This window comes from Allomuricauda sp. CAU 1633 (assembly GCF_017313225.1).
Taxonomy (GTDB): Bacteria; Bacteroidota; Bacteroidia; order Flavobacteriales; family Flavobacteriaceae; genus Flagellimonas.
In genome coordinates, this window is record NZ_JAFLNE010000002.1 from 170626 (window position 1) to 285968 (window position 115343).

Below are 115343 nucleotides of genomic sequence, written 5' to 3' on the forward strand. Positions count from 1 at the left end.
TGGTTTGGGAACCATGGGCTCCAATGCACACACTCCAGAGGAAACCGTTAATTTAAACACCATCGAAGCCTTGACCAAACGTACCGCTATCTTGATTTATAGATTGATAAATACCAATTTATGATAGAGCTAAAAAGTGAAAATGCCACGGTTGGTATTGATGCTGGGGAATTGGTAAGTTTTGAGGTGAACGGGCATGAATTTATCCACCAAAAGGGGAGTCCAGGCTGGCGAAGTTCAGATACGGAAATGTTTCCCATTATCGGTCCGGTAAATGAGGCAGGTTTTAATGTTCAAGTACCAAGGGGCAATGCGGTTCAAGACCAGCATGGATTGCTACGGGAGTTGGAATATGAACTGAAGTCCCAAACCGAGGATTCGGCGGTTTTTACAAAGAACTATAAAGCGGGAACTCCAATAAAGAATTCCAAGTATCCTGATAAATCTCCCAAACAATGGCTCATGTGGCCCTATAGTTTTGGCTTTGAAAAATCATTTTCCTTGAAGAATCAAACCTTGGAGGTTACATTTACCGTTTCTGGGGAAAGGGACATGCCCTTTATGTTGGGATACCACCCCGCCTTTAAACTTCATTCCAACACTCCCGCCATAATTGCCAAGCAACAAGAGATTTCTTTAAATGAGGTCTTGGAAGTGGGCAGTAGAGCCCTTCAAGTGGAAAATTGCACCTCCATCACGCTAAAAGATGATAAAGATATTACTATCGAGACCGAAGGTTTTGGTCATTTTATGTGTTGGACCCAGGTTAGGAACATGGTCTGTATTGAGCCCATCTCGTTTTATCCGTATGCTGTTGAACAACGGGGCCTATATCATGGTTTTCAGCATTTAGGGGATGAAGATGCCATCTTTAAGGTGATATTGAGAGGTTGATTATCGAAAATGTTTCAAAATTCATGATTTTCTAACATTGCGTAAACTTTTTCTTACTAAATTAGAAATGAGAAAGTATGGCCGTTCCATCGGTTTTGCTGTTCAACGCACTTTTAAAAGGAAATAATAGGAATTCTAAACCAAGGATTCTGGTGTCGGGGCTACATAACCAAAACCAATCCAATTATGGAAATCATACTTCCCTATATTGTAGTAGTTGCCCTGATTATTGTCTTTTGGATAGCCTTTGTGATACGAATGTATCGGAAGATAAAAGGGCTATAGCACAAAAGACTCCAATTTGGGCAAAAGGGATTCCACAATGCGTTGGGCTTCCAAGGTATTTTTTTGCGGAATGATGAAAGATTCAATATCCTCCAAAGTGGACACTGCCATTTCTTGGTCTATAAATCCATACCCTTTATAAACCCCTTCCGAAATTAAAACTACAGCCTGCTCATTAGCATTCCTTCCTTTTTCGCGTATGACTCTCACCTCAGATTCCAAAGATTTCATGGCTGAAATGGCCGTCTTTACTTTTTCATTGTAGCTTTCAACAGGTTCTTCTGATTTACAAACTCCCTCACAAGAGGTGATTCTGTGGTGCGAACATGCTCCATTGGTCTGCTGCAAATGGCAATACTTGGGGCATAACGCAAAATTTTTGCACATTTCCTCCAAATAGGCTCTACAATCGGTTTGGTTGTAAAATACTTTTATAGGATTGGGGATACCCTTTAGGGTATTGTATGCCAAATGAATGATGCCGTTTCTATCCTCATAGTTAAAAATGGCATATTGTTTCAGCGTTCGTTTTTGAGCGCGATTGTATAGTGGAAACAATCGTTTAATTTCAGCGGATTCCATAAGCAGTGCCACCAACTCACTTCCTGAAAGTTTAAAATCAATATCTGAGGTTTCGCTGCACATTTGGGTTTCTTTGATGCTCTTGTCATAAAAATGGCCCAACACCCTTTTTTTTAGATTGATGGCCTTGCCCACATAAATGATTTCTCCTTGCTGATTTTTAAAATAATAGATACCCGGTTTTGGCGGAATTTTATCAAAAACTGATTTGGGCAAATGTGGTGGCAAGGTGGCCTCCTGACTTCGGGCATTCAAAAACTTTTGAAAAATGGGTTCTGCATTGGGGGTGTTCAACAATTTTTGAAACAGCAGGGTGGTAGCGTGGGCATCTCCCCGGGCACGGTGCCTATCCGTCAATGGAATCTGTACTGCCGAACAGAGTTTACCCAAACTGTAGGAGCGTAGTCCGGGAATCAATTTTCGGGACAAACGGACAGTGCAGAGTTTTTTTCGGGTAAAATCGACCCCAATTTGGTGAAATTCTTCCTTGATTACCCCATAATCAAAATTCACGGCATGGGCCACAAAGACACATCCCTCGGTAATGTCTTGGATGGGTTTTGAAATTTCTTGAAAGGTCGGTGCATCCTTCACCATATCATCATCAATCCCAGTAAGTCCCGTGATAAAATAAGGAATGGGACATTGTGGATTCACCAAAGAGGTAAATTCGTCCACAATTTGATCTTCATCTAACTTAAAAATGGATATTTCGGTGATTTTGTTCCCCTTTATGCCATTTCCAGTGGTCTCTATGTCGATTATGGTGTACAAGCTTCCAAAAAGTTCAGGGCATTAAAGTTAGAACTTTTTCGAACTACATCATAAGGTTGGAAAGCTTAGCCTTGGTTATTGTTTTCCTGGCGGGCCCTGTTCATTTCTTCCTGGATTTCAGACTGTCTTCTTCGAACGGGCTGTACGGATTGTTTACCAAATCGCCATGAAACCGAAAGGGTGGCATAGCGCGTATCACGGTAACTGGTGAAGGTATCATCCAAATTGCCAAATTGGGTTCTTCCAGTGGGGTATTGGTTCCAGAAAATATCATTGATATTGAACCGAAGCGTCATGGTATCGTTGAATAGATTTTTTTGAAGTCCCAGTGAAAAGGACGAGATGGTTTGTGCTTTGGTGATGGTAGCGTAGTGAGGAAACAAATAAAAAGCCCCAGCCTGAAGTCGGTATCCCTTTCCGAGACCAAAACTGTGGTTGGTGTTGAGGCTGACCACGGGATTGTTTCGGTCAAAATCAAACCCATTGATTTCTCCATCAAAATCGTTGAGCGAAGCGTTAAGGTTCCAGTTACTTTGCCACCAATTACTGAATTTGATGGGTAGACTGGCTACTAAGGAATAACTCTTTAAATTGGCAATATTGATGGGTCGCACAACAACAACCTCTTCATCACCATCACGAATAATGGCCATGGTAAGGACATCTTCGGTATAGCCCACATTAAATGCAAAATAATACCGCTGTTTAAAGGTGTAATTTACCTCGCTCACCCATGTAAACTGGGGTTGCAGATATGGATTCCCTTCACGATAGGTATTGGTGTTCACAAAGGTTCGGAAAGGGTTCAACTGTGCATACCCAGGTCTGTCGATTCTCCTCCCTGCGGATAGCCCCAATGCATGATTTTCGTTAAAGGTATAGTTGTAAGAAGCTGTTGGGAACAAGTTCAAATAATCCTGCTCATTGATGGTATTAGTGGTAATCTGGTTTCCGGTTAGGGTGGTGTTTTCGGCGCGTAGTCCAAACTGTGCATTCCATTTTTCGCGGTTGAGGTTGTAGCTCACATAAGCTGCATAAATGTCTTCATCGTAGATGAAATGGTTGCTCAAATTAGTGTTGGGCGTGATAACCCCGTTGTTGTCGTTGACATATGCTAGGTCATTGTCGGATTTCACCCAGGTATTTTTCCAACCTGCTTCAAATCTATCCCCATTTTCCAAAGTGAGTTCATAATCCAAAGTAAGCCCAGTAAGGTTTAAATAGCCATCAATATCGCCTAAAAGAATGTCTTGAGCAGTGGTATTATCTTCGAAGAATTCAAAGTTCGAAACAAACCTCTGGTCGGACCAATTGCTGTAACGCGCATGATCAAAATTAAAGGTCAGTATGCTTTTATCGGTAAACGAATGCCTAGCATTAAAATTGGCGGTGAGTTGGTTCCATTCTGAGTTGATATTGGTATCGGTGTTTTCTTCTGAAATCAATTCCCGGTCTGTATTGTAACCCAATATATTGCTGGTGGAAATATTCTTATTGCCATTATTGAGACCGGTGAAGAGGACACCAAGGGTGGTTTTTTCACTAGCCGTAAAATCCAGACCCAATCGTCCCGTATGCATTTTTAAAGGAAGTTCAAAGTCATTTTGAAGGTCGTAATAGCCCATGGGTTGGTCTCCGTCCAAAAAAGTCCGATCAATGACAATTTCTTGGTATTGGTTTCTGTCGGTATAGGAATATTGGCCGTAGAGGTTGAATTTTTCGGTTCGGTGGTTAAAGTCCACAGAACTGTTCCAACGGAAATACCGACCGTACCCTGGACTTAAGGTCAAACTGCCATTCGTACCATAAAGTTTCCCCTTTTTGGTCACAATATTGATGATTCCCGCATTACCCTGTGCTTCATACCGTACAGAGGGATTGGTGATAATCTCTACCTTTTCAATATTGGAAGAAGGAAGACTTCGCAAAAGATTGGCCAATTGCTCTCCCTGTAAGCGGGTATCCTTTCCATCAACATAGATGCGGACCCCGGTTCGGCCACTGAGGGATATATTATCGTCTTGATCTACGATTACCCCGGGTGCCTTCTCCAGAATTTCCATGGTGGAATTACCGGTGTTTACGATGCTGTTTTCAATATTAAGAACGAGTTTATCTTGTTCCTTTTGGATAAAAGGCTTTTGGGCGACCACAGCAACCTCTTGCAACTCTTGAGCCTGATCTTCCAAAGGAATGTCTCCCAGATTAGTCGTGGATAAATCCGAAATTACCTTGGCCTTGTATCCCACATAAGAAATGGACAAAAAAGAATTCTCTGGTTGTTTTATATCGATGTTGAACAAACCATCCGCATCGGTGATGGCACCTTTGATAAGGGTGGAATCGGTTTCACTCATAGCCACCACATTGGCAAAAGCAATCGCCTCACCATTGGAGTCCACTATTTTTCCTTTAAAAGCAGTTTGTGCATGTGCTTGGCCGACCATTAGAATGAACAGTAGCCCTAAGAATTTTTTGATCATAAGTTGGTATCAATAAGAACTAAAGCCAACTTAAAAAGTTGGCTTAAGCATAAATCATCAAACAAAACCATCGTTTTGAAAACAACGCTAAAATCTGATTTTAGGGCGTAGTTTGTTCAGAATTGATTTAATTCCATACGTATTTGATGTGAATCCCTTGAATACTGCATCGGATGTTCTGTGGCTCAGCTATAGGGAATGATTATGATGGTCCTAACCCCGTTGGACATGTTCTCAAAATGGAAGTCGGACTTACCATGATAAAGTGCCTGTAGCCGTTCTTTAATATTGATAATGCCAATACCGCTATTGGAATAAATGGGATATTTGGGTAATTTTTTACCGTTGTTCTCCACGGAAAGCTCTATGGAATCCCCATGCTTTGCTATGGATAAATGGATGCGAAGCTTCTTGTTTTTTTGTGAAAATCCATGTTTTATGGAGTTTTCAATGATGGGCTGAATCAATAATCGTGGTATCTGTTTGTGCAGCAAAGATTCTTCAACTTGTTTGGTAATGACCAAATCTTCCTGAAACCGCTGTTTTAAAATATTGGTGTAGTAGTCCAAAATTTCCAACTCCTCCCGAACTGTAATGAAGTTTTTATCGTCTATGCTTAAGAATTTTCGCAACAGAAAACTGATGTCGGCCACCATGTCCTGAGCCGCATCGGGGTTGTTGGGGATAAGGCTGGAAATACTGTTGAGCGTATTGAACAAAAAATGAGGGTTGAGCTGACTTTCCAAGGTCTTTAATTTAAACTTGATCAAACTGTTCTCCAAAACTTTGTTCCGAATTTCCTGATCTTTGATTTGCTGCAGATAGAAATAGGCATAAATGATCAACGTCATGGAGCTGTACAACAAAATGTTGGTGGTAACATTGAAGAAAAAGGTGTGGGTCACCTTTTCAAAGAAAGCAAAATTGGCATTGATCATGGAATAATCCAAAATCATGGGCGAGATAAACCCTACCAGATAACTTATTATGATGCTCAGTACAATGTGTAGGGGAATAATCTTAATCCAGGCCACTCGTTTTAACAATAGATATTTGGTGAGCAACGAAACGGAGCACATGTACAGCAGTACAAAGGCCCAATCGATAAAGCTTACCAAGGCCAGGCCGGTGAGGTCATCCGTAACCCTTCGCGGTCCACTGTACAAAAAGTAAAACCCCCTTAAAAATTCAACGAGCGCTATAAAAGTGTAGAAGACCACCAGATAAATGATCAGCCGCTTTTCGCTGTATTTTTTTATGATATTCAGCATTATCCCAATCCCAATTTTTGAAGAAACTCTTTTTTATAGGACTTGCTGATTCGGAACAATTCCTGATCCTGCATGCGCACATCCATTTCGTTGTAGTCTGAGTGCACCAACTCCAGCATATAGTCTATGTTGATAATAGTAGATCTATGGATTCTTACAAATTTATGGGTGTTTAACTGGGGCATTAAGTTTTTAAGTGATTCTCGAACCGTGTATTTCTTTTCCAAGCTATAAATGTCCGAATAATAGCTAGAGGCACAAACGTATTTAATGCGGTCCTTGTTCACAAAAACGGTCCTGTTATTTTCGCGAATGGGCAATCGGGATGCCAATGGGCTCGTGGCACCTCCTTGAACTTCCATTAAAAACTTTCTAATGTCGGTCCCATTTGTATTCAGTTTCATTCGTTCCTCAATACGATCCAAGGTTTCAAAAAAACGATGGTTCTTAAAAGGCTTCAAAAGAAAGTCCAAAGCGTAATTATTAAAAGCCTGTATGGCATAATTGTCGTAGGCTGTGATGAACACAATCAAGGGCATTTTTTGGAGTGTGAGTTGCTGGAGCACATCAAAACCAGTAAGGTCTTTGAGTTCCACATCAAGGAAAATCACATCGGGGTTAAGCTGGTTAATTTGAACAATAGCCTCCTCACCATTGCCACATTCCGCTTCAATTTGGAACTCGGTTCGTATCCGCAGAAGTTCAGCAATGCGTTTTCGTGCCAGTAGTTCGTCATCTACAATGATTACCCTATACGCCATTGTTGCAATTTAGGCGAAAATACTAAACAATTGGATTTTTTGAAGATGGGGGTTGAACCCCATATTTCAGGATGAAGGTGTTTTAAATCAAGTATTTGGGCATTCACATCAAAATAAGGGGTATTCAATTCATTCTTGGCAACACCCTTTGATCATCACCTAATTTTAGCTTGAAAACGTAAGGTTTTCTATCAATCAAAAAACGCAATCAATCACCATAACGGCAACTTAAATTGCCAAAATAGGTTTCCTGTTATCCAAAAGGATGGGTTTTGGGAAACCTAAGTGGTGTTGATGTCAACCACACTTGGATGAGAAATATTTTTTTGTTGCCAGTACTGTTGTTCTTGGCACCAATGTATGACTTGGATGCCCAAATCATTGAAAAAAAGAAATACATGACCATGTCAATTGCTCAAGAACAACCTCCAGAGATTGATGGCAACATAGATGAACCGGTGTGGGAAATGGTGGAATGGGGCGGAGATTTCATCGAGTACAGCCCTGATGAGAACACCCAACCCAGTTTTCAGACCAAGTTCAAGGTGATTTATGATGCCAAGTACCTATATTTTGCCATACGTGCGTTTGATTCAGCTTCAGATAGCATTGTAAGGCGCATGGGTAGGCGCGATACATTTGATGGGGATTGGGTGGAGGTGAATATAGACAGTTATCACGACCTCAGAACCGCATTTTCGTTCACGGCCACGGTGGCAGGGGTTAGGGGGGATGAGTTTATTTCCAATAATGGGAGCAGCTGGGATGCCAGTTGGAGTCCCATTTGGATGACCAAAACCCAAATAGATGATGAAGGCTGGACAGCCGAAATAAAGATTCCCCTAAGTCAGTTGCGGTTTAATGGCGATGCCGAACAAGTTTGGGGGCTTCAGGTTCACCGACGTTTTTTTAGAAATGAGGAGCGTTCCCTATGGCAAAGGATTCCCCAAGATGCCCCAGGTTGGGTAAGTGAGTTTGGAGAACTTCACGGCCTAAAAAACCTTACCCCTCAAAAACAATTGGAAGTACAACCTTTTACCGTTACCCAACTAAAAACCTATGAGCAAGAAGAGGGGAATCCCTTTAGGGATGGCAGCGATTTTACACTGAATGGAGGGGTGGATGCCAAGGTTGGAATTACGAACGATCTTACCTTGGATTTAACCGTAAATCCCGATTTCGGGCAGGTAGAGGCGGACCCATCCGCTATTGCGTTGGATGGTTTCCAGATATTTTTTCGGGAGCAACGACCCTTTTTTGTGGAGAACAAGAATATTTTTGACTTTCAATTTTCGCATGCTTCGGACAATCTGTTTTATTCTAGACGGATTGGTAGAAACCCACAGGGATATCCCAATACTTCGGGAAATGCATACGTAGATCAACCCAGTAAGACGACCATTCTGGGAGCGGCCAAATTTTCGGGTAAAACTAAAAATGGATGGTCCATAGGGGTTATGGAAAGTCTTACCGCCAAAGAGTTTGCCGAGATTGATGTCAACGGAACCCGAAATAAGGAATTGGTAGAGCCACTCACCAATTATTTTGTGGGTAGATTGCAAAAGGATTTCAATCAAAATAACTCTTATATCGGTGGGGTGGTAACGGCTGTAAATCGGTTTGACATGCCGGAGTCCCTGAACTTTTTGCATACCGATGCCTATTCGGGAGGGTTGGATTTTAAACACCAGTGGAACAACAGAAATTATTACCTGACCGGATATTCCGTTTTTAGTCAGGTGAAAGGAAGCCCGGAGGCCATTGCGGCCACTCAGAACACCTTAACACATTTATTCCAGCGACCAGATGCAGGTCATGTTTCGGTCGATTCCACCAGAACGTCCTTGGCCGGGACCGGTGGTAAATTGGAATATGGAAAAGTGGGCGGAGGTAATTTGCGATATACCATTGGTGCTTTTTGGAAATCCCCGGAACTGGAAATCAATGATATTGGTTTTTTACGGCAGACGGATGAATTTCGACAGTACAATACCGTGGAGTATAGGTCTACACGACAAACGGGCCATTTTAGAAGGGCTGGAGGTACCTTTTCGTATTTCAACAGCTTCGACTTTGATGGAAACCGGAATAGAACCCAATACCAATTTGGGGCGGATGCGACTTTCTTGAACAATTGGAGCTTTGATATTGGAGGAGGACATATCCCTGCGAATTATCGAAATGCTTGGCTACAAGGTGGACCACGATTTAGATTGTCCAGAGAGAACTTTGCTTGGTTCATAGCCAATACGGACCGTAGAAAAAAACTGCGTTTTAGTGCAGACCTATTGTATTCCGAGGGAAAACAGAATCATTTTACCATTATGGAGTTCACAGGGGGCATTACTTACCAACCCTCTAATGCACTAACAGTCTCCTTGAGTCCGCAGTTTGCCAGATACCCACACAAAACACAATATGTCACCGAAACTGATTTTAATGGAGAACCCAGATACATAACTTCCGAAATAGACAACAAGAGTTTGAGTGCCGCTTTTCGGATCAATTATACGATCAACCCCAACCTCACCATTCAGTATTATGGACAACCCTTTATTGCTAGGGGGCGATACTCTAATTTTAATTATATCACCAACCCCACAGCGGATAATTTGATTGATCGCTACCAATTGTATGATGAAAATCAAATCACCATGCAACCGGATTCAGGGATTTATGAGGTAGATGAGAATTTGGATGGGAATGTGGATTACAGTTTTGACGATCCAGATTTCTCACTGGTGGAGTTCCGTTCCAATTTGGTGTTGCGTTGGGAGTACATTCCAGGCTCTGAGTTGTTTTTGGTATGGTCGCAGGGCATTTCCAATTTCTTAGATCCAACATTGGGTCTGACACGAGGTTTGGAATCAGGCATCTTTGGGCAAAAACCAGAAAATATTTTTCTAATGAAGCTGACCTATCGATTGGTGCTTTAAACAGAAATTTGAAAATAGCTTTAAACAAATCAATCATGAAAAAAATAAAAAGTATAGGTGTTTTGATGGCCATGGCACTTTTCATCTCGTGCACCACAGAAAAAGGGCCATCCGAAGAAATGCTGGCCACTTGGAAAAAAGAAATTACGGATGCCGAAGCTGCCTTTGCCCAAATGGCCAAGGAAGAAGGCATGAACAAGGCATTTTTGGCCTTTGCTGCAGATGATGCCGTGTTGATGCGGGGCAATCAACTCATTATGAAGAAAACAGGGATAGGCGAATATATGAAAGACCAAAACTCAAAAGGGTTGGCATGGTCACCTGAGTTTGTGGATGTGGCCAAGTCTGGCGACTTGGGATACACGTATGGCTATTACACTTTCAGTTATGAAGATCAAGAAGGGAACCCTGCTGAAGCCATGGGAGTGTTCCATACGGTATGGAAGCGTCAGAAGGATGGTTCCTGGAAATTTGTCTGGGATTGATTCAGAAATAAAAAGCAGAAAGGATAACTAAAACAACAGATATGAAATACAAATTAATGATGACCTTGACCTTAGCAAGTATGGTCATGGGAAAAGCGCAGGACCAACAACTGCTTCAAGATGATTTTTATATGTATGTAAACCAACAATGGTTGGATACTGTGGAAATCCCGGCTGCATATGGTTCGTGGGGAAGTTTCCATGAGGTGTACTTTGAAAACCAAGACCGCATCAAAGGAATTTTCCAAGAGCTTGGGGATTCTGGGAAATCCTATCCCAAAGGATCAACAGAACAATTGGTAGCAGATTTTTATATCAGTTGCTTGGATACAGTTACGTTGGAGGAAAAGGGTTTGAACCCTCTAAAGCCCATTTTGGAGGAAGTGGACCAGATTCAATCTGTGGAAGACTACCTGTCCCTGACTGCAAAGTTGTATGCCAAAGGTATTCCAGCTCCCATTAGCGTTTATGAAAGTGTAGATGCCAAAAACAGTACGGTTTATGCCTTGCACCTAAATCAATCTGGATTGAGTTTGGGCAATAGAGCCTATTATTTGGAGGACAACCCTCAATACCAAGAGTTTAGGGATAAATATCAGGACTTGATCACAGACCTTTTTACAATAGTTGGACTTCAACAGTCCAAAGAACGGGAAGCAGCTGAAAAAGTTTTTGAAATGGAGACTGTTATGGCTCGCATTCATAGGACCCCTGTTCAGCTTCGGGATTCTGAAAGGAATTATAACAAAAAGACTATCGCAGAACTGAACCAGCTTACGTTTACCGTTGATTGGGCCAAATATTTTAAGGATTTAGGACTGAAAAAGGATGTGGAATACGCTATTGTAAATCAACCTGAGTTTCTGGCAATTTTTGATCGTATGCTCAATGATTACTCCATTGAAGATTGGAAAACCTATATGCAATGGAAAGTGATAGTAGGTACCACATCCCTGCTCAACAAGTCAGTTAGGGATCGTAGTTTTAAGTTTTATGGAACCACATTGCAAGGGACGGAAGAGCAACTACCCAGATGGCGGACAGCCCAAAATGCCGTCAATTCCAATATGGGTCAGCCTTTGGGTAAATTGTATGTTGAAAAGTATTTTCCAAAGCGGAACAAGGACAAGATGATTGGCTTAATTGACAATCTAAAACAAGCATTTCATAAGAGGATTGATGGCTACACTTGGATGTCAGAAGAAACCAAGAAGCAGGCCCACCATAAATTGAACAAAATGGGGGTGAAAATAGGATACCCAGATGAGTGGTTGGATTATACCTCTGTGAACATTGCTGTTGATGATTATTTTGGAAACGTAACTCGAGTAACAGAATTTGATTATTTGCGTGATTTAAACCGCGTGGGCGATTCCATAGATCCCAATGATTGGGGTATGACCCCACCTACGGTGAATGCATACTATTCGGCTACACGAAATGAAATAGTTTTCCCGGCAGGGATTTTAAACCCTCCATTTTTTGACTATGACGCAGATGATGCCACCAATTATGGTTCAGCAGGTGTTATTATTGGTCATGAAATCACCCATGGATTTGATGATAATGGAAGTCTGTATGATGCCGATGGAAATTTAAAATCGTGGTGGACCCCAGAAGATCGGGAAAAGTTTGAAGCTAGAGCCAAAAAGATAGAGGAACAATATGACGAATATATTGTGTTGGATTCCATTCATCTAAATGGGAAACTCACCTTGGGCGAGAATATTGGAGATTTAGGGGGTATGGCCATTGCTTTTGAGGCCATGAAAATAAATCAAGAGGAAAAAGGAAATAAAACTGTTGATGGGTTGACGGATGAACAACGATTCTTCTTGGCGTATGCCAAAATGTGGAGAATTAGGTTTAGGGATAAAACGTTGGAGAACCAAGTTAAGACAGATTCCCACTCACCAGGATATTATAGAGCCAATGGAGCTCTATCCAATTTCGAAGAATTTCACAAAGCATTTAATATCCCGAAGGGGAGTAAAATGCGTCGTGATGAAATTAACGTTATCTGGTAACATAGTACACTAATTAAATATGTAAGGTGATAACATTTCGTAATACTTAAGGAGATAGATACATTTTTTCAGACGTTACCTTACATTGTAAAGGGCCACCCAATTGGGTGGCCCTTTTTCTTTTCTAATGGTTGTCCAAGAAGTGTTAAAAAAGCATTTGTTTCTTGTCAATAGATGTGATTTTATCTGTTCTAAATGATAAAAATGCTGCATTGGTCAATATAGTATTAAAACAAGATAATATTCCCTGAGCAGTTCATGTACATAATTTTACTTTTACAACTGTTAAAATAACACTTATTAATCTTTAATAAATCTTAAAGACCAAAATGATAAGTCTTATGAGAAATAAACAAACTGAACTAACTAAAATGTATTATGAAATTGGTTAAATTTTTATCAAAAACATTTTTGGAATTCAATGGGTTCAAGAAGCAATTCTTTTTTCCCATTGTTTGTCTACTATTAGCGCAAACAGCATTTTCTCAGCAGCAAGTTACCGGTACAATTACTGATGAAAGCGGTATTCCTGTAGCTGGTGCATCTGTTGTGGAAAAGAACACTGCCAATGGTACCGTTTCGGATTTCGATGGTAATTTTGCAATCACCACTTCTGAATCCAATGCGGTTTTGATCATTTCCTATTTGGGTTTTGCTACGCAGGAAGTTCCAGCAACATCATCCATGAGTGTGGTGCTAAAAGAGGATTTGGAGCAACTTTCTGAAGTTGTGGTAATTGGTTACGGCACACAAAAACGTGCCGATGTAACAAGCTCGGTTGCTACTGTAAAAGCCGAAGATTTTGTACAGGGTAATGTTAAGGATGCCGCCCAACTTATTCAAGGTAAGGTGGCGGGTCTTTCAGTATCCGCTCCTTCTGGGGACCCTACAGAGGGTACCCAAATCAGTTTAAGGGGTATGTCATCTTTGTCGGCAGATTCTGCACCTTTGGTGTTGGTGGATGGTGTTCCGGGAAGCTTAAATACTGTAGCTCCCGAAGACATTGAGTCCATTGATGTATTGAAAGACGGTTCTGCTACTGCTATTTATGGTACTAGGGGTACTAATGGTGTAATCATCATTACCACTAAAAAAGGAACCAACGACATGAAGTCTACCATTGAGTACAATGGGTATGCTTCCTTGGCCACCATTGCGGACAGGATGAACTTTTTGAATGCCTCTGAGCTTAGACAGAAGTTTAATGAGGGCTACACTTTTACAGGGGCCAACCTAGAAGACTATGGTGCTGATACGGACTGGGTGGACCAAATTACCCGAGACGCTTTCAGCCAAGTGCACAACGTTATTTTTAGAGGAGGGAACTCTACTTCAAATATGACGGCTTCTGTTAACTATCGAGATATTGAGGGAATCTTCCTAAAATCCAACAATGAAAAGTATACAGGTAGGATAAATATCAACCATGCCATGTTCGATAATAAATTAAAGACCAATGTGGGTGTAATTTTAAGCGAGCAAGTATATAATGCATTGGGTGATGGTCAGAGTTTTAACCCAACCATCTACCGTCAAGCCATTATCCACAACCCAACAGAGCCTGTCTATAATGAAGATGGCAGCTATTTTGAAAGAGCGGTTTATTTTTATGACAACCCGGTTTCAATGATTCAAGAAACCATTGGGGAGAACAGATACAGAACCAGTAGGATAGATTTCTCCATGAGCTATGATTTTGGGGACCATCTTACAGTAAAAGGTTTGTATACCCGAAAAGGGGAGACCAACATCAGAGGCTTTTACCAAACCAAAGATCACGTTTCCACCACGGAAAGCGGGCAGGATGGATTTGCCTCAAGAGGTACGGATAACTATGTTGGAAACTATGGTCAGTTCACTGTGGATTACAACAACAGTTTTGGAGACCACAGGGTAACCGCTCTCGCAGGATACAACTACGAGGATAACATGAATGAAGGTTTTTGGGCAACCAACCGTAGGTTCCCAACCGATGGATTCACCTATAACAATTTAGGAAGTGGACAAGGACTTCAGTTGGGTGAAGCTGGTATGGGAAGTTTCAAAAATGCAGATAAACTCATTGCCTTCTTCTCAAGGGTGACCTATAACTATGATGATCGCTACCTTTTAATGGCTAGTTTGCGTCGTGAAGGTTCCACTCGTTTCGGTGAAGATTATAAATGGGGTAATTTCCCAGGGATTTCTTTAGGATGGCGTGTGGACCAAGAGTCTTTTGCTGAAAACTGGGACTGGTTGTCCAGCTTAAAACTACGGACAGGTTTTGGGGTTACCGGTACCAATGCTGGTGCTAGATACCAATCCTTGAGTGGTCTTTCTTATGGAGATTATTTTTACAACAACGGCCAATGGGTAAGACAATTGGTGCCATCCCGTAATGCCAACTCCAATTTGCGTTGGGAAAAGAAAGAAGAATTTAACGTAGGTTTGGATTTTGGTATCTTGGACGGAAGAATCAATGGATCTGTTGATTACTACAACAGAACTACCAAAGATGCACTCTTCAACTACAGTGTACCAACACCACCTTATTTTTATGGTAATATTGCGGCAAACGTTGCAGAGATCAAGAACACCGGTCTGGAATTCTTGTTAAATGTGACCCCAGTCAAGACAGATAACTTCGAGTGGACTGCAAACTTGACCTATTCTACCAATTCCAACGAGATTGTGTCTTTGTCCAACGATGAATTCCAATTGACCAACGATTTCTTTGATGAAGGATATACAGGTGAGCCCATTCAGATTTCTACGCACAGAGTACAGGAAGGAGAACCTATTGGTAACTTCTTTGGATTAAAGAGCGTTGATATCACTGATGATGGTATTTGGATCATTGAAAGACCTGATGGTACCCGAGTTCCTGCTACCGAAGCTACCAACGATGACCGTCAGGTATTGGGTAACGGTCTTCCAAAAGCATACTACAGTTGGAACAACACCGTAAAATATAAGAACTGGGACCTTATGTTCAATCTAAGGGGCGCTTTGGAATACCAAATCCTAAACTTCTCCCGTATGTTCTATGAGAACCCAACCATTGGTTACAACACCTTGGATTCTGCCTACGATTTGGTGTACGGTAAAGCCGTGCTACAAGATGTGCAACGTTATGTGAGCCACTACATTGAAGATGGTGATTTCCTAAAAATTGACAACGTTACTTTGGGATACACACTGCCCAAAGATGCCATTAAATTTGCCCAAACGTTCCGCATTTATGCTTCTGGTCTAAACTTGGCAACCTTTTCAAAATACAAGGGAATTGACCCAGAAATTAACAACAGAGATAATCCGTTGTCGCCAGGTAATGATAACAGGGATAAATATCCCACTATCAGAACCTTTACGTTGGGTATCAACTTTACATTTTAAAATAAAAAACTATGAAAAATATACTAAACAAAGTGACTACACTTAGACTAAGATTTTTGATGCTGTCGGTCAGTGTACTTCTACTACAAATAGGATGTACAGACCTTGAGGAAGAAGTTTTTTCCGAAGTGACCGAATCATCCTTCGTGCCAGCAGAGTCAGATATTATTGCTGTAATGGCTTCGGCCTACACCCCCATGCGTTATGTAATGGGATGGCAAGGCTACTTTGATGTGCAGGAAGAACCAGCCGATATGTTTGTAACACCAACAAGACCTAACGGTTGGGATGACGGTGGAACCTACAAAAGAATGCACTTCCACGAATGGACCGAGACGCAGTGGCAACCTAGAAACACATGGATTACCTGCTTTAATGGTATCAACAGTGCCAACAGGGTAATCCTCCAAATTGAGTCTGGAGAACTGCCCGTTAGTGAAGCGCAAGCTGCTTCAATTGTTGCGGAGATGAGAGCCTTGAGAGCCTTGTATTACTCCATGTTGGTGGATACACACGGAAACGTGCCAATTATTGCAAGCTACAGTGATGAACTTCCCGTTCAGAGTAGCCGTGCCGAAGTATACAATTTTATCGTTTCAGAATTGAACGAGGTTATTCCAAGTCTAACCGAAACTGTAGATCAGTCTACCTACGGTCGTATGACCAAATGGGCGGCCTATCACGTTTTGGCAAGAGTATATTTGAATGCCGAAGTGTACTCAGGTACTGCGCAATGGGAAAATGTGATTACTGCTTGTGATGAGATTATGGGTAGCGGAGCATACGAACTTTCGTCCAGCTATTCAGATATTTTTGCGACTGAAAACCAAGGCAATTCAGAAATGGTTTTTGCTATCCCTTACGATCAAATTTTTGCTGGTCAGTGGAACGCCCACATGAAAATGATGAACCCAGAGCACCGATTGGTCTTTGGAATGCAGGCGCAGCCTTGGGGTGGATCTAGCTGTAACCCTCAATTTATTGATAGTTATGAGCCAACTGATAATCGTTTGGCCGATACCTGGTTAATGGGTGATCAATTGAGCTATACCGATGGAAGTGTTGTATTTACTTTGGTAAAAGAAATGCCAAGTATTTACGGATGCGATTTCACCCAAGGATTCAAATGTGGTAAATACGAAATTGAGCCCGGTGCTACCGGAGGTCTTAGTGTAGATTTCCCATTCTTGAGATATACTGATGTTTATATGATGAAGGCCGAAGCTCTTCTTAGAACTGATAGAAGCGACGAAGCTGCTGCCCTTGTTACGCAAGTGCGTATGCGTTCTTTTGATAACCCTGCTGACGCTACCGTTACAGGAGCTGAGTTGGAAGGAGATACCACAGTACAATACGGAACTTTGGCTGAAGATGGAACCATTGCGGATGCCGGTGACCAATCCGTTGTGCCTTTCGGACGTTTCTTGGATGAATTGGGCTGGGAGTTTGCCGCCGAGGCCAGAAGAAGAACCGACCTTATCAGATTTGGAGTTTATCAGACCAAAAACTGGTATAATCATACACCTAAGGGAGACTATACCACCCTTTTCCCTATAGGTTTGGAAGAATTGAATACAAATACGAATCTAAGCCAGAACCCTGGTTACTAAGATTTAAGATTTGTACTCAAGTGTTTTTTATAATTGTTTGAGTTTGTTGTTAGTGAAGAAAGCGGATGGTAACCCATCCGCTTTCTACTTTTATGGACTATTTTTAGTCCTTTTGGTAGGTAGTCTTAAATTGAACTTTAATATGATGAAATCTTTTTTTTGGAAGTGTTGTATTGTCTTTTGCTGGATGGGCCCATCCATGCTGATGGGGCAACATCAGATTACATCACCGGATGGAAAATTATCGGTGGCGGTAACCTCAAAGGAGCAGTTAGAGATTAGCATTGGGTATAATGGGCAAATGCTGGTTAGTGATATTGCCACCGACTTGAATATTGTTGGTAAAGGAAGTCTGGTGCAAACATCAAGACTTAGAAATGCGGACATTACCACGGTAAACTCGGTAGTGGAAGCAATTGTTCCCACCAAAAACAGGCAAATCAAAGATGAATACAGTCAATTGACATTGTATTATTCCAAATTCAACTTTGAAGTGAGATGCTACAATAATGGAGTTGCCTTTAGGTACGTTACAAAATTGGGCTCAAAACCTATAGAGGTCGAATATGAAAAATTGGATTTTAGTGTTCAACCAGATGCTACCTGTTATCTGCCCGAAGAAAAGCAGTTGATTTCCCATTTTGAAAACTACTTTCAAGTACTCCCTGTTTCTGAAATCAAGCCCAATACCCTGGCCAATCTTCCTTTGCTATTCACTGAAGAAAATAAACCCAGTATCAGCTTTACGGAATCCAATATCTATGATTACCCCCACATGTTTCTTCACAAACAAGATTCAGGTTTTACCAGCACTTTCCCCAACGTAGTTCTAAAAACCAAGGAAGGTAAGCGAGATAGGGATGAAATCATCGGCGAGGAAGCCAACTACATTGCCAAAACCAGTGGCAACCGTGAATTTCCATGGAGGGTGTTCATGGTATCGGAAACCGATAAGGATATCGTTTCCAATAATCTGGTCTACCAATTGGCTGATCCCTTAAAATTGGAAGAAGTTTCATGGATTCAACCTGGAAAAGTAGCGTGGGATTGGTGGAACGCCAACAACATTGATGGGGTTGATTTTGAATCGGGTATCGATACCCAGACCTATAAATATTATATCGACTTTGCTGCCCATTATGGTTTGGAATACATCATTTTGGATGAAGGATGGTCAAAGACGACCACCAATGTAAAAGCACCCAACCCCAATATTGATGTTGCAGAATTGGTTGCGTATGGCAACCAAAAAAACGTTGGCGTCATTCTTTGGAGTTTATGGCGACCCTTGGATGAGGACATGGCTGGTATTCTGGACCAGTTTCAAGCTTGGGGTGTAAAGGGAGTTAAGGTGGATTTCATTCAAAGGGCCGATCAGTATGTGGTCAATTTTTATGAAAGACTGGCCCAGGAAACCGCGAAGCGCCACATGCTGGTAGATTTTCATGGAGCATTCAAACCCACAGGGCTTAGGCGTGCTTATCCAAATGTCATTAATTATGAAGGCGTAAAAGGGTTGGAGAATACCAAGTGGGAAGATAAAATCACCTCGGAACATGAGCTTACGCTTCCTTTCACACGAATGACGGCTGGTATCCTGGATTTTACCCCAGGCGGGTTGGACAATGTGCACAAGGAAAATTTTATGGCCCGTTTTGATAGGCCCATGGCCATGGGAACCCGAGCGCACCAAGTGGCTATGTATGTAGTGTATGAGGCCCCGCTTCAAATGTTGAGCGATACGCCCAGCAACTATTATCGTGAGGATGAGACCACTTCCTTCATTGCAAAGATTCCCACTACGTGGGATGACACCGTGGTATTGGAGGCCAAAGTATCCGATTACATTTTACTGGCCCGTAAAAATGGAAATACATGGTATGTGGCTGGGATGAATGATGATACACCGAAAGAATTCACCTTGGATTTTTCATTCTTGGGAGAAGGAAACTATAAAATCCAAATCTTCAAGGATGGGATTAATTCAGATAAAAATGCAAGAGATTATGTTGTGGAAGAGGCTACGGTAAATTCAAACACAACAATGGATATTAAGCTCAACAAATCGGGTGGTTGGGTGGCCATAGCGACAAAAATGTGAATTAGGTTAAACTAAAATTGTCATGAAACAGCATCGTAGTTTTTGGGTTTTGGTCAATGTAATACTAATGTTGACCTGTTCCATTGGATTTGGACAAACAAAAATGGACTATCAGGTACGCTTTGTGGAACCTGAAAAGCATTATGCAGAAGTACAATTGGATTGCAGTGGTCTATCCGAGGGTCAAACCAATTTTGTCCTTCCAGTTTGGTCGCCGGGATATTACCAAATCTTGGATTCTCCAAAACACATCATTGATTTTGAAGTTAAAAACGCTAAAGGAGAAGATTTGGAATGGGGTAAAAAGTCCAAGAATATTTGGGAGGTTGAAAATGGAACCAACGATGCTATTGTCATTACCTATCGTGTGTTTGCCAACCGCAAATCTGTGGCCGAATCCAAAATCGATTCCACAAAGGCCTTCATAATGCCGAACAACATGTTCATGCATGTTCAGGATAAAATCAACCAGCCTGTAAGTGTACAGTTTTCACCATATAAGGATTGGAATAAAATCTCTACGGGTTTAAAATCCACAACTAAAGGTACCTTTTATGCCAAAGATTTCGATATTTTATATGACAGTCCTGTTTATATCGGAAACCAAAAGACCCTTGAGTTTGAAAATGACGGTAAATCGTATCATTTGGGTGTAGCCACACCAGAAGGATTGAATGAAGAAAAATTTGTAGGGGATTTAAAGAAAATAATGAATGCCACCACGGAGTTGATGCAACACATCCCGTATGATAATTACAGTTATATACTAATGGAAGCTGGAGGCGGTGGTCTGGAACATTGGAATTCGCAAGCGGTTTTTACCAGTGGTTCGTTCAATTTTAGGTCAGAAGATCATTATGTTGACTTCATGAACTTCATAACCCATGAGTATTTTCATCTCTATAATGTAAAGGCCATTCGCCCCATTGAGCTGGGTCCTTTTGATTACAGCAAGGAAAATTATACGGACATGCTTTGGGTTTCAGAGGGCATCACAGTTTATTATGAATATTTAATAATGATGCGGGCGGGGCTATTATCGCTAGAAAAGGCATTGGATTATTTGAGTAGTTCCATCCGCAGATATGAAAATATTGAAGGAAAAAATCACATGTCGCTTTCCCGATCCAGCTTTGATATTTGGTTGAATTTTTTAAGTAGGGATGAGAATACAGATGAAACCACCATTTCATATTACAATAAGGGGCCGATCATTGGTTTTCTGTTGGATTTGGAAATAAGGCACGGTAGCAATAACCGAAAATCCTTGGATGATGTGATGCGTTTTCTATACAATGAGTATTACCTAAAACAGGGAAGGGGTTTTAAGAAAGAGGAATTTTGGGCCACTTGTGAAGAAATAGCTGGAAGACCCTTGGATGAAATCAGAACCTATGTGGATACCGTAACGCCCATCGATTATCAAAAATATTTGGAGTATGCTGGTTTGCAGATAGACCTGAGTTCTTTGGAAGAACAGGATAAGAATTCGGAATTGGTAAAGCGTTCGTATCAAATTTCAGAGAAGTCTATAGCTGCAAAAAAACAGCTTCAGATTCGCAATTCAGTTTTTAGGACGAATTAAATTGAGAACGATACTTGGAAGGGGTGCAGCCTTTCAATTCCTTGAATTTTCTGTTGAAGTTGGCAATATTGGTAAAACCGCATTGCTCAGAAATCAGCGAAATGGAAAGTTCGGGTTGGTTAACGATGAGCCTGCAGGCATTTTCTATCCGAATCTCTATCAAAAACTGAAAAAAGGTTTTGTTGGTACGTTTCTTAAAATACCGGCAGAATGCATTCTTGCTCATGCTGGATTTCTCCGAAATTTGCTCCAAGGTAATTTGTTCATGATAGTGTTCCATGGCAAACTTTAAAACGTTGCTCATACGTTTCCCTTCATCATCCGAATAAATTTTCCGATATACAAATGATGAAAGCGGCTGGGTCTCGGACTTTGCAATTTGGTTGATCACCAGTAAAAGCGATGCAATTTGTTCAACCTTATTTTGCTGCGGCAAGTTGTTGAAAAGTGCTATGATTTTTTCCTTGTTGGAAATCACTTTCATTCCATATTCCGACAGTTTAAAAAAATCTTGGGTCAGAGTCAGGTCGGTCAACCGAAAAAAATCTTTTCCAAAAGAATTGTAGTCAAAGAAAAGGGTGTACATGACAGATTCGTCAGATGCATTCACATCACTTCGGAAAACATGGGGGACAAAACCTCCTATGACCAAAATATCACCATCCCTATATTCATTGATGGAATCGCCCACAATCAAAGAGCCAGAACCTCTTTCAATATAACTTATTTGTATTTCTCCGTGTTGGTGGAGCTGGCCATAAAAAATTTTTTCCCTGTCCACTTGGTAAACCAGGGCCTCATCCTTGGGTTTTGGTATTTTGAAAGGGAGGACTCTCAAAGGCTTTTAAGTAAATATTACTAATAAATATACGTGAAATCAATTTATGGGTCAACATAGTATTACAAGAGGCTAATAATCAAACAAATTATTGAGGTCATGTAATTTACTTTTGTATCAAAATATTTTAGTATTATGATAAATTGGGAAGGCGTAATGCCAGCTGTAACCACAAAGTTTACCAGCGAGGATCAATTGGACCTTGCAATGTTTGAGAAGAATATTAAAGCACAAATTGATGCTGGAGTCCATGGGATCATTTTAGGAGGAACGTTGGGTGAGGCCAGTACACTGGAGCACGAGGAAAAGGAAACCCTTATCAAGACCTCTTTGGCTCTAGTGGAAGGGAAAATACCCGTTATCATCAATATTGCGGAACAAAGTACCAAGGAGGCCATTGCCGTGGCACAACATGCCGAAAAGGTAGGTGCCCAAGGCTTGATGATTCTTCCTCCGATGCGATATAAAGCTACGGACTACGAGACGGTTGCTTATTTTAAAAGTATAGCCAACAGCACCTCTTTGCCCATCATGATCTATAACAATCCTATTGACTACAAGATTGAAGTTACCTTGGATATGTTGGAAGAGTTGTTGGAATGTGAGAATATTGAAGCTGTTAAGGAATCTACAAGGGATATTACCAATGTACTTCGCTTAAAGAGCAAATTTGGAGACCGTGTAAAAGTATTTACCGGAGTGGACACCCTTGGATTGGAAAGTTTGGTCATTGGAGCCGATGGATGGGTGGCCGGTTTGGTTTGTGCCTTCCCAGCCGAAACAGTTGCCATTTACGAATTGGTGAAAGCTGGAAAAATCAACGAAGCGCTTGAAATCTACAAATGGTTTATGCCTTTGTTGGAGTTGGACATAAGCCCTCAATTGGTTCAGAATATTAAATTGGCAGAGGTGGCTACTGGAATCGGTACAGAAAATGTCCGTGCGCCAAGATTGCCTTTACAAGGAGCAGAAAGAGAGCGAGTTATTGGAGTGATAAATGAAGCAATGGCAAGCAGACCTGCTTTGCCTGAATATAAAAATCTCAGCAGCGTAGCCTAAATGAGTATTACTGGGAAAAACTATATAGGAAACAAGTGTAGCGGAAATGGGGGTAATGGGTTCAAAACCATCAACCCCCATTTGAATATTGAAAACCCAACAACTTTCGTTGAGGCCACAACCGAAGAGGTTGAAGAGGCAGTTGAATTGGCGTGGAGCGCGTTTCGGGAGTATCGAAAAGTTCCAGGTGCCCAACGGGCCGCTTTTTTAAATGCCATTGCCGATGAAATCCTGGCCTTGGACCAAGAATTGGTGGATACCTATACCATGGAATCGGGCCTTCCTGAAGGTAGGGCCGTGGGCGAAAGGGGCAGAACCATTTTTCAACTGCGCTCCTTTGCCGATTTGGTAAGCAATGAAGATTGGCGGGAAAATACATTTGACAAGGCTGATCCAGACCGAAAGCCACTTCCAAAAGAAGATTTAAGGAAAACCCTGATTCCTCTTGGGCCTGTGGCCGTATTTGGAGCCAGTAACTTTCCGTTGGCATTCTCCACAGCAGGAGGTGATACGGCCAGTGCACTCGCGGCTGGATGCCCTGTAGTAGTAAAAGCACACCCCATGCATGCCGGAACCTCAGAACTTGTAGCCTCGGCCATCATAAAAGCCGCTGAGAAAACTGGTATGCCCAATGGGGTGTTTTCTTGTGTTAATGGTGGAATTGAAGTAGGTGTTACCCTCGTGAATCACCCTAAAACAAAAGCCGTAGGTTTCACAGGAAGTATCAATGGTGGTAGAGCTTTGTTCGATTTGGCCGCGAAGCGGGAAGAACCTATCCCTGTTTTTGCAGAGATGGGAAGTATCAATCCTGTGGTCATTACCCCTAATGCAATTGCTGAAAGGTCTGAGGAGATAACCAAGACCTACGCAGGTTCAATCACCTTGGGAACGGGTCAATTTTGTACAAACCCAGGTTTGTTGTTGACCATCAAGGATGAAAACACCCAAGCATTTGTTGAGGAATTGGGGAGACAAGTAATCGCTATTGAACCGCAATGCATGTTGCACCCCAATATTAAGAGTGGGTTCGACAAAAATGGAGCTGGTATTTTAGAACAGCCTGGAGTGGAAGTGGTGGCTCAGCTAGAGGGTAATTTGAAGAATAATTGTGCTGCATCCATCATCGCGACCGTTTCTGGAACCGAGTTTTTGGCTAATCCTAAACTACATCACGAGGTGTTCGGCCCTTTTTCTTTGGTGGTACAATGCCAAGATGAAAGTGAATTGCTTGCGGTGATTGAAGGTTTGGAAGGTCAACTTACAGGAACCTTGATAGCGGAAAAGAATGATGACCTGGATTTACCTGAATTGGTGGATACATTACAACAAAGAGTGGGTAGAATCCTGTATAACGGAGTTCCAACCGGAGTAGAGGTATGTCCAGCCATGCACCATGGAGGACCTTATCCAGCATCCTCGGATTCTAGATATACTGCAGTAGGTACCCATTCCATCAAAAGATGGGTGCGCCCCGTAAGCTATCAATCGTTTCCACAGGAACTATTGCCCAATTCTTTAAAAGGGTAGTACATTTTTTAGCTTACTTTGCGTATAAGATTATAATACTGTTTTAACAGACAACAAGTGGCAAGAAAGACATTTTTTTGTGTTGATGCCCACACCTGCGGGAATCCCGTTCGTGTAGTGGCAGGAGGTGGTCCCAACCTTTTGGGCAAGAACATGAGTGAGAAAAGACAACACTTTCTCAAAGAATATGATTGGATTCGTAAGGGCTTGATGTTTGAGCCTCGGGGTCATGATATGATGAGCGGAAGCATCTTATTTCCTCCCCACAAGCCCGAAAACGATTTTGCCATTCTGTTCATTGAGACCTCTGGTTGTTTGCCCATGTGTGGGCATGGGACCATCGGCACAATTACCATTGCCATAGAAGAAGGATTGATCGTACCCAAGACACCGGGCAAAATTAGAATGGAAGCCCCAGCAGGATTAGTAGAAATAGAGTATCAGCAATCTGGCAAGAAGGTGGATTGGGTACGGTTGGTCAACGTAAAATCGTACCTCGCAGCAGAAAACTTAACGGTAGAATGTCCAGAGTTGGGAGAACTTACGTTCGATGTCTCCTATGGTGGCAACTATTACGCCATTGTAGATCCCCAAAAGAATTTTAGTGGGGTTCATAATTTCACAGCTGCTAAAATCATTCAATACTCCAAAGTGGTCAGGGAGCGTATCAATGAAAAATATCCCGATATGTTCATTCATCCAGAAGATCCCACCATTCGGGATGTGAGCCACATGCTATGGACGGGTGACCCCATAGACCCAACGTCATCTGGTAGGAATGCGGTTTTTTATGGTGACAAGGCCATTGACCGCTCTCCCTGTGGTACAGGGACTTCGGCCCGTATGGCCCAATTGAACGCCAAAGGCAAGCTGAAAATAGGGGAGGATTTCATCCACGAGAGCTTTATCGGAAGCAAATTCATTGGTAGAGTGGTGGAGGAAACTACTTTGGGTGAAAAAAAGGCCATTATTCCCAGTATACAAGGTTGGGCGCAAGTTACGGGCTATAACAATATCATCATTGATGATGATGACCCCTACGTCCACGGATTCCAAGTGTTGTAAAATCATATTTCTTTCAAGTTTTAGATGAAGAGAGTAGTTATAGTTGGTGGAGGTATTTCAGGACTCTGCAGTGCCTATTATTTGGTGCAAGAAGGATATCAGGTTACCATTTTGGACAAATCGGATGTGTCCACAGGGGCTTCATTCATAAATGCGGGGTATATTACTCCAAGTCATTTTATTCCATTGGCGGCTCCTGGTATTATTACCCAGGGAATGAAATGGATGATGAACAGTTCCAGTCCATTTTACATCCAACCCAGATGGGACGTTGATTTTTTCAAGTGGACGCTATTGTTTAAAAAATCAGCCAAAGCATCCAAAGTAAAAAAGGCTATCCCAATTATAAAAGAACTCAATCTAAAGAGTAGGGATTTGTATGATGAGATGGTATCTGCTGTAGATTTCCCGTTTCAATATGAAAAAAAGGGGCTGTTGATGGCCTACAGGACCACTAAAAGTGAAGAAGAAGAACTTGAGGTAGCTGAAATGGCGGTCAAGGAGGGGTTGGATGCTGTGGCATTATCCAAAGATGAAGTCCATAAAATGCAGCCAGTATTTTCCGATGAGGTTATTGGTGCAGTGCATTATAAGTGCGATGCCCACATGACCCCCAATTATTTTATGGAGCAAATGAAAACTTGGTTAAAATCCCAAGGAGTCATTTTTGAATTCAATCAAGCTGTTGAGGATTTTGTAATCAAGGATAAAAAGGTAACTGCTGTAAAAACAAAAGATGCCGTCTTTGGAGCCGATGAATTTGTGTTGGCCAGCGGCACTTGGACTTCAAAATTGGCAAAATCGCTTAATCTCTATGTTCCTGTGCAAGGTGGAAAAGGATACAGCATGGATGTGAGTCGGAATACGGGAATTACCATGCCAGCTATTTTGGTGGATGCCAAAGTGGCGGTGACGCCCATGGAAGGTTTTACTCGTTTTGCGGGGACCATGGAATTTTCAGGAAACAACTCCATTGTGCGAAAAGAACGTGTTGAGGCTCTCGCCGGGGCCGTAAAAAACTATTATGCCGACTTTGAAATCAATCAGGATGAAAAAGATAGGGCGACTTCAGGGCTTAGGCCTGTTTCTCCAGATGGACTTCCATACATTGGCAAGACTTCAAAATATGATAATTTGACCATTGCTGCAGGTCATGCCATGATGGGATGGAGCCTAGGTCCCATTACCGGTAAATTGGTGGCGGAGAGTATAAAGAAAACAACGTCATCAGTAGATTTAAAACCTCTTTCCCCAGAAAGATTCCGATAGGCTTTTCCTTAAATTTTCTAAATTGTAAAGGGGATTGTTTTTGGCCCCAATTTTCGGGCCAATTTCCAATTTACACACTCTTTTTCATTGTAAATGAAGTGTTAAGGGTAACATAGTATCAGTATCAGTTAATAATGACTGAAAACAGATAGGAGATTATCTCTAGTTTTAAGCATAATTTTAAATATGGGATCTTTTGCGAAAAAAATAAGTGTATTTTTTATACTTATAACCTGTGGAACCACATTGGCCCAGGGCACATTAAAGGAATATAAAAAGGCGATTATTGTGGATTCGCTTTTTAGGGATAAGGTATACAATTCCCCTTCTTCTTTTCATTGGTTGGATACTGATTTGATGTGGTATGTGAACAATTCCACCGATGGAAAAAAATATCTACTGGTTGACCCGGAACAGAAGACCCAAAAGGAATGTTTTGACCACAATGCCTTGGCCTCTTTACTATCCAAAGAATTCAATGAAGAGGTTGACTCAAAGGATATCGATATCAGTAGATTGGAATTCAATGAAGACCTCTCTGAACTTACTTTTGTTTATGGTGAAGCCAAGGTTTCCTATAATCTAAAAACCAATGCCTTAAAAGTAATTGACCCTGAAGGGGGTAAACGAGATTCCAATAGAAGGTATTGGGGCAATAGGTTTGATGAGAAAAGTAACCCGCCGGTAATTTCGCCAGATTCTACCAAGACCGCTTTTATTAAAAATGACAATCTGTATATTAAGGACAATGCCACAGATGAGGAAACCCGTTTGAGCTACGATGGAGCTCCCGGCTTTTACTATTCAACCTATATAAAGTGGTCACCCGATGGCAAAAAGATTATGGCGTACAAAGTACGGCCGGGGGATGACCGCAAGATTTATTTTGTGGAATCCAGCCCAGAAGACCAGTTTCAACCCAAATTACAGTCCCGTGATTATCTAAAGCCTGGTGATGAGTTGCCATTTAAGAGTCCGCAATTGTTTTTGGTGGATTCCAAAAAGCATATTCAAGTGCCCACGGATGAGTTTAGCCATCAATTCGGTTTAAACCGCATCGATTGGAGAGAAGATAGCAGTGCTTTCACCTTTGAATACAATCAAAGAGGGCATCAAGCGTATAAGGTCGTTGAAGTGGATGCCTTAACTGGAAAATTGAAGGTCCTGGTTAATGAAACCAGCGACACCTTTATCGATTACAGCAGCAAAAAATACCGTTATGATGTGGCCGATGGTAAAGAAATGATTTGGACTTCGGAACGGGATGGTTGGAACCACATTTATCTGTATGATGACAATGGTCAGGTAAAAAAACAATTGACCAAAGGCGAATGGGTGGTTCGCGAGGTGATTCATGTGGATGAAGATAACCGAGAGGTTTATTTCACGGCCAGTGGAGTGGACAAGGACCAAGATCCATATTTCTTGCATTATTTCAAGGTGGATTTTGATGGAAAGAACCTTACCCGTTTCACCAAAGAGGATGGAAACCACAACGTAACTTTTTCAGAGGACTATACCTACTATGTAGACCAATATTCCAAAGTGGATACGCCCCCTGTGACTGTATTGAAATCAGCTGCTAAAAGCAAAAAATTAATGGACCTACAACTAGCGGACCACTCGGAACTTTTAAAAGAAGGTTGGATCGCCCCAGAGATCTTTACAGCAAAAGGGCGTGATGGTGTCACCGATATTTGGGGCGTCATTATTCGTCCTACCTCTTTTGACCCCAACAAAACCTATCCGGTTATAGAATACATTTATGCCGGGCCACACAGCTCTTTTGTTCCCAAAGATTTTAGATCGTACTACTGGTCCATGTCTTCCATAGCCGAGTTGGGCTTTATTGTGGTTCAGATTGATGGCATGGGAACGTCCAATAGATCAAAAGCGTTCCATGATGTATGCTGGCAAAACCTAAAAGATGGCGGTTTCCCGGACAGAAAATTGTGGATCAAGGCCGCAGCCCAAAAATATCCATACATGAATGCTGAGAAAGTGGGCATCTTTGGGACATCGGCTGGGGGCCAGAACTCTGCTGCCGCCTTGGTGTTCAATTCAGATTTTTATGATGTGGCGGTTTCTTCCTGTGGGTGTCACGACAACCGAATGGATAAAATTTGGTGGAATGAGCAATTTATGGGATACCCTATTGGTCCTCACTATGCAGCCTCTTCCAATATTGAGAATGCCGCCCAAATGGGTGGTAATTTAATGCTTATCTTAGGTGAAGTTGATGACAATGTGGATCCCTCCACAACCATGCAATTTGCCAATGCCCTTATAAAAGCCAATAAGAACTTTGAACTGGTTACCATACCCGGTATGGGGCATTCATCCGGTGGTGATTTTGGGGAACGTAAGCGTAAAGACTTTTTCGTAAAGCATTTAATGGGCGTTGATCCCCCTTCTTGGGAGGAAGTTTACGAATAGAAGAATAAAACTAAACTAAACATAAACAGTAAGTAACTATCAGTTGATTAACATTGTGGAAAAGGATATAATTATGAGATTAAATAAGTTGTTCGTTGGTGTAGTATTGGTTTTTTGTGCTTTGGGCACGACCAGCGTAATGGCACAGGAAGGCGATCAGATATTGGACGGTATTGGTGAAACAGGATTGATCGCCAGGTATGTTTTTGATGGTGACACTAAAGATTGGTCAAGAAATAACTTGCACGCTACCCTTGAAGGTTCAGAACCCATTTTTGTGGATGACGAATACTTTAACAAAGTACTTTCCCTGCCTAAGGACAAGGAAGCGTTCATTACGATTCCCGGTGAAGCGGTGACCAATGAGGAATCCATCAGTATTACAGGGTGGGTGCATATTGAATCGCCACAACCTGGCGCGCGACTTTTTGATTTTGGAACCAGTACCAAATCCCACTTTACAATTGCCCCTACCGGAACCCAAGACAAAAAGGGCGTACAAGTTGAACTTTCTTCAACCAAAGGAGATGCATACAACACCAGTTCCTCAGCCTTGGAAACCGGTAGGTGGAACCATTTGGCCGTTGTCATCAATATTCCTTCCAAAACGGTGAATACCTATGTCAATGGAAGAAAAGCTGGTGAAGCAACAGATGTGGAACTGATTTTGGAGCAGGTTTTCGATTTTGAAAATGGGGACAATAATAAACTCTACATTGGAAAGTCATTAGGGAGCAATGACCCTTACCTGACCGCTAAATTGCATGATTTCAGAATCTACAGAATTCCTTTGAGTGAAGGGCAAGTGGTTCGAATCCTTCGTGGGTCGTTTAGAGGAAATGGAGATGACGATGAAAGAAAAGAAGAAGTCAATCTTCCCCAATTTGCCCCAGAAACACCTCAGTTGTATAATGAATACCTGACTGCAGTATCTGAAGTACAGGTAGAAACTGTAGTTGGTTTTTTACCAAGATTACCCCGTTTTGTGCAAGGGACTTACGGAAATGGTGTAAAGGGACCCAAGGAAGTGCGTGTGCTTTGGCCAGCACCTATTGACAATTCGCAAGTAAGTCAGCCGGGCAAGTATACCATAACCGGAAGTATTTCTGGAACGGATTTAAAACCTAAAGCAACGGTGACCGTAAAAGCAGCGCTAGCGGCTTCAACCCCTAGTCGTACCTTGGAAGGTTTTGAACTTAATCAGGTATCCTTAAATTCTGATGGTCACGGGCATCAAACAAAATTCATTGAAAACCGGGATAAGTTCATCAATACTTTGGCGGAGACAGACCCTGATTCGTTCTTGTACATGTTCCGAAATGCGTTTGGACAAGAACAACCGGCAGATGCCACTCCATTGCGTGGCTGGGATAGTCAAGAGACCAAACTGCGTGGCCATGCCACTGGGCATTATTTGACTGCCATTGCCCAAGCCTACGCCAGTACCGATTATGATGCAGCTTTACAGTCGAATTTTGCTGAGAAAATGAATTATATGGTGGATGTACTGTATGATTTATCCCAAATGGCAGGAAAACCGCAAGAAGTTGGAGGACCTCATGTGTCCGACCCAACCGCTGTTCCCCCAGGTCCAGGTAAAGAAGGGTATGATTCAAATTTAAGTGAAGATGGTATCCGCACGGATTACTGGAACTGGGGTGAAGGGTTCATCAGTGCCTATCCACCCGATCAATTCATCATGTTGGAAAATGGTGCTTCGTATGGAGGTCAACCCACCCAAGTTTGGGCACCTTACTACACCTTGCACAAAATTTTGGCAGGGTTGATGGATATTTATGACGTAAGTGGTAACGAAAAAGCCTTGGATATTGCCAAAGACATGGGAACTTGGGTGCATGCTCGATTGAGCCAAGTACCTACTGATACCCTCATCAGTATGTGGAATACCTATATTGCAGGCGAGTTTGGCGGTATGAACGAGGCCATGGCACGTTTGTACAGAATGACGAACGACCACCAATATCTTGAAGTAGCCCAATTGTTCGATAATATTAAAATGTTCTTTGGAGATGCAGAGCATTCTCATGGATTGGCGAAAAATGTGGATACTTTCCGTGGTCTTCATGCCAATCAGCATATTCCACAGATCATGGGAGCCTTGGAAATCTATCGCGATTCCAATGCACCAGAATACTTTCATGTGGCCGATAACTTTTGGTACAAGGCCAAAAATGATTACATGTATAGCATTGGGGGAGTGGCTGGAGCCCGTAACCCTACAAACGCTGAATGTTTTATTGGTCAGCCAGCAACTTTGTACGAAAACGGTTTTTCCGCAGGCGGCCAAAATGAAACCTGTGCTACCTATAATATGCTGAAATTGAGCCGAAATCTATTTCTATTTGATCAGCGTGCAGAATTGATGGATTATTACGAGCGCGGATTGTACAACCACATCCTTGCTTCCGTGGCAGAAGATAGTCCGGCCAATACCTATCACGTTCCATTGCGTCCCGGTTCCGTGAAGCGTTTTGGCAATTCAAACATGACCGGATTTACCTGTTGTAATGGTACCGCTTTGGAAAGTAGTACCAAGCTTCAGAATTCAATCTATTTCAAAAGTCAGGATGAAAACGCATTGTATGTGAATCTTTATATTCCTTCCACATTAAAATGGACCGAGAAAAACATCACTGTTGAGCAAAAAACAGCTTTCCCAAAAGAAGATAATACCCAATTGAGCATAAAAGGTAAAGGAAAATTTGACTTGAAGGTGCGTGTACCGCAATGGGCAACCAAAGGTTTTTTCGTGAAAATCAATGGCAAAACCGAAAAAGTCAATGCAACTCCTGGTTCCTATCTAACCTTGTCCCGAAAATGGAAGGATGGCGATATTGTGGATATACAAATGCCATTTGAATTTCATTTGGATCCTGTTATGGATCAGCAGAATATAGCCAGCCTTTTCTACGGACCTGTGTTGTTGGTGGCCCAAGAGCCAGAACCAAGGGACGATTGGCGTAAAGTAACTTTTGATGCTAAGGACATCGGTAAAAACATAAAAGGAGACCCAAAAACATTGGAATTCAACATAGATGGGGTAGCGTTTAAGCCCTTCTATGAAACGTATGGACGTCATTCTGTGTACCTGGATGTTACCTTGGAATAACCGAACCACCTAAAACAAAACTGTATGAAGATTAAAAAAACAGGGCTGATGTTGGCTTTTTTGATTACCACTTTGGCCACGGCACAAACCAGCAAACTGGCCGATTTGGTAGATGAGTTTAGGGCGGACACCCAAGCTTTAGACCGTACCTACATCATTGATGAATCGGAGGAGTATTACCAACGCTTTACCGATTTTTACGAAAATTGGGAAAAGAAGATTGGAGCCCTGGATTTTAATACACTCTCCCAACAAGAGAAAGTAGACTATATTCTTCTAAAGAATAAAGTTACTGAAGAAGCCTATTTTTTGAATCAAAGTTATACTGCATTCAAAGAGGTGGCTGATGTGGCCAACTTTAGCAAGGAACTCTTTCCATTTATCAAGGAACGAAGAAGAGGTAAAAAACCGGATGCAAAACAGGTGGCGCAAGACTTGAACAACGCGACCATGGCCATTGATGCGGAAATGGAATCCAGAAAATCCAAACCTTTCAAAGATTGGCAAACCGCAGATAAGGCTTCCAATGTCATCACATCCTTTCAAAAAGGATTGGAAGAGGCGTATAATTTTTATTACAGTTACGACCCTGATTTTACCTGGTGGGCCGAAAAACCATATATGGCATTAAACGAAAAACTAACTGGGTATGCCGAGTTCCTAAAAAACAACTATTCCCAGACCAGTGTTAAGGACGACGGCAGCGGGATTATTGGTAAGCCCATTGGTGAAGCCGCTCTCAATGAAAGTTTGGCCATGGAGTTTATTCCGTACACCCCGGCCGATTTGATTAAGGCAGCGGAAGAACAATTTGCTTGGTGCAAGAATGAAATGATCAAGGCATCCCGTGAAATGGGATATGGCGACGATTGGAGGAAAGCATTGGAGCATACCAAAAATACCTATGTTCCTGCGGGAGAACAACCACAGGCTATTTTGGATTTGTACGATCATTCTGTAAAGTTTATTGAGGATAGGGATCTTATCACCTTGCCAGATTTGGCCAAAGAAACGTGGGGCATGATCATGATGACACCGGAGCGCCAAAAAGTGAACCCATTTTTTACGGGTGGCAGAAATATCAGTATTTCTTATCCTACGGATGGGATGGCACATGACGACAAATTGATGAGCATGCGCGGGAACAATCCCAACTTTTCATTTCCAACCGTTCAGCACGAATTGTTGCCCGGGCACAACCTGCAATTCTTTATGACTAGCCGTCATAAAAACTATCGTAGTGCTTTTTCCACACCATTTTGGGGTGAAGGTTGGGCACTGTACTGGGAGATTATTTTATGGAACAAGGATTTTCCAGTAACCCCCGAGCAAAAGATGGGAATGTTGTTTTGGAGAATCCATCGATGTGCCCGAATCATCTTTTCATTGAAGTTCCATTTGGGGGAAATGACGCCTCAGGAATGCATAGATCTTTTGGTAGACGAAGTGGGCCACGAATATGCCAATGCCGAAGCCGAAGTAAGGCGTTCCTTTACCACCCGTTACCCCCCATTGTACCAATTGGCCTACATGATGGGAGGATTGCAGTTTTATGCTCTACGAAATGAAATGCTGGAGAAAGGATGGACCGAAAAGCAATTTCATGATAGGGTAATGCATGAAGGAAGAATACCAGTGGAATTATTGAGGGCTTTACTTCAAGATTTGCCACTGAACAAGAACTATAAAACCAAGTGGAAGTTTTCCACAGCCTTTAATTAACCAACCCAATCAATGTCAATGCGGTCATTTGCCCCCATATTTTTTGCTGATTTTCTTAAGCCTAAGTTGTAAGGACAATAATGAGGTAATTCGATTATCAACAGAAAAGGGGGCTCCGTATTGAATAATGGACGGGAAGCACATGCGATGATGACTCCTTATGGGAATAGGGCAATGGCATATAATGAAACTAATAGACAATAAATGAAGAATAGACTGGTATACATAGGAATGGTATTGTTTTTTGGCACCATTTTTAGAATGGAAGCCCAAGGATATTGGGGACGAATTGAGCAACGGGAGCCCACTTTGGGTATTGCAGAAGTGTATCAAAAATTCAATACGCCTGATTTTCAATTAAAATTGGTAAAGGCATCACAAACGGTGGCAGCACTTCGTCCTATTAAGGCACTAAATTTTGATTTTACGCCTGGGGACCGATTGGAGCTTCGAGACAAAGATAGTCTCTATCACTTGGGTGACATCAACCTTAGAATAAAGGACGCCAACGGCAATTGGATGAATTTCTCCACCGCAACCACTAGGGCAGTAGTAACACCATTGGAAGTGAGTGGTACCGTTTTGGCCGCCGCTGATTTGGCCAATACATTGCCCAAAGACATTCCGGTATCCGTGAAACGCTATTATGAATTGGATAATGACCAGTTGGTGATGCGATTTGAAATAACCAATACGCAAAGCACTCCTGTTGAAATTGGCGCTTTGGGAATTCCTATGATCTTCAACAATATTTTGGAAGGAAAATCTTTGACCGAGACCCATGCCCAAAACGTATTTTTTGATCCTTACATTGGAAAAGATGCTGGTTATTTGGAGGTGAAGCGTCTTAGCGGAAGAGGACCGGCATTATTGGTGCTTCCAAAGGAAAATATGTCTTTTGAAGCCTATCGACCACTTTTGGATGATCTTACCAGAAGAAGTATTGTTTTTGAAGGCTTCCATGAGTGGATGGTCCATAGCAAAGCCTACGCTGACAACGAATGGAAAGGTGTGGAGCAGTGGAACACGCCGACCTCTTTGGTGCTACAACCCAACGAAACCAAGAATTTTGCATTAAAGTTGGTTTTGTCCGAAGGGATAAAGGACATTCAGGAAACTTTGCTGAAAGAGGAGCGCCCTGTGGCAACCGGAGTTCCCGGTTATGTGGTGCCCCAGGATGTGAATGCCCAGTTGTTCCTCAACTACAAGAATACAGTGAGTTCCATAACCGTGGAGCCAAAAGGTGCTTTAGAGATTAAAGAAGAGGGAACTACGGCTTCAGGATTAAAAAAATATAAAATCTCCGGAAAAAAATGGGGGAGAGCTCGGGTTACCATCACCTATTCGGATGGGCTAAAGCAGACCGTTAACTACAAGGTTATTAAACCTGAAGAAGAAGTGATCGCAGATTTTGGTAGTTTTTTAACCAACGAACAATGGTTTGATGACCCCAATGATCCTTTCGGAAGAAATCCATCATCCATAACCTATGATTACGACAAAAAAGAACAGGTAGTTCAGGACAGTCGGGTATGGATCAGTGGCTTGAGTGATGAAGGGGGAGCCGGTAGTTGGTTGGCCGCTGTGATGAAACAACTGGTGCAGCCTGATCGCGAGGAAATCGTGAAACTCCAAAAGTTTGTGGACAACACCTTGTGGGGTGGAATTCAGTATAATGAAGGGCCTCTAAAGTATGGGGTAAAAAAGAGTCTTCATTACTACGAACCGGATTCCTTGCCCAAAGGCACCTATAGCGATGATATCAATTATGGAACTTGGGCAGCTTGGGATCACAAACATGCGAATGATCCAGGTAGGTCATACAATTATCCCCACGTAGCGGCAGCCTATTGGGTGCTATACCGTTTGGCCCGATATCATGATGGGCTAGTGGACAATAGGTCATGGCAATGGTATTTGGAAAACGCCTACCATACCAGTGTGGCCATGGTGGAAAAAGCGCCCTATTATGCCCAATTTGGGCAAATGGAAGGCTCTGTGTTCCTATTGATTTTGGAAGATCTTAAAAATGAGGATTTTGCTGAAATAGCCACCGATTTGGAGGAACGAATGAAGGAACGTGCCAATCATTGGAGAGCATTGGATTATCCTTTTGGTAGTGAAATGCCATGGGATTCCACGGGTCAGGAAGAAGTGTATATGTGGTCTGATTATTTCGGATACGACCGAAAAGCTTGGGTCACTTTGAGTGCTATTTTGGCCTACATGCCCACCATGCCTCACTGGGCATACAATGGGAATGCTCGACGTTATTGGGATTTCCTATATGGCGGAAAAGCAGGTGAAACCTCCAGAGTGGAACGCCAAATCCATCACTACGGCTCTTCTCTGAATGCGATTCCCGTGTTAAAGCATTTTAGGAAAAACCCAGATGACCTATATCTATTGAAGGTTGGTTATGGAGGCCTTTTGGGTGGAATCTCCAACATCACCCAAGATGGTTTTGGCCCAGCGGCCTTTCACTCCTTCCCATCAACTTTGGAAATAGATGGTATCACAGGCGATTATGGCTCTGGTTTTTATGGTTATGCGGTGAATTCGGCGACCTATATCACTCAAGATGAAGATTTGGGATGGTTGGCCTTTGGCGGAAATCTTACTCAAAAGGGAGATGTTGTGGAAGTGGATATTACCACCGCTTCAAAATCCAGGGTTTACATTGCGCCCAAAAAAATGTGGTTGACTTTGGACGCCGGAACTTTTGATACGGTGAGCTACAACACCAAGACTGATAAAATTGAAATTACCTTGGGTGGAAAAGATGAGTATACCCCAAACGCTTTTTTAAGAGTTGAGGCAGAAAATATCAATTTGCCTTATGAAGAGGTTAGAGGTGCTTACAAGATTGAGTTGTCTAAAAAAGGTGTGACCATAACCCTATAATTGTTAATCAACCCTATGCTTGGATACATGATAAACCTTAGAACCACACTTCAAGTCGTAATGGCCCTTTTGGTAGCATTGATGATTTCTTGCAATGCCAAGAAAAAAGAGGAAGAAGCTCCAAGTATCCCTAAAGAACGCTATATCCCTGCTGAGATATACCGAGTTCCAGAAGGCAATGATTATGATGACCCCAACAGTGACTTTAGTTATGATCGTATGGTAGAGGGGGATAACATTGCCATTTTTTGGCATAAAGACTATGGAAAAGACCCCATGGCCAATCAGGATTCTACGTTGCGGTTCAATCCAGAACGAATGTTGGTAGAGTCGGAGCGGACGTATGACATTTTTGTGAACGATTTAACATTGGTGAAAAAGGACAGTTCCTACACGGATAAATACAAAGTATTGGTCTATGTTATTCAAGCTGATCAACAAACGGCCTTTGGTGGTGGCGCTGAAGACAAAATCGGTATTTTTTGGACTCCTGCTGTTCGTGTGAATAAAGAACCTTATGGGGTTTTGGCTCATGAATTGGGGCACAGCTTTCAATATTTAAGCAAAGCGGATACGGGAAATGGACCTCGTGGCCCTATCATGGAGATGTCTGCCCAATATATGCTATGGCAAGTGTACCCGGATTGGATGACGTTTGAAAATTATCATTTGGTAGATTATCTAAAAGGTACGCACTATGGATTTTTGCATCCAACAAATATGTACCATTCACCTTATGTGATTGAATATTGGTCGGAAAAACACGGAAAAAAATTCTTTGGGAAACTTATGCGAAACACTCAAGAGGGAGAAGACCCCATAATGACTTACAAGCGATTGAACAATTTGTCACAAGAAGAATTCAATGATGAAATGTTCGATGCTTCACGAAGGTTCGTCACTTGGGATTTGGAACGGGTGGATTCCGTTGCCAACCCTTATGCGAATATGCACTACACCAAGGTAAACCAGTTGCAAAATGGCTGGTACCAAATCGATGCCATCAACACTCCTCAAAATTACGGATACAATGGCATTAAATTGGAAGTGCCAGAGGCAGGAACCAAAGTGGAGTTGGATTTTAAAGGAATTGCTGGAGATGATGCTTTTGAAAAGGTGCAAGTGGACAAAGCAGGATGGCGCTACGGTTTTGTAGCCTTTTTGAACAATGGGGAAAGGGTGTACAGTGATATTTTTATGGAAAATGAGGGCAAGGCAAGTTTTGAGGTGCCATCCAATACCGAATATTTATGGTTGGTGGTGAGTGGTGCACCAACTGAGCACTGGTCAAGGCCGATGCGACGAAGAAACAGCGATAGTGCAGAAAAAACTCCGGACGAGGAATGGCCTTACCAATTTAAACTCACCGGAACAGTAGTTGCAGAGCAATAAAAAATGTAAACGGAAGAAAGTTTTTAGATTTTAAAGGTAAACCCGTCTTCCTCTACTTTCTTGTTATATTTTTCCTTATCAAACACATAGAGGTAGGCACCTTTACGCGAAACAGTCATATCCTTTTCATCCAGTTTTATGAGGACATCCAATGAATTGATCTTATTGATGAAGTTTCTTTTATCCAATTTTTTGTCCAAAATGGATTCGTAAAGATTTTGAAGCTGCCGCATAGTGAACTTTTCAGGCAGCAATTCAAACCCAATAGGTTTGGTAAGTGCTCTCCTTCGAAGCCGGGCCATGGCCCTTTTTATCATTTCATTATGGTCAAAAATTAAATCGGGGGCCTCGTTGAGTTCAAACCACCGGGCCGAATCAATCTGAATACCATCAAATTTGTGGGATTCAACATCGATAAGAGCATAATAGGAAACAGAAATGGTTCGTTGGCCGGGATCCCGATCTATTTTACTAAAGGTGTACAGCTGCTCCATATAAATATCACCGAGCCCTGTAAGCGTGTGCAATACCCGAACTGCTGCTTGGTCAAGGTTTTCATTCTTCTTCAAAAAACCACCAATTAAGGACCATTTGCCTTTTTCAGGTTCAAAATTTCGTTTTATGAGCAGTATCTTCAGGTTTTCCTTATCAAAGCCAAAAATGATGCAGTCAACAGCCAAAAGTACCTGGTCTTCTTTGTTGTAATAATTGAGTTGCATGTTTATATCTTCGGCTTCTTCTAGGTTGTTGATTATTTTCATGAGGACTAAAATCCTAAATCTATTTCTGTTAAACAAATGTTTGTAAGGTAAACACAAAAAATAATCTGGCTGGTGTCATAACACTTTTTTAACGCTAATCTTTGGAAAATCCAAAATTCTTTACGTTCTTTACTAGTGTGTAAGATACACTTTAAAATTTAACTTTAGGTAAATAACTGATAAAAACCTAATTGGAGTTAGTTTTAAACTAGTAATTATAGTGTGGTCATGGTCTTGGCATGGCTTTTTAAACCTTCCGATATGAAAATTAGTGCACATGTTTTAGAATATGCGGTGGTCTTTTTGACTCTGGTTTTGCCCTCGGTGCTTTCTGCGCAGGCGGTAACCGTACAAATCAGTAACCATACCGATTCCATTCAAATAAGCAAACATATCTACGGTCATTTTGCCGAACATTTGGGACGATGTATCTACGATGGAATCTATGTTGGGGAAGAAAATACCGTTATTCCCAATACGGAAGGGGTTCGAAATGATATTATTGCCGCTTTAAAGGAATTGAACATTCCCAATCTGCGTTGGCCTGGAGGTTGTTTTGCAGATACCTATCATTGGAAAGATGGTGTGGGACCGCAAGAAGACCGTCCTACCATTGTAAACCGCTGGTGGGGAGGCACAACGGAAGACAACAGTTTTGGCACGCATAATTTCTTGAATCTATGTGAAGTTTTGGGTGCGGAACCCTATCTGTCTGCCAATGTGGGAAGTGGAACCGTTCAGGAGTTGATAGACTGGATGCAATACACCACCCATGATGGAGTAAGCCCAATGGCTGATTGGAGACGTGAAAACGGAAGAGAAAAACCTTGGGATGTAAAATACTGGGGCGTTGGTAATGAAACCTGGGGTTGTGGAGGAAACATGACCGCAGAGTACTATGCCGATATCTATAGAAAGTATGCCACCTTTATGTCGGATTGGAGCAATACCGGCGGAGTGTATAGAATTGCATCAGGTGCTTCTGAAGATGATTACCATTGGACCGAAACCTTGATGAAAAATGTGCCTCATAATATGATGGATGCTGTAGCCCTGCATGATTATGCCGTTTTTAATTGGGATGCTAAAGGCCCCTCCGTCAATTTTGATGAGGAAGTTTACTTTAAAAGTATGGAGCAGGCTTTGAAAATGGAAGAGTATGTTACCAAGCATGTGGCCATCATGGATAAATATGATCCAGAGGGCAATGTTGACCTATTTGTTGACGAATGGGGTGGTTGGTACGATGCCGAACCGGAAGTGCAGAACGGAGTGCTTTACCAACAAAATACAATAAGAGATGTAATGATTGCCGGTACGGTGCTCAATACCTTTAACAATCATGCAAAACGGGTGAAAATGGCAAATTTGGCCCAGATGGTGAATGTGCTTCAAGCTGTGATCCTTACCGATAAGGAAAAGATGATCAAGACGCCCACTTATCATGTCATGAATATGTACAAGGTGCACCAAGATGCACTATTGCTTACTTCAAAAATTGAGAACAATGCCCAATACCGTGGGCTTCCGACCATATCAGTATCAGCATCAAAGGATGCGGAAGGTGCGGTTCACATTTCTTTGGTCAACATCGATTCCAAAACGGAAAAAGCAGTAGAAGTAAATGTAGCCGATCTGGATATCAAAAATATCAAGGCCCAGATACTTACATCAGCAAAACTTCAGGATCACAATTCATTCAATGATCCAGAGAAGGTGGTGCCCAATGAATTCAAAGATTTTAAACTCAGAAAAGGAGTGCTCACCATTCAAGTACCTGCGCACTCACTCATCGTATTAGAAGGAAAATAACAGTAAAATGAAAAAAGGATTACTAGTAGCGGCGGGTCTTTTGGCCCTGATGGGATCGTGCAAGAACGATGCCCCAAAGCAAGAAGAAGTTGCAGAGGCAAGTGTAAAAGAAGGATACCCCATAGAGGCGATAAACATTAGAAATGTAAAGCTGAAAGATGAATTTTGGTTGCCCATTATTGAAAGGGTTCAAGAGAAAACCATTGAATTTGCCATTGAAAAATGTAATGAAGAGGGTCGATTTGACAATTTTCTGATTGCTGGGGGTCAAATGGAAGGAGAGACAAAAGGAGCCATGCCTTTTGATGATACCGATGTTTACAAGATTATTGAAGGTGCATCCAACTCCTTGATTAGTGCACCAAACCCACAATTGGAGACTTTATTGGATTCTTTGGTGTCCATTATTAAAGTGGGGCAGGAAAAAGATGGCTATCTCACCACGTGGCGTACCATAAATCCGGCCAAACCACCAGCAACTTGGGTTAAGGTGGAAGAAGGAGTACGATGGGAATATCTGGCCATGAGCCACGAATTGTATAATGCAGGTCACTTGTTTGAAGCTGCTGCGGTACACTACAAAGCTACCGGCAAGAAAAATTTCTTGGACATCGCGCTTAAGAATGCCGACCTTATGGTTGAAACTTTTGGGGATGGAGAAGGAAAAATTGCAGCCGTTCCAGGTCACCAGATTATTGAGACGGGACTCATTAAATTGTATGAGGTGACCGGCAAGAAAGAATACTTTGATTTGGCCAAATACTTCTTGGATCACAGAGGAGACTCGGAAAACCACGAACTTTTCGGACCGTATTCCCAAGATCATTTGCCCGTAACAGAGCAAGATGAGGTGGTGGGCCATGCCGTTCGTGCAGTGTATATGTATGCCGGGATGACTGACATAGCCGCCATTGAAAAAGATACAGCCTACCTAAAGGCGGTAAATGCCCTGTGGGACAATATGGTCACTAAAAAAATGTATGTTACAGGCGGTATTGGGGCAAAACATGAAGGCGAAGCTTTTGGTGAAAACTACGAGTTGCCCAATTTAACGGCTTATAACGAGACCTGTGCTTCCATCGGGGATGTGTACTGGAACCATAGACTGCACAATCTTACAGGAGAGGTTAAATATTTCGATGTCATTGAAAGAACCTTATATAATGGCCTCATTTCCGGACTATCATTGGATGGGGAGAAATTTTTCTATCCCAACGCCTTGGAATCGGATGGAGTTTACAAATTTAACCAAGGAGCTTGTACACGTAAAGATTGGTTCGATTGTTCGTGCTGTCCAACCAATGTTATCCGTTTTATTCCCGCCATGCCCGGTTTGATCTATTCCAAAACCGATGATACCATATTTGTAAACCTTTATGCGGCCAACGATGCCACGGTTGATCTTAAAGATCAAACCGTTCAAGTAGGGCAAGAAACTTCATACCCCTGGAATGGAAAAGTGAAACTTACCGTAGATCCTTCTCAAACTGGTGAATTTACTATGAAGTTTAGGGTTCCCGGATGGGCAAGAAACGAGGTTTTGCCAAGTGATCTGTATCATTATGAGAGCCAAGTGGATGAAAGTAGCTCCATTACTATTAACGGAGAAGCTGTTGATGCTGTTGCAGAAAATGGTTATTTCACCCTTACCCGTGAATGGAAAGCTGGCGATGTTGTGAATTTGGAATTCCCCATGGAAGTTAGAAAAGTTATAGCCAACCCATTGGTGGAAGAAGATCAAGGCAAAATGTCCTTGGAATATGGACCCATTGTATATGCCGTGGAAGAGATTGATAACAAAGGAAAATTTGATGATATCAAGTTAACATCAAACGACCAGTTTCAAGTAAAAATGGAATCTGATTTGTTGGGAGGGGTAAGTACCATTTCCAATGATAACCTAACCGCTATACCATATTTTGTATGGTCCAATAGAGGAATTGGAAAAATGAAGGTGTGGCTTCCTGTAGAAACCAACTAGTAAATAAAGGAACAATGAAGAGGCTTTTAATGAAGCATTATTTTTTGGGATTGACCTTGATCCTAGGGCTTTTCTCCTGTAAAACGGAGAAAAAGGATTCTGTTGAAGATTCCACAGTTGCAAACCGTGACCTAGTTGTTGATTTAGGCAAAACCGGAATCAAGATTCAGCCTACCATGTATGGGATTTTCTTTGAGGACATCAACTTTGCGGCAGATGGAGGTCTTTACGCAGAATTGACAAAGAATCGCTCCTTTGAGTTTACCTTGCCAAAAACAGGCTGGGTTGAGCCCAACAGCGACAGACACTCCTATAATGCCGAATCGGGGATTCTAAATATTGTGAAATATGCTGGTGAAACCAACAACCATAATTACGCTCGGGTTACGGTCAACAATGATGAAGGTTATGTATTGATCAATGAAGGCTTCCGAGGCATGGGGGTAAAAGAAGGTGCCCAATATGATTTTTCAATAGACGTTGCTAGACATTCAGGCGATATTCAAAAAATAAACCTTCAAGTGGTTGATTCCCTAGATCAGGTATTGGGAGAAACTTCCATCAGTCCAGATAGTGATTCGTGGAAGACCTATGAATCCAGTTTCACCGTAAGCACTTCAGAAATGAAGGCTAAAGTAAAAATCACTTTCGAAGGTACGGGAGAGATAGATTTGGATATGATTTCGCTTTTCCCCCAAGACACTTGGAAGGGACGAAAAAAAGGACTCCGTAAAGATTTAGTCCAGCTATTGGATGATTTGGACCCTGGATTTCTGCGTTTTCCGGGAGGGTGTATAGTGGAAGGCCGAACCTTGGCCAGACGCTATCAGTGGAAAAAAACGGTGGGTGATGTGGAAGATCGTGAGATTTTGGTGAACCGATGGAACACAGAGTTCGGTCATAGGCCCACCCCGGATTACTATCAGAGTTTTGGTTTGGGATTTTTTGAATATTTCCAACTATCAGAAGATATGGGTGCCGAACCGCTTCCCATTTTGGGATGTGGTATTGCTTGCCAGTTTAACACAGGAGAGTTGGTGCCATTGGATGAATTAGATCCTTATGTACAAGATGCATTGGATCTTATTGAATTTGCCAATGGCGATACCAATACCGCTTGGGGTAAGGTTAGGGCCGATATGGGGCATCCAGAACCTTTCAACATGAAGTACATCGGTATAGGAAATGAACAATGGGGACCTGCTTACATTGAACGTTACGCCATTTTTGAAAAGGCACTCAAAGAGCAATATCCAGAAATCATCATTGTTTCAGGAAGTGGCCCTTTCCCTGATGGCGATTATTTTGAATACGGATGGGAACAACTTAAAGAAATGAATGCTGAGATTGTGGATGAACACTATTACCGTCCTCCACAATGGTTCCGGGACAATGCAACAAGATATGACAGCTATGACCGAAATGGGCCCAAGGTCTTTGCAGGTGAATATGCTGCGCAAAGCGTGGCCATTGCAAGTCCTGATAATGAAAACAATTGGGATTGTGCTCTGTCCGAAGCCGCTTTTATGACGGGATTGGAACGTAATGCCGAAGTGGTACACCTCACTTCGTATGCGCCATTAATGGCACATGCCGATGCATGGCAATGGACTCCCGACATGATTTGGTTCAACAATTTGGAATCCTATGGCACGGCCAATTATCAAGTCCAAAAAGTGTATGCCACAAATGCAGGAACAGATCTGTTGGAAATATCGGAAGACGGAAAATCCTTGACAGGTCAAGATGGCTTGTATGCCAGTGCCGTTAAGGACGCCAATACAGGTGAGCTCATTCTAAAGATTGCGAACACTGAATCACATCCACAAGCATTGAAGCTTACTACCCATAATGGAAATCTGGGTGAGACAGGAACAATGCTTACCCTTCAAAGCAACAATTTACAAGCGGTAAACTCATTTGAATCTCCTGACTTGATAAGCCCAAAAGAAAGTACCTTTGAGGCTAGTGCTGAGGTAATTGAGGTTACTGTTGAACCCTATTCAATGAATGTCTTAAAAATTAAAATACAGTAAAATAAAGTTTTTTGGGTCAAAAAGATACCCAGACACTAACCAACACAATGAAAAAGTACGTAATAGGATTGGATTATGGTTCCGACTCGGTTAGAGCGGTTTTGATTGATACGGAAAATGGAGCGGAGTTGGCCTCAGAGGTCTTTTGGTATCCGCGCTGGAAAGAACAAAAATATTGCAAACCTGGTATCAACCAGTTTAGGCAGCATCCCCTAGATCATATTGAAGGTTTGGAACATACCATAAAAGCGGTGGTATCGCAAAGTGGTGTAAACCCAGAAACGGTTTTGGGAATTTGTATAGATACTACAGGTTCGTCGCCCATGCCTTTGACAAAAGATGGAACGCCTTTGGCCTTGGTCGAAGGATTTGAGGAAAACCCCAATGCCATGATGGTATTATGGAAAGACCACACTGCCGTAAAAGAAGCCAATGAGATCAATGAATTGGCCAGAAGCTGGGGCGGTGAGGATTATACCAAATTTGAAGGTGGTATTTACTCCTCCGAATGGTTCTGGGCCAAGATTCTTCATGTGGCCCGAGAAGATAAAAGTGTTGTTGAGGCCACCCACACATGGATGGAACATTGTGATTTCATCACCTATTTGTTGGCCGACAACAAAGACTTAGAAACATTCAAGAGAAGCAGATGCGCTGCTGGCCATAAAGCTATGTGGCATGAAAGCTGGGGTGGATTGCCATCCCAAGAGTTTTTGTCCAAGCTGGACCCCTATTTGGCATCCCTTCGGGATAAATTGTATGATGAAACCTATACGTCCAACGAGATTGCAGGTCATTTGAATGAAGAATGGGCCAGTAAATTGGGACTTACCACCAATACCGTACTGGCTGTAGGAACCTTTGATGCCCATGCCGGAGCAGTGGGGGCCAAAGTGGACCACCATGCCCTTGTTCGGGTGATGGGTACTTCCACTTGTGATATCATGGTATCTACCCACAATGCAGTAGGCGATAAAACCGTGAAAGGAATTTGTGGACAGGTTGATGGCTCCGTAATTCCCGGGTTGATGGGATTGGAAGCAGGTCAGTCCGCTTTTGGGGATGTGTTGGCGTGGTTTAAAAATGTCTTGTCTTGGCCGTTGGATCATTTGGTGATGAAGTCATCCGTTTTGTCCGATGAGCAGAAGAAACAATTGCAAGAAGAAGTTGAAGCCAAGTTAATTCGGACTTTAGCGGAACAAGCTGAGGCAATTCCACTTTCAGAAGTGGTGCCCATGGCGTTGGATTGGGTCAACGGAAGAAGAACTCCTGATGCCAACCAAGAGTTGAAGAGTGCCATCACCGGAATCTCATTGGGAACAAAAGCGCCCCATATTTTCAAAGCGCTGGTCAATGCCATCTGTTTTGGATCTAAAATGATCGTAGACCGATTTGAGGAAGAAGGCGTAAAGATTGAATCCGTAATCGGTATTGGAGGTGTGGCCCGAAAGTCACCCTTTATCATGCAAACCTTGGCCAATGTGTTGAACATGCCAATCAAAGTAGCCGAATCTGACCAAGCACCTGCTTTGGGCGCTGCTATTTATGCGGCTACCGCAGCTGGGGTTTATGAATCTGTAATTGATGCAAGCAAGGTGATGGGCAGTGAATTTGAAGCGGAGTATTTCCCGCAGGCTTCTCAAGTGGAAACCTATGCCAAATTGATGGAGTCCTACAAAGCACTCGGTCAATTTGTAGAAGAACAAACAAACAAAAAAGCTTAAAATGTCAAAATATAAGTCGCTGAAAGAAGAATGTTACGAGGCCAATATGGAGCTCAATGCCCTAGGTCTTGTCATCTATACGTTTGGCAATGTAAGTGCAGTAGATAGGGACAATGGTGTTTTTGCCATTAAACCCAGTGGTGTGCCCTACAAGAAATTGAAACCATCGGACATGGTGATTTTGGACTATGATAATGTTATTGTGGAGGGCGATTTACGGCCTTCGTCCGATACCAAAACCCACAGTTACCTCTATAAAAACTGGGAAAATATTGGAGGGGTTGCCCATACCCATGCTATGTATTCGGTTTCTTGGGCGCAGGCCCAAAGGGATATTCCCATTTTTGGAACCACACATGCGGACCATCTTACCCAAGACATCCCATGTGCCGCACCCATGGCCGATGATTTAATAGAAGGCAATTATGAGCATAATACTGGAATCCAGATTCTGGATTGTTTTTCATCCCGAAACTTGGATTACAATGAAGTGGAAATGGTTCTGATAGGGAACCACGGTCCTTTTGCCTGGGGCAAAAACGCGGCTAAGGCCGTGTACAACACTAAAGTGTTGGAGACCGTGGCAGAGATGGCCTATTTAACACTTCAGATAAATCCCAATGCCCCAAGATTAAAAGACTCTTTAATAAAAAAACATTACGAACGTAAGCATGGCAAAAACGCCTATTACGGTCAATGACCAATCAATAAGTAGATAAATGAAAATAGCTGAAAAGGAGATTTGGTTTGTAACAGGAAGCCAACATTTGTATGGCCCTGAAACACTGAAACAAGTGGCTACCAACTCAAAAAATATTGTAGATGGATTAAATGGATCTGGGAATTTGCCCATTTCGTTAGTTTTTAAACCCGTGGTGACCACTCCAGATGAAATTACCGCTGTGTGTAGAGAAGCCAGTAATGATGTCAACTGTATCGGTGTTGTGGCATGGATGCACACCTTCTCCCCATCAAAAATGTGGATAGCTGGACTTACCGTTTTGAGTAAACCGTTATGCCATCTTCACACCCAGTTCAATGCAGAAATTCCATGGGATACCATTGATATGGACTTCATGAACTTGAACCAATCTGCCCACGGAGACCGGGAATTCGGTTTTATGATGACCCGTATGCGCAAAAAGCGCAAGGTTGTGGTAGGACATTGGAAAGATGCGCGCGTGCAGCAAAAACTGGCCGTGTGGTCCCGAGTTGCTTTGGGTAGCCATGAGCTTCAGAATATGAAAGTGGCCCGTATTGGGGACAACATGCGTGAGGTGGCCGTTACCGAAGGCGACAAAGTAGCCGCTCAAATGCGTTTTGGAGTAGCCGTGAATGGATATGATTCTTCAGACATCACTAAAATCATCGATACATTAGATCAGAAATCTATTGACCAATTGCTTGAAGAATACGAGTCAAACTATACGTTGACGGATGCCCTTAAAAAAGGAGGTGTCCAACGGGAATCTTTGGTAGAGTCCGCCAAGATAGAATTGGCGCTTCGTACGTTTTTGGAAGATGGAGGATTTAAAGCCTTTACCGATACCTTTGAAAATCTTGGCGTTTTACGTCAATTACCTGGCTTGGCCGTTCAACGTTTAATGGCAGATGGCTACGGTTTTGGAGGTGAAGGTGATTGGAAGACTGCTGCCATGGTCAGCGCCATGAAAGTAATGGCCAAAGGATTGGAAGGAGGTACTTCATTCATGGAGGACTACACCTACCACTTCACCCCGGAAAAGGATTATGTATTGGGATCACACATGTTGGAGATTTGCCCATCCATCGCTAGCGGAAAACCTTCCTGTGAAGTTCACCCTTTAGGAATTGGAGGTAAGGAAGACCCCGTACGTTTGGTGTTCAACTCACCAGCTGGAGATGCATTGAACGCTTCCTTGGTGGACATGGGAAATCGTTTCCGTTTGATTGTAAATGAAGTGGAAGCTATTGAACCTATGGCAGATTTACCTAAATTGCCTGTTGCCAGGGTACTTTGGGATGCAAAACCCAATTTGGATGTGGCCGCCACGGCTTGGATTTTGGCAGGTGGCGCGCACCATACGGTGTACACACAAGCATTGACCACAGAATATATGGAAGATTTTGCCGATATTTTTGGTATTGAACTTTTGGTAATTGATGCTGAAACGCGAATTAGAAGTTTCAAAGATCAGATTCATGCCAATGAAGCCTATTACCATTTGTTTCAACATAATATGTAGCACAAAAATTAAAATTAACTGAACTAACTAAAAAGGATGAAGACAATTAAAGCTTCTTTACTATTTTTTGTTTTTCTTGCAGCCCTCTTTAATTCGGGGTGTAAGGAAACTAAAAAAGAAAACCAATCTGAACAGGAAATGGTGAATACGAAATCAGAAAAAAACCATATCGAGAAAAGTGCCTTCGGTGAAATGCCCGATGGTCAACAAGTAGACAAATATACATTGACCAATGAGAACGGAATGGAAATAGATGTTATCACCTACGGTGGTATCATCACTCGATGGACTGCACCAGATAAAGATGGAAATTATGAAGATGTGGTACTCGGTTTTAACAATTTGGACTCTTATTTTGGTGATGTTCCCTATTTCGGAGCTTTAATTGGACGTTACGGCAACCGAATTGCCAATGGCCAGTTCTCATTGGATGGCGAAACCTATACTTTGGCCAAAAACAATGGACCAAACCATTTGCATGGAGGAGTCATAGGGTTTGACAAAAAGGTCTGGAAAGCTGAACCGGAGAGCACAGATGATGGTGCCGTTTTAGTGCTTACCTGTACCAGTGCCGATGGTGAAGAAGGGTATCCCGGCAAACTTGATGTAAAAGTAACCTATACTTTGACTGGCGACAATGAATTGGATATTCAATATGAAGCGGTAACGGACAAACCCACCGTAGTGAACCTTACCCAACATACCTATTTCAATCTTTCTGGAGATTTTTCGAAAGATATTTTAGACAATGAGGTTACCTTGAATGCTTCGGCATATCTGCCTGTGGATGCAGGATTGATTCCCACAGGTGAACTTCGTCCTGTGGCAGGAACTCCATTTGATTTCACTGAACCGAAAGCTGTTGGACAAGAAATCAATGCGGAGAATGAGCAGATTAAAAGAGGCGGGGGTTACGACCACTGCTGGGTATTGAATGAAACCGAAGGTGATTTTGGTTTCGCAGCCTCTGCGTATCATCCGGGAACTGGCAGATTGTTGGAAGTCTTTACTGATGAGCCAGCTATACAATTCTATACTGGAAATTTCTTGGACGGTAGCTTGACTTCAAAAAATGGAGGAACTTATGGACACCGTTCTGGACTTTGTTTGGAGACCCAACACTACCCAGATTCTCCAAATCAGGAGGCATTTCCATCAACAAGACTGAATCCTGGGGAGACCTATACCTCCCACACCAGTTTTAAATTCTCAACCAAATAAGACACCACCATGCAGACATTGGATACTTTTGATTGGATTACCATATCCATCTATTTTGTAGTGCTTTTGGGGATAGCGGTTTGGGTTATCGGAAAAAAGAAAGAAAACACCGAAGACTATTTCCTTGCGGGCAGAAACGTGGGGTGGTTCGTGGTTGGAGCATCTATTTTTGCCTCCAATATTGGGTCGGAACACGTTGTGGGTCTTGCTGGAGCTGGTGCCGGTGATCGTTTGCCCATGTTGATTTATGAAATCCAAGCCTGGGTTGTCTTGATTTTGGGTTGGGTATTCTTACCGTTTTATGCGCGGGCAGGAGTGTTCACGATGCCTGAATTCCTCGAAAAACGTTTTGATGCCCGTTCCCGATGGATTCTATCCGTGTTTTCCATCGTTGCTTACGTGCTCACGAAAATTTCTGTGACCATTTATGCAGGTGGCGTTGTGGTCTCCGCTTTGTTGGGAATCGATTTTTGGACTGGTGCCATCGCTACGGTTGTATTGACAGGTGTCTATACCATTTTGGGCGGAATGCGTGCCGTGGTCTATACCGAAACACTTCAAGCCATTATATTGATTATTGGAGCAGCTGCCCTTACCGTTATCGGATTGGATGAAGTAGGAGGCTGGGAAAGTATGAAACAAACCGTTACGCCCGAATATTTAAACATGTGGCGTTCCGCTTCGGACCCTGATTTTCCATGGCCACCGCTTTTGATAGCAAGTACTATTACCGGGATTTGGTATTGGTGTACGGACCAATATATTGTGCAACGTGCCCTTACCGCCAAGAATATTAAGGAAGGAAGACGAGGTACCATTTTTGGAGCTTTGTTGAAGCTGATGCCTGTTTTCTTGTTTTTGATTCCAGGTGTTATCGCTTTGACCTTGAAAATGAGAGGTCAGTTGGAATGGGACACTCCAGACCAAGCGTTTCCCGTTTTGATGAGTAATTTATTGCCATCCGGCTTACGGGGATTGGTAGCTGCGGGTCTTTTGGCGGCCTTGATGAGCTCTTTGGCTTCTGTATTCAACTCATGTTCCACTTTGTTTACGGTGGACATTTATAAAAAGTTACGACCTAATACTCCAGAGAAGAAATTGGTGAGAACAGGTCAGATTGCTACCGTGATCGTTGTGATTATCGGTATCATCTGGATTCCGATTATGGCCAATATTTCTGGCGTGCTTTATGAATACCTACAAAGTGTGCAATCGTACATTGCACCGCCTATCACCGCGGTATTCTTATTGGGAATCTTCCATAAAAGAATCAACGCACAAGGTGCATTTGTCACTTTGATTGTTGGATTTGTAGTGGGAGCACTCCGAATTATTTTGGAGTTGGTTAAGGAATCCCTGGATCCAACTAGTTTTTGGTTCACTTTGGGAGATATGAACTTTTTGAGCTTTGCCTCATGGTTCTTCCTTTTCTGTATTATTTTGATTTTGGTGGTAAGCTATGCTACGGCGGCACCTCCGGCAGAAAAAGTAAAGAATTTGACCTATGCTACCATTTCTGAAGAAGAAAAACAGCAGAACAAGGGTAGCTATAACTGGAAGGATATCGCCATATCCATATTGATTGTGGCCATTGTAATTTATGTGATGGTCTGGTTCAATGGGAAGTAGCAACTGATATTGAATGATATAAAAAAAGCTGTAAGGAGAGCTTACAGCTTTTTTTGTTTTGGGGTTTTTAACCTCTTGAGTCTAGGATTTTATTTTCTTATCCAAGAGAATCTGCAGCTCACTTTTCTTCAGTTGGTCATTAAACGTCTTGATTTCAACATTCATAAATCTCTTGAATTTTGTATCAACATCTTTTAGTCTCTTATTGAAAATGGAATAGACCTCTTCCTGTTGGTCTGTAGGTTTAAAGTCGACCCCCTTTCCGGTAATGTCGCTAGCAAGAGCGCTCAATCGGCCATAGAGTTTCATGGGCGACCTAAAGGCATCTTCCCGGGCACCTGTTAAATGAATGTCGTACAATGTGCCCGCTATCGACTCTGCCAAAACCCGGAGTTCTTCAGCCTTTTTTGCATCAGCCTTATTTTTTAATTGAGGGATAACCTCGTTCAACTCGGCACGTATCGTTTCAATATCATTGATCATGGTCACGGCCAAATTCATGGCATCGCGCAGTTCCAACGAAAAAGCCACTTGTTTTTCAATATCTTCCAAACTACCTTCGGTAGACGGGTCTTTTAATACGTCCACTTCACGAATGTATTCCTTGTCATCTACAATCAATTTGACTTTGTAAATACCAGGAACTGTTTTTGGGCCATATTGTCCGCGCATCAAATCCAAATCCCAGGTGACCAAAGGTCTCCACCCTTCTCCGTTAAGTTGCACCCATGGTCTTCCGGGAGGCGTTGACTGCAGTTTGGGTTTATAGGTGGGTTCATACCTTAGGTCCCACATGACCCGGTTCACGCCCGCCTCTTTCTTTCCTTCCAGCGTTCGGATAAGCTCATCGGTTTCGGACAAAATCTGAATTTCAACCTTCTCATGGTCACCATCCGCCAAATAATAGTTGATATCAGCACCATAAGCAGGATTTCTACCCGCATTGAGACTCGGTCCGTCCGTTTTTATGCTCTGTTTATCCTGAAATCGATACGCTTGGCGCAGACTGAACAAATGGGCATCGGTACCTTCAGCATCCATATCGTATTCCCGCAAGGGAGCAATATTGTCCAAAATATAATAGCCCCTTCCGTAGGTGCCCACTACCAAATCATCAAAACGTTCTTGGATTTCCAACCAATAAACGGGAGCAGGAGGGAGGTTGTTTCGCAAACGAATCCAACTTTCGCCATCATTGGTACTGATGTAGATTCCATTGTCAACACCAAGGTAGAGCATGCCCTCCCTTTTGGGGTCTTCTTTAATGACATGCGCAAAGCTGTGCACCGATTTTGGAACACTTCCACTGACCAATTTCCAGCTCTGACCGTAATCTGAAGTTTTGTAAACATAGGGGTCAAAATCACCCATTTGATGAAGGTCCACAGCAATATACACCGTTCCTTTTTTAAAGCGCGAAACCTCAATATTGGTAATGGTTCCCCATTTGGGTAATCCTGTAATGTTTTTGGTCACATTGGTCCATGTTTCACCACCATCCCTGGTCAAATTTACTTGGCCGTCATTGCTTCCAGTCCAGATAAGCCCAGGTTCCAGTTTAGATTCCACAATACTGAACAGCGTAGCGCCATCAAAGGTCATAAGATTATCAATGGCAACACCTCCAGAACTTTGCTGATGTGTTTTGTCGTTTAAAGTTAAATCTGGACTGATTACCTGCCAGCTTTGCCCATTGTCATCACTTTTGTGCACAAACTGACTTCCTACGTACACACGATGGCGGGTATGGGGCGAAAACGCCAAGGGAAAGTTCCAATGCCAACGGTATTTGAGTTTGCCGGGTTCCCATCCGTACCCAGCCTCGGGCCAAACACGAACTTCTTGGGCATGGCCGGTACGGGCATTGTAACGTTGCAATCCACCATCATAACAGCCAGACCATACAATGTCGTTATCAAAGGGGTCAGGTTGCGCAAAGCCACTCTCACATCCTCCAACACCTTCCCACAAACCTAGAGGAATGTACCCTTGCAAGCTGTTGCTGGGACCTCTATAGGAATAACCATCTTGACGATTTCCGTACACATTGTATGGTATTTGGTCGTCCACGGCGGCGTGATACATTTGGGCGATGGGAAGCACCACCCGTTGAAAACTTTTGCTGTGATTTAAGGTGATACTGGCACATCCATCGTGAGCGACCATCATGCGGTCTGCATTGGTGGGGTCTAACCAAATATCGTGATTGTCGCCGCCAGCCGCATATCCTCCGGATATGGTTTTTCCTCCATCGGTAGAGGTGCTAAAACGGACACTGGCAAAATAAAGCTCGTCGGGATTGTCGGGTGCAATGGCCATCCGAGTGTAATATGGAGCCCGCTCAGCAATGTCATGGTTACGGGTCTGCAAGGTCCAGGTATTTCCAAAATCCTCGGAGCGATATAGTGTAGGGCTATCAATTTCAAAAAGGGCATATACAATATTGGGATTGGAATACGAGATGGCCACGGCAGTCTTCCCAACGGGATTGTCCTTTCCTCCGGGCAAACCATATTTAGAGAGAGCTTCCCAAGATTCACCCCCATCCGTGGTTCGGTAAACGCCTCCACCGGGACCACCACTGTTCAATCCCCATGTGTTTATATGTATGGACCACATCCCTACTAAAAGTCGGTCTGGATTTTTAGGGTCGATGGCCAACTCGGCAGCACCGGTGTTCTCATCGACAAAAAAGATTTTCTTCCAGGTTTTTCCGCCATCGGTGGTTTTAAAAACACCGCGGTCTTGCTGTGGCCCATAGGTATGGCCCAAGGCTGCGGCGTACACAATGTCTGGATTGGTTGGATGGACGATCACGCGACCAATACGGCCTGTTTTTTCCAATCCCATTTTTTTCCAGGTCTTTCCGGCATCTTCGGATTTATAAATGCCATCGCCCATGGCATGTGCTGGACGAATGACAAAGGTTTCTCCTGTTCCCGCCCAAACAATATCTGGGTTTGAGGGAGCAATGGCCAAAGACCCAATGGAAGAGACGTCTTGGTCATCAAAAATGGGCTCCCAGTTGATGCCGCCATCGGTGGTTTTCCATAGTCCACCAGAAGCAGCTCCGATGTAATTGATCATCGGGTCTCCGGGCACACCGGCAATGGCAATGGCGCGGTTACCTTCGGGACCGATAAATCGGAATTCCAATTCATCAAAGACAGCTGGGTCGGTTTGAGCAAATGAGGTTAAAAAAAGCAATAAGAAAAGGGGAATCAGGGGAAATTTAGATTTCATAGTGATTAATTCTAGCTTAAAACTATATAAGATAGGCAATAAGCCTTGACAAGTTATCTGCCCTTTTTATTTTTAAAAGCTTTTCGGAAAAAGTGTGATTCTGTTTAGGATTATTGAAGCGAAACAGATAAAAACCAATAATGCTCTATTTTTTCATGGGAGTGCCAATAAACTCGTTATCAATGAGATTGATAGTATATTACCCCTCTTTGCCACCTGCGCAAATTTCTAAAATTTTCACCTTGTGAAAAAAAACGGGAGGGACCAGAACCTACCTATCGAAACTCCAATAAATAAAGGTGTTTCAGTTTTCCAAAATTTTATGCTCACCGAATCGGTGACTTTACAAAAACTTAACCTGTTTTGTGGGAAACCCCCAGTTTTTTTAAGATTTTCATGCAATGAGAATTAATTATAATTGACTAATTTACAAGTGGTTAAAACAGCCGTGTTCCCTCATTATAGATTACCCTGACCAGAAACCTCTAGACATTTCCTCGACATCTGGTCAAAAAGATGATGGATATGGTATGGTGATCGGTCGGCTTCCCCTTGTTCATTGAATATTTTCTAGTGCATATAAAATGGATGGATATATCCATTGCAAATACATAAATAGTACCAATAAACTGGTTACCCATGCGAATATTAAAAACAAGGAACCCAGATTTTAGGCATTTACGTGCCTATGCTTTTGATCCATCACTTTCACTGCAGATCGATACCGCAAAAATCAATAGGATTACTTATGCCATTAAATGGGAAGATTTGGATCCAGGACCCTGTGGGGAATATCTTGAAGTGGTTGATTATGATCCGACCATATCACGTTTCTACACCGCGGTAGATTTGAACGAAAGAAATATTTTGGCGGACAACGGGATTCGGCCAAGTGTGAGTAACCCACAGTTTCATCAACAGATGGTATATGCCGTTGCCATGGCCACCATACAAAATTTTGAGCGTGCTTTGGGTAGAAAAATCATCTGGTCGCCAAGACTTACCAATGATGAAAACTTTGAGGAATATGTGCCCAGACTCAGGATTTATCCGCACGCACTAAGGGAGGCTAATGCGTTCTATAGTCCATATCGGAAAGCGCTCTTGTTTGGGTATTTCAATTCCACCCCTGCAAATAATGTGATCCACATGCCAAATTCGTTGGTGTTTACATGCTTAAGCCATGATGTTATTTCCCATGAGGTTACCCATGCCATTCTTGACGGCATCCACCGGGATTACAACAACCCCACAAATCCGGATATGCTGGCATTCCACGAGGCCTTTGCCGATATCGTGGCACTGTTTCAACATTTTACCCATCCAGAGGTATTGCGACACGAGATTGCCAATACTCGGGGCAATTTGGGAAATCAAAATCTGTTGGGCAAACTGGCACAGGAGCTTGGCTCGGCCATAGGGGGCTATGGTAGTTTGAGGGATGCCATTGGTAAAGTCAATGAATCAACGGGAAAATGGGAACCTAGGAAACCCGACCCAAATGATTATCAGAATGTGACACAGCCCCATGAAAGGGGGAGTATTTTGGTCGCCGCCATTTTCGATGCTTTTTTGACCATTTACGAAAACCGTATAGCCGACCTTCTCCGAATAGCGACCAATGGCACCGGTCTTTTGCAGGAGGGGGAGATTCACCCTGATTTGGCCAACCGACTTGCGCATGAGGCATCCAAGTCCGCCAAGCATGTGCTGAACATGTGTATTCGTGCCTTGGATTATTGCCCGCCCGTGGACCTCACTTTTGGGGATTATTTAAGGGCCATAATTACCGCGGATATTGATCTTATGAAGGAAGATTTTATGGATTACCGCCTTGCCTTTATCGATGCTTTCAGAAAGCGGGGCATTTATCCCAGAACCATAAAGACACTGAGTATTGAAACATTGAGTTATGAAGCGGTTGATTTGCATTTAAGTGATTCGGGACGGCAGAATGGAAATTTAAACATCCAAAGCAACTATCAAACCCAATTTGATGAAACCTCGGCCAGATTGATAGAGATTATCATTGATTTCTTAAAGGATTATGCCAAGGAAATACAGTACATCACCGATAGAAGGGAGATTTACGAAATCACCAAAAATTATATCGGAGGAGGTTATAGTGACTCAAACAAGTACCAAAAAGGCCTTCACCATCGTATAAAAGTGAAGTTTGGTGAAAACCCAAAATTTAGTGAAATGACGGGTTTGGCCTTTGTTCAAAACTTCGAACAACTAGGATTTAGGCTTGCAGGCAGCGGTTATTTTCCCTCTTTTCAGATCCAGAACCTTAGAGTGGTGTCCAGGGTGGGTCCCGATGACCAGAAAATCAACCATGTTGTTTTTTCTATAACCCAAAAGAGTGGATGTAGTGTAGATCTGAACAATGCTATTAGCCATTTTATCCCTGATAACGATGATGTTTTGGACGAAAATGAGAATTTCATTTTTCATGGAGGATGTACTTTGATCTTTGATCTGGATTCCAACGTGCTCAAGTATGCCATACACAAGCCGTTGCTGGATATTGAGGAGTTGAAAAAGAACAATGCCATCATCAATGCCGAAAGAGTATTGGCCCAATATCAATACCAGAGTTATGACATGCCCCTCCACATGGGCGAAGCCAGACGATATTTTGGTACACGGGCATCTGATTTTATGTTCACCGAACCTTTTGCAATATTACATCAACACTAAATGCAGAACCATGCCAGATGAAAAAATAACTAAGGTCCAGATAAGGATGTACCGAATGGGAACGGGAGATTGTTTTGTACTCAAGTTTTTCTCCGGAAACAAGATTTCCTTTAAGATGATGATAGATGCTGGGGTATGGCAGAAGGGAAAAGATTATATAGAACCCTTTGTGAAGGATTTGAAAAAATATGTGAACAATCAAGTGGATGTCCTCGTGGTGACCCATGAACATATGGATCATGTCCTTGCCTTTCAAAGATGCAGAGACCTGTTCATCAACGGATTTGAGGTAAAGCAGGTTTGGATGGGTTGGACAGAGGAAGATGGCGACCCTAAGGTTGAAAAATGGAAAAAAACGTATGGGGAAAAGAAAAAAGCCTTGGCCATGGCATCCATTTTTCTAGATCAAGCCATTGCCTCCCCTGATTTTGCGCAACAGTTCAGTGGGCATAAATACGAAAACCAAATGTTGAACATCCGGAGTTCACAAGCTTCTGTAATCGGCGATTTTGCTGAATTGAATACCGGAATGGAACGGAATCTGGGCGTTGCCGGCGAGTATAAGGGAGCTATGGAGGGCATGCGGATTGTAAAGGAGGAAATGGAAGTTGATGGATTTCGATATTTCAAGCCGGGCCAGGTAGTGAAGAACCATCCAGGTGCCAAGGGGCTGAAATTTTACGTACTGGGACCTCCAGAGCTTCATGATACAGTAGAACAGGAAGCAGGTGGACCTGGCGAATCCTTTGAGCATAGCCATAACATGGAAGACCACCGAGCTTTTTCGGAAGCCATTGATATGAAAAATCAAAGCGAGATGCCGTCATCCAAAATGCCCTTTGATGAAAAGTTCATTGACTATGGGACGACCGAATCCAGAAATCAAAAATCAGAAGATGGATTCGAAAAAGTGATGAAGGACATCAAGGAAAAATACGATACGGAACAATGGCGCAAGATCGATTACGATTGGCTTTTTAGCAGTGGCAATTTAGGGCTTCGGATGAACAGCCTTACAAACAACCTCAGTTTGGCATTGGCCATCGAGTTTGAGGATACCGGGGAAGTTCTTCTATTTCCTGGGGATGCCGAATTTGGGAGTTGGTCCAGTTGGCATAAGATTGATTGGGGGAACGAACAGGATCCCAATAAGAAACACTTAACCGAAGATTTGTTGAACAGGACGATTTTCTATAAGGTGGCCCACCATATGAGCCATAACGGAACAGCCGAAAGGCTGGGACTGGACATGATGACAAATCCTAAATTGACTGCCATGGCCACGTTGGATTACAAAGTCATAAGTAACGGGTGGAAAAATACCATGCCCAACAAGTTTATTCTTGATGACCTTTTGCTAAAAACCAAGGGGCGTTTGATCTTTACCAATGAAGAAGAAATAAAATATGACAAGCAAACCACTTTAACTGAAAAAATTGAGCAGGTAAGGGGACGAATGGATTCCGACGAGCGTACCGATTTTGCCAATAACTTCAAGACAGACAGCAATGGATTGTACCATGAACTGACCCTAAAATTTTAAACACGCCATTTTATAATATCATTGCCATGATCAACAATAAGAAATTTGGGCTAAGTCTTAGCGGTGGCGGGTACCGAGCAACCACTTACCACATTGGCACCTTCAGGAAATTGAAAGAATTGGGGCTCTTGGACAAAGTCGATGTGATATCCTCTAACTCGGGAGGATCCATCACGGGTGCAACTTACATGATGCATTTTGGGGACTATGAAACATTTGAAAAGATTATCTTGTCGGGGGTCAGGCGAAGCGTAATCAAGTTTGTACTGACTTCTTTTCGCATCTTGGTCCCCTCTATTTTTGTACTTGGAATAATTGTGGGCAGCACTTGGCTGTTGTTCAATGGATTCCCCTTATTTGGACTATTGGGAATAGTGGGGCTTATCCTTTTGATATTATTCTTTCAATTTTTACTTTTCCCTTTGAGCTATCTTAACGAAAAGGCCTATGACAAGTTTTTCATCAAAGGGGCAAGGCTTTCCGATATGTCTCCAAATCTTGAAATTGTAATAAACTCCACAAATTTAGAAACCGGAAGGTTGTTCGTCTTCTCAAGAACAAGCATGGGAGATTCCAAATACACCTACGACGAAGAATTGCCCGATATAAAATATGAGACAACCAATTTTCCCTTGGCCCGTTCCGTAGCGGCATCCACAGCAGTTCCAGGGATATTTACCCCGGTCAAGATCAAAAAGCAGTTCTATGAATACCCCGAGGACTATAAAATTGTGAAACCCAGACTGGTAGATGGTGGCGTTTATGACAATCAAGGGCTCCATAAGTTGACACAGAGATCAAGTAAATATGGTTGCTATTATATTTTGGTTAGTGATGCCGGCAATGAAATGCCCTTCCAAAACAGATATTGGAACTCCTTAGCCCTGCTGTTCAGGACTTCCAATGTTTTTATGAACCGAATCAAAAATCTCCAAATGGTACGTCAATTGTTCCAGCCCGGCAAAAGTCAGGAACACGAGGTGGCCTACCAATCGCTTGGATGGGATTTTGATGAATCGATTCCGATATTTATTGAGGGATTAAAACAAGGCAATATTAAAGAGGATGTCTGGAAATTACATGGTATTTCCGATGCTGATATCAAATTGAAAAAATGGGAAGTAATAACGGATAAATTAAAGGAGAGCATTGATTATGAAGCTATTATGAAACAATTACAACCTGAGGAAAAATTGGAGTTAGCAAGAAAAGTGAGCACCAATTTGGTTCCGTTGAGTGATGAACAGATATCAGCACTCATATCGCAGGCATCGGTCATGACCGAAATTCAAATAAAGCTATACTGTCCCAGCTTTTTTCATTAATTCTTGACAAAAGGACATGAAGAAAGAGAAGTGGGGACATTTCGAACTTAACACTCGAGCATTATTACATGAGAGGTTTTAGCTTTTTAAAAATTAATGCTTACCGAATAAGCACTTCTACATGGATTCCGCTTGAAATTGCAAAGAAACCACAGTTTTTTTAGGGTTTTTGGGCAATGTGTTTTTAAAACTAATCTCTATATTGTGGTGCTCCAAAAAAAAACTTCCTAATTTTTATTCCCCCATTGAAATACTTACGGCAGAGTATTTCCTTATGCCATACGATTCAGTAGTTTGACATTTTCTATTTAATAATTTGAAATACAAAATATGCTACAAGTACTTATAGTAAGAGATATGTTTTTTGGCAAAGAAGCGAGTCTGGGGGTTTGCCTCGTTTTTCACCGAGATAATAAGTTGTTCAAGGGAGAATCTTTGGAAAGAGGTTGGGTGAATAATAAACAGAATATAAGCTGTATTCCTGAAGGGGAATACCCCTTAGTTTTAGAATACAGTCCCAGGTTCAAAAAAGAACTTTGGGAGATAAAAGAAGTGCCTGGTCGCAGTGAGTGCAAGTTCCATTCTGCCAATTATTGGTACCAACTGAACGGTTGTATTGCTTTAGGGAACAACCGCAAGTTTCTGGATGGTGATGAAATTATGGATATCACTTCTTCAAGAAATACTATGAAGCTATTTCACAAAGCACTCAAAGGCGAACAAGAAGCACGGCTAACTATTAGAAATGCTCCTAGCATATTAAGTTATTAATTAAAACATATTTAAATGACAGGGAGTGTCGCTTTAGATGTGGTTATTGGGCTGATTTTCATCTATCTCTTATATAGCCTTTTTGCTACGGTAATCATGGAAATCATCAATTCATTTTTGGGATTGCGAGCGAGGAATCTACGTTATGCTTTGCGCAGGATGCTAATGGATGAAAAAGAAGATCAGTGGGTATCCAATAAAAATAAATATCCTAGGATCGTACGTTGGTTGATTAGGTCAATTAACCTGATACCTAGGACAATAGTAAAATTGGTCAACACTGCACTTAAAACAATAGGCCCCGCTTTTCGAATGGCCGACCCAGGCCTATTCCATACCTTTTATGAGCAGCCTTCAATCAAGTACTTGAGTACCGGGGGTTTCTCCAACAAGCCATCTTATATCGCACCCCATAATTTTTCGAAAACCCTAGTTAATAGCATTCTTGCTAACTATAGCAGTAAGGGCATCATCAATCGTCTTCACTCAGAAAGTGACGTATTGGCAAGTACTATGAAACAACTGGGCAAAAACAGAATAGCCAAAAAGGAATTCGACGCTCGAAAAAATAAAAAACAAAAATTCAAGACATGGTTCAATAAACTGGATGACAGCAAAAAAATCAAATTTGGGGAAAGCCTTTTACCACAGGGTCATGTGTTTAAAACACAATTGAAAAAGATGTTGGAATCCTTTGATTCCAATCTTGAGGTAATGGATAAAAACTTAAACGCTGCCCTTGAGGATGTTAGTTTATTGGAAAGAATCCAAGCGGGTATTGCCATGCTACCTGAAGAATCCGATACCAAAAGGCATCTGAAATCCCTTTTGGTGGATGCTCAAGATGATTTGCAAAAATTCCAATATTATTTGGAACAATGGTTTGATGATGCCATGGAACGGGCTATTGGCTGGTTTAAAAGGCGGGTACAATACTTCCTTTTTTTTATTGGCGTTTTTCTTGCTGTCAACTTCAACGCAGATACTTTTCAGATAGTAAAAAAATTATCGAGCGACCCGAAAGCTCGGGAACATTTGGTAGATATGGCTATTGCCTATGCTGATGACCTGAACGAGCAACAAAACAATGTTGAAAACAACGATGTGCAACAAAACCTGGACGCAGACGAAAATAAAGATACCGATGAAAATGGGGATACGAATGAAAATGAAAAATTTCAAAACGTACAGGATTCACTAAAACAGGTTGCCGGTAAGCTGCAAAATGATATCTACAAAGCTCAAAATATCATCGTCACCAATTGGCGAATTCCCAAGAACATTGAATTCTATATGGACAAGGAATGGGTTGCCCATGACATACAAAGAATGAAAAAAAATAAAGTGGATTCCGTAGTCGTCAGCAAAGACCTAAAGAGCAGGTTCATCTTGGAAGAAGGTGAAACTACCCTGCTATGGCGAACTGGTGCGGATTCCCTCAAAATTACCCTGAGCAAATGTGATGAAAATGGCTATCTATTTGTCACCGATAACCTCAAGAAAAAACCCGTACAATTTAGTCCTGGCGATTCACTCTCGGTAACCCCGGAAATGAAAATCCCAATTGATGGCAAAAAGATATACTGCCATAAAAATACCGTTGTTTTTGAACGGACCACCCCCGTTTTTTTCAAAGTACATACATCTGTGGACACCTTACTATTGAAATCCTCGATCGGCACTACCAATTTTTCCGAATTCAATCGAAGGATTGCCCCGGTAAGGACGTTGTCCTATAAAATGAGTTACGTGTTCAAAAAAGAGAAAGGGTTCTTAAATTACGGTAACCTTTGGGGTTATATTCTAACGGCATTGGCCATATCAATGGGGTCGCCGTTTTGGTTTGATTTATTGAACCGTTTGATTCAATTACGCAATTCAATAAGACCTAGCAAGGATGAACCCAGTAAAAATCCTGCGACTACCGAAGTTCCCTTACCTAAACGCGTGGGCTGATGAAAGTAACCGTTTCCAAATTCCTAAACGTCCGGGTGGGCCAACCCAATGTCAATGCCCCGAACTACCAATATCTGGCTCCAGGTAGTATTATTGAGGTTGAAGATGAAATCTATAAAGGCCAAAAACACGATGGCAATGCATTTTGGTTTAAAGATGCTGCGAATAATTACTATTGGAGTGGGGGAGTCCAGGATAAGAATTCATTGATTGACGTATTCCGTACAGATTGGAACGTAGCCGATTTAGCATTGGCGCTGACACAATTTAGAATCCATGAGTTGTGGAAAGATACCAAAGGGGGCGGAGTGGATATTGCAGTACTGGACACAGGCTATAGCGACCACCCGAACCTTAAAAAAGTAATTGCCAGTCGTAGGAACTTTTTAAACCATTCCAATGATGTAACAGACTTTGCCGGACATGGCACGCACGTAGCGGGTATTATTGCTGCAAATGGCATGGCCAAGGTTGCCGGAATAGCACCGGAGGTACGATTGCATATCGGTAAAGTGGCCAACGGGGAATTTGATGGTCTTGACCCTGCAGTTATTGCTTCGGCCATTGACTGGTATTCGAAAAAGGTGGATATCATTTCGATGTCATTGGGTTTTCCAGTTGATATCCCGATATTAAAACAAGCCGTAAATAATTGCGATGCCCTAATCGTTGCGGCCTATGGAAATGACAAAGGGCAACAACGTACTACGGGCGATTATCCCGCATCCTATCCTTCATGCCTTTCTGTAGGCTCCCTGGGATTTAAAAATGGGAAAACCGCCCTGGCAAAAGACACCATACGTGGGCCGAAACTTGATATCGCCGCTCCTGGAGAGCGAATAAAATCAACGTATTTGTCCGGAAGATTTGAAATCCTTTCAGGGTCAAGTATGGCTACCCCCTATGTTAGTGGGGTATTGGCCTTATTAAAAAATCAATTCCCCAATAAGCACCTTTCGCAAATAAAAAATGACTTGCTCGGGGCCTCGTCCAAAAGAAAAGACTCGAATTTCAATTTTAACCAACTAAATATTTCAAATTTCATCAAGTCATGAAAAAATCATTTTTCCTCTTTTATTTGCTGTTGTCCTTTGGCTTTTTATCCCACGCCCAGGTAGCTTATTACGATGTTGTTGAATTGGAAAAATACCTTCAACAATCAGGGAATAATTTCAGATTCCAAGGACTTCAAGGAGACAGGGACGGGTTTATTAAAATACTAAAAAAGTACATTGAACCTTCCAACCGCAATAACATCAGTACTTCAAAGGACCTATACGATTATTTCCTTAGCCAAGGGAATACTTTTCTGACCCCATATCTTGATTCCATAGGTGGTGGTCCAAACGTAAGTAGTGCATTAAGTGTCGTAACCGCAGAGGCAATAGGGGTAGGACCAAAGAAGAAGAATGCGGCCCTATTGGCTTTGGAAAGCTTCCTTATCAAACGGGCAAAGCAAGAATTGACCGTTGCCTTTTTTGATAGGTTTAAGGAGGCCTTTAAGGAATATCCCGAGTTTCCCGTTTTATTCCCGAATACATACCGAAATCTAGGAATCATTGAAAGTTTTGATTTCTCAGTATACCTCAAAACCTTAAGGGTTGGGTTTTTTCGGGATATTGTTAGTCTGCATAATAACTTGACCGAAGTTGAAAAGCTTACTCCAGAAGATTGCAAATCGAAATACTCAAAATGTGCAGACCGTATGGCTTTTTACCAAAAGTTCTTTAAGCAGGATGGTGGGCACTTACTAAAAACGGTCAGTGGCCTGATTGAAGAGTTCAAAACAGGTACAAATGCCGCCGAAGTGATTACATTCTTGGCTACCGACTCCAATTTCGAAAAACTAGCTGATAGCACGTTTGCTAACTTAAAGAATTCCGTGAGATTGGCAGATTTAATTTCTAAAAGTCTTTTGAGCACAGATGAAAATAGGGCGTGGGTAGCAGCTAAGGATATTCGAAAAATCCTAAAGCGCCCAAGGATGCTCAGTATTTATCTTGGATTGCTTTATCAAAGTGAAGGCGCACGGAACATTGTGTTTAAGGATAAAGCTAACGGAAGTCGGTCGTTTAGGGACCTACTGGGAAGTTTTGCGAAAGAATCAAAGTCTGTTGGGGATTTTCTTACACGATTGGTCCAGGATATTGAAAACGTCAATACCGCTTATGCTGAAATTTCCAATATGGCATCTTCGGGACAAAATGGAAAGAGTACGGCGTATCTCAATTTTTACACCAATCTAATATCGTTCTTTGAGCATGCTTCCAATCTTGAGGATTTGGGGGTTGAATTATCTGAGAAAAATCAAATAACCGACTTTTTAAATGTGGCGAGAATTGGTGGTAGTATTTATGATGGTGTATCATCAGAAAACTATGCCGCAGCAATCATGGATACCCGAATTATCATCGAAGAATTGGGGTTGAATGATAGGGCTTTTTTCAATGAATTTCTGAAATACGGATCTTTTATGGCGGCCATTGCTGAATCAGATGATCAAGATGAAATTGAGCAGATTATAGAGTCCATCGCTTTACCCCCGGGTAGCGCTGCCATTAAGCGAAGAACCAAGTTTAATGTGGCATTGAATGCCTATGTTGGATTGGCCACAGGATCGGAATACAACGGCGCAACAGATGATTCCAAAAGTTTTCTTGGGGTAAATGTACCCATAGGCATAGCAACGAGCTGGGGGCACGGTCAGAAATATAAGGCCGATTGTGATTGTAAGAAGGAAAGAGGGTCGTCATCTATCTTTGTTTCCCTTATTGATTTGGGAGCGGTAACCAACTACAGGTTTGGAGATAACGATACGGCCAATCTCCCAGAAATTAAACTTGGTAACATATTTGCGCCAGGAGCGTACTACGTATATGGGCTACCTAAATTACCCATCTCTTTAGGTCTTGGCGGACAACTTGGTCCCGAACTTCGGGAAATTACCAATGAAGCGCTGGTATTGGATTCAAAAGTCTCCTTTTCCTTTAAGTTCTTTCTCGCGGTAGACATCCCCTTATTGAACTTTTATACCAAATCACGAAGTAATTAAGATTTAAAAGTCATGGAGCCTAAATTACTTGAAGAAAGAAAACTACGAACAGAGATTCTTAAGAATTGGACGTATATCATCACCGTTGTAGCGGGGGGAATTTGGACCTATTATACTTTTGGTTCCTTAAAGAAAGTATACTTGGCAGAAGCGGGTGTTACAAGTATCGAAGCTAACAATGTCGCGCTGGAATTTAAAATGGAAACCAAGGAAATCGGGCGTCATCCTAATGAAGGTATTGGACTGGAAACCGTTGTTTCGATAACCAATAAAGGGATTTATCGGATCGATGTCGATTTAAGTGGGCCTGAGACTTTTACTCTTTCAAGAATCGGAAAACCAAACTATAAAATCAACAACGGGATTTTAACGGTCAATACCGTTCCCGTTTCTGCGGTATATTCCACAAAATCGTTTAGTAGGATAACTAAAAGTGAAATCCGACAAATCACCTCGGTAAGTGTCCCGCCTTCGGTAACCATTGAAATCAAATATTATCTTGATGTGGAGTCGCCGGGGCTATATTACGCCTCTTTTATTTCAGTGATTCCCCAAGACGTATTGGAAATAATGACGAAACAGGAAATTGGGGATTTGGATGAAAAAGTAACTCATGGTTCAGCGTGGCTGGTGCAATCATATTTTGAGGTTCCAGCTGAGCCATCAAGAGCGGAACTAATTGATATTATCAAATAATTAAATCATACCGAAACAAAACCATTGATAAAGAAAAAGGCACTTAAGCGGCTCATCTATTGCACGAGTATTTACATCTATTGGGATTGTCCAAGGCCAAAATACAGACATTGAGTAACGATTTTAACTAAAAAAAGCCACTCTATGGGAGTGGTTTTTCCTATGGATCCAGAGGGATTATCTTCAATGTTCCCTCCTAACCGTAGGTGAAAATCAAAAATTTCAATCCTATGGATTGCAAATGCTTTTCTCACAAAACAAAAAAGCGAGCTTTTTTATTTGCTCGCTTTCGCATTTAAGTCTGAAATTTTGGCTTTAGTGGAGCCGGAGGGATTCGAACCCTCGTCCAAACAAGCAATAACCATGCTTTCTACATGCGTAGTCTTCACTTGGTTTTCGATGCAGAACCGACTGAAAACGGCCTATCCTACACTTAGCTTTTTAAGATTTTGGTGATCGTGCCAAAGCTACACGACCCTTGTGTTGACTTTTTTGGTGCCCCTAAAAAGGTCGCCGTCAACAAGGGCTACCAAGGGACATCTCGCTTCCCTACCTTGTAGGGACGAGGCTAATCTTACTATAATTCAGATTATGCGGCAAGAGCGTAATTATTATCGCCAATTAAAAGTGTGAAACATGAGATTAACGAGCTGTATCCCAGCGCTCGGCATGCTTACATCGCCATTGGTCTTGCTGTCAAAACCGGTCGGCCCCGTAATGAGCTGTCATTCCTGCGAAGGCAGGAATCTCTCATTTTTTTATCAAAGAACTTAGCCTGCATTTATTGAGGTCAAAGTGTGGGCGTTTCCCAGTCATTTACTACGTAAAAACTGGGTAGGGCTATCGGCTGTATCTTTTTCTGTTTCTCGACTCTGCCTGTCTGCCGACATAGGCAGGCTCCAAATGACAGAAAAGGATGTCGCCTCTATCCCTAACGCGGTCGGCAAAGGTAACCATATCCATCAAAAGATAAAAAGTTTGCGCCATCTGCCCAATACCCTTATTTTGGTCAACAATTATACCAAATCGGTTTTATGAAATTCGGAATCATCAGGGAACGCAAAAATCCGCCAGACCGTAGAGTGGTCCTGTCCCCGGCAGAATGTCAAAATGTCCTTTCCTCATTTCCCAAAGCGGAAATTTTAGTCGAAACTTCACCCATTCGCGTATTTTCGGATGAAGAATATGCCCAAAAGAACATTCCAGTTGTGGAAAATGTAAAAGATTGCGATGTCCTTCTTGGCGTAAAAGAAGTGCCTATTGATGCTTTGATTCCCAATAAAAAATACTTCTTCTTTTCACATACCATAAAAAAGCAACCCTACAATCGTGATTTGTTGCGGGCCATTTTGGCCAAAAATATTGAACTGTACGACCATGAGGTCATAACGGGTTCTAACGGCCAGCGTTTAGTGGCGTTTGGCCGTTATGCAGGAATTGTTGGGGCGTACAACGGAATACGAACCTATGGCCTAAAATATGACCTGTTTCAATTGCCAAAGGCCGAAACACTCAAAGACCAACAAGCCTTGATTGTCGAACTCCGAAAGATAAAACTGCCCAACATCAAGATTCTCCTTACCGGAAAGGGTAGGGTAGGCAACGGGGCCAAAGAAATGTTGGATGCCATGGGGCTGAGAAAAGTCAACGTAGCAGATTATTTAAAAGAGAAATTCTCAGAACCGGTGTATTGCCAAATCGATGCCTCCGAATACAACAAACGAAAAGATGGGGTGCGGGGCAACAAAGCTGATTTTTTTCAGAATCCACAAGAATACAAATCCAATTTTTTCCGTTTTGCCCAAATGACTGATTTTTATATAGCCGGGCATTTTTATGGCGATGGTGCCCCCTATTTGTACACTCGCGAAGATGCCAAACATCCCGATTTTAAAATTAAAGTTGTGGCGGACATCAGTTGCGATATTGACGGTCCTGTGGCTACCACCATAAAACCCTCTACCATAGCCGACCCTATTTATGGGTATGATCCTGAAACAGAAACGGAAACCGATTATAAAAACCAAGATGCCATAGCCGTTATGGCAGTGGATAACCTTCCCTGCGAGTTGCCCCGGGATGCCAGTGTTGGATTTGGAGAGGCCTTTACCAAACATGTAATCCCCGCTTTTTTCAATAATGATGCTGATGGTATTTTGGAACGGGCCAGAATGACACAAAATGGCAAATTGACAAAACGTTTTGCCTATTTACAGGACTATGTAAATGGGGATGAATAGCAGATTTGATCGATGTGGATAACTTAAATGTTATCAATTGGTTATTTTTAGTATATTGTTCGTCCTATTCTTGTTGCACGTGAAATTCAATTGGGTAATTTCTGGAGAAAATGATCAGGCCGTCAAAAAGGCCTGTATTGATATGGAGTATCGATTGCGGCCAAAAATCACCAAGTTTCTGCTTAAAAAATTGGATGGTGATTTTAGCGGCGATTTTTCCAACTTTCATTTTGATGTTGATGTAAAAAACCATTGGGTCTGGATTTCCAAGAAAACCCCGCAACGTTTTATAGAAAAAATCAAGGCCGATTTTGACCAAGAAATCAACGGTGGGTCAACGCTGTTCTCCGTGGCCTAGAACTCCCCTATTTTATTTTAACTTCCCAGGTTACCGTTGGATGTTGTTTTGGTGCAACATAAGCACCCAATGCCTTAAGGGTTAGATTGACTGATTTTAACGGTTCCAAAGTTTTAATTTGAAGTGTCTTTGTGCTTTCGGCAGGAACCGTAAAAACGGGAGAACTGGAATAGAAGGTGTAGGGCATCTGGTTCTCAAATATCAAATCACTGCTGGATACGTTTTTCAAGGTCACTTTTAAAATGGAGGTTTTATCGATGTATAAAGCTTCCTCAACCACAATGCAGGCCTTGAGCAAGGGCAACAAATTTTCCTCTTTTCCCACCAAAAGTGAATTAAAAACGGCGACAGTTTTTCCAGCGAACAAGGCTTCTTTCAGTGATGATTCTGTTTTTTCCTTTGCAAACACCAATGTAATGGGCCTGTCATGCCCTTTTTCAACATAATCCCAATCAATAAGGCCATGAATGTCGCTGGTTCCCAAGATGGTGAGGTTGTTTTCCAAGGCAATGGCCAAGGATTCTTCGGCATAATCTCCTGTATTGATGACCTCAATACCATGTAACTCTCCATTTTTGATACGTTCTTTTTGAAAATCACTTAAAACAGGAGTCCCTTTGGGTGATTGGGCATACCATGCAGGGTGGTTCCAAAAGATAAATCCACCTTGTTTTTTGGCTTCAGCAAAAACGGGTTCGGCCTTTTCATTCAAAAGCTTGTTGGCATCCTGAATAAAAACGGCATTGTTGTGACCCATGGGAGCACCTCTTGTAATTTCAGAACCATGGACAATCAAAAGGTCATGATCTTTAGCTTCCGCCAAGGCAAGATTAAAGGAACGGTTTCTGTCTGGGTGTGGGATATCTGAAGCATGGGGTTGATATTCCAAATGTTCTGTAAGTGAAATCACATCCAAATTATCCCTCAAGGCCTCCATAACTCGAATTGTTGGCCATACATTTCCATCCGAGAAAACAGTATGCTGGTGCAAATCAGTCTTTAAGGTTTTGTAACCAGGAATATCAGGGAAGGTAATGACCCTGGAACTGGTATGGGAATGCTCTTGGGCAAAAATCAAGCTTGAGACGAAAAGCAAAAGGAGAAACGGTTGGAATTTCATGGTTGTGGTTTTTTCAAATGTATGAAATGCCATCAAATCGTTTGATTAAGAAATGGTAAACAATAAAAGAAGATACTGCACTGAATGAGTCAGAGCAGTATTTCAGCGCTTAGTTATCTTGCAGACCAGACCAATCAATTTTTCTTGAGGTAAACATAATGGTGGATAGGATGACAAAAAGGCCAATGCTCCCTACCAAAAGGGCATAATCTTCGAGTTGAATAATCACAAAAATGAAGGAATACAATCCTAACATGGAACCCAAAATCAACAAGGTGAATTTGGGGTTTTTCAATATGGACCTTGAGTAAACGGTTATCAATGAGACTACGGAAATACCTGAAACAAGATAGGCGAACAGGTAATTTTTATGTTCGGAGATTGAAATCAACAGGGTATAAAACAACACCAAGGCCAGCCCGATCATAAGGTATTGAAATGGGTGAATGGCAATTTTACTGCTGATTTGGATTAGCAGAAATACTAAAAGTGTCAACCCAATGATCATAAAACCATATTTGCTGGTACGTTCCGTTTTTTGGTAATCGTCCACAGGAACCAAGAATTCGGTTCCAAACGCAAACTCAGAAAGATCGGGAAGTTGGTCAAAAAATACTTGGCCAAATCTTCTGTTGGTTTCCAAGACCTTCCATTTTGCCGTAAATCCTTGGTCTGTAATTTCCTTTCCTTCGGTATCGGGGAGATAGTTTCCATTAAAACTGGGGGAGTGCCAATTGGATTGCATGAAAACCAAAGTTTCTTTGCCAATGGGAATGAACTGCAGTGTATTGCTCCCATTAATGGTAATGTTCGATTGAAAATCCATGGAATTTTTCTGAATTCCGTCAAGGTTTTCGATAAAACCGGACTCCAAGGTATTCATGAAATTGTTGTCAAATTTTGGATTGAGCACATAGTCTTGCCCACCGAGTTTAACCTTTACGGTATTTCGGATGCCCTTTAGGTTGCTCACTTGAAACAAAACCGTGGCCTTTTTCCATAAAATATCTTCATCCGCTACTTCCTTTTCTGATAAATCTGGGGCTACAAATTCACCTTTAATATTGGATTCAGAGTTGAAAACAACCGATTCATAAATCCCCCTTTCTAAAGATTGTGTGGTAGCCTTAGATTGAATGTCTAATGTTTTGGGAAAGAAATAGGCATCTCGGCGAACGGCCTTTTTTGCTTTCAGATACGTATTGGTTTCTTCGTTGAAAATGGTCTCTTCATGATATTCGTGATAGGGAATCTTGAGTATGGGGCCATTTATGATGACCGAACCACCCCATTTAGAGTTGATTTCTTGAACCACTTCATATTGTCTTGACTCTCGCTCCCGAATTAAATCCTTGATGAATGCCAGAGGGATCAATAGGATAAGGATTAAAAACCCGACCGTAATCATTTTTACTGAGATGGAATTCCGTAGCCAGTTTCCGAATTTTTGTTTTTGTATTGACATGATATTTAATTTTAAAGTACTTTGAATTTCAAAGTGAATTGATAAAAAAATTATTCCTGGGATTTAATAAGATGCTCCAGGGCATCGATATGTTTTTTGAAAGCTTGTTTTCCGCTTTGGGTGATCACATACTTTGTATTTGGTTTTTTTCCAATGAACGACTTTTGAATGGTAATGTATTTGGCTTTTTCCAAGGTTTTGGAATGGCTGGACAGATTTCCATCGGTAACATCCAGTAGCTCCTTAAGTTGGTTAAAGTCAACCTCCTCATTCACCATAAGAATGGACATAATGCCCAAACGTATTCGATGGTCGAACAACTTGTTTATGTTATCAATGAGCCCCATGTTATGCTTTCCTTTCCTTCAAATGCATCATACTTCCGTAAATGATGTGCAAAATACCGAAACCTACTACCCAAAACCAAAATCCATATCCTGGAAAAGCGGCACAAATGAGTCCCAATATAATTTGGGCGTATCCAAGATATTTTACATTTCCGATGGTATATTTTGAGGCATTGACCAACGCTAAGCCATAAAAAATCAGCATTAAGGATGCGGTGAGACCGTAGTGTTGGCTTGTTAGTTTAATTAGGATATAGATGCCCCCGGTGACAAGCGGTACAAAAAAATTCACCAAAAGCCGTTTTGTGGTCTCGTCCCAAACTTTCTCTTCGTTTTTTTTCGCTTTTCGTGTAGTGAGCATATAGGCCGTAACAAAGCTCAGTACTGCCACAGCAATAAGGATAGCAACTAAAATTTTAAAGTTCCAGCTATGCAAGGTGATATACGCATTGGGTTCTGGGCGTAGAAAAAAATATGCGACACTGGCACCCACTATGGCATATACTCCAGCTAAAATCCCAGAAAGACCACTAAGAGAAATAAAGCGCGATGAACGATTCATCAAATCTTTGATTTGGGAAATATCGTCCAAGTATTTTTTTGAATCCATTTTAAAGTACTTTGAAATTCAAAGTTAAATTATTTTTTGAATCAACCTAACTTTTTTTGAGCAAATGGATTTATTTTAGGGCTACCTATGAATCCAGCCGAAGAGTACATCTTACATCAGAACGAACCTTTCAGGAGCATTTTGTTGCACCTAAGGGCTGTAATAGAAGCTGTTGTTCCTCATGTGGATATGAAGTATAAATGGGGCATCCCTTGTTTTTATGAGGGAAAACAGCCTATCTGCTATCTAAATGTTTCCCAAAAAAAGAAATATGTGGATATTGCCTTTTGGAGTTCAGCCCACTTGACTCTTCATTTGGATAAGATGACGACCGAGAATAGAAAGGTTGTCAAATCACTGCGTTACCGTACCTTGGAAGAAATTGACGATGCGGTGCTTGTAGATGTGTTAAAGGAAGCCTATTCCCTTCGGGATAAGGGGTTTTATAAGCATTAGCTTTTAGTCGGAGCGAACTCATTTCTGGATGAACTTAGTTTGAAGAAAGCGACCCAGAGTGAAACCATGCCCAAAATCACCCAAAGCAAATCTACCAAGAAAATCTGTTGTTGTCCGTTGGCATAGGCAACCCACATCCAATTTCCAGATGCAATACCATTTGCAATGGGAATCATAAGTCCCAAAATTCCACCAGAGATCAAGGTCCATTTGTTAGTAAAGGCAATATCCTTTTTAAGGATAAAGAATATGGTTGTCACCAACCAAATGGGGAAATAGGTTTGGTATAGGAAGCCCATGTTCACTTCTGGAGCAAACTTTACAATGATGAATTCCAAAGCGGTAACAGGAAGCAAGCTTAAACAAATGGCCATATACCAATTGGCCACTTGATAATTAAATTTTCTGCGTTTATCGGGGATATTCTTTTTGTCGCGGGCCACCAACCATATCATAATTCCGGATAGGATTACAAAACAAGAAATCAGTCCCAAAATAAAAGAGATAACCCGAAGGCCATACCCGGCATAATCGCCAAAATGTAGTCGGAACATCATATTCTTAACTCCATCCAAATACGAATTGTTGGTCATGGGCACTTTTTCTTCCACGATAGAGCCATCGGCCATTTTGTAAATGCGATGTCCCAGCCCGTTCAGTTTGGAGGAATATCCCAAATATCCGCTTATGGCCACGTGCATATTGGTATCTCCATAATTGAAGATATGGGCTTCGGTAACTCTAAAATCTGGCCAATCTTTTTTGGTCTCGGTAATCAAAGGATCAATGGCAATGGTTTTATCCAATTTTTCATACTGATAGGCATAGATCGGATGGTTGTATTCCAAATCTTCATATAACTTGTTCTGGTCGCCATCATATAAACCCAATACCAAGGGTGCCACTAAAATGCCTTTCAACAAAAAGAAGGCCCCGGTAACGGCATATACAAATTGAAAAGGAAACCCAATGACACCCAGAGCCGTGTGGGCATCGGTCCATATGGTCTTTAATTTGGCCCAAGGTCTAAATGTGTAAAAGTTGGAAACAATCTTGTCCCAATGCACCAAGATTCCTGTAATGATGGCAAAGAGAAAAAAGAAAGCTACAAATCCAGATAAATAGCGACCATAGGGGTAGGGGATTTGATCTAAAAAATGCAGTCTGTATAAAAACTCGCCCAAATGGTAGGAGTCTGCATAGGTTCCAGTAGTTTTCTCTTTGGTGTCCAAATAGAAAAAAGTACGCGTCTTGTCCTCTTCAGGAGCCAACGAGTCCATGGACGCGCCAAGGCTGATGTTTACCCTTTGCTCGTTGAAATAATGACTGATTTCAACATCTCTTCCATGTAGGTTATGGTTTTTGGAAATATCACTCAAATATTCATCCATGCTGCCCACTATCGCATCTTGTTGCGATGTTTGGTGGCCGCGTTGCCAATTGGCAATTTCATCCCTAAAAAATGAAAAAGAGCCAGTAAAAAATATCACATAAAGGGCTACGCTGATGACAATGCCACTTACGGTGTGGGTATGGAACAGGATGTTGTAGAAACGATTTCCCATAAGGTCAAATGATTGGGTTGGTTTGGTTACCGAAATAGAAAATAACCCCCAGTACCACCGATGCCAAAAGATAGATGCCCCACATCTTCCAGCCATTTTTCCCCAAAAAGGCTACTACCATTAATATGGCCCAAAGGATAAAGGCAGAAAATGTGCTGGTAATGATCACTGCTACGTGGTTGAACCAAGTGGCCAAAGCCATATGGAACATAACTGCAACCATTAATCCACCCAAAATGGCAGCACTTATTTTGGCAAAACGTTGCCAAGGTGATGGAGTGAGGTATTTTTTGTTAGCAGGCATACGGCTAAAACATAAAGATTTCGTAAATCAGAAAAAGGGCGAGTACTGTACCAACAGATGTAAAGGATAGTAATCGCAAAGGGGCCAATAAGACAACCAAACTGGCTACGGTCATAAGGAGGATGAAAAAGGTAAATACCCCTGAACCTAATCCCCATAACCAAATACTAAGCCCTAATGAAATTATCAAAAGGGCCAAGCCAAGGTATTGTGATGTAGAGCGATGGTCAGCTACCCATTTTTCAAAACCCATGACCCCAACGTCAGCCATCTTTTTTGAAGTGCTATACAAGAGGTAAAAAGCGATGAAAACCAAAAGTGAGATTAGGGTGACCATAATTTTTCTCCGTATTATTTAATGCAATAGGTGGCGCAATGCCAGATAAATTGATAATCTTCCCCGTTGTAGGTGCCCGGCACCTCTTCTTTTGTAGTGGTTTCTACAATGTATTTGGTATCCCAAGGCAGGGCAAAGGACACTTCGCCGTTTTCATCGGTATGCAAGGTTTTGGACCAAAGGTCTGCCACATATACTTGAAGTTCGTTTTCGGCCAAAGGTTTCCCTTTATAGAGCACTTGAAGCTTTACATCGCCATTGTTATTTGCCAATTGTTTTACCACTATCCCTTCTGGGTTGGCGACTTGGGTATCGCCATCAGTATTTCCAACTTGTACCTTTGCTGTGGAGTGGTAATGTGTTTTAAAAATGCCAAAATCGTATTGGGTGTAATCAATCACATCAATTTCATTGTTGTTCATTACAACCGTATAGATTCCATTTTTTTCGGGAGTGAAGTAGGCCAAATAATGGTCTTCTTTTGCAGTGGTTTTAAGTTCGGTCTTTGTGCCATCAGGAGCAATGACCCAAAGTTTAAATTTGGATACAGAAGGAAAAGCTTCGCCATCCACTTTTTCAATAACACCGTAGGTGTATTCACCAAAATGCACTTTTACTTCGTGTTGTTGTCCCAATTTTCCATTTCCATTGGTTTCCAACCACAAATAATGGGCGTTTGCTGAGATAGCTCCCAACAAAATGAGCGCTAAGGATAAAAGTTTTGTTTTCATGGTCATTTAATTTGAAAAGGCCCAAAAGATAGACTCTGGGCCTGGGTTATTGTTTTTTAAAATGAATAACTTACTGTTAATCTTCCATTGATTCCCGGCTCGGATTGCCAGTACAGATAGCTGCCATAATTGGCACCGGCATATAGGTATTCGTCCAAAATATTGTTGATATTCACCTGTACCCTGAACTTCTGGTTCTGCCAAGATAGGGCCCCATCCATTCTAAAGTAGTTGGGCAAATCTGATTGATCATCAGCGGCCCATGCCCACGTAGAGCGATCCGCTTGGTATTGATACCCCAACGAGACGCCAAAACCGTTTAAGGAAGAAGCTTCTGCAAAGCTATAGTTGAGCCATCCATTGGTCACGTGTTTTGAGTGGCCAGCCACAAGATTTCCTGATTTATCTTCCACATTGGTATTGGCATAGTTCAGGATAATATTCAATTCTGGGGTAATCTGTCCCTGTGCATCAAACTCAATTCCTTTGGATTCAATCTCTCCAGAGTACACAGAAAAGTTTTCGGTTGGGAATGCAGGGTCACCTACCAAGATTTTGTTCTTGTTAATTTTGTACACACCCAGTGATGCTCTCAACCTTCCATTGAACAAATTGGTCTTGATACCTCCTTCAATATCTTTTCCTTCAACGGGGTCATTGAGCATTTCACCAGAGCTGCTTATGCCGCTTTGGGGTAAAAAGGATTGGTCGTACAGTGCATAGGCGGTCAAAGCAGGAAGAACATCCACGCTTAACCCAACCCGTGGGGTTATCTCATCATCAGTTTCGGTTTTTCCCAAGGTGTACAGGTTGGTGTACCTGCCGGCCAAGGTCAATCTAATATGATTGTCCATAAAACCTATTTCATCCTGAACATAATAAGCTCTTACGGTATTGGCCCCATAAGGGTCGCCACCATTTCTGTACTGAACAGGAACAGAACGGTCAAAATTGGTTGCAGGGCTAACACCGTACACAGGATTAAATATATTGAACGGTGCGGTGGTATCCACTACGGAAGACTCAAACCAATCGGCCCAATACTTTTTATCGCTATAATCAAACCCTCCCATTACTTTGTGGGAAACATTGCCAGTGTTAAAAGCACCATGAATATATATTTGGGCATATTTTCCAAGGGAAAGGGCATCCCATTTTGAAGTATACCGAATGGCATCCCCATTTTCCTCGATACCTACCAACCAGGTGGAATTACCCACTTGGTCGTAGCGCAAATAGGCTAGTTGACCTTCTACACTCCAGTTATCCGAAAACTCGTGCTTTAGGTTGGTAAAGAAAGTCACTTCTTGGATATCGGTTACAGGATAATCGTTATTGGTGAACTTGAAATTTCTGTCCAAGCTTGCATATCCTGCACTTGCCGGAGCAAACATATAGGCTGAACCAATATATGATTCCGCTTGTTGTAAGTTCATCTCGGTGGTTATCGATGTTTTATCGGAGAACTTATAGGTTAGTGATGGTGCTATTCCATAACGAGTAACATCCTCATTGCCTCTATGGCTATCCGTGGTCTGGTACATAAGGTTGATTCGCCCTAAAAGCTTACCATTTTCTGATAGTTTTCCACCGACATCAACAGTACCTCTGTAAAAATCAAAACTACCGGCTGAAAAAGATGCATTAGCGATGAACTGTTCTGTGGGTTTTTTGGTGACCACATTGTAGAAACCGCCAGGCTCTCCGGCAGACATCATAAATCCTGCGGGACCTTTTACAAACTCTATACGCTCCACAGTGTTCATGTCTTCTGAAAGTGGCCCCCAGCTATCCTGAACGTTTACACCATTTCTGAAAGCGGGCAAACGGAAGCCTCGCATATTAATACGGGCAAAGTGGCCCCAGTGTTCCAACATGGTGACCCCACTAACATTACGGATTACACCATCCATAATACTGGTGGCCTGTTGGTCTTGAAGAAGTTCCGAACTGATCACCTGTACATTCTGTGGCAGTTCTACCAGTTTGGTTTTTAAGCGTAAGGATGTAGACGGCTCGTTTTCTACGTATTTGTTTTGATGCCCTTCAACAACCACTTCGTTTAATTGTTCCTGTCGTTCAGCAAGTGCAACAGTTGATACTGTTGTAGTCTGATTGGCAGTTACATTTGCTGAAACCGTTTGGGTCTCATATCCAATCATGGAAAAAGTAAGGGTATAAGAACCAGGCGCCAAATCCTGGATTTGGTAGTTGCCCGAATTATCTGTGGTAGTACCCAAACTGGTATGGGAAATGGCAATATTTACATTGGATAATGGATAGTTTCTTTGGTCAGTCACCTTTCCGCTTAGGTTTCCGGTTTGAGCCTGTGCACCGTAAAAGATGATCAAGCTGAGGATGAGTAATATGTTCTCCATTTTGTTATTTGTAATTGGTCTAAATAAATTTCGATGCAAATGTATGTTCCAACACTTATTCTTCCAAAGAATATTTAGACTAATTATAAATAAAACGAAAAATTATTTTTAATTGTTTGATTTTCAGCTAAATGAAAATAAAATTGTATGTTAAGAAAAGAAATCTAAAGGGAGTTGATGGTCTTTCGGATGGCGGTTAAATCTGTCAATAATTTCTCCAACAAACTTAAATCCAACATGTTGGCGCCATCACTTTTGGCATTGGCCGGGTCAAAATGAGTCTCCATAAAAAGTCCATCAACACCTGCGGCGATTCCCGCTCGTGCCATGGTTCCGATTAATGCGGGACGACCTCCAGTAACCCCAGAAGATTGATTGGGCTGTTGAAGGGAATGGGTAACATCCAGAACCACAGGGGCGTATTGTTTCATGGTCGGGATGCCTCGAAAGTCCACAATCATGTCTTGATAACCAAACATGGTGCCTCTATCGGTAATGATAGCTTGTTCGTTGCCGGTTTCAGTGACTTTGGTCACGGCATGCTTCATACTTTCGGGACTCATGAACTGTCCTTTCTTCAAGTTGACGACCTTTCCCGTTTCGGCTGCAGCTACCACTAAATCCGTTTGTCGGACCAAAAAAGCAGGAATTTGAAGTACATCTACATATTCTGCTGCCATAACGGCATCAGAAATTTCATGAATATCTGTAATGGTAGGAACTTTGAAAGTTTCCGAAACTTTCCTCAATATTTTCAACGCTTTTTCATCACCAATTCCCGTGAAAGAATCAATACGACTACGGTTAGCCTTCTTAAAACTTCCCTTGAAAACATAAGGAATCTGAAGCTTGTCCGTAATGGAAACCACTTTTTCCGCAATCTGCATGGCCATTTCCTCGCCTTCAATGGCACAAGGGCCGGCCAAAAGGAAGAAATTGTTGCTTTCAGTATGTTTTATTTGGGGAATGGCTTCTAGTCGCATCAGCATTAATTTTCCACAAAAATACTATTTTGATGATCTATATGTTATACTAGTACCAAATTAACCTACAATGCGCCGTTTTCTTTTCATTGGCTTGCTGTTCCACTGCCTCGGGATTACTGCCCAGTATGGCAAAAACTGTGAGATTCGTCAAATGAAGCTCAACCTGTTCAGCCCTGGGTTGGAGTACGAGATGGGCGTTGGGGTTAACAGTACCTTGGATATTCGAGTGGCTTGGCAACCCGCTTTAGAGCCCGCGAGTTCGGAACCTTATAATAATTTGGATTTCTTTCCCGCTATTACGACCCAATATCGCTATTATCACAACTTTAATGGCCGTTACCACCGAAGACGTTCCATTTATGGAAATTCAGGGAACTACATTGCACCATCCGCAGCCCTTTTTTCACCGGGAGACCGCGTTGTGGACGGTAATTTGGTGGAGGGTGTGCATGGCTATGGAGGTCTGGTCTATGGTATTCAACGGAGCTATAATTCGGGTTTAAGTTTTTCCATTGATGCCGGTGCTGGATACTACGTGGGACCGTTTAAAGGAGCCATTCTTCCCGTAGTGAACATCAGTTTGGGCTGGATCATTAGCGAAAAACGATGGTGCGTGGGGCTCTAGGTTTTGAAACCCCTCAAAATCAATAAGATAAAAATAACATTTCCTTGTGTGTGCGAGAAGAAAATAGCAGTATCTTTGCGGGCTTAAAAATCAGGTTATGTCCAAGATTAAAAACATTGCTATCATTGCCCACGTTGACCATGGCAAGACCACCTTGGTTGATAAAATCATGTACCACTGCCAGTTGTTCCGCGATAACGAGAATAAGGGCGATTTAATTTTGGACAACAACGACCTGGAACGGGAGCGGGGAATCACCATTGTTTCCAAGAACGTTTCTGTGGTCTATAAAGACACCAAGATCAATATCATTGATACTCCTGGGCACGCCGATTTCGGTGGAGAAGTAGAGCGTGTGCTCAACATGGCCGATGGGGTGTTGTTGTTGGTGGATGCTTTTGAAGGACCCATGCCACAGACTCGTTTTGTATTGCAAAAAGCCATCGATTTGGGGTTAAAACCTTGTGTGGTCATCAATAAAGTGGACAAGGAAAACTGTACTCCCGAAGAAGTGCACGAAAAAGTGTTCGATTTGATGTTTGAGCTGGGTGCTGAAGAATGGCAGTTGGATTTCCCAACCGTTTATGGTTCTGCCAAGCAGAATTGGATGAGTGAGGATTGGCAAAAACCAACTGACAACATCGAACCCCTTTTGGATATGGTATTGGAACATGTTCCTGAGTTTAAACCAGAACAAGGTTCTACCCAAATGTTGATCACTTCTTTGGACTTTTCTTCGTTTACAGGTCGAATCGCGATAGGTCGTTTGCAACGGGGAACGCTGAAGGAAGGACAACCCATTTCGTTGGTAAAAAGGGACGGAAGAGTGGTAAAATCCCGAATCAAGGAACTCTTCACTTTTGAAGGATTGGGCCGAATTAAGGTTCAGGAAGTTAGAACCGGCGATATTTGCGCTATTGTAGGTGTTGAAGGTTTTGAGATTGGCGATACTGTTGCGGATTTTGAAAATCCTGAAAAATTGAAGACCATCGCTATCGATGAGCCCACCATGAGCATGTTGTTTACCATTAACGACAGCCCATTTTTTGGGAAAGATGGAAAATTTGTGACCTCAAGGCACATTAAAGAGCGTTTGGAGAAAGAGTTGGAAAAGAACTTGGCCCTTCGGGTTCAGCCTACGGACAGTGCGGATAAATTCATGGTCTTTGGACGTGGGGTATTGCACCTTTCCGTTTTGATTGAAACCATGCGCCGTGAAGGATACGAACTTCAAATTGGTCAGCCTCAGGTAATCATAAAGGAAATTGATGGGGTTAAATGTGAACCTGTGGAGCATCTCACCATCGATTTGCCCGAAGAAGTTTCTGGAAAAGCTGTGGAAATGGTGTCTATCCGAAAAGGGGAAATGACCAGTATGGAGGCAAAAGGTTCCCGAATGATCTGTGAATTTATCATTCCATCACGTGGAATCATCGGCTTGCGAAACCAATTGTTGACCGCAACCGCTGGTGAGGCCATCATGGCACACCGCTTTTTTGAATATCAACCTTTGAAAGGAGAAATTGCACAACGACAGAATGGTTCTTTGGTATCCATGGAAAATGGAACAGCAATTCCGTATTCCATTGACAAATTGCAGGAACGCGGTAAGTTTTTTATCGACCCAGGAGAGGATATTTATGAGGGACAGGTGATTGGTGAAAACTCGAGAGGAGACGATATGACTGTGAACGTGACCAAGACCAAAAAACTATCCAATGTTCGTTCTTCAGGTGCTGATGAAAAGGCCAAGATTGTACCGGCCATCAAATTTTCTTTGGAAGAAGCCTTGGAATACATCCAAAAGGATGAGTACGTAGAGGTAACGCCAAATCACCTAAGACTTCGCAAAATTTACTTGAAGGAAGTAGATCGGAAAAGAAACAAGATAGACTAGTCTAGTTGTTATTTCGAACGGATGTGAGAAATCTATTTTAAGGAGGGATTTCTCAATCGCTACGCTCATGTCGAAATGACAAGTTTTAGTCTTGTTTCCTGATTCTTGAACTTGAACTTGACACGAATTCCACGAATGTTCACAAATTTTGATTGAAGTGAATTTCGTAATTCGTCCCTCAAACTTTGAACTTGAATTTGAGCTTGAACTTGAAAGAGATTTCTTGTCGCTCATTCTTCGCTCATGTCGAAATGACCGAGAATTATTGCTTTCGTCTTACTTTTCCTAACTCCTATTGGCTCAAGTGCCCGTGGTGTTGTTCGCGAAGACAGGCCACGGCTGCACCTATAATTCCAGCATGATTCATCAATTCGGCTTTGATCACATGGGTTTCGATGTCGATGTGATGACTGAATTCTTCCCAATCTTTTGAAGTTCCACCGCCTATGATTATTAGATCGGGAGAGACAATGAGTTCTACCAGCGTTAAAAACTTATTGAAACGTTTGCCCCACTTTTTGTAGCTGAGATTTTCACGTTCCTTGGCTGAGGCAGCCGCCCATTTTTCAATTTTCTTGTACTTTTTATACGGAATCTGGCCTAACTCAAAATTGGGAATAAGCACTCCGTTAAAAAAAGCACCACTACCCAAGCCGGTACCAATGGTAATCATAATAACCAAGCCGTTCTTTCCTTTTCCAGCACCATAATTCATGGAGGCATAGCCGGCTGCATCAGCGTCATTGAGTACAGTAAACTCTTGTCCGGTAGCTTCGGTGAACAATTCATCGATGTTAACACCCACCCAACTTGGATGGAGGTTTCCGGGCGAAAGACAAACCCCATTTTTTACAATGGAAGGAAAACCGCAGCCAACAGGGCCTTTGTAGTTAAAGTGTTCCACAATTTGGGCCACCACTTGGGCCATTTCATCAGGTTTTCTGGATTTTGGAGTTGGGATTCGAAAGCGTTCTGTCAGCATTTCACCGGTTTCGGCGTTGACCAAGGCACCCTTAATGCCTGATCCGCCAATGTCAATTCCAAGAATATCCATATGAGGAAGAAAATTTATTTAGGCAAAGAAACAAAAATTTTTCGGGTATTATAATAAGAGGTAAATGTAGGAACTGGGAACTAAAATGAAAACCCAGACGGCAATAGCATCTGGGTTATCAAATCAAAATGAAAACCAAATCAACATGAATTGTTTTTTTCCAAAATGAGGATGATGGCATTTTCTGAAAGTGCCTCAAGTTCTATTTTATGTATGTTCCACAAAGCCAGGCAATCCCTAGATTCCAATAAGCGGTTCTGTAATTCAAAAGCTCCATTGATTACAAATGCCATGATTGTATTCTGTTCATTGGAAGCGAAAAAATCCGATTCCATTCTTCCATCGAACACTCCAAAATGCAGTTTAAAGTTTTGCGTTTCCAAAATGGTCTTTAAAACGTTATTGGAATAATCCGAAAAGGATAGCTGCGCTTCAATGCTATGCTGTTTCACCCAAATCTGAAGATAATTGACCAGATTGTCTTCACTTGGATTTTTAATCGAGAGGTGTTCCCCTGTTTTAATGGATAGCACCTGTAATTCTTCGGGAGCAATTTTTCTGGAATGTTCATTTTCAAGGGATTCATATACAACCGTGCCGACCAAGGGCAGTAAAATAACAGTTACGTCTTCATCTGAAGTGAACAATCTACTTTTTTGGGGGGCAAGTGTTTCATCAGAAAACCTGAGTGTGCTCTTATCCACACCATTTTGGTAGATGGGGGTACTCAAACATCTATACTCACTTGATTCATAACTGAATCTCTTCTCTGCCAACAGTATCTTGGCCGGCTGTTGTACCATTGTAGCCATTTTCTATTTCGTTTAAGCGTTTACATAGATATCATGGGTCAAAGTGAACCCTTCATCTATACTGCCACTTACATTGGCAAGTTCTTCTTCCACTCCGTCACCGAACACATTGTCCTGAGCATGATAGGTATACCCGCTCATTCCTTTGGTATAACCATATTCACTGGCGTCATTTACCCGTACCACGGCACTGTTCTCTCCTTCGGGGAAGGCAATTTGAGTTACCAAAAGGGAATCTCCGTCGGCATTGTAAATATGTACATGAATGTGTGTTGAACGTCCATTGTACCAGCCCGGGAAAATGGTGGTGAATTCTACCAGGCCATCTGTGTTGCTAATTTGTCTACCTCTTAAAAAATGATTGTTGGTATAATTGGTGGACTGCATGCCACTTCCGCCATATTCGGAATAATTCCCATCTTTATCACAATGCCATACATCCACTAGGGCACCTTCAAGTACATTGCAGCTGTCATTTACATTTCTAATGGTGATGTTGAGATCCAAATCGATTCCGGTACGATCTCCAACAATGTCCATGCGTTCATAATCCTCCGGATCATGGGTAGGGAAAGGCCCTTCTGTTTCACTGGGGGTCACCTCGCAATCGTCCACAGTATCAACACTACTTGACAAGTCTGAACTGCTATCAGAAGAAGTGTCAGCATCCGAGTTAGTGTCCTCTTCCTCCAAAAGATAGGTGTCGCTGTCTTTAGAACATGAGCATAACAATGTTAAACCAGTGACAGAAAGTCCCGCAAGTCCTACACCTTTTAAAAATTCCTTTCGTTTCATAGTCTCATTAAAATTTTCAATAAAACTATGGGGGTTAGGGTGTTAAGAATAATATTTGAGGTAAACCCCAGTGATCTTGAGGTAAAGGAAGGGAAATCGTTAAAGGTTTTTTAAAATTTCAGCTTTGTAGGATTTGCCCAAGGGTACTGTAAAATCACCAATCTTTGCCGTGTCCTTGTATATACTCCCAATCTTCTTCAATGGAACAATGTAGGAGCGATGTGCCCTCACAAATTGGGTTGAAGGTAGTTTTTCCAGCATGCCTTTCATGGTGGCCCGGGCCACAATTTTTTGCCCATTTTCCAAATGAATCTTAATATAATCGTCCATAGCCTCGATCAATAGGACATCTTCAAACGCTATATGGTATAATTTTAAATCTGCCCGTATGGAAAAGTGGGTTTTGTTGCTGCTTTCTCCCATTTCCAAATCCATTTGGATCTTGGCTTTTTCAACTGCTTTCTGAAACCTTTCAAAAGAAAACGGCTTTAATAGATAGTCAATGGCACTCACATTAAACCCCTCAACGGCATAATGATCATAAGCCGTGGTAAAGATGACCTTAGTTTTTTGTTTTAAGGATTTGTAGAGATCAATTCCATTGAGTTCCGGCATCCGGATATCAAGAAAGAGAAGGTCAACATCGAATTTGTTCAGATATCGGATAGCTTTACCCTGTTCGGTGAAGACATGAACTAAGTCAATGTAGTCAATTTGGCCACAGTAGGCCTGAATTACATCCAATGCCAACTCTTCATCGTCCAGTGCAACAGCTCTGATCATGTAAGTTCTATATAAAGTTTTACGGCGTAGAAATCCTGTCTATGGTCAATGTCCAATCTATGCTTGTTGGGATAGAAATAATCCAGTCGTTTTTTGGTATTTCTATTTCCTTCTGTAGTTTGCTCCAAAAGACCGTTCTGCTTTACCGTTATTCTGTTTTCCACATGAAGCTCCACACCTTTGCTATCAATAGTAATAAAAATACTGATTTTGGAAGGTACATCAGGATTTATCCCATATTTAAAGGCATTTTCAACATAGTTCACCAAAATTATTGGGGCGATTCGTTTGTTACTGGGATTTCCTTTGACTTCAAAAACAAAGTCGGTATGCTTTCCCATCCTCATTTTTTGAAGATCGATATAGTCCGAGATATATTGGATTTCATATTCCAGCGGAACTTTTTCGGAATCACTTTCCGTGACCACATAGCGCATCATTTCAGAAAGTTTTAAAACAGCTGAAGGGGCTTGATCCGATTTTTTTAGGGTAAGGGCATAAATACTGTTCAAAGTATTGAACAAAAAATGCGGGTTAATCTGCGCTTTGAGATAATTGACCTCTGCCCTTAGCTTTTCATTGCTCATTTCCTTTAAACGGTTGTCAAGCCTTAGCAGCATGGATAAAATGGTAACGGTTACAAACTGAACCAAAAACGAATCCCTAAGTTTAAACACGTTTATGGGAGGCTGCTTTCGGTTAAAATCTTCGGGCATTTTAAACTCTGGCCCTGGAGGTGGCATCCCCTCAATATTCTTAGGCGAGGGCACATTGGAATTTGGGGAAAAGTCTTGGGCCTTGAACAAAAGGTCTGGTATATACGTAATGATTCCAAAACATACCAATAAAATTATAATGTACAGTACATGGCGTTTTTTGGTGTAGAATTCAGGAACCAACCAGTAGTAGTTGATGTAATAAAAAATGAGCAGTAATAGATAGCCCAAAAAATTTTGCCGGAAACCGCCCGCCCGAACCATTTCGCTGAATGAGTTAAAATCTGGAGAGGTTAGAATGGGAATACTGAGCAGGCCCATCCCAATGAGTAGGTTAATCCAAAGATCTCTATTTTTCAAGGCAATAGTTTAGAAGTTTGGCTAAAACTATGTAAATCAGCACAAAAGCTTAAAAAAATTGAGGTGAAGACACCTAAAATTGAGGTAAATGAACCTCTTAAAGACAACATTTTTGCTACATGGCCTTTTGGATGACCTCAAATACTTTGCTATCGTCACATTTTAAGGTTTTGTGCGGGTATTTTAAAATGAGCGCATAATCGTGAGTAGCCATTACAATGGTACGTCCATTTTGGTTGATGTCCTGTAATACTTTCATGACTTCCACACTGGTCTGCGGATCCAAATTTCCGGTAGGCTCATCGGCTAGAATGAGTTCTGGGTCGTTCAGCAGGGCACGAGCTATGGCAATCCGTTGCTGTTCTCCTCCAGAGAGTTCGTGCGGGAATTTAAAACCTTTGGTTTTCATGCCTACCTTGGTCAATACTTCCTCAATTTTTGAGTCCATTTTGGAATCATCCGTCCATCCTGTGGCCTTAAGCACAAAACGGAGGTTGTTGTTGACATTTCGGTCTGGCAATAATTTAAAATCCTGGAAGACGATGCCCAGTTTCCTTCGTAAAAAGGGGATGTCCTTTTCTTGGAGTTTTTTTAGGTCGAAATCCACTACTGTGGCGTCGCCTTGTTTTAGTGGGATATCGGCATAGAGGGTTTTCATAAAACTACTTTTACCGCTACCAGTCTTTCCAATGATATACACAAATTCGCCTTTCTTTACTTCCAGATTGACATCCTTCAAAACAAGGTTCTCATTTTGAAATACGGCAACATCCTGTAATTTTACAATGGTCTCGGGCATAATATCACTTTGAGTGAATAAAAGTACTAAGTTCTGAAATTATGGATGATTTTGCAGGTATAATTGCAAGATCTTACTTTAAAAATATACTTTGGCTTAAATTTTGACGTTATGGTAAAAGTCAGTCGAGAACAGCGTAGAACACTATGAATCGAAAAAACCTCCTATTGTTTCCCATGATTTTGGGAACTTTTTTTGTGCTCCCTGCACAAGAAACCAAAATATATACCCACGAAAATAAAGCGTATCAAGATGCCTTGGCCCTGTACAACAACGAACAGTACCAAGCCGCCCAAACCATTTTTGAAAACGTAAAGTCTTCCACAGCGGATTATGAGACTGAGGCCAATAGTGCTTACTATGCTGCCAATGCCGCCATTCGATTGAACCAGCGTGGAGCCGATAAAATGATGGAGGATTTTGTGGATCGCTATCCTACGTCAACCAAACGGAATTCCGCTTTTTTGGATGTGGCCGATTACTATTTTGAGACCGGAAAATACCCTTACGCCCTAAAATGGTATAAAAAGGTGGATGAATCCTCGATGTCCTATTCTGATCAGCAACGTTTTAATTTCAATAATGGATACGCGCTCTACGCTTCCAAACGGCCCAAGGAGGCAGAGCGATACCTGAACAAGGTAAGCACATCGCAGAAATATGGCTCGCAAGCCAAATATTATTTGGGATACATCGCTTACGAACAGGATGATTACGACCAAGCTAGCGCTCGGTTCGACCAAATAACAGACCCAAACTTGCTCAATGAAAAGCTTTCCTATTATCAAGCTGATTTGAATTTTAAGCTGGGAAATTTTGAGGAGGCTATTGCTATGGCAGAAAAGCAAATGGCAAAATCGGACCGCAATGAGCAATCCGAACTCAATAAAATTATTGGTGAAAGCTACTTCAACCTAGAACAGTATGACAAGGCCATCCCGTATTTGGAAAAATACCGAGGCAAGCGTGGGCGAATGAACAATACGGATTATTACCTGTTGGGGTACAGCCATTACAAGCAGGGCGATTACCAAGCAGCCATTCAGCAATTCAATAAAATTATTGGGGAAACGAACAGTGTCTCCCAAAACGCGTATTATCATTTGGCGGAGTGCTATTTAAAATTGGATAAAAAATCCGAGGCGCTCAATGCGTTCCGAAATGCATCACAGATGGATTTCAGCCCAGAAATCCAAAAAGATGCGTGGTTGAACTATGCCCGGTTGAGTTACGAAATTGGAAATGCCTATGAGCCCGTACCGCAGGTTTTGACCTCCTATCTTGAAAAATATCCGAAGGATGACCACCAATTGGAAATCCAAGAACTTTTGGTGGATTCCTATATCACCTCCAAGAATTTTGAGGGTGCCATGCAACTATTGGAGGAAAACAAAAATTACGCCAGCAAGGAAACCTATCAAAAAGTGGCCTACTACAGAGGTGTTGAACTTTTTATAGATGGCGATTATGAAGCGGCGGTGGAGCGTTTTACCAAATCACTGAAAAGTGCGGACAACAAAGCTTTTGAGGCTCGAACGCTATATTGGAAGGGAGAGGCGGAGTATCGTTTAAACCGATTTGAAGAGGCCTTGGTAGATTTTGTGAAATTTCAACAACTTCCCGCTGCCCGTTCCATGAATGAATACGAAGAACTGGATTACAATTTGGGCTATTGCTATTTTAAGCTGAAGGATTACAATAACGCTATCGCCTATTTCAAAAATGTGGTCAATTCCAGTGCTTTGGATGACCAACGAAAGAACGATGGGTATCTGCGATTGGGGGACAGCTATTTTGTGACCAGCAAATACCAATTGGCCATGCGGGCGTATGACGAATCGTCCAAAATGAATGGTCCGGAGCGGGATTATGCCGCATTCCAAAAAACATTGTGTAATGGATTTTTGGGGAACAGTTCTGCTAAAATCGATGGGTTGAATGAATTTTTGACCATGTACCCTACTTCATCACTACGTGATGATGCCCTTTTTGAATTGGGAAATTCATACGTAACAGGAAATCAGGAAGCCAGAGGATTACAAACCTATGACCGTTTAATTGAGGAATATCCAACGAGCAAGTTTGCACCGCGAGGGATGTTGCGGCAAGGGTTGGTGCACTACAATGCCAGCCGAAACAACGAAGCTTTGGACAAACTCAAGTTAGTGGTGCAAAAATACCCCAATACCCAAGAGGCCAAGCAGGCCGTTGCAACCGCCAAATTGGTCTATGTGGATGAAGGTCGCGTGAGCGAATATGCCGCTTGGGCCCGTAATCTCGATTTTGTTGAGGTCACCGATACCGAACTGGATAATGCCAGTTTTGAATCTGCGGACCGAAAATATGTGGAAGGGAAAACTGAGGCTGCTATTAAGGGCTATGAGGATTACCTCAAAGAATTTCCCAATGGATTGCATGCCCAAAATGCCAACTTTTCTTTAGCTCAGCTCTATTTTTCCAAGGGAGAAAAGGACAAGGCCCTCCCCAAATATCAGGCCGTGGCCAATGGGGGTACTGGAGAATACACCGAACAGGCGTTGACACGTGTCTGCGAAATTTATGTGGAAAAGCAAGATTATCAGAGTGCCATTCCCTATTTGAAAAAATTGGAAAGTACAGCTGATATTTCAGAGAACCGCACGTTTGCCCAATCTAATTTGATGAAAGGGTATTACGGCCAAAAAGAGTATAGTCAGACCATTGCCTACGCTGAAAAAGTTTTAAAGGCTCCAAAAATTGATGACCGCATCAAGAGCGATGCACAGATTATGATTGCACGCTCGGCAATCGCAACCGACAATGAGGCATTGGCAAAAACGGCCTATCAAGATGTGAAGAAAATTGCGACGGGTGAACTTGCTGCCGAGGCTTGGTACTATGATGCCTATTTTAAAAATCAAGATGGGAATTATGAAGCGTCCAATACCTCCGTTCAAAAATTGGCGAAGGATTATTCAGCCTACAAAGAGTGGGGTGGAAAGGGACTCGTGATTATGGCCAAAAACTTTCACAATTTGGGCGATGCCTTCCAAGCTACCTACATTCTGGAAAGCGTGATTTCCAACTTTTCCGAGTTTGATGAGATTGTAACGGAGGCTAGGGCTGAATTGGCACGGATAAAAGCCAAGGAAGCGGAAAGCAATTCATCGGTCAACCCTGATGAAAACTAAATCGAGACACAGCATGCAAAAGAGAACCTATATATTTTCAACACTTTTTTTGAGCCTTTGCGGAGCCCTTTTAGCGCAGGAAACCGACAACATTGGTACTGAAACGGTAACGGTGGTAAAACCGTATTCCCCTACCGTTTCGGATGCCTTTAAGATAAAATCGGCACCCAGTCTCAACGACTCCATTGTGCTTCAAAAAAAAGACATCAACTATAACATATTTTCCGTTCCCGTGGCTTCAACCTTTACCCCGGCCAAAGGAAAGGCTTCCGGGGTGGAGCGAACGCCGCCACCTACCTTGTACAATTCGTATGCTTCGGTAGGATTGGGCAATTACAACAATGCCTTGGTGGATTTTTACACCAGCCGCGAGTTTAATCGGGGAGAGGATCTGTTGGATTTTGGTCTTACCCACCATTCGTCACGTGGAGATATTGATTCAACCCCTCTAGACACGGAGTTTTATAACACCAAACTGGACGCTTCGTATGCCAAGAAGGACCGCTACATGGATTGGGGCGCCAGCATTGGGCTTCAACATCAGCTGTATAATTGGTATGGTATTCCCAACAATACCTTTGGGGAGGATGTCATCAACGCAATGGATGAGCAGCAAAACTATTTTAATGCTGAGGCCAAAGCGCATTTGAGCACGGAAGATTCTTTCTTTAAAAACGGCAACATTTTGTTGCGTCGGTTTTGGGATGCCACAGAATCTGCTGAGAATAGGGTAGTACTTAATCCTACCATAGAACTGCCTATCACTGAAGAGCTAATCACTATTGGTGTGAAGTTGGACTATGTGGGCGGGAACTTTCAAAATGGTTCGGTCAATAGTATCGTCAACGAAGGTGAAATCAACTACAGCCATTTTCAGGCAGGGGTAAATCCCAGTTTGTTGATTCTTCGGGATGATTTGACCATAAACCTTGGTGCTAATTTTGTCTATGGGATGGATACGGAGAACAGCAACAGTAACTTTTATATTTATCCAGATGTTACCGCATCATACCGATTATTGGATGAAAATGTCATCGCCTACGGCGGAATAGAGGGTGAATTGAAGCAAAACTCCTACTATGATTTTGTGGATGAAAATCCGTATGTATCGCCAACCTTGGATATTATGCCTACCGACCAGCAGTACGAAGGCTATTTGGGGCTGAAAGGTCAGTTGACTTCCAATGTAGGGTACAATATCAAAGGTTCCTATACCGCCGACAATAGAAAACCCTTGTTTATTCATAACCCCACCAATATTTTCAGGGATGACGAAAAGAGCTATTATTACGGCAATTCCTTTCAGGTGTTTTATGATGACGTAAAAACGCTGGGCATTTTTGGAGAAATCAATGTGGATGTCAACCGAAACTTTGCACTTGGAGTAAATGCTGAGTTTTATGACTATGATACCGAGACGGATAATCCAGCTTGGAACTTGCCCACCATAAAAGGTTCCGTATTTATGGATTATCAGATTAATGACCAATGGTATATGGGTGCCAATTTGTTCTATGTGGGGGAAAGGGATGATTTGTTATCTCAAATTGCCACAATTGATTCGCCTTTGGAATTTCAACAAGTGACATTGGATGGTTTTTTTGATGTCAATGCCCATGTGGGGTACCACTTCAATGAGCAGCTCTCCATTTTTATAAAAGCAAGCAACATTGCCAACAACGATTACCAACGTTGGGCCAATTTTAGAGTGCAGGGATTTCAAGCTTTAGCGGGGGTTTCTTATAAGTTTGACTTCTAAATCCTGTAGGATATTACGCAATAAAATGTTAAAAAGGGCGTTTTAAACCCCCTGCCAGTATGTTTTTTTTAATTCGTATTGGTGGTTCCAAACGAATTGGAAATCATGTTGTTGCGATTCTTTTACATAGTGTCAAGCCTCACGGTCGCATTGTTTTGTGCGAATCTTCAATCCCAAAATTTGGTTCAGAATGGAGGGTTTGAGGATTACCTTGAATGCCCTGTTAAAATGAGTAATCTTAACAAGGATGCAAAGCATTGGAGTGCCCCAACTTTAGGCACAACCGACTACTTTAACGAGTGTAGTAGGACCAAATTGGGAATCCCCATGAACTTTAAGGGGAAGCAAGAACCTTTTGAGGGAGCGGCCTACGCCGGATTATACTTATTTGCCCCACATGATTATCGGGAATACATTCAGGTTCCTTTGACCGAGACTTTGGAAAAAGGGCATCGGTACAAACTGAAACTTTCGTTGAGTCTAGCTGAAAAATCAGATGGAGCCGTAATGGATATCGGAGCGGTATTTTCAGAAAAACCATTGTCCATCCATACCAAAAGACAGCTCTCCCATGCAGCATTAACGTCACAGAGCATCCAAACCACTCATATAAAACAGTTCCCAGCATCAGCATTTTATGAAAACAAGGAAAAGTGGATGCAATTGAGTCTGGATATTGTGGCCAAAGGTTTTGAAAATCAATTGATCCTGGGCAATTTTATGAGCAATGCCGGTACGCACTACATGGATTTTAAAGACCCATCTCCAAGGGCAGAGGGCTATTCCTACTATTATATAGACGATATTTCACTGACCTATTTGGGGCCGGAGTACAAACCCAACGAAGTGTATGTGTTGGATCACGTCAATTTTAATTTTGACCGTTTCGATTTACAGCCCAAAGCCAAGCAAAGTCTTAAGGATGTTTTTGAATACCTCAAGAAAAACCCCAATTTAAAGGTTTCCATCAGTGGACATACTGATGATTTGGGTTCAGACGATTACAACGATGTACTTTCTAGGGAAAGAGCCAGTTCCGTGGCTAAGTATCTCATGGGATTGGGGTTGGAGAAAAATCGCATCACTTCAAAAGGATATGGGGATAAAGTTCCCTTGGATAGCGCCCAAACCGATCAGGCCCGAAGAAAAAACCGTAGGGTAGAGTTTGTGATGACCGAGTTTGAAGATGATAATGATTAGTGCTGAGGTGTAACTATTGCCCTTCCAATAGTTTTCTCAGTTCCTCATCGTACTGCAATACAATTTCTCCCGCACTGCCACCACTTAAAACAAAGTAAGATTCGGTTTTGTAGCCTTTGGAGCTAATGTTTAACTTCCAATGAAAATCCTTGTCACTCTCAATGGAAAAATTGCCATCGAAGTCTGTGTAGGTAGCTTCGTTGGTATCGTTGATTTCTACACTGGCGAAATAAATGGGGAGGCCCAATTCATCAATAATTTTACCGGAAACTACATTTTGACCCATTCCAAGACAAGGGAATGAGAATAGTACCAGCATAAAGATTACTATCCGCATTACAGTAAGATTTGGACTATAGTAACGTTTCCTATCCACATTTAGTATGGAAAAACAGCAATGAAATGTAAAAGCATGGGTTGTAAAAATCAGATAGACAGCAATATAAGATAAAAATATACGTTCTTAGGAGAACGGGAACCTAGCTAAACAAAGTTTAAAATGGGGTACCGTACATTATTTTTATTCAGCATCAGTTTGTCAGTGTCCATGACACTTTCCGCACAAAACTTGATTTTAAATCCAGGATTTGAAAATTATAGTAACTGCCCATCCAGCATAACAAGCATGGATGTCCTTCTAGAGGAAGTTTCGTTGCCAACCTCCAGTTCCGGGGATTATTTCCATGAATGTGGCTTGGAGGATTTTAGTGTTCCAACTAATTTTAAGGGTACCCAGAGTGCTTCGGAAGGTTCTGGTTATATTGGGTTATATTTCTATGCCCTCAATAATTATAGGGAGTACGTTCAGTTGAACACCTCCAAAAAGCTTCGTGAAAAACATCCGTATAAAATATCGTTGCAGGTGAGCTTGGCCGAGACTTCCAAGCTGGCCTTGAAAACCATGTCGGTTATGCTGACGAACAAAAAAATAAAGGTTCCCAATAGCTCGGTACTTACGGATTCTAGGTTGGATTTGCAAAGCGATGTTGAATTTCACGAAGTGACATTAAAGGCTGATAATTCTATCTCTGATAAGGAAGGTTGGGTTACTTTATCGGCAGAGTTCGATGCTAAAGGTTTTGAAACCCAAATCATATTTGGAAATTTCCAGACCAATGAAAATACGCCGCTTTTGGAATCTGGGAAACTTCCCTTGTCCAGCGATTTCTCCTACTACTTTGTAGATAATTTTATGCTTGAAGAATTACCAAGAGTGAACTACGAAAAGGACAAGATTTACGTTTTGGAGCACAATCCATTTGAACCCAAAGGGTATGAGCTGGATGCCAAAGCAATCGCTGACATTCAAAAAATCTTTAAGTTTTTAAAGGAAAATGCCGAGGTGCAAATGAAAATTACTGGACATTCCGATAACATCGGCACCACAGAATACAACAAATTTATATCTTCTCTCAGGGCAAGGGCCGTAGCGCTCCATTTAAAAAAGTTGGGCATTGCTGATGACCGAATTGTTTGGGAAGGAGTTGGGGATACCAAACCCCTAAAAAGCCGCAAATTAAACGCAAATGGTTTTGAAGATGGCAGGATAGAGTTTGTGATGACCAAGTTTGAAGATCAATAGGTTGCCCATTCACTAGCATTTTCTATTTTTGGGGAAACCAGCTCTCCATGAAAAAGTTTCTTCTGTTTTGTTCCGTTGCCTTCTTTGTAGCCTGTACTTCCAAGGAAGAGGTGGACCTTATCGTCTATAACGCCAATATCTATACAGTTGATTCTGATTTTTCCAAGGCCTGTTGTGTGGCCATAAAGGATGGAAAATTTGTGGCGGTCGCCGAAACCGCGGACATTTATAAAAAATACACTGCTATAGAAGAACTGGATGCTGAAGGGAGAACCATTGTGCCCGGTTTAATAGATGCACACTGTCATTTTTATGGTTTGGGATTGAACCAGCAAGTGGTGGATTTGGTCGGAACTACCAGTTTTGATGAAATTCTGGAGAAAGTAGTCGCTTTTCAAAAAGAACGCCCTTCAAATTTCATTATGGGTAGTGGTTGGGATCAAAACGATTGGGAAGTCAAAGAATTTCCGACAAAAGATAAGCTGGATGAACTTTTTCCTGATACCCCGGTTGCCTTGGAACGTATTGATGGTCATGCCCTCGTAGTGAACCAAAAAGCCTTGGATTTGGCAGGAATTACGGCCGAAACAGAGGTCGAAGGTGGAGAAATTGTTAAAAAGGACGGCAAAATTACGGGTGTTTTGGTGGATAATCCCATGGGCATGGTTTATGCCGTGATGCCCCAACCCAGTAGAGCAATTCAAATTCAGGCGTTGAAGGATGCAGAAAAACTGTGTTTGGATTATGGATTGACCACGGTGAACGATGCAGGACTGGGGAGATCCACTATCGAATTGATAGATAGCTTACAACAAGCGGGCGAAATGTCCATTAGAGTTTACGCCATGGTCAGCAATTCTCCAGATAATTTGGATTACTTCCTGAATAATGGAATCATTAAAACAGACCAACTCAATGTCCGCTCCGTAAAAGTATATGGCGATGGTGCTCTGGGGTCCAGGGGAGCTGCATTAAGAGCACCTTATTCAGACCAAGCCGGGCATTATGGTGCCATGGTCACTCCGGTGGACCAAATAGGGGCATTGGCAGAACGAATCGCAGCTTCAGACTATCAAATGAATACCCATGCCATTGGGGATTCTGCCAATATAGTGGTGCTTAGGGCCTATCAAAAAACATTGGAGGGAAAAGAAGATCGCCGTTGGAAGGTGGAACATGCCCAAGTCATTTCGCAACCTGACTTTGACTATTTTGAAAAGGGCATCATTCCTTCCATTCAACCTACACATGCCACCAGTGATATGTATTGGGCCGAAGATCGTTTGGGGCCAGAACGGGTCAAGGGAGCGTATGCTTATAAGCAGTTGTTGGACAAAGCGGGCCTTGTGGCCTTGGGCACCGATTTTCCGGTGGAGCAGGTGAGTCCATTTTTGACTTTTTACGCTGCGGTGGCGCGCCAAGATTTGGAAAACTATCCCGAAGGCGGGTATCAAATGGAGAATGCCCTTACCAGAGAAGAAACTTTAAAGGGAATGACCATTTGGGCGGCCTATTCTAATTTTGAAGAGAACGAAAAAGGAAGTATTGAGCCCGGTAAATTTGCGGATTTTGTCATTTTGAGTGATGACATCATGACTATGCCTATTGATAGTGTCCCCAGTCTAAAAGCAGAGCAGGTTTTTGTGGGAGGTGTTTCCATGAAATAAAAAAAGCGGACACCAGGCCCGCTTTTCATATAATAAAAGTGTTTCTTAGAAGCTCATCGGCAAGGTAGCCCTAGCGGTGCCCCATCCCATGACCAAGTCACCATTGTCATCAAAGGCGATGGAAAACGCTTCCAATTCCTCGTCATCTGTACTGGCTTCAGCACTTACCCGTGCCACATCAGCAGCACTATCATAAGAATAAGCGCCCCATTGGTGCAAATTGCTGTTCAAGATAACAGTCCATTCATCATCACCGGGAATGGTGAACAAAGAATAGGTTCCGGCTTTAACGGCCTGACCTCCTACGGTGGCGTCTTTGTAAAAAGTGATTTCAGTGGCTTCATTGGCTCCAGTTCTCCAAACTTTTCCTTTGGGCGCCAATTCATCCAAACCTCGACCTTTCAATTGCGGACGGCTATAAATAATTCGTGCCGCTTTGTCCACTTCACGAGAACTGGATGGGTAATAGGCAATATCAGCTGGACTCTTGTCCAAACCACTGAATTTCTGTGCTGTGGCTTCAGTAGAAAAGACCAAAGCAAGGGTTAAAAAAGTAAATAAGAATACATTTTTCATGATTGTGATTTTAGTTGTTCTCAAAACTAGGATGTAATTAAATGGTGTTTTTATAAAAAGACGTTAAAATTTAAGAACCTTACAAAACGATCAATTTTATGGCAATGGCCCAAAATTCAATTACAATGTAATATATAAAATTATTTTTATATTTCATTTTATAACTTAAATTCAATTTAAACTTTTATTTGAAAACTATACGGTCAATATTTGCATCAAAATTGTTATAAATATATTTTGATATGTGTGGAATTGTATGCGCGTTTGATGTGAAGGAAAGCACGGAAGTGTTACGCCCCCAATTACTGGAAATGTCTAAGAAGGTTAGACACAGAGGTCCAGATTGGAGCGGAATTTATGCAGACGATAAGGCCATCTTGGCCCATGAAAGATTAGCCATTGTTGATCCTGCTTCAGGAAAGCAGCCCTTGTTCAGTGCTGATGGGAAATTGGTGCTGGCAGCCAATGGCGAAATATATAACCATCAAGAACTCAGAAAGCAGTTTGAAGGGAAATATGAGTTCAAAACGCAATCTGACTGTGAGGTTATTTTGGCCCTCTACCAAGAAAAGGGACCTGAATTTGTGGATGAAATGAACGGAATTTTTGGTTTTGCCATTTACGATAGTGAAAAGGACGAATATTTTATCGCCCGTGACCACATGGGTATTATTCCCTTATACATTGGCTGGGACAAAAACGGAACCTTCTATGTTGCTTCTGAGTTGAAAGCTTTGGAAGGTACTTGTTCCAAAATAGAACTATTCCCTCCGGGACATTATTTGCACAGCTCCACCGGTGAGTTTGTAAGGTGGTACGAGCGGGATTGGATGGAATATGATGCCGTGAAGGAAAACGAAACCAGCATCCAAGCCATTAAGGATGCCTTGGAAGCTGCGGTGCATCGTCAGTTGATGTCCGATGTGCCTTATGGAGTATTGTTATCCGGTGGATTGGATTCTTCAGTGACTTCGGCCATTGCAAAAAGATATTCCCAAAAGCGAATTGAATCTGGTGATACCGTGGATGCATGGTGGCCCCAGTTGCACTCCTTTTCTGTAGGGCTCGAAGGGTCTCCAGATTTGGCTGCTGCCCAAAAAGTGGCCAATCATATAGGAACGGTTCACCATGAGATAAAATTTACCATCCAAGAAGGTCTGGATGCCATCAAAGATGTCATCTACAACTTAGAAACCTATGATATTACTACGGTGAGAGCTTCCACCCCAATGTATCTTATGGCAAGGGTCATTAAATCCATGGGGATAAAAATGGTACTTTCCGGTGAAGGAGCTGATGAGTTGTTCGGAGGCTACCTCTATTTCCATAAAGCACCCAGTCCAAAGGATTTTCATGAAGAAACGGTACGAAAACTGAGCAAATTGCATATGTACGACTGTCTTCGTGCCAACAAATCCTTGGCGGCATGGGGAATTGAAGGTCGGGTTCCCTTCTTGGACAAGGAATTTATGGATGTCGCTATGAGCATCAACCCAAAAGACAAGATGATCAATGGGGAACGCATGGAAAAATGGGTGGTACGCAAAGCATTTGAATCTTATTTACCCGAAAGTGTGGCCTGGAGACAAAAAGAGCAGTTTTCAGATGGTGTGGGGTACAGTTGGATTGATACGTTGAAAGCTGTAGTGGCAGAAGAAGTATCCGATGAGCAATTGGAGAACGCCCACTTTAAGTTTCCAATCCAGACACCTACGTCTAAAGAGGAGTACTACTACCGTTCCATTTTTGAAAGTCATTTCCCATCAGATGCGGCAGCATTGAGTGTTCCGCAGGAACCTTCTGTGGCCTGTAGTACCAAGATTGCCTTGGAATGGGACGAAGCTTTTAAAAACATGAACGACCCTTCTGGAAGGGCAGTGGCCAAAGTACACTCCGATGCTTATGTAAAATAACCAACCTATCATACGGAAATGTAGTGTGAAGATGCTGTTTTGTTTCATTTTCAATTAGTCGGAAAAGCCCCTTGTGTAAGGGGCTTTTTGCATTTCATCGATGGTTGTGCCATACCTGCTTAAAATGTACCGTTTTCCACAGGTTTTTGTTGATAACTTAGGGTGTGCAAAGGGGTTCAAAGGCCTAATTTCGAGGGGTATTCTTTATATTTGTAAGATTTGAAAAATTCAAGGCAAATACGAAGAATATATGAGCGAAGAAGTGAATAAGAAAATGTACTCAGCGGACAGTATCCAGGCTCTTGAAGGCATGGAGCACGTGCGTATGAGGCCTTCCATGTACATTGGAGATGTAGGGGTGCGTGGACTTCACCATTTGGTTTATGAAGTAGTGGACAACTCCATTGATGAGGCCATGGGTGGCCACTGTGATTCCATTGAGGTTATTATTAATGAGGACAATTCCATCACCACAAAAGATAATGGACGGGGTATTCCTGTTGATCTTCACAAAAAAGAAGGTGTTTCCGCTCTTGAAGTGGTCATGACCAAAATAGGGGCCGGAGGTAAATTTGACAAGGATTCATATAAAGTTTCCGGTGGTCTTCATGGTGTTGGGGTTTCTGTTGTAAACGCTCTTTCTGTTCATTTAAAGGCAACAGTTTACAGGGACGGAAAGATTTGGGAACAAGAGTATGAACGCGGTAAAACCCTGTATCCTGTCAAAAGTGTTGGAGAAAGCAAGGAAACAGGCACCATTGTCACTTTTACCCCAGATGATACCATCTTTACCCAAACCACAGAATATAGCTATGAGACTTTGTCCAATAGAATGCGAGAGCTTTCCTATTTGAACAAGGGAGTAACCATAACACTTACGGATAAACGCAACAAGGACGAAAAAGGAGAGTTTATTTCCGAAACGTTTCATTCAGAGGAAGGTCTAAAGGAATTCATCAAGTTTTTGGATGGAAACCGAGAGCCTTTAACTCAAGGTGTTATTGCAATGGAAGGAGAAAAAAATGGTATTCCTGTGGAAGTGGCCATGGTCTACAATACGGGATATACGGAAAACCTTCATTCCTATGTGAACAACATCAACACCCACGAAGGAGGTACCCACCTTTCTGGTTTTAGAAGGGGATTGACCACCACCTTGAAAAAATACGCCGACAACTCTGGGATGTTGGACAAGTTGAAGTTTGAGATTTCTGGGGATGATTTTAGGGAAGGACTTACTGCTATAGTTTCAGTAAAAGTAGCCGAGCCTCAATTTGAAGGTCAGACCAAAACCAAATTGGGAAACCGTGAGGTGACCAGTGCGGTGAGTCAGGCCGTTTCAGAAATGTTGACCGACTACTTGGAAGAGCATCCGGATGACGCTAAACAAATCGTAGAAAAAGTAAAATTGGCCGCCCAAGCCAGACACGCAGCCGCCAAGGCCCGTGAAATGGTACAACGTAAAAACCCAATGAGTGTTGGGGGATTACCTGGAAAATTGTCAGATTGCTCGGAGCAAGACCCTACTAAATGTGAGGTTTTCTTGGTTGAGGGTGATTCCGCAGGTGGTACGGCCAAACAAGGTCGGGATAGAAACTTTCAAGCGATTCTACCACTTCGTGGTAAGATTTTGAACGTGGAAAAAGCCATGCAGCATAAGGTTTTCGAAAATGAGGAAATCAAAAACATCTATACCGCTTTAGGGGTTACCATCGGAACTGAAGAAGATAGCAAGGCTCTTAACCTTGATAAGCTGCGTTATCATAAAGTGGTAATCATGTGTGATGCCGATGTGGATGGTAGCCACATTGAAACTTTGATTTTGACCTTCTTCTTCCGTTATATGAGGGAGTTGATTGAGGGAGGGCACGTATACATTGCCACACCCCCCTTGTATTTGGTGAAGAAAGGAGCAAAGAAAAGATACGCTTGGAACGATAAGGAACGCGATGCCATTATTGCAGACATGAATGGTGGAGCAAGTATCCAACGTTATAAAGGTCTCGGTGAGATGAATGCGGAACAATTGTGGGACACTACTATGAATCCGGAATTCAGGACATTACGTCAAGTTAGTATAGAAAATGCAACGGAATCAGACCGTATCTTCTCTATGTTGATGGGTGATGAAGTGCCACCAAGACGTGAATTTATTGAGAAAAATGCCGTCTATGCCAACATAGATGTATAGATAACGGTTGTTTCACAACAAAAACTCGCTCTTACAGGGCGAGTTTTTTAGTTTTAGGAAAAATTTTACAAAATGAAAAGAATTCTTTTGTGGGTTGCCCTCGCCACGGTAACCGTTTCTAAAGCGCAAGATTTGAACGACCTCTTTGTTTCCGGTGTCGATGACGCCGAACGTTTTGCCAATTCGTATTTGGCACCCGTTTCTGAGGCAACCATTTACAGTATCTCCAATGGGTGGTACAATACTGCTGATGCCAAGCCATTGGGAGGTTTTGAAATATCCATCGTAGGAAACCTGACCGGTTTTAAGAACAAGGATGATAAAAAAGCTTTCATTTTAGACCCCAACGACTACGAAAACTTGGATTTTGTAGATAGTCCTGGGCAGGCTAGACCTGTTTCAACCGCATTGGGAGATATTGAAGGGATAACCGTTTTTGTGGAAGATGAAAGCGGACTGTTCCGGGAAGAGTTTGAATTGCCTTCCGGACTTGCTTCTGAGAACTTTAATTTTATCCCTTCGGGATATATTCAGGGAAGTGTGGGATTGATAAAAGGTCTTGAAGTGAAAGCTCGTTTTCTGCCTAAAATCAAGTTTGATGACGATGCCAAAATCGGACTTTTTGGCGCCGGTATTCAGTATGATTTCACCAAATTGCTTCCAGCCGACAAATTATTACCTGTTGCCATTTCTGCGGTAATTGGATATACGGGACTTACTGGAGAGTACGATTTTACAGACACTGGAGTTATAAATGGAGAAGATCAGCGTATCGATGCCTCAGTTAAAACATGGAACTTTAGTGCGGTGGTATCGACCCGAAAAATTCCTGTAATCAACTTCTACGGTGGTATTGGGTATATTTCAGGAAAATCTGATATTGATTTACTGGGTACGTATGAAGCCAATGGCCCTTTCTTTACGGAAACTATAGAAGATCCTTTTACAGTATCGAAAAAAGCCAGTGGAGTTGCAGCTACCCTGGGTACTAAATTAAAGTTGGGCTTCTTTAGGCTCAACGCAGATTACAATTTTTCGGAGTTCAGCACCTTCACCTTTGGTATCAACTTTGGATTTAGATAATGCCCAACCAAATAATCAGCCATTAAAAAGGCCCCAACGCAGTTGGGGCCTTCTATTTTCATATAAGTAGTCTTCCTGTCTATTCCCTGGTGGCGAAGACCGAACCGTTCTCCAGGGCTAAAATTTCTGGGTCGTTGCTTTGTTCCAAACTTACCGTGATGTCCTCAACTTGGGGATCACCATATATAATGGAGTAGGTCCCATTTTCTTCGGACCATTTAAAATCAGTATAAAAAACAAGTTTGGAGTTTGAATAACTTTGGTATCTGCCCAAATAAACATCGTTGAAAATCCATTCTTCCCGAGTTGAGTCGGTGCCTTTACCATCTATTGAAGATTCGGTTTTGGCCCAGATGCCTAAAATAGGGTCGTTGTTTTCGGGCACGCGGGTACAGTTGCTTATGGCGATAATGCCAATAATGGACAACAATGAAAAGAGCTTTTTCATAGGTCAAGTAGGTTTAATTTGGGACTAATAGAACGTAGGTTTGTAAGAAATTATTGCTAGGGCAAGACAAAAGATTGCATCGAAATCAAAATTCTTCGATGAACGGCTTATTTTGTTAACATCCTTATTCATTCCAAGGAATTGTGTGATGGACTATAAAACCGTGTTTAAAACTGGGAAAAGTCAGCTTTTTTCTAACCTAAATGCCTTATTTTTGAGCGATTAAAATTTAAACCCATAAAAATGAAAGTTACCGTAGTTGGAGCAGGCGCAGTGGGAGCAAGCTGTGCAGAGTATATAGCAATAAAAGATTTTGCAGCAGAAGTTGTTTTGTTGGACATCAAGGAAGGATACGCGGAAGGAAAGGCCATGGATTTGATGCAGACGGCATCCTTAAATGGTTTTGATACCAAAATCACCGGAAGCACCAACGATTATTCCAAAACAGCCAATAGCGACATTGCGGTGATCACTTCGGGAATTCCACGTAAACCGGGAATGACCCGCGAGGAGCTTATAGGCATCAATGCGGGAATTGTAAAAACCGTAGCTACAAGTCTTTTGGAGCATTCACCAAACGCAACCATCATTGTGGTGAGCAACCCAATGGATACCATGACGTATTTGGTGCATAAGGCCACAGGTTTGCCTAAAAATAAAATCATTGGAATGGGTGGTGCTTTAGATAGTGCTCGTTTCAAATACAGATTGGCCGAAGCACTGGAAGCGCCCATCTCTGATGTGGACGGCATGGTAATTGGCGGACACAGTGATACAGGTATGGTGCCTCTGATTGCACACGCTACGCGAAATAGCCTTAAGGTTTCGGAGTTCCTTTCCGAAGAAAAAATGCAGTGGGTGGTTGAAGAAACCAAAGTAGGTGGCGCCACCTTGACCAAATTATTGGGTACCAGTGCCTGGTATGCTCCGGGAGCAGCGGTTTCAGGTTTGGTACAGGCCATTGCGTGCGATCAAAAGAAAATGTTTCCATGTTCCACTTTATTGGAAGGGGAATACGGCCTTGATGATATCTGCATTGGGGTACCCGTGATACTAGGAAAAAATGGTATCGAAAAAATTGTTGAAATTGAACTGACCGATGCCGAAAAGGCAAAAATGCAAGAAAGTGCTGCCGGGGTCAAAAAGACCAATGGTCTGCTTGACGTTTAATTTTGATTGAACCAAATTTAGAATTGTCATTTCGAAATTTAGGTTGTAAAATTCATGGTAACAATAGGCCGGGATTTCACCTAATTTTGAAATGACAATTTTGTTTAATTGGCACAGCAGTGCATTCAAATTGCAATTACATCAATTTCTATTGGCAAATCTTAAGGGAAATGATATATTTGCACGCTGTTTAAGAAAACTTCTAAAAATTTAATAATCAATGCAAAATAAAGGACTAATAAGGCTTTTCGCTATCCTTTTTGGCTTGGTGAGTATCTATCAGCTATCCTTTACTTTCATCACAAGTAAGTTGGAGAATGATGCTGAGGCTTACGCAGTTAGCCAAATTTCGGAGGCAGAGGATGATTATGTGGCTAAGCGTGAAGCTTTAGAGGCGTCGTATTTAGATTCCATCAGCGATAACTCCGTTTTAGGATTTACCAGCTATGAAGATGCCAAGACAAAAGAGTTGAACAAAGGCCTTGACCTAAAAGGAGGGATCAACGTTACCCTTCAGATTTCCGTAAAGGATATTCTTAGAGGTCTTGCCAACAATACCAAAAATCCCGTTTTCAACAAAGCATTGGCCGATGCCGACAATGCCTCCAAAAGCAGTGATGCTACCTATTTGGAGTTATTCTTTGATGCATTTGACAATATAAAAGGAGATACTAAATTGGCTTCTCCGGATATCTTTGCAAACAAGGGATTGAGCGATGACATCAATTTTCAAATGACGGATGATGAGGTAAAACCTGTCATCAGAAGAAAGATTGATGAATCCATCGTTTCAGCATTTGAGGTACTTCGTGAACGTATTGATGGTTTTGGAGTGACCCAGCCCAACATTCAGCGTGAAGGGAATTCTGGCCGTATTTTGGTGGAGCTTCCTGGTGCACGTGATATTGCCCGTGCTCAAGAATTATTGTCCAGCACCGCCCAGTTGGAGTTTTGGGAAACCTATCCTCAAAGCAACCAAAGTTTGGGAGCGTTCTTTGTGAACGCCAATGAGAGACTCAAAGAAATTTTGGAACCTACCGAATCCCAAGAGGATGAACTTTCCAAACCAGAATCTGAAATAGATTCTCTTTTATCCGATGTAGCACAAGATTCTTTGGATATGGCTCCCCAGACCAATCCGTTGTTGGGGAAATTGATTCCTGCTGACCCAGGTAGCCATGCCATTGCAAGAGCACTAGTAGCCGATACAGCCGAAATAGGAGGGTATCTGAGAATGCCACAAATTAAAAGGTTGCTGCCCAACGATGTGCAGTTCACCAAATTTTTATGGGAAAGACCTTCCCAAGATGCTGAAGTTGTGGAATTGTATGCCCTAAAATCCAATAGGGATGGTATTCCAAGAATCAGTGGGGATGTGGTTTCTGATGCGCAAGATTCGTTTGACCAGTTCAATAAGCCAAACATTAGCATGACCATGAACACCCGTGGTGCTAAAGAATGGGAAGAATTGACAGGTGATGCCTATAACAACCAAACGGGGATTGCTATTGTATTGGATAATAAGGTATACACTGCTCCCGGGGTTTCTTCCGGACCAATTTCAGGAGGGCGTTCCGAAATTACGGGAACATTTACCGTAAACGAAACCAAAGATATTGCAAACGTATTGCGTGCAGGGAAATTGCCTGCATCCGCAGAAATCATACAATCTGAAGTGGTGGGACCTTCTTTGGGTCAAGAGGCTATTGATAGTGGATTTATGTCTTTCGTCATCGCCATGTTGTTTGTATTGGTATGGATGATTTTCTACTACGGTAGAGCTGGAGTTTTTGCGGATATCGCTCTAGTGTTCAACATCCTCCTGATTTTTGGGGTGTTGACTAGTTTGGGAGCGGTATTGACCCTTCCGGGTATTGCGGGTATCGTTTTGACCATTGGTATGTCGGTGGATGCCAACGTACTTATTTTTGAAAGGGTGAAGGAAGAGTTGATTCGAGGTAAAGGAAAAGCACAAGCCATAGCCGATGGTTTTGGAAACGCGCTATCCTCTATCTTGGATGCCAATATTACCACAGGTTTGACTGCGATAATCCTTTTCATCTTCGGTTCAGGACCCATTAAAGGATTCGCAACAACCTTATTGATTGGTATTGTAACCTCTCTGTTCACGGCCATTTTTGTGACCCGTTTGATGATTGAGGCGTACACAGCCAAAAAAGGGAGACGATTGGATTTCTCTACAGGAATCACCAAAAACTTGTTCAGTAAGATGAGTATTGATTTCTTGGTAAAACGCAAGATAGCTTATGTGATTTCTGGAATCTTGGTTGCTGTAAGTATCTTTTCATTGCTTACCACTGGTCTTAATCAAGGCGTGGATTTTATAGGAGGTCGTTCATATCAAATTCGTTTCGAGAAATCGGTGAGCCCTTCTGAAATTGCATCAGAGTTGAATGAAGTGTTTGGTAGTGGAACCAATGTAAAAACCTTTGGTGATGCCAATCAGATTAAAGTAACCACTCCATATAAAGTGGACCAAGAAGGTATTGAAGTGGATACTGAAATTCAGAACAAACTCTATACCTCATTGCAAAAATATTTGCCAGATGGCACTTCCTTCGATGACTTTACGGTAGGAGCCTCTGAAAAGTCAATAGGTATATTGCAGTCCGTAAAGGTTGGACCAACCATTGCAGACGATATTAAAAAGAATGCCTTTTTGGCCATTTTGGGCTCTTTGGCAGTTGTATTCCTATATATCTTATTGCGATTTAGAAAATGGCAGTTCTCTTTGGGTGCCGTTGTGGCGGTTTTCCATGATGTTATGATCGTATTGGGAATCTTCTCCCTTACTGGAAGCATTATGCCATTTAACATGGAGATTGATCAAGCCTTTATCGCAGCAATCTTGACGGTAATTGGGTATTCCTTGAACGATACCGTGGTAGTGTTCGACCGTATTCGTGAGATTGTTGGATTGAAAGGCTGGAAAGCTGGTGAAAACATCAACGAAGCCTTGAACAGCACCTTGAGCCGTACCTTGAATACATCATTGACCACATTAATCGTGCTATTGGCTATCTTCATCTTTGGCGGGGAAAGCCTAAGAGGATTTATGTTCGCTATGATTGTTGGTGTCATTGTGGGTACCTATTCTTCGGTATTCATTGCAACGCCGGTCATGTTCGATTCATTAAAAAAGAAAATTGCTCCTGCTGATAAAGCATAAGCATTAGTTTTAGATTACACCTTAAAAGGCCGTTCTAGCAAGATAGAGCGGCCTTTTATTTTTTAGAAGTTGTATTGGAATTAGGTTGAACTGGTTATGATAACACCTGTGGAACCATTTTTTGAGGGGTGGAGCTCAAAAATATGGTGTGGGTCATGCCCAGTTTCCTTTCTGTGGGAAACAAACAGGATGGCCGAATCACTTTCTTTTGCAATTTTATTTACCAAGGCCACAAACAAGGCCGCACTTTTATCATCCAGACCAGCGGTGGGCTCATCCAAAATAAGGAGTGGAGGGTGCTTTACCATGGCTCGGGCGGTCATCACCAATCGTTTTTCACCTCGGGTAAGCTCACGAAAATGCGTATCGCGCTTGTCGTAAAGCCCCAACAATTTCAGCCATTCTCCTGCTAGGCGTTTTTCTATTTCGGTAGGGAGCACATATAAACCTATGGAGTCATGCAGCCCCGAGATAATCATATTTTCCAAGCTGTGGTATCCTCTAAACTTATCGGTCACCGAAGGGGTAAAGTAGCCTATCTTTTGTTTGAGGTCCCAAACGCTTTCACCACTGCCTTTCTTTTGACCAAAAAGTGTGAGGTTTTGGCCATACCCTTTATGGCTATCTCCGGTAATCATGGACAACATGGTAGTTTTTCCACTGCCGTTGGGGCCAATTAATTGCCAAAACTCACCTTGTTTTACGGACCAGTTGATGCTGTTCAAAACTTGCCTACCATCAAAACTGACTGATACATTGGTAAAATTGACCAATTCATCATTTTCTTCTTTAATGGGATTGATGGGAGGAGGGATTGTCCCTTTAAACTGAATAGCATCATGGCTGTTTGCTTCCCAAAATTCCTTTGGGGATGCATATTTTTCCAACTCATTTCCATTCAGTTTAAAAAAATCGGTAATTACAGGAAGGATATCGTCCAATCGACTTGCGAATTGCACCAATGTCCTCGACTTCGAAATTTCAGATAATTGTTCTTTCAAACTGGCTTGTGTTGCCACATCCAGATTATCAAAGGGGTTGACGAGTATCAAAAAATCAGGCTCTTGGTTCAGCAAATAATTGAGCAAAGCTTTCTTTTGCTCACCGCTGCTCATGGTTTTTAAAGGTTGATTCCTATCCTTGGTCAGAATTTTAATGTCGTGACGCTCTTCTTCATCCATAAACCGTTCAATTTCCGATCTTGAAAAAAGAAGGCCTCTCTTATTTTTTAGGTGGTCAAGCTCGTTTATGGCGATATTGCCCAACAGCCTGGCAACCAATTCTTGGGTCTGCGATGTGTTGTTGGTAAGAATCGCGTAGTTTTTGGGTTGGTCCATCTGAAGAAAATCTCCCTCAAAATTACGATTATCCTTTGGTAACTCTAAAAATATGGACGGGATTATCCTTGTAGGTAGTAGTTTTATCCAAATACATTCCGTTTTTTAAAGCCACTTTTTGCGAAGGAACATTGTCCACATGGATAATGGAAATCAAAGAATCGGAAAAGTTGTTTATAAAGGCAAAAGCCTTACATTTTTGAGCCGCTTCAAAAGCAAAGCCTTGTAACCAAAAATTAGGCAATATGGAATAACCAATTTCCAATTCTTCCCTATTATCCACGGTTTGAACTAAAAGACCGCAGAGACCTACCAACTCATTGGTTTCTTTCAAAATCAAGGCGTTCATGCCTCCCAAGTTATTTTCATAGCGCTCAAAGATTCGGTCAAATTGGGCTTGGCAAGCTTGAATAGGGTCGGAGGGGAGTCCATCCCAAAATTGGGTGGATTTTGGATTGTGGTAAAACGGTAACCAATCTTCAAAATCCGAAGGTGCTATCTTTCGGAACAACAAACGTTCCGAACTTTGGTTTTCCAATAGGTATTTTGACATCTAGTTTCTCGTAAAGGAAATACTGTCACCCACCTGCAAACCTATCTGGTCAGAAAGTCCTGCATTCACTTCCAGCACATATTTTATGGGAACTTTTGAGGTAAGTCCACTTTCGTCATAAGGCTGTGCGTTTTTTTGGAAGCTGGCAATTTTCTGGTTTCCATCAATATAAATGATATCCAATGGAAATTCGGTGTTTTTCATATAAAATGAATGCATGGCTTCAGTTGGAAAGACGAACAGCATGGCCTGATTTTCTTCCATGGATGCCCGGTACATAAGCCCGGTCTGGGTTTCATAATCTGTATCGGCTATTTCAATATCAAAATGTGATATAATGGAATCCGTCCCCACTTTTAGGATGGAAAGGTCACCTTCCTTTTTGAATGCAATGGTCTCGGTCTTGATTTCACGTTTGGATTCGGTTTTGCACGAAATCAACACAAAAAGTGAGATGAAAACAAGGATAAAACTTTTCCGCATGGCACTATGCTTTTGACTTTGTTGGCCGGAACATAAAGTACAGTCCAATAATAATCATAGGGATGCTCAACCATTGCCCTGTGGACAGCAAGCCCAAAGAATCTTCAAATCCTCCTTGACTTTTCTTGAAGAATTCCACCACAAATCGAACCACAAAAAGGAGTACCATAAACAAGCCAAAGAGATAGCCATTTTTGTCTTTTTTATCCGTTTTCCAATACAGTAGATATAGGACGATGAAGACAAAGACGTAACAAATGGCCTCGTATAATTGTGCCGGGTGCCGAAAAGGAATGGACTCCAAAATATTGGCAAAATCTGGATTGTGTTCTATGGCCTTGTAGGCAGCATTGGCACTCTGTTCATTGGTATACCCCATAGCCTTATAGGCGGGCATATCATCTGAATCCCTTATAAAGCGTGTGGCCATAAAAAAGGACTCATCAACCACTTTTCCATTGATTTCTGAATTGAAAAAATTTCCCAGACGTACAAAGCAGGCTCCAATGGCTGAAGGAATCACCAATCGGTCCAATAGCCAAAGCATATTAATGTCCTTCCATTTTCTGCAGTACAGCCACATACCAAAAATGGCAGCAATGGTGGCTCCGTGGCTGGCCAATCCCGTGAATCCAGTAAACTCATAACCATTGATGATGCCGAACAAGGATTCGTTGACATTTTCTCGGATAGGCAATAGAATTTCCGCCAAATGGTTTTTGTAGTAGTCCCAGTCGTAGAAGAAAACGTGTCCCAAACGTGCACCGAGCATTATGGAAACCACAGTGTAAATGAAAAGGGAGTCCAGTTTTTCCATGGACTTTTTCTCATTCTGGAAGATTTTCTTCATAATAAACCAGCCCACTACAAAAGCGGCGATCCAAAGCAGATTATAATATTTTATCTGAATAAAACCCAGTTTAAAGAGGGTGCCCTCGGGGTTCCAGTTAAATCCTAGGAAATACATCGACATAAATTTTGGACTAATATAACTACTTTGGACGGTTGGGCGGACGGATTGTTTAATTTTTGGTTACTCTTAACCTTTTTGCAACCCTTTTGCACTTGAACTTTACATATGATTTTGAACTTGAGCTTGTCCCTTGCACTTGAACATGTCAGGGAACAGGATCATAACCACTGCCACCCCATGGATTACAGCTTACAATTCGTTTTATGGAAAGCCAACCCCCTTTAAAGAGGCCGTGTTTTTTTAAAGCTTCCAAAGTATAGGCCGAACAAGTGGGCGTGTACCTACAAGTCGCTGGAAGATAAGGGGAGATAAGGAGTTGGTAGGCTCGAACCAAAAAAACAAATGGCGCTATGAGGATTCGCTTCATGCTGAAAAAATAGTGGTCTACAAGGTATAAAAAAGCCCCGACTTAAATCGGGGCCTGTATTAAACCTCTTCGGATGCTAGATGAACGGGCGATAGTTCTTCCCGCTCATCATCCGTATACACCCGTGATTTTATGACAAAGCGTATGCCCAATGGAATTTCCAGACTGAAACTGGACCCACGACCGGTTGTGATGTCCACTGTCAGCTGTGTATGTTTCCAATACTCGAATTGGTCCTTACTCATGTAAAAATCGCAATTGTGGATGGAACCCAACCAAACATCATTTTCATTGAGCATGAGCTCCCCTTTGGGGAAACACATTGGGGAAGAGCCATCGCAGCATCCCCCACTTTGGTGGAACATGAGTTCTCCATGCCGCTCTTTGAGCTGGTCAATGATTTCTAAGGCTCGGTCCGAAACCAAAACACGCTTTGTCATAACTCCTGATTTTAGAAAAAGCCCATGGCCTTTTTGTCATATGAAATCAGCATATTCTTGGTCTGCCGGTAATGGTTGAGCATCATTTTGTGGGTTTCCCTACCGATTCCAGACTTTTTATATCCCCCAAATGGGGCATGGGCAGGGTAAGTGTGGTAACAATTGACCCAAACACGTCCCGCCTGAATCTGTCTGGAAATTTTATAGGCTTGATGCATATCACGTGTCCAGACCCCAGCACCAAGACCATATAAGGTGTCATTGGCAATTTCAAGGGCTTCGGCCTCATCTTTAAAAGTGGTGACGCAGACCACAGGGCCAAAAATCTCCTCTTGGAACACCCTCATTTTGTTATTTCCTTCTAAAATGGTTGGCTTAATGTAATAGCCGCCTTCAAGACCTTCATTGTATGCTGCCTCACCTCCGGCAAGGACTTTACACCCTTCTTCCTTGCCAATTTGGATATAGTTCAGGATTTTCTCATACTGGTCATTGGAAGCTTGGGCGCCCATCATGGTATCAGGATCTAGAGGATGCCCTAATTTAATGGCGTTGGTGCGTTCAACAACACGTTCCATAAACTTGTCGTAAATACTTTCCTGTACCAAAATTCTGGAGGGGCAGGTGCAGACTTCACCTTGATTAAGGGCGAACATAGCCGCACCTTCCAAGCATTTGTCGAAAAATTCATCATCGGCATCCATAACGCTTTCAAAAAATACGTTAGGAGATTTACCACCCAACTCCAACGTAACGGGAGTAATGTTTTTTGAAGCATATTGCATAATCAGTTGTCCTGTGGTGGTTTCCCCAGTAAAGGCTACTTTGTTAATGCGTGGACTGGAAGCCAAAGGTTTTCCAGCTTCAACACCAAACCCGTTAACAATATTAAGTACGCCAGCGGGGAGGATGTCTTCAATCAATTCCATGAACACCAAAATGCCTACAGGAGTCTGCTCTGCAGGTTTCAATACAACGCAATTTCCTGCGGCTAGGGCGGGTGCTACTTTCCAAGCTGCCATTAACAGTGGAAAGTTCCAAGGAATGATTTGTCCAACCACACCTAGGGGTTCCAAGACATTCATGGAAACAGTATTGGAATCCAACTCGCTTACAGAGCCTTCTTCAGCACGGATGACCCCAGCAAAATATCGGAAATGGTCAATGGCCAACGGAAGGTCAGCCGCTCTTGTTTCCCGTAACGGTTTTCCGTTGTCCCAAGTTTCGGCGCGGGCCAAGGTTTCTAGGTTACTTTCCATGGCATCGGCAATCTTTAACAAAAGATTGCTGCGGTAAGTAGCGGAAGAATTGTTCCATTCAGGAGCTGCTTTCCATGCGGCATCAATGGCTTTGTCAATGTCTTCTGCGGTGGATCGGGCTATTTTGGTAAACGCTTGGCCATCAACAGGGGAGATATTGTCAAAATACTCACCTTTGGTGGGGGCGGTCCATTTTCCGCCAATATAGTTTTCATACTGATTTTTGAACGAGGGTTTCTGCAAAACACTACGTTCCGTTGTTTGTACATTGCTCATAATAAATACTTTTATGTGTTACTGATAATTTTTATGCGATGGACAGGAATGTCCAAGTAGCTGATTTTAAAAGTATTGATTTTGGTGGTCGGGTATCTGACGTATCCTATTAAGATAGTGAACAATTCTATTTCTTCTTACATTTTTAACAAATAATGCTGCTGTATTTTTTATATTTAATAAGTATTTATGAAATATTTTAAGAAGTAATTAGTGGTATGCAGCTTTCCGAAAAGTTCTTTAAAGAACGCAAGCTTGAACATTTAGTGGAAAATCAGACTTCGTATACGTTGAACAACGCCTCCATGCATGTTTTTGAGACGCACTTGCAGGCGGATAGGGTAATGTTGCAGTTTGACCAACCCGTTTTGGCTTCCATGCTCATCGGAAAGAAAATAATGCATCTTAGAGATAAAAAGGCATTTGATTTTCTTCCAGGGGAATCCTTGATTTTACCATCCAACGAAACCATGTGCATCGATTTTCCTGAAGCCAATCAGGATAACCCAACTCGATGTTTGGCCATGGCCATTTCTGAAGAGAAAATCAATAGGGTCATCAGGGTAATGAACGAAACCATGCCCAAGCACAATGGTTCTGAATGGGCCTTTATGGACTATAACTTTCATTTTACCAATGACGTCAGTATTTATGGTATCATTCAGCGGTTATTGTATTTGTTCACTGAGAACCATCCGTCCAAGGATTTCTTTGTGGATAATATGTTGCAGGAACTCATTGTACGTATACTACAGGGAAATTCACGAAAAACGTTAGAGGAAAATGCATCCAAACTTTCCTCACACAATCGGTTGGCGAACGCCATTGAATATATATCCGCACATCTGCACGAACCCCTTACTGTAGGTGAACTCAGTAAAAAAGTCTATATGAGTGAATCTCACTTTTACAAGACCTTTAAGGAGGAGCTGGGAGTAACGCCTATTGAATACATCAATAGTGAGCGAATTAAATTGGCCGTGAAGCTATTGAAGAACCCCAACCGGAAAATCAAGGAAATTTATTTGGAATGCGGTTTTGAAAACCGTTCGTATTTTAACCGATTGTTCAAACGAAAAGTAAAGTCGTCCCCTGGGGAATACCAATCAAAATTTACGGATTAAAAGGCTTTTTTAATTTATACTGAAAGTAGTTCCGTCCTTACCATCTTTGAGTTGAATTCCCAGAGCGGTGAGCTCATCCCGAATTTTGTCTGAAGTGGCAAAATCTTTGTTGGCACGGGCTTCATTTCGCAGCTGAATCAGCAATTCCATGACTCCGCTCAACGCATTGGAATCATCTTTTGCCAAAGATTGGCTTTCAATGCCCAAAACCTCATACACAAAAGCTTTAAGGGTGTTTTCCAATTCAATTTTATCCGCTTCAGTGATGTTTTCCTTTCCCTCTTTGATCAAGTTGATGTGTTTTACGGCATCAAAAAGATGTGCAATAAGAATGGGTGTATTGAAATCATCATTCATAGCATCGTAGCATTTCTGCTTCCAAGCCAGTACATCGAAATCAGATTTTGAACCGGTTTTAAGTGTATCCAAACTGCCCATGGCCTCCATCAATCGGTTATATCCCTTTTCAGATGCTTGCAATGCTTCATCGCTCAAATCCAAAATACTGGTGTAGTGGGCCTGCATCATAAAAAAGCGGACCACTGCCGGTGAATAGGCCTTGCTCAGAATAGCATTGTCACCACTAATAATTTCAGAAGGATAGATATTGTTTCCTGTTGATTTGGACATCTTTTTTCCGTTCAGGGTCAACATA

At 42.1% G+C, this 115343-nt stretch carries 84 protein-coding genes and 1 other RNA gene (2 of these 85 only partly in view); 50 read left to right on the top strand and 35 right to left on the bottom strand.

The window, feature by feature from the left end:
• Both J0X14_RS05750 and J0X14_RS05755 read left to right on the top strand, forming a co-directional pair.
• On the top strand, positions 1-124 hold the 3' portion of the coding sequence (locus J0X14_RS05750; RefSeq protein WP_207096820.1) for a M20/M25/M40 family metallo-hydrolase. It extends 1178 nt beyond the left edge of the window; only the last 124 of its 1302 coding nucleotides appear in the window; its start codon lies beyond the left edge, outside the window; it ends in the stop codon at positions 122-124.
• The gene (locus J0X14_RS05755; RefSeq protein ID WP_207096821.1) at positions 121-894 is read left to right on the top strand and encodes an aldose 1-epimerase; all 774 of its coding nucleotides are present in this window, start codon (positions 121-123) and stop codon (positions 892-894) included. The genes J0X14_RS05750 and J0X14_RS05755 overlap by 4 nt, the downstream gene beginning before the upstream one ends.
• A 279-nt stretch (positions 895-1173) precedes the next feature.
• Here J0X14_RS05755 and J0X14_RS05760 read toward each other — a convergent pair whose 3' ends face one another.
• The 4 genes from J0X14_RS05760 to J0X14_RS05775 all read right to left on the bottom strand — a co-directional run bounded on the left by J0X14_RS05760 (position 1174) and on the right by J0X14_RS05775 (position 7050).
• Entirely contained in the window at positions 1174-2535 is a 1362-nt protein-coding gene (locus J0X14_RS05760) for an exonuclease domain-containing protein (RefSeq protein WP_207096822.1), read from the bottom strand.
• 65 nt (positions 2536-2600) lie between these two features.
• On the bottom strand, positions 2601-5018 hold the full coding sequence (locus J0X14_RS05765) for a TonB-dependent receptor domain-containing protein (protein ID WP_207096823.1): 2418 nt from the start codon (positions 5016-5018) through the stop codon (positions 2601-2603).
• A gap of 185 nt (positions 5019-5203) precedes the next feature.
• Positions 5204-6289, bottom strand: a complete 1086-nt coding sequence (locus J0X14_RS05770) for a sensor histidine kinase (RefSeq protein ID WP_207096824.1) — start codon at positions 6287-6289, stop codon at positions 5204-5206.
• Positions 6289-7050 (bottom strand): LytR/AlgR family response regulator transcription factor, encoded by a 762-nt coding sequence (locus J0X14_RS05775; protein ID WP_207096825.1) that lies wholly within the window; start codon positions 7048-7050, stop codon positions 6289-6291. The genes J0X14_RS05770 and J0X14_RS05775 overlap by 1 nt, the downstream gene beginning before the upstream one ends.
• 311 nt (positions 7051-7361) lie before the next feature.
• Here J0X14_RS05775 and J0X14_RS05780 point away from each other — a divergent pair, with 311 nt between their 5' ends.
• The 7 genes from J0X14_RS05780 to J0X14_RS05810 all read left to right on the top strand — a co-directional run bounded on the left by J0X14_RS05780 (position 7362) and on the right by J0X14_RS05810 (position 21169).
• Positions 7362-9986 (top strand): DUF5916 domain-containing protein, encoded by a 2625-nt coding sequence (locus tag J0X14_RS05780; protein ID WP_207096826.1) that lies wholly within the window; start codon positions 7362-7364, stop codon positions 9984-9986.
• 35 nt (positions 9987-10021) lie between these two features.
• A complete protein-coding gene (locus J0X14_RS05785) occupies positions 10022-10471 on the top strand; it encodes a YybH family protein (protein ID WP_207096827.1) in 450 nt (149 codons plus the stop codon).
• A gap of 41 nt (positions 10472-10512) precedes the next feature.
• Complete coding sequence (locus J0X14_RS05790) at positions 10513-12498, top strand: M13 family metallopeptidase (protein ID WP_207096828.1); 1986 nt, start codon at positions 10513-10515, stop codon at positions 12496-12498.
• 378 nt (positions 12499-12876) lie between these two features.
• A complete protein-coding gene (locus J0X14_RS05795; RefSeq protein ID WP_207096829.1) occupies positions 12877-15873 on the top strand; it encodes a SusC/RagA family TonB-linked outer membrane protein in 2997 nt (998 codons plus the stop codon).
• 11 nt (positions 15874-15884) lie between these two features.
• Positions 15885-17483, top strand: coding sequence for a RagB/SusD family nutrient uptake outer membrane protein (locus J0X14_RS05800; RefSeq protein ID WP_207096830.1), 1599 nt, complete (start codon positions 15885-15887; stop codon positions 17481-17483).
• Positions 17484-17625: 142 nt separating this feature from the next.
• Positions 17626-19584, top strand: coding sequence for a glycoside hydrolase family 97 protein (locus tag J0X14_RS05805; RefSeq protein WP_207096831.1), 1959 nt, complete (start codon positions 17626-17628; stop codon positions 19582-19584).
• 22 nt (positions 19585-19606) lie between these two features.
• Positions 19607-21169, top strand: a complete 1563-nt coding sequence (locus J0X14_RS05810) for a M61 family metallopeptidase (protein ID WP_207096832.1) — start codon at positions 19607-19609, stop codon at positions 21167-21169.
• Here the strand turns inward: J0X14_RS05810 and J0X14_RS05815 are convergent.
• Complete coding sequence (locus tag J0X14_RS05815) at positions 21156-22007, bottom strand: AraC family transcriptional regulator (protein WP_207096833.1); 852 nt, start codon at positions 22005-22007, stop codon at positions 21156-21158. The two genes, J0X14_RS05810 and J0X14_RS05815, sit on opposite strands and share 14 nt — an antisense overlap.
• A gap of 135 nt (positions 22008-22142) precedes the next feature.
• Here J0X14_RS05815 and J0X14_RS05820 point away from each other — a divergent pair, with 135 nt between their 5' ends.
• The 9 genes from J0X14_RS05820 (at position 22143) to J0X14_RS05860 (ending at position 38511) form a co-directional block, all read left to right on the top strand.
• On the top strand, positions 22143-23066 hold the full coding sequence (locus J0X14_RS05820; protein ID WP_207096834.1) for a dihydrodipicolinate synthase family protein: 924 nt from the start codon (positions 22143-22145) through the stop codon (positions 23064-23066).
• Positions 23067-24593: an aldehyde dehydrogenase (NADP(+)) gene (locus J0X14_RS05825; protein ID WP_207096835.1), complete on the top strand. Its 1527-nt coding sequence runs from the start codon at positions 23067-23069 to the stop codon at positions 24591-24593. It abuts the gene before it with no gap.
• Positions 24594-24650: 57 nt separating this feature from the next.
• Complete coding sequence (locus J0X14_RS05830; protein ID WP_207096836.1) at positions 24651-25658, top strand: 4-hydroxyproline epimerase; 1008 nt, start codon at positions 24651-24653, stop codon at positions 25656-25658.
• A gap of 24 nt (positions 25659-25682) precedes the next feature.
• Positions 25683-26927 carry an NAD(P)/FAD-dependent oxidoreductase gene (locus J0X14_RS05835; protein ID WP_207096837.1) on the top strand — a complete coding sequence of 415 codons (1245 nt, stop codon included), beginning with the start codon at positions 25683-25685 and terminating at the stop codon, positions 26925-26927.
• Between the two features lie 186 nt (positions 26928-27113).
• Positions 27114-29363, top strand: a complete 2250-nt coding sequence (locus J0X14_RS05840) for a S9 family peptidase (protein ID WP_207096838.1) — start codon at positions 27114-27116, stop codon at positions 29361-29363.
• Positions 29364-29436: 73 nt separating this feature from the next.
• Positions 29437-32493: a beta-L-arabinofuranosidase domain-containing protein gene (locus J0X14_RS05845; protein WP_207096839.1), complete on the top strand. Its 3057-nt coding sequence runs from the start codon at positions 29437-29439 to the stop codon at positions 32491-32493.
• A gap of 24 nt (positions 32494-32517) precedes the next feature.
• Complete coding sequence (locus J0X14_RS05850; RefSeq protein ID WP_207096840.1) at positions 32518-34215, top strand: DUF885 family protein; 1698 nt, start codon at positions 32518-32520, stop codon at positions 34213-34215.
• Between the two features lie 204 nt (positions 34216-34419).
• Complete coding sequence (locus J0X14_RS05855) at positions 34420-37119, top strand: DUF5695 domain-containing protein (RefSeq protein WP_242527934.1); 2700 nt, start codon at positions 34420-34422, stop codon at positions 37117-37119.
• A 27-nt stretch (positions 37120-37146) separates the two neighbouring features.
• Positions 37147-38511, top strand: coding sequence for a DUF6055 domain-containing protein (locus J0X14_RS05860; protein WP_207096841.1), 1365 nt, complete (start codon positions 37147-37149; stop codon positions 38509-38511).
• Positions 38512-38534: 23 nt separating this feature from the next.
• Here J0X14_RS05860 and J0X14_RS05865 read toward each other — a convergent pair whose 3' ends face one another.
• The gene (locus J0X14_RS05865; RefSeq protein WP_242527935.1) at positions 38535-39272 is read right to left on the bottom strand and encodes an NUDIX hydrolase; all 738 of its coding nucleotides are present in this window, start codon (positions 39270-39272) and stop codon (positions 38535-38537) included.
• 261 nt (positions 39273-39533) lie between these two features.
• On the opposite strand from J0X14_RS05865, the gene J0X14_RS05870 reads away from it, so the two are divergent.
• Genes J0X14_RS05870 through J0X14_RS05905 form a run of 8 tightly spaced genes read left to right on the top strand, consistent with a single transcriptional unit; the run spans position 39534 to position 51900 of the window.
• Entirely contained in the window at positions 39534-41084 is a 1551-nt protein-coding gene (locus tag J0X14_RS05870) for an alpha-N-arabinofuranosidase (protein ID WP_207096842.1), read from the top strand.
• A 7-nt stretch (positions 41085-41091) separates the two neighbouring features.
• Entirely contained in the window at positions 41092-43065 is a 1974-nt protein-coding gene (locus J0X14_RS05875; RefSeq protein ID WP_207096843.1) for a glycoside hydrolase family 127 protein, read from the top strand.
• Between the two features lie 14 nt (positions 43066-43079).
• Positions 43080-45101 (top strand): alpha-L-arabinofuranosidase C-terminal domain-containing protein, encoded by a 2022-nt coding sequence (locus J0X14_RS05880; RefSeq protein ID WP_242527936.1) that lies wholly within the window; start codon positions 43080-43082, stop codon positions 45099-45101.
• Positions 45102-45148: 47 nt separating this feature from the next.
• A complete protein-coding gene (locus tag J0X14_RS05885) occupies positions 45149-46825 on the top strand; it encodes a ribulokinase (RefSeq protein WP_207096844.1) in 1677 nt (558 codons plus the stop codon).
• Position 46826: 1 nt separating this feature from the next.
• Complete coding sequence (locus J0X14_RS05890; RefSeq protein WP_207096845.1) at positions 46827-47525, top strand: L-ribulose-5-phosphate 4-epimerase; 699 nt, start codon at positions 46827-46829, stop codon at positions 47523-47525.
• Positions 47526-47544: 19 nt separating this feature from the next.
• A complete protein-coding gene (gene araA / locus J0X14_RS05895; protein ID WP_207096846.1) occupies positions 47545-49050 on the top strand; it encodes an L-arabinose isomerase in 1506 nt (501 codons plus the stop codon).
• A gap of 36 nt (positions 49051-49086) precedes the next feature.
• Positions 49087-50271 carry an aldose epimerase family protein gene (locus tag J0X14_RS05900; protein ID WP_207096847.1) on the top strand — a complete coding sequence of 395 codons (1185 nt, stop codon included), beginning with the start codon at positions 49087-49089 and terminating at the stop codon, positions 50269-50271.
• Positions 50272-50280: 9 nt separating this feature from the next.
• Positions 50281-51900: a sodium:solute symporter gene (locus J0X14_RS05905; RefSeq protein ID WP_207096848.1), complete on the top strand. Its 1620-nt coding sequence runs from the start codon at positions 50281-50283 to the stop codon at positions 51898-51900.
• Between the two features lie 81 nt (positions 51901-51981).
• On the opposite strand, the gene J0X14_RS05910 is transcribed toward J0X14_RS05905, so the two are convergent.
• Complete coding sequence (locus J0X14_RS05910) at positions 51982-55143, bottom strand: WD40/YVTN/BNR-like repeat-containing protein (RefSeq protein WP_207096849.1); 3162 nt, start codon at positions 55141-55143, stop codon at positions 51982-51984.
• Between the two features lie 639 nt (positions 55144-55782).
• Here J0X14_RS05910 and J0X14_RS05915 point away from each other — a divergent pair.
• The 8 genes from J0X14_RS05915 to J0X14_RS05950 all read left to right on the top strand — a co-directional run bounded on the left by J0X14_RS05915 (position 55783) and on the right by J0X14_RS05950 (position 67189).
• Positions 55783-57846 (top strand): hypothetical protein, encoded by a 2064-nt coding sequence (locus tag J0X14_RS05915; RefSeq protein WP_207096850.1) that lies wholly within the window; start codon positions 55783-55785, stop codon positions 57844-57846.
• Positions 57847-57856: 10 nt separating this feature from the next.
• Positions 57857-59389 (top strand): MBL fold metallo-hydrolase, encoded by a 1533-nt coding sequence (locus J0X14_RS05920; RefSeq protein WP_207096851.1) that lies wholly within the window; start codon positions 57857-57859, stop codon positions 59387-59389.
• 26 nt (positions 59390-59415) lie between these two features.
• Entirely contained in the window at positions 59416-60714 is a 1299-nt protein-coding gene (locus J0X14_RS05925; RefSeq protein ID WP_207096852.1) for a patatin-like phospholipase family protein, read from the top strand.
• A gap of 330 nt (positions 60715-61044) precedes the next feature.
• Complete coding sequence (locus J0X14_RS05930; protein ID WP_207096853.1) at positions 61045-61485, top strand: DUF5675 family protein; 441 nt, start codon at positions 61045-61047, stop codon at positions 61483-61485.
• Between the two features lie 15 nt (positions 61486-61500).
• Positions 61501-63441: a hypothetical protein gene (locus J0X14_RS05935; RefSeq protein ID WP_207096854.1), complete on the top strand. Its 1941-nt coding sequence runs from the start codon at positions 61501-61503 to the stop codon at positions 63439-63441.
• Positions 63441-64496 carry a S8 family serine peptidase gene (locus J0X14_RS05940; protein ID WP_207096855.1) on the top strand — a complete coding sequence of 352 codons (1056 nt, stop codon included), beginning with the start codon at positions 63441-63443 and terminating at the stop codon, positions 64494-64496. The genes J0X14_RS05935 and J0X14_RS05940 overlap by 1 nt, the downstream gene beginning before the upstream one ends.
• On the top strand, positions 64493-66493 hold the full coding sequence (locus J0X14_RS05945; RefSeq protein WP_207096856.1) for a hypothetical protein: 2001 nt from the start codon (positions 64493-64495) through the stop codon (positions 66491-66493). Before J0X14_RS05940 ends, J0X14_RS05945 begins: the two co-directional genes overlap by 4 nt.
• 12 nt (positions 66494-66505) lie before the next feature.
• Positions 66506-67189, top strand: a complete 684-nt coding sequence (locus tag J0X14_RS05950) for a hypothetical protein (protein WP_207096857.1) — start codon at positions 66506-66508, stop codon at positions 67187-67189.
• 316 nt (positions 67190-67505) lie between these two features.
• Here J0X14_RS05950 and ssrA read toward each other — a convergent pair.
• Positions 67506-67903, bottom strand: a transfer-messenger RNA (tmRNA) gene (ssrA, locus tag J0X14_RS05955).
• A 126-nt stretch (positions 67904-68029) separates the two neighbouring features.
• Positions 68030-68176, bottom strand: coding sequence for a hypothetical protein (locus J0X14_RS05960; RefSeq protein WP_207096858.1), 147 nt, complete (start codon positions 68174-68176; stop codon positions 68030-68032).
• Positions 68177-68223: 47 nt separating this feature from the next.
• On the opposite strand from J0X14_RS05960, the gene J0X14_RS05965 reads away from it, so the two are divergent.
• Both J0X14_RS05965 and J0X14_RS05970 read left to right on the top strand, forming a co-directional pair.
• A complete protein-coding gene (locus tag J0X14_RS05965) occupies positions 68224-69429 on the top strand; it encodes an NAD(P)-dependent oxidoreductase (RefSeq protein ID WP_207096859.1) in 1206 nt (401 codons plus the stop codon).
• Positions 69430-69508: 79 nt separating this feature from the next.
• Complete coding sequence (locus J0X14_RS05970) at positions 69509-69787, top strand: hypothetical protein (protein ID WP_207096860.1); 279 nt, start codon at positions 69509-69511, stop codon at positions 69785-69787.
• Between the two features lie 7 nt (positions 69788-69794).
• Here the strand turns inward: J0X14_RS05970 and J0X14_RS05975 are convergent, their stop codons facing one another.
• The 4 genes from J0X14_RS05975 to J0X14_RS05990 form a co-directional block, all read right to left on the bottom strand.
• Complete coding sequence (locus tag J0X14_RS05975; protein WP_242527937.1) at positions 69795-70940, bottom strand: Sb-PDE family phosphodiesterase; 1146 nt, start codon at positions 70938-70940, stop codon at positions 69795-69797.
• Between the two features lie 76 nt (positions 70941-71016).
• On the bottom strand, positions 71017-72372 hold the full coding sequence (gene creD, locus J0X14_RS05980; RefSeq protein ID WP_207096861.1) for a cell envelope integrity protein CreD: 1356 nt from the start codon (positions 72370-72372) through the stop codon (positions 71017-71019).
• Between the two features lie 50 nt (positions 72373-72422).
• On the bottom strand, positions 72423-72719 hold the full coding sequence (locus tag J0X14_RS05985) for a winged helix-turn-helix domain-containing protein (protein ID WP_207096862.1): 297 nt from the start codon (positions 72717-72719) through the stop codon (positions 72423-72425).
• A 1-nt stretch (position 72720) separates the two neighbouring features.
• Positions 72721-73329, bottom strand: coding sequence for a hypothetical protein (locus tag J0X14_RS05990; protein WP_207096863.1), 609 nt, complete (start codon positions 73327-73329; stop codon positions 72721-72723).
• Between the two features lie 87 nt (positions 73330-73416).
• Here J0X14_RS05990 and J0X14_RS05995 point away from each other — a divergent pair, with 87 nt between their 5' ends.
• The gene (locus J0X14_RS05995) at positions 73417-73785 is read left to right on the top strand and encodes a DUF1801 domain-containing protein (RefSeq protein ID WP_207096864.1); all 369 of its coding nucleotides are present in this window, start codon (positions 73417-73419) and stop codon (positions 73783-73785) included.
• Here J0X14_RS05995 and J0X14_RS06000 read toward each other — a convergent pair.
• The 5 genes from J0X14_RS06000 to kdsA all read right to left on the bottom strand — a co-directional run bounded on the left by J0X14_RS06000 (position 73782) and on the right by kdsA (position 80083).
• The gene (locus J0X14_RS06000; protein ID WP_207096865.1) at positions 73782-75350 is read right to left on the bottom strand and encodes a PepSY-associated TM helix domain-containing protein; all 1569 of its coding nucleotides are present in this window, start codon (positions 75348-75350) and stop codon (positions 73782-73784) included. The two genes, J0X14_RS05995 and J0X14_RS06000, sit on opposite strands and share 4 nt — an antisense overlap.
• Before the next feature lie 4 nt (positions 75351-75354).
• Positions 75355-75654, bottom strand: coding sequence for a hypothetical protein (locus tag J0X14_RS06005; RefSeq protein ID WP_207096866.1), 300 nt, complete (start codon positions 75652-75654; stop codon positions 75355-75357).
• 351 nt (positions 75655-76005) lie between these two features.
• Positions 76006-76722 (bottom strand): DUF4198 domain-containing protein, encoded by a 717-nt coding sequence (locus tag J0X14_RS06010; protein ID WP_207096867.1) that lies wholly within the window; start codon positions 76720-76722, stop codon positions 76006-76008.
• A 56-nt stretch (positions 76723-76778) separates the two neighbouring features.
• Complete coding sequence (locus tag J0X14_RS06015; RefSeq protein WP_207096868.1) at positions 76779-79100, bottom strand: TonB-dependent siderophore receptor; 2322 nt, start codon at positions 79098-79100, stop codon at positions 76779-76781.
• A gap of 164 nt (positions 79101-79264) precedes the next feature.
• A complete protein-coding gene (kdsA, locus tag J0X14_RS06020) occupies positions 79265-80083 on the bottom strand; it encodes a 3-deoxy-8-phosphooctulonate synthase (protein ID WP_207096869.1) in 819 nt (272 codons plus the stop codon).
• A gap of 70 nt (positions 80084-80153) precedes the next feature.
• On the opposite strand from kdsA, the gene J0X14_RS06025 reads away from it, so the two are divergent.
• Both J0X14_RS06025 and typA read left to right on the top strand, forming a co-directional pair.
• A complete protein-coding gene (locus tag J0X14_RS06025) occupies positions 80154-80711 on the top strand; it encodes a DUF3575 domain-containing protein (RefSeq protein ID WP_207096870.1) in 558 nt (185 codons plus the stop codon).
• A 97-nt stretch (positions 80712-80808) separates the two neighbouring features.
• Positions 80809-82608 carry a translational GTPase TypA gene (typA, locus tag J0X14_RS06030; RefSeq protein WP_207096871.1) on the top strand — a complete coding sequence of 600 codons (1800 nt, stop codon included), beginning with the start codon at positions 80809-80811 and terminating at the stop codon, positions 82606-82608.
• A 292-nt stretch (positions 82609-82900) separates the two neighbouring features.
• On the opposite strand, the gene ppgK is transcribed toward typA, so the two are convergent.
• The 6 genes from ppgK to J0X14_RS06060 form a co-directional block, all read right to left on the bottom strand.
• Positions 82901-83662, bottom strand: a complete 762-nt coding sequence (gene ppgK, locus J0X14_RS06035) for a polyphosphate--glucose phosphotransferase (RefSeq protein WP_207096872.1) — start codon at positions 83660-83662, stop codon at positions 82901-82903.
• 140 nt (positions 83663-83802) lie between these two features.
• A complete protein-coding gene (locus tag J0X14_RS06040) occupies positions 83803-84474 on the bottom strand; it encodes a hypothetical protein (protein ID WP_207096873.1) in 672 nt (223 codons plus the stop codon).
• A 12-nt stretch (positions 84475-84486) separates the two neighbouring features.
• Positions 84487-85269 (bottom strand): intradiol ring-cleavage dioxygenase, encoded by a 783-nt coding sequence (locus J0X14_RS06045; protein WP_207096874.1) that lies wholly within the window; start codon positions 85267-85269, stop codon positions 84487-84489.
• Between the two features lie 99 nt (positions 85270-85368).
• On the bottom strand, positions 85369-86052 hold the full coding sequence (locus J0X14_RS06050) for a LytR/AlgR family response regulator transcription factor (RefSeq protein WP_207096875.1): 684 nt from the start codon (positions 86050-86052) through the stop codon (positions 85369-85371).
• Complete coding sequence (locus J0X14_RS06055; RefSeq protein ID WP_207096876.1) at positions 86049-87128, bottom strand: sensor histidine kinase; 1080 nt, start codon at positions 87126-87128, stop codon at positions 86049-86051. The genes J0X14_RS06050 and J0X14_RS06055 overlap by 4 nt, the downstream gene beginning before the upstream one ends.
• Positions 87129-87243: 115 nt before the next feature.
• Positions 87244-87927, bottom strand: coding sequence for a cell division ATP-binding protein FtsE (locus J0X14_RS06060; protein ID WP_207096877.1), 684 nt, complete (start codon positions 87925-87927; stop codon positions 87244-87246).
• 146 nt (positions 87928-88073) lie between these two features.
• Here J0X14_RS06060 and J0X14_RS06065 point away from each other — a divergent pair, with 146 nt between their 5' ends.
• The 3 genes from J0X14_RS06065 to J0X14_RS06075 all read left to right on the top strand — a co-directional run bounded on the left by J0X14_RS06065 (position 88074) and on the right by J0X14_RS06075 (position 94056).
• Complete coding sequence (locus tag J0X14_RS06065) at positions 88074-91097, top strand: tetratricopeptide repeat protein (RefSeq protein ID WP_207096878.1); 3024 nt, start codon at positions 88074-88076, stop codon at positions 91095-91097.
• A gap of 13 nt (positions 91098-91110) precedes the next feature.
• The gene (locus J0X14_RS06070; protein WP_207096879.1) at positions 91111-92856 is read left to right on the top strand and encodes a TonB-dependent receptor; all 1746 of its coding nucleotides are present in this window, start codon (positions 91111-91113) and stop codon (positions 92854-92856) included.
• 228 nt (positions 92857-93084) lie between these two features.
• Positions 93085-94056 (top strand): OmpA family protein, encoded by a 972-nt coding sequence (locus J0X14_RS06075; protein WP_207096880.1) that lies wholly within the window; start codon positions 93085-93087, stop codon positions 94054-94056.
• Positions 94057-94069: 13 nt separating this feature from the next.
• Here the strand turns inward: J0X14_RS06075 and J0X14_RS06080 are convergent, their stop codons facing one another.
• Entirely contained in the window at positions 94070-94393 is a 324-nt protein-coding gene (locus tag J0X14_RS06080) for a carboxypeptidase-like regulatory domain-containing protein (RefSeq protein ID WP_207096881.1), read from the bottom strand.
• Positions 94394-94681: 288 nt separating this feature from the next.
• On the opposite strand from J0X14_RS06080, the gene J0X14_RS06085 reads away from it, so the two are divergent.
• Together J0X14_RS06085 and J0X14_RS06090 are read left to right on the top strand one after the other, a co-directional pair.
• Positions 94682-95638: an OmpA family protein gene (locus J0X14_RS06085; RefSeq protein ID WP_207096882.1), complete on the top strand. Its 957-nt coding sequence runs from the start codon at positions 94682-94684 to the stop codon at positions 95636-95638.
• Between the two features lie 47 nt (positions 95639-95685).
• Positions 95686-97305, top strand: coding sequence for an amidohydrolase (locus tag J0X14_RS06090; protein ID WP_207096883.1), 1620 nt, complete (start codon positions 95686-95688; stop codon positions 97303-97305).
• A gap of 45 nt (positions 97306-97350) precedes the next feature.
• Here the strand turns inward: J0X14_RS06090 and J0X14_RS06095 are convergent, their stop codons facing one another.
• Positions 97351-97881: a DUF2911 domain-containing protein gene (locus J0X14_RS06095; protein WP_207096884.1), complete on the bottom strand. Its 531-nt coding sequence runs from the start codon at positions 97879-97881 to the stop codon at positions 97351-97353.
• A gap of 242 nt (positions 97882-98123) precedes the next feature.
• On the opposite strand from J0X14_RS06095, the gene asnB reads away from it, so the two are divergent.
• The 3 genes from asnB (at position 98124) to J0X14_RS06110 (ending at position 103068) form a co-directional block, all read left to right on the top strand.
• Positions 98124-99794: an asparagine synthase B gene (gene asnB / locus J0X14_RS06100; RefSeq protein ID WP_207096885.1), complete on the top strand. Its 1671-nt coding sequence runs from the start codon at positions 98124-98126 to the stop codon at positions 99792-99794.
• A gap of 250 nt (positions 99795-100044) precedes the next feature.
• A complete protein-coding gene (gene gyrB, locus J0X14_RS06105; RefSeq protein ID WP_207096886.1) occupies positions 100045-101985 on the top strand; it encodes a DNA topoisomerase (ATP-hydrolyzing) subunit B in 1941 nt (646 codons plus the stop codon).
• Between the two features lie 72 nt (positions 101986-102057).
• Positions 102058-103068, top strand: coding sequence for a DUF6588 family protein (locus J0X14_RS06110; protein WP_207096887.1), 1011 nt, complete (start codon positions 102058-102060; stop codon positions 103066-103068).
• 79 nt (positions 103069-103147) lie between these two features.
• Here the strand turns inward: J0X14_RS06110 and J0X14_RS06115 are convergent, their stop codons facing one another.
• On the bottom strand, positions 103148-103516 hold the full coding sequence (locus tag J0X14_RS06115) for a hypothetical protein (RefSeq protein ID WP_242527938.1): 369 nt from the start codon (positions 103514-103516) through the stop codon (positions 103148-103150).
• 243 nt (positions 103517-103759) lie between these two features.
• Here J0X14_RS06115 and mdh point away from each other — a divergent pair, with 243 nt between their 5' ends.
• Positions 103760-104686 (top strand): malate dehydrogenase, encoded by a 927-nt coding sequence (gene mdh, locus J0X14_RS06120; protein WP_207096888.1) that lies wholly within the window; start codon positions 103760-103762, stop codon positions 104684-104686.
• 220 nt (positions 104687-104906) lie between these two features.
• On the top strand, positions 104907-107876 hold the full coding sequence (gene secDF, locus J0X14_RS06125; RefSeq protein WP_207096889.1) for a protein translocase subunit SecDF: 2970 nt from the start codon (positions 104907-104909) through the stop codon (positions 107874-107876).
• Positions 107877-107956: 80 nt separating this feature from the next.
• Here secDF and J0X14_RS06130 read toward each other — a convergent pair whose 3' ends face one another.
• The 7 genes from J0X14_RS06130 to J0X14_RS06160 form a co-directional block, all read right to left on the bottom strand.
• Positions 107957-109213: an ATP-binding cassette domain-containing protein gene (locus tag J0X14_RS06130; RefSeq protein WP_207096890.1), complete on the bottom strand. Its 1257-nt coding sequence runs from the start codon at positions 109211-109213 to the stop codon at positions 107957-107959.
• A 28-nt stretch (positions 109214-109241) separates the two neighbouring features.
• On the bottom strand, positions 109242-109766 hold the full coding sequence (locus tag J0X14_RS06135; RefSeq protein WP_207096891.1) for a GNAT family N-acetyltransferase: 525 nt from the start codon (positions 109764-109766) through the stop codon (positions 109242-109244).
• The gene (locus J0X14_RS06140) at positions 109767-110249 is read right to left on the bottom strand and encodes a DUF192 domain-containing protein (RefSeq protein ID WP_207096892.1); all 483 of its coding nucleotides are present in this window, start codon (positions 110247-110249) and stop codon (positions 109767-109769) included. It abuts the gene before it with no gap.
• 4 nt (positions 110250-110253) lie between these two features.
• Positions 110254-111216, bottom strand: a complete 963-nt coding sequence (gene lgt / locus J0X14_RS06145) for a prolipoprotein diacylglyceryl transferase (protein ID WP_207096893.1) — start codon at positions 111214-111216, stop codon at positions 110254-110256.
• Between the two features lie 151 nt (positions 111217-111367).
• Entirely contained in the window at positions 111368-111589 is a 222-nt protein-coding gene (gene yidD, locus J0X14_RS06150; RefSeq protein WP_207096894.1) for a membrane protein insertion efficiency factor YidD, read from the bottom strand.
• A 59-nt stretch (positions 111590-111648) separates the two neighbouring features.
• Positions 111649-112029 (bottom strand): DUF779 domain-containing protein, encoded by a 381-nt coding sequence (locus J0X14_RS06155; protein ID WP_207096895.1) that lies wholly within the window; start codon positions 112027-112029, stop codon positions 111649-111651.
• Positions 112030-112040: 11 nt separating this feature from the next.
• Complete coding sequence (locus J0X14_RS06160; RefSeq protein WP_207096896.1) at positions 112041-113564, bottom strand: aldehyde dehydrogenase family protein; 1524 nt, start codon at positions 113562-113564, stop codon at positions 112041-112043.
• Positions 113565-113782: 218 nt separating this feature from the next.
• Between J0X14_RS06160 and J0X14_RS06165 the strand changes: the two genes are divergently transcribed.
• Positions 113783-114688, top strand: a complete 906-nt coding sequence (locus J0X14_RS06165; protein ID WP_207096897.1) for an AraC family transcriptional regulator — start codon at positions 113783-113785, stop codon at positions 114686-114688.
• 9 nt (positions 114689-114697) lie between these two features.
• Here J0X14_RS06165 and cysS read toward each other — a convergent pair whose 3' ends face one another.
• A protein-coding gene (gene cysS, locus J0X14_RS06170; RefSeq protein ID WP_207096898.1) for a cysteine--tRNA ligase crosses the window boundary here: on the bottom strand, positions 114698-115343 show its final stretch. 836 nt of this gene lie beyond the right edge of the window; the window shows 646 of its 1482 coding nt (coding positions 837-1482); its start codon lies off the right edge, out of view; it ends in the stop codon at positions 114698-114700.

Bases quoted from the DNA above. Each gene is read 5' to 3' on its own strand.
- J0X14_RS05755 (WP_207096821.1), top strand. From the start codon at position 121: ATGATAGAGCTAAAAAGTGAAAATGCCACGGTTGGTATTGATGCTGGG.
- J0X14_RS05765 (WP_207096823.1), bottom strand. From the start codon at position 5,018: ATGATCAAAAAATTCTTAGGGCTACTGTTCATTCTAATGGTCGGCCAA.
- J0X14_RS05770 (WP_207096824.1), bottom strand. From the start codon at position 6,289: ATGCTGAATATCATAAAAAAATACAGCGAAAAGCGGCTGATCATTTAT.
- J0X14_RS05775 (WP_207096825.1), bottom strand. From the start codon at position 7,050: ATGGCGTATAGGGTAATCATTGTAGATGACGAACTACTGGCACGAAAA.
- J0X14_RS05780 (WP_207096826.1), top strand. From the start codon at position 7,362: ATGAGAAATATTTTTTTGTTGCCAGTACTGTTGTTCTTGGCACCAATG.
- J0X14_RS05785 (WP_207096827.1), top strand. From the start codon at position 10,022: ATGAAAAAAATAAAAAGTATAGGTGTTTTGATGGCCATGGCACTTTTC.
- J0X14_RS05790 (WP_207096828.1), top strand. From the start codon at position 10,513: ATGAAATACAAATTAATGATGACCTTGACCTTAGCAAGTATGGTCATG.
- J0X14_RS05795 (WP_207096829.1), top strand. From the start codon at position 12,877: ATGAAATTGGTTAAATTTTTATCAAAAACATTTTTGGAATTCAATGGG.
- J0X14_RS05800 (WP_207096830.1), top strand. From the start codon at position 15,885: ATGAAAAATATACTAAACAAAGTGACTACACTTAGACTAAGATTTTTG.
- J0X14_RS05805 (WP_207096831.1), top strand. From the start codon at position 17,626: ATGATGAAATCTTTTTTTTGGAAGTGTTGTATTGTCTTTTGCTGGATG.
- J0X14_RS05810 (WP_207096832.1), top strand. From the start codon at position 19,607: ATGAAACAGCATCGTAGTTTTTGGGTTTTGGTCAATGTAATACTAATG.
- J0X14_RS05820 (WP_207096834.1), top strand. From the start codon at position 22,143: ATGATAAATTGGGAAGGCGTAATGCCAGCTGTAACCACAAAGTTTACC.
- J0X14_RS05825 (WP_207096835.1), top strand. From the start codon at position 23,067: ATGAGTATTACTGGGAAAAACTATATAGGAAACAAGTGTAGCGGAAAT.
- J0X14_RS05835 (WP_207096837.1), top strand. From the start codon at position 25,683: ATGAAGAGAGTAGTTATAGTTGGTGGAGGTATTTCAGGACTCTGCAGT.
- J0X14_RS05840 (WP_207096838.1), top strand. From the start codon at position 27,114: ATGGGATCTTTTGCGAAAAAAATAAGTGTATTTTTTATACTTATAACC.
- J0X14_RS05845 (WP_207096839.1), top strand. From the start codon at position 29,437: ATGAGATTAAATAAGTTGTTCGTTGGTGTAGTATTGGTTTTTTGTGCT.
- J0X14_RS05850 (WP_207096840.1), top strand. From the start codon at position 32,518: ATGAAGATTAAAAAAACAGGGCTGATGTTGGCTTTTTTGATTACCACT.
- J0X14_RS05855 (WP_242527934.1), top strand. From the start codon at position 34,420: ATGAAGAATAGACTGGTATACATAGGAATGGTATTGTTTTTTGGCACC.
- J0X14_RS05860 (WP_207096841.1), top strand. From the start codon at position 37,147: ATGATAAACCTTAGAACCACACTTCAAGTCGTAATGGCCCTTTTGGTA.
- J0X14_RS05865 (WP_242527935.1), bottom strand. From the start codon at position 39,272: ATGAAAATAATCAACAACCTAGAAGAAGCCGAAGATATAAACATGCAA.
- J0X14_RS05870 (WP_207096842.1), top strand. From the start codon at position 39,534: ATGAAAATTAGTGCACATGTTTTAGAATATGCGGTGGTCTTTTTGACT.
- J0X14_RS05875 (WP_207096843.1), top strand. From the start codon at position 41,092: ATGAAAAAAGGATTACTAGTAGCGGCGGGTCTTTTGGCCCTGATGGGA.
- J0X14_RS05880 (WP_242527936.1), top strand. From the start codon at position 43,080: ATGAAGAGGCTTTTAATGAAGCATTATTTTTTGGGATTGACCTTGATC.
- J0X14_RS05885 (WP_207096844.1), top strand. From the start codon at position 45,149: ATGAAAAAGTACGTAATAGGATTGGATTATGGTTCCGACTCGGTTAGA.
- J0X14_RS05890 (WP_207096845.1), top strand. From the start codon at position 46,827: ATGTCAAAATATAAGTCGCTGAAAGAAGAATGTTACGAGGCCAATATG.
- araA (WP_207096846.1), top strand. From the start codon at position 47,545: ATGAAAATAGCTGAAAAGGAGATTTGGTTTGTAACAGGAAGCCAACAT.
- J0X14_RS05900 (WP_207096847.1), top strand. From the start codon at position 49,087: ATGAAGACAATTAAAGCTTCTTTACTATTTTTTGTTTTTCTTGCAGCC.
- J0X14_RS05905 (WP_207096848.1), top strand. From the start codon at position 50,281: ATGCAGACATTGGATACTTTTGATTGGATTACCATATCCATCTATTTT.
- J0X14_RS05910 (WP_207096849.1), bottom strand. From the start codon at position 55,143: ATGAAATCTAAATTTCCCCTGATTCCCCTTTTCTTATTGCTTTTTTTA.
- J0X14_RS05915 (WP_207096850.1), top strand. From the start codon at position 55,783: ATGCGAATATTAAAAACAAGGAACCCAGATTTTAGGCATTTACGTGCC.
- J0X14_RS05920 (WP_207096851.1), top strand. From the start codon at position 57,857: ATGCCAGATGAAAAAATAACTAAGGTCCAGATAAGGATGTACCGAATG.
- J0X14_RS05925 (WP_207096852.1), top strand. From the start codon at position 59,416: ATGATCAACAATAAGAAATTTGGGCTAAGTCTTAGCGGTGGCGGGTAC.
- J0X14_RS05930 (WP_207096853.1), top strand. From the start codon at position 61,045: ATGCTACAAGTACTTATAGTAAGAGATATGTTTTTTGGCAAAGAAGCG.
- J0X14_RS05935 (WP_207096854.1), top strand. From the start codon at position 61,501: ATGACAGGGAGTGTCGCTTTAGATGTGGTTATTGGGCTGATTTTCATC.
- J0X14_RS05940 (WP_207096855.1), top strand. From the start codon at position 63,441: ATGAAAGTAACCGTTTCCAAATTCCTAAACGTCCGGGTGGGCCAACCC.
- J0X14_RS05945 (WP_207096856.1), top strand. From the start codon at position 64,493: ATGAAAAAATCATTTTTCCTCTTTTATTTGCTGTTGTCCTTTGGCTTT.
- J0X14_RS05950 (WP_207096857.1), top strand. From the start codon at position 66,506: ATGGAGCCTAAATTACTTGAAGAAAGAAAACTACGAACAGAGATTCTT.
- J0X14_RS05960 (WP_207096858.1), bottom strand. From the start codon at position 68,176: ATGGCGCAAACTTTTTATCTTTTGATGGATATGGTTACCTTTGCCGAC.
- J0X14_RS05965 (WP_207096859.1), top strand. From the start codon at position 68,224: ATGAAATTCGGAATCATCAGGGAACGCAAAAATCCGCCAGACCGTAGA.
- J0X14_RS05975 (WP_242527937.1), bottom strand. From the start codon at position 70,940: ATGGCATTTCATACATTTGAAAAAACCACAACCATGAAATTCCAACCG.
- creD (WP_207096861.1), bottom strand. From the start codon at position 72,372: ATGTCAATACAAAAACAAAAATTCGGAAACTGGCTACGGAATTCCATC.
- J0X14_RS05985 (WP_207096862.1), bottom strand. From the start codon at position 72,719: ATGGGGCTCATTGATAACATAAACAAGTTGTTCGACCATCGAATACGT.
- J0X14_RS05990 (WP_207096863.1), bottom strand. From the start codon at position 73,329: ATGGATTCAAAAAAATACTTGGACGATATTTCCCAAATCAAAGATTTG.
- J0X14_RS05995 (WP_207096864.1), top strand. From the start codon at position 73,417: ATGAATCCAGCCGAAGAGTACATCTTACATCAGAACGAACCTTTCAGG.
- J0X14_RS06000 (WP_207096865.1), bottom strand. From the start codon at position 75,350: ATGGGAAATCGTTTCTACAACATCCTGTTCCATACCCACACCGTAAGT.
- J0X14_RS06005 (WP_207096866.1), bottom strand. From the start codon at position 75,654: ATGCCTGCTAACAAAAAATACCTCACTCCATCACCTTGGCAACGTTTT.
- J0X14_RS06010 (WP_207096867.1), bottom strand. From the start codon at position 76,722: ATGAAAACAAAACTTTTATCCTTAGCGCTCATTTTGTTGGGAGCTATC.
- J0X14_RS06015 (WP_207096868.1), bottom strand. From the start codon at position 79,100: ATGGAGAACATATTACTCATCCTCAGCTTGATCATCTTTTACGGTGCA.
- kdsA (WP_207096869.1), bottom strand. From the start codon at position 80,083: ATGCGACTAGAAGCCATTCCCCAAATAAAACATACTGAAAGCAACAAT.
- J0X14_RS06025 (WP_207096870.1), top strand. From the start codon at position 80,154: ATGCGCCGTTTTCTTTTCATTGGCTTGCTGTTCCACTGCCTCGGGATT.
- typA (WP_207096871.1), top strand. From the start codon at position 80,809: ATGTCCAAGATTAAAAACATTGCTATCATTGCCCACGTTGACCATGGC.
- ppgK (WP_207096872.1), bottom strand. From the start codon at position 83,662: ATGGATATTCTTGGAATTGACATTGGCGGATCAGGCATTAAGGGTGCC.
- J0X14_RS06040 (WP_207096873.1), bottom strand. From the start codon at position 84,474: ATGGCTACAATGGTACAACAGCCGGCCAAGATACTGTTGGCAGAGAAG.
- J0X14_RS06045 (WP_207096874.1), bottom strand. From the start codon at position 85,269: ATGAAACGAAAGGAATTTTTAAAAGGTGTAGGACTTGCGGGACTTTCT.
- J0X14_RS06050 (WP_207096875.1), bottom strand. From the start codon at position 86,052: ATGATCAGAGCTGTTGCACTGGACGATGAAGAGTTGGCATTGGATGTA.
- J0X14_RS06060 (WP_207096877.1), bottom strand. From the start codon at position 87,927: ATGCCCGAGACCATTGTAAAATTACAGGATGTTGCCGTATTTCAAAAT.
- J0X14_RS06065 (WP_207096878.1), top strand. From the start codon at position 88,074: ATGAATCGAAAAAACCTCCTATTGTTTCCCATGATTTTGGGAACTTTT.
- J0X14_RS06070 (WP_207096879.1), top strand. From the start codon at position 91,111: ATGCAAAAGAGAACCTATATATTTTCAACACTTTTTTTGAGCCTTTGC.
- J0X14_RS06075 (WP_207096880.1), top strand. From the start codon at position 93,085: ATGAGTAATCTTAACAAGGATGCAAAGCATTGGAGTGCCCCAACTTTA.
- J0X14_RS06080 (WP_207096881.1), bottom strand. From the start codon at position 94,393: ATGCGGATAGTAATCTTTATGCTGGTACTATTCTCATTCCCTTGTCTT.
- J0X14_RS06085 (WP_207096882.1), top strand. From the start codon at position 94,682: ATGGATGTCCTTCTAGAGGAAGTTTCGTTGCCAACCTCCAGTTCCGGG.
- J0X14_RS06090 (WP_207096883.1), top strand. From the start codon at position 95,686: ATGAAAAAGTTTCTTCTGTTTTGTTCCGTTGCCTTCTTTGTAGCCTGT.
- J0X14_RS06095 (WP_207096884.1), bottom strand. From the start codon at position 97,881: ATGAAAAATGTATTCTTATTTACTTTTTTAACCCTTGCTTTGGTCTTT.
- asnB (WP_207096885.1), top strand. From the start codon at position 98,124: ATGTGTGGAATTGTATGCGCGTTTGATGTGAAGGAAAGCACGGAAGTG.
- gyrB (WP_207096886.1), top strand. From the start codon at position 100,045: ATGAGCGAAGAAGTGAATAAGAAAATGTACTCAGCGGACAGTATCCAG.
- J0X14_RS06110 (WP_207096887.1), top strand. From the start codon at position 102,058: ATGAAAAGAATTCTTTTGTGGGTTGCCCTCGCCACGGTAACCGTTTCT.
- J0X14_RS06115 (WP_242527938.1), bottom strand. From the start codon at position 103,516: ATGAAAAAGCTCTTTTCATTGTTGTCCATTATTGGCATTATCGCCATA.
- mdh (WP_207096888.1), top strand. From the start codon at position 103,760: ATGAAAGTTACCGTAGTTGGAGCAGGCGCAGTGGGAGCAAGCTGTGCA.
- secDF (WP_207096889.1), top strand. From the start codon at position 104,907: ATGCAAAATAAAGGACTAATAAGGCTTTTCGCTATCCTTTTTGGCTTG.
- J0X14_RS06130 (WP_207096890.1), bottom strand. From the start codon at position 109,213: ATGGACCAACCCAAAAACTACGCGATTCTTACCAACAACACATCGCAG.
- J0X14_RS06135 (WP_207096891.1), bottom strand. From the start codon at position 109,766: ATGTCAAAATACCTATTGGAAAACCAAAGTTCGGAACGTTTGTTGTTC.
- J0X14_RS06140 (WP_207096892.1), bottom strand. From the start codon at position 110,249: ATGCGGAAAAGTTTTATCCTTGTTTTCATCTCACTTTTTGTGTTGATT.
- lgt (WP_207096893.1), bottom strand. From the start codon at position 111,216: ATGTATTTCCTAGGATTTAACTGGAACCCCGAGGGCACCCTCTTTAAA.
- yidD (WP_207096894.1), bottom strand. From the start codon at position 111,589: ATGAAGCGAATCCTCATAGCGCCATTTGTTTTTTTGGTTCGAGCCTAC.
- J0X14_RS06155 (WP_207096895.1), bottom strand. From the start codon at position 112,029: ATGACAAAGCGTGTTTTGGTTTCGGACCGAGCCTTAGAAATCATTGAC.
- J0X14_RS06160 (WP_207096896.1), bottom strand. From the start codon at position 113,564: ATGAGCAATGTACAAACAACGGAACGTAGTGTTTTGCAGAAACCCTCG.
- J0X14_RS06165 (WP_207096897.1), top strand. From the start codon at position 113,783: ATGCAGCTTTCCGAAAAGTTCTTTAAAGAACGCAAGCTTGAACATTTA.